This is a genomic window from Klebsiella sp. 10, from assembly GCF_018223925.1.
GTDB lineage: Bacteria > Pseudomonadota > Gammaproteobacteria > Enterobacterales > Enterobacteriaceae > Klebsiella > Klebsiella pneumoniae.
Genome location: NZ_JAGRRB010000011.1, coordinates 1 through 111,879, shown reverse-complemented (window position 1 = coordinate 111,879; position 111,879 = coordinate 1). Strand labels below are relative to the sequence as shown.

Here is a 111,879-nt window from a genome sequence, read left to right as displayed (position 1 = left end):
TAACATGCAATCTGAAGAACAACGCCTTATTGATGGACTGTTTTCCCGGCTGAAAGAGGCTGAGGCGCACAGCGCATCGCGCGATGCCAGCGCCGAGGAGCGGATTGCCCAACACGTGAGCGCGCAGCCGGCGGCCCCCTACTATATGGCGCAAACCATTCTTATCCAGGAAGCCGCGATTAAACAGCTTAACGATCGCATCCAGGCGCTGGAGAGTCAGGTCAGCCAACTGCAGGCGGCAAAGCCCAGCAGCGGCGGCTTCCTCTCCGGCCTGTTTGGCGGTGGCGGCTCGTCACGCGGTTCTGACCCTATCCCGGGCGCGGAGCAATATGGTCGCCCGCAGGCCAGCGCTCAGCCGCAGTATACGCCACCACCGCAGCAGAACTATGCCCCGCAGGCTGCCGCACGCGGCGGCGGCTTTATGGCGGGCGCGCTGCAAACGGCCGCTGGCGTGGCAGGCGGCGTGGTGCTGGGCAATATGCTGACCAATATGTTCAGCGGCTCGCACCCGCAGGAGATAGTCAATATCATCGAAGAGAAGCCGCAGCCTGATGCCGCCTCCGCGCAGGACACCACCGCAGGTGACGATCCGTTCCGCCAGGGAGACGATCAGTTCCTTGCCGACAATACCTGGAACGACGACTTCGACGCCGGCTTTGGCGACGATGATTTTGGCAGCGATGACGATAGCTGGGTTTAACCCTGGCGACGCTTAACCGCCAGCAACCACTTCTCCAGCTCGGCGGCAAACTGTTGCCGATCGCGCTGCGATAAACTATCCGGGCCGCCGGTCTGAACGCCGCTGGCCCGTAATGTCTCCATAAAATCCCGCATTGTCAGCCGCTCGCGGATCGTCGCCTCGCTGTAACGTTCCCCGCGCGGATTCAGCGCCGCCCCGCCCTTCGCCAGCACCTCCGCCGCCAGCGGGATGTCGGCAGTGATCACTAAATCTCCCGCCGCGCACTGGCGGACGATTTCGTTATCCGCCACGTCAAAACCCTGCTCAACCCGCAGGGTGCGGATGAAACGCGACGGCGGCACGCGCAGCGGCTGGTTCGCCACCAGCGTCAGCGGAGTCTGGGTCCGCTCTGCCGCGCGGAACAAAATCTCTTTAATCACGTTCGGACACGCGTCCGCATCCACCCAAATGGCCATGCCAGCTCCTGTTACCTGCAATAAGTGACGCCAATGTTACCTGCTTTTCTCCCCCAGGAAAGCGCCAGGATGGTAAGCTAATCAGATCGTAACGAAAAAAGCAGAGGGGAATGGTGATGGATAAGAAAATTGGCTTTATCGGCTGCGGCAATATGGGTAAGGCCATTCTGGGCGGGCTGATCGCCAGCGGTCAGGTACAGCCGGGACAAATCTGGGTCTACACCCCGTCGCCGGACAAGGTTGCAGCTCTGCGCGACCAGTATGGCATCAACGCCGCCGACAGCGCCCAGGAAGTGGCGCAGATTGCCGATATCGTCTTCGGCGCGGTTAAACCGGGGATCATGACCAAAGTGCTGGGCGATATCGCCTCCAGCCTGAATAAAGAGTCGCTGGTGGTCTCTATCGCCGCCGGCGTTACGCTTGAGCAGCTGGCGCGCGCCCTTGGCCACGATCGCAAAATCATTCGCGCGATGCCGAATACGCCGTCGCTGGTTAACGCCGGTATGACCTCCGTCACGCCTAACGCCCTGGTGAGCAGCGAAGATGTTGCCGAAGTGCTGACTATTTTCCGTTGCTTTGGCCAGGCGGAGCAAATTGCCGAGCCGATGATCCATCCGGTGGTGGGGGTAAGCGGTTCGGCGCCGGCCTATGTCTTTATGTTTATCGAAGCGATGGCCGATGCCGCCGTCCTCGGCGGAATGCCGCGCGCTCAGGCCTATAAATTCGCCGCCCAGGCGGTGATGGGCTCCGCCAAAATGGTGCTGGAGAGCGGAGAACACCCAGGGGCGCTGAAAGATATGGTCTGTTCCCCTGGCGGGACCACCATCGAAGCCGTGCGCGTGCTGGAAGAGAAAGGGTTCCGCTCGGCGGTAATCGAAGCCATCACCCAGTGTATGGAAAAATCAGAGAAACTGAGCCGCTCCTGAAGCTGAGCTGGCGGGCTTCAAGCCCTGAGAGGTTAAAGAACAAGGGAGCGCGAGCGCTCCCTTTTTTTCAGGTTTTCTTCAGGCAGCTACTCATGAAGGTACTGCGTTCATCGCCCTTCAGTGATTTCGCCGTGGCCGCTTTGCTGCAGTCGCTCATTTTCTGCTGCTGAGGGGTGAGCGCCTTTCCCTGCGAGGTCGTGGTCTCTTTTTTCAGACACTGGCTCATAAAGGTTTTGCGCTCCTCACCTTTCAGCATTTTGGCTGACGCTTGCTGATTGCAGTCCGTCATCCTTTGCTGCTGAGGAGTGGGCGTTTTTTCTGCCGCGCCAACCGCGCTGATAAAGATCAAGCCAAACAGTAGGGTCATCAATAAAGTTATTTTCATCGCACCATCCTTCTGTGAGTGGAACGTTGTAAGTCTGGACGCAGATAGAAAAAAAACCAGCCGGTGACGCAATTTCGCCACCGGCAGCGACTTATTTGAGACTCAGGGCAGCTTTCATGGTCGTGAACAGGTCGGTCTGATCGGTCAGGCCGACGACGTTAGCCGCATGCGGACCGTAGGCCGCAATGCGCAGTTGGGTGCCGGTGTGCTCCATCGACTCTTCCTCAGAGTTGCCGTAGCTCATCACCATCACCGCGCCATCGTGCGTGTTCAGAGCCTGGGTCAGCCCCGGAGCTTTGCTATCCGCCGGGATGATCTGGCTGGCATGCGCATGGTCGGCGGTGACGATCACCAGGGTATTACCGTCTTTTCGCGCGAATTCCAGCGCCTTCTGCACCGCTTCGTCAAGATCAACCGTTTCGCCGATCTGGCCGCACGGATTGGCCGCATGGTCCTGCTTATCGATGGACGCGCCTTCGACTTGCAGGAAGAAACCTTTCTCATTGCGACTCAGCAGGTCAATCGCTTTCTCCGTCATCTGCGCCAGCGTCGGCACCGAGGCGTCACGCTTCGGGTTTGGCGTACAGGTCACCGGCGGCTTATCGATATTACCGTGATAAGACGCCTTCGGCCCTTCCCAGCGTACCGGCATATTGCCATCGGCAAAGAGTCCCAGCAGCGGTTTATCCTGACTGGCTTCCGTCGCGGCGGCAAGAGAAGCCGCGTCGGTCACAATCTGGTAGCCGCGCGCTTGCGCCTGCTCGCGCAGGGTTTTGCCCTGCCACTCGCCCGCCGTCGCCGTTTCGGCAAAGGTCTTCGCGCCGCCGCCCAGGGTGACATCCGGTCGGGCGTTCAGCAGCTGTTCGGTAATGGAGCCTTTGCCCCCTTTTTCCAGCGCATTGCTAGGGCATTTTTCGCTGGTAACCGTCGGGCCGTAGCATTTACGCGATGTCACATGCGCTACCAACGCCGCGGGGGTGGCGTCCTGCAGCTCGGCGGTGGAAACGTTGCCGGTGGCCAGCCCCGCCGCTTTCGCCAGCTCGAGGATGGTCTGATGCGCATTCTCATGAATATCGACGCCCAGCGCGCCGTTATAAGTCTTCACGCCGGTGGTCCAGGCGGTGGCGGAGGCCGCCGAGTCGGTCACGTAGTCCGGTTTCCCGGTTTTTTTATCCAGCGAATAATGCGTGTACTGCCCGGTTAACGGCAGAGCATCAATTCCTTTAAAGAAACCGCCCGCCCCCTCGGCATAGTTTCGCGCAGCGGTAATTTCCGAATCACCCATGCCATCGCCAATCAGCAAAATAACGTTTTTAGCTGGCTTATTGATTAACGAGGCGCGCAGCGCTTCGGTTTGATCGCCTGTTAAACGACGCGCGCCGCCAGGAGTGGTGATATCTCCCTGCGCAGCGCGATTTTCCAGAACCGGCGCAGCAGTAGTTTCTGCATGAATAACCGGCGAGCCCAGTAGAGGAATCAGGGCAATAAACAGGGCGCTTAATTTCACTTTTGTCATCTCCATGTAAAAAATACTTAAAAAAACAAAACGAGGGAGACTTTATAAAAGGGAGATGACAGAAAAATGACGGCATCCTTGTCGTGTCACAAAGACTAGCTACGAGGATGCCGCAACAGCTTCTTTAGATATTGCTGCAGCAGCATCGCATCATGGTCGTTGACCGGCGGACAGGGGGTCACCTGGTCAATCGCCTGTTCAATATCCTGAATCAATGCCTGCTGGGCATCATGCTCCATATGGCGCAATAATGCGGTGACCACGATCTCCAGCGCTTCAACCTGCACCGTCAGTTCCTTTGCTTCTTCTTCCTTTTGCGCCAGTTTAACCAGTAACTCAGCAATGAGATTCTTCATAGCACCAGTTCCTTATGCGAGGCCTGTTTTGATTGGGATGTCATACGCGATGACGAACCTCAGAATTACTTAAATTAAGAATCATCGCAACACCCAATATACAGCGAAACGTTTTACCACAATAAAATACCACTATAAATAGTATTGTTTAATCATGACCGGGGTTGCTTATAACCAGATTGCCTGGAAAATAATAAAATGGAATAGCGTTCACGCCATGACGATAACAAAAAGTAATAGTAAATCCGCTGACGGCGAATAATGCTGACGGTATCGCAATAAATACCGTCAGCAGAGGTTCAGGCGTTAGCCCGGCGGGTTTGGCGCAGCATCCACGCCAGTTGCCAGAGGTTAATGAAAACGATAATGGCGGTGGCAATAAACACCCAGCGGAAGCCGGCCATGGCTGACACAGAGGCGCCAATTAGCGGCCCGGCGACGTTGCCCAGATACATAAACGACTGGTTATAGCCAAAGATACGCCCGGTGACGCTGTCGCTGCTGTACTTCAGCAATAAGGTCTGCACCGCCGGGAGCATCGCGCCATCGGCAAAGCCGAGCAGAAAACGCAGCGTACCCAATTGCAGCGGGGTGGTGACAAAGGACATGGCGAAGAACATCACCACCGCGCAGCAGAGCGTCGCCAGCAGGATCCGCGAGGTGCCGATGCGGTCGCCAAGCTTACCCAACCGTGGCGCAGAAATCAGTGCCGACACGCCGGGCACCGCGGCGATCATCCCGGCCAGAAAAGCGATATTGTTGCTGTCCGGCGCCATCGACTTAATAAACAGCGCCAGAATCGGGCCGATTGAGCCGTTGCACAATTGGATCACCAGGGTGGTGAAGAACAGGCTGATCACCAGCCCCGGATAGGGCAAAGAGGCAAAGACTTGTTTCCCGGTGAGACGCTCGCTTTTGCTGACCTGCGGGCGAACGCCCTCTTTAATCAGAAACAGGGTCACCAGAAAACTGATGGTCAGCAGGATCGCCGTAATAAAAAAGACCATCCGCAGCCCGACGTGGTCCGCCAGGAAACCGCCCAGCAGCGGACCACCGATCACCCCGCTAATTTGCGCCGTCGACAGCGTGCTTAGCGCCCAGCCGCTGCGCTCGCGCGGCACCTGGGAGGCCACCAGCGCCATGGCGTTGGGAATATAACCGGAGGTTAAGCCCATGATCGCCCGCAGGATAAACAGCTGCCAGACGTTGGTGGCGAAGGCCTGCAGTAAAATGGCAATCGCCATCCCCAACGAGGCGCGCAGCAGCATGAGCTTGCGGCCTTTACGGTCCGCCAGGCTTCCCCACATTGGCGAGACGATCGCCGAGACAAGAAAAGTGACGCTGAAGGTCAGCCCCGACCACATCGATAGCGCTTCATGCGAGGTGACGCCGAGCTGGGAGACGTAGAGGGGTAAAAAGGGGAGAATTTGACTGATCGCCAGGCCGGTAAAAAAGCAACCAAACCAGACGGAGATGAGATTAACCTTCCAGGATTCCATAACTACGCGTATTCATTAATGATTTGCCAATTATTATCTAGCTTAGCAATTTCATCCCACTGGTGTACTACCATAGATGCGCTGGCGGTGAGTTTGGTGTTTTATGGCTGCGGATGAGAGCCTGACGAAGCATTTTCTGGTCATTTAGGCTGCTCATAGCGCTTTATGCTCAAAAGCAGAAGCCCTGCCCGCGCATGCCGAAATGAAAATGGTTGGCGTGAGCCGCGTTGTACTCTGGCCCCAGCGCGTTACCGAAGTAATGGCAACTGCTGCTCAACAGCACCGCCAGCCAGGGGCGCGAAGTCTCGCTCCGCCAGCCCTGCAGGACGCTAACGCGTCTACCGTCCGCCAGACGGAAACCGCTGACGTCCAGCGCGTCCGCCGTGGCGTGTTCACTGCGCCGCGCCTGTTGACGATGGTAAATATTGCGGCAGGCAAAGCTGCCGAGATGATCGATCTGACGCAGATCGCTCGCCATCAGCTGCCGGGTCAGCGGCTTCGCCTGCTGCTCGATGTACAGCGCACTGCTCAGCGCCAGCGGGCAGCTGGCGAGAAAACTACTGCTCAGCTGCACCGAGCCAAAATTCGCCACCCGCACCACGTTACGCAGAGGGCAGCTTCCCTCGCTGTCGGCCACCGGCCGGCTGGCGATAAGCCGCCGGCGATTGGCTTCCGCCAGCAGGGAGGCGCACTGGTCTGCCGTCAGCCTGCGCAGCTTAAACGACGTCAGCCAGCCTGGGGGATCGTCCAGCGCCAGCGGCGCCAGCGGATTCAGGTGCGGCGGCAGATTGCGGTATCCCAACAGGCCCGCGCCGAGCAGCCCGGCCAGCACCAGCAGCGTCTTTCCTCTCACGCCCACTCCCGTCAATTGATCAGGTAAATATTATGGCAGCCAGGCAGCGGTTTCACATGGTATGTTATGCCCTTTGATGTTATCTGGATGGAAGTTGAAATGGCAAAGATGAGGGTTGGGATCGTTTTTGGCGGCAAGTCGGCGGAGCATGAAGTGTCGCTGCAGTCAGCGAAGAATATCGTGGAAGCGATTGATAAATCGCGCTTCGATGTGGTTCTGTTGGGTATTGATAAACAGGGGCTGTGGCATATCAACGACGCCGGCAACTACCTGCTCAACGCACAGGATCCTGCCCGCATTGCCCTGCGCCCTTCCACGGTGACTCTGGCGCAGATCCCGGGCCGCGAAGCGCAGCAGCTGATTAACGCCGAAAGCGGCCAACCGCTGGCGGCCATTGATGTGATTTTCCCGATCGTCCACGGCACGCTGGGTGAAGATGGCTCCCTGCAGGGGATGCTGCGCATGGCGAATCTGCCGTTCGTCGGCTCAGATGTGCTGGGCTCTGCAGCCTGTATGGACAAAGACGTGACCAAACGTCTGCTGCGCGACGCCGGGCTCGCCGTCGCCCCGTTTATCACACTCACCCGCGCCAACCGCGCGCAGTTCAGCTTTGCCGATGTCGAAGCGAAGCTGGGCCTGCCGCTGTTCGTTAAGCCGGCTAATCAGGGCTCGTCGGTTGGCGTCAGCAAAGTTAAAAACGAAGAGCAGTACCATCAGGCGGTGGCCCTGGCCTTCGAATTTGACCATAAAGTGGTGGTGGAGCAAGGCATTAAAGGGCGGGAAATTGAGTGTGCGGTGCTGGGTAACGACCACCCGCAGGCCAGCACCTGCGGTGAAATCGTCCTCAACAGCGAGTTTTACGCCTACGACACCAAGTATATCGACGATCAGGGCGCGCAGGTGGTAGTCCCGGCCGCTATCGCCCCTGAGCTCAACGACAAAATTCGCGCTATCGCGGTGCAGGCCTACCAGACCCTGGGCTGCAGCGGCATGGCTCGTGTCGACGTGTTCCTCACCGCCGACAACGAGGTGGTGATCAACGAGATCAACACCCTGCCGGGCTTTACCAACATCAGCATGTATCCGAAGCTGTGGCAGGCCAGCGGTCTCGACTACACCAGCCTGATCACCCGCCTGATTGAGCTGGCGCTGGAGCGCCATGCCGCGGACCGGGCGCTGAAAACCTCCATGAACTAAAACGCGTTTTACCCCGCCTGGCAGCGGCGGCCTCAGGCCTCTTCTGCCGGGCGGCGGCGGATCACAAAGCCCGCAATCCAGAAGCTAATGACCCAGGTGATCAGACCGACGGCGTAGGATTGCCACCCCTGAGTTTCAAACCCCAGCAGCCCCACCACGCCATTAAGAATAAAAATCAACCCCAGCGCCACGGCGTAGTAGTGCCAATCGCGGCGAATTTTATCAGTGAGCTTCATGCGGCCTCCAACAGCAAAAAACGCATCTTCGCATAGCCGCCCGCGGCGGTCTGTAGCGATATGGAGAATGTTGCTGGATTGCGACGCCGCTCTCCCTTTTGTGCTCCTGTGGCGCGGTTAACACAACGGCGAAAACAGGATTATTCCTGGACGGCAATTACCAGCAATCTGATACTGATGATGGCCCCTGACTGCCAGAATACCTGACATAGAGCTGGAGAAAAAACCAGCAGCGCAGATGTGGGAGGGCCTATGGCTGAATTCAGTTTTTCAAAATCGCTTTTGGGAAATAAAAAAAGGGGCGCGCTGACCGGCAGCCATGTCGCCTACGGGCTGTTCGTGTTGATCTGCTGCTGGGCCGGCGCGCAGATGCTCAGCATGCTGATCCACGCCCCGGGGGTATTTGAACGCCTGATGCAAGCCCAGGACGCCAGCCGTCCGCAAGTCGACATCAGCCTCGCCGTGGGTACCCTCTTTGGTCTGATCCCTTTCCTGATCGGCTGCACGTTCATCGGGGTACTGGCGCTTATCGTGCGCTGGCGTCAGCGCCGTTAACGCCGCGCCATACAGTTTGCCCGCCGCTCATCAACCCGTTTCGCAAACCACGCCGTCGTCAGATTTCGGGTGATTTTTGGACTCTCCAGCTGGATCCCTGGCAACATCTCCCGCGGCAGGGTTTTGCCCGTCTTTTTCTCGGCGAGACGGAAAACCTGCTGATAGAGATCGGTCTTCTCAAACGCCAGGCTGTCGCCCTTTTTCAACTGACGATGGATCTCGCTGTCGCTCATCCCCAGCTGGCTCGCCAGGCGACGCACCGCCAGCTCGGTGCTGCCCGGCTCCTCGCTGTCGTAGCGGATAAGGTCGCCGTCGAGCGCCAGTTTTACCCCGCTGGCTTTCACCACCGCGTTCTGGAAGGCGGCGTTACGGCTGGCGTACCAGCCGGCGTTGAAGTCGGCAAAGCGGTACAATGGCGCACTATAACTGGCCGGATAGTTCAGCAGATGATAGGTGCCAAACCACAGGCCACCGCGCAGACTGAAGACCTCCTGGCGCACCGTGCCGTTCATTTTCCACGGGTAGCCGGAGGTATGCTGCTCGGCAAAAGCAATGCTGACCTGCATCGGCCCCCCGGTGTGCACCGGGTTAAGGGAACCGAACAGCTTCTGCCCCATCGGCACCATCCCGATAAAGTCATCAAAAATGGCGCTCAACTGCTTTTCCGTCTTCACATTGTCCAGACGGTCGCTATAGCTTTTACCGTTTGGCGAGGTGATCTTCAGCGCGGTATGGACCAGAAACGGCGGAATGTGCATTTTTTCCGCCCGGCGGTCAATTTCCTGCCAGGCGATTTTATTCAGCCCCGGCACCACCGGATCGGACTGATAGTTAGACTCTTGCTGCGCGACCGCCAGCACCGAGCAGACGTTTTCTTCCGTCGGCGCCAGCTTCTGGCTGTCAAACGCGGTGGCGATGGCTTGCGCCCAGGCCTCCCGATCCTTGACGCTGGCCGGCATTTTCTGCCGCACTACCGACGCCACGTCAACAGGCTTCTCGCCCTCTTTCAGCGCCGGAGCCTGCTGGCTGGTACAGGCGCTCAGCGCCATGGCCGCCAGCAGCGTCAATGAAACGGGAATAATGCGCGATAAACGTGCGGCCATTATGCTTCCTTGTCTTGATTAACGTAATGTCGGGATCGCTTCCTGCAGCGGTTTGCCGTCCAGCTCGCGTTCAAAACTGCGCAGACGTTTGTAGATGGACATCAGTTCCACCAGCGTTGTCCACGAGCTGATCAGGTACTGGAACGAGCCGCGCACCTGGCCGAAGACGTTAGTAATTTGCGTCATCAGCCCGAGGGTAATCGTACCGGCAACGATCGACGGAAACAGCAGGAAAAGGCCGAAAACGTTATCCACCTGCAGATAGAGGATGCGGGCGATATTGAAATACATATAGTGGAAATAGAGACGGAAATAGTTGCGACGCACCGCGCGGAATAGCTCGCGCACCGTCGGCGGCGTGGCGCGAGTTTCATCGTCCTCGCCATAAACCAGCTCTTTACGATAGGCCGCTTCCACGCGCTGGTTTTTAAACTCCAGGCCCGGCAGCTTAATCCCCACCACCGCCAGCAGGCCGGTCCCCATCAGCGACCAGACGATAGCGGCAATCACCAGGCCATACGGCAGATGGCCGACGATAGGCAGGTCGGGAACATGTTCGGAGAGCGTCACCAGCACCGGCAGGAAGGCGATCAGGGTCATCACCGCGTTGATAAAGCTCACGCCCATATCTTCGAGAGTGGAAGCAAAACGCATGGTATCTTCCTGCACACGCTGCGCGGCGCCTTCGATATGGCGCAGATGCTGCCAGTGGGCCATATAGTGCTCGTTCATCGCCGTGCGCCAGCGGAAGACGTAGTGGCTGACGAAGAAGTTGTTCATCACGCCAATAATCACCGCGATGATCGCGATGCCGAGAAAGACGCCGATTTCCTGATAAAACTGATTGATGCTGACCTTATGCGGGGTGGCCAGCGCGCTCTGGATCAGGTCGTAGAACGGCGCATACCAGGCGTTGATCGCCACCCCGACTTCCACCAGAAACCAGGTGACGAAGATGATGAGCGAGGTGCCGAGAATCGACCAGTACTGCCAGCGGTGCGGGCAGTAGACAAACCAGAACAGCGCGAACACGCCGACGCAAAACAGATAGTAAGCGTAGAACACCAGATAGTTGAGCGACCAGAAGCGCGCCGCGCTGATCGCCACATTTTGCGATGCCCCAGTGACCCGCAGCAGCCAGTCGCCGCCGCCCGCCTGCCAAAAGATCACGGCCAGCAGCGACCAGATAAAGGCAGAAATAAAAAACGGCCCCGGTTTGGGGAAAAAAGATTTAAACATCATTGTCTCCTGCTAACTTCTTATCGTTCTGCTATTGCTGTGTACGACGCATACGTCGGCCGCCGCGTGGATGAGCCCTCGCGGGACAGACGAATGATAAGACCGGATATCAACAGCTTAGTTCTGCTGCCATGCGTGCAGAATTGTTTCTGTGGGTTTCACCTGTAAAGGATTGCCAGGAATGGTCAGCGTACGCCACACCTCATTGTAGTGGGCGATAAGCGTCGCGGCCTGCGCGGCGGGGCGGTCGGCGGTGGTGTGGGCATCTTCCGCAATAACAATACCGTACCCGCGGCTGGCGCCATTTTTAATGGTGGTATCGAGGCAGTAGTCGGTGGCGCAGCCGCAGATGACGAACTGCTGAATGTCGTGTTCGTCCAGCACCTGCGCCAGCGAGGTGTGATAGAAGGCATCGCAGGCGGTTTTGGTGACATACAGCGCGCCAGCCGGCTGCTCCAGCTCAGGAAGCAGGGCGAAGCCTTCGCTGCCGGCTTCGAGGCCGCCGGCTTCATCATGCTGAATGAAAATAACCTTGTCCGCCGCGCGCACCAGACGATTAATTTGCGCGACGCAGCGCTCGCGCGCCAGACGCGGCGTGGCGAACACGCCGTTTTGCATATCCACGACCATCACTACCCGTTGAGCCGTCATTGTTCTCTCCCACGAACCTTCAGCCAAACGGTCATCATACGCGCCGGCGAAAAAAGCCGGTATCCGAAAGCGTAAAAAAGTCTTTTTTACGCACCGTTACCTTTTTCCTGCAGGAATGTCGTGAATCCCGCTTTGTTCTGCGCCACTTCGTAGTATAAATACCCTCTTCTTTTTTATTTATTTAATGGATGATCTCCGTTGAAACGTAGTTTGCTCATTTTTGCTGCGCTGTGCGCGGCGTCGTGGACCTCGGTGCAGGCCGCACAGCCTACCGTTGACCCGGTTTTCGCCTCGGATGTGGTCGATCGTTACGCCAATCATATCTACTACGGCAGCGGCGCCACCGGCATGGCGCTGGTGGTTATCGATGGCAATCAGCGTGTTTTTCGCAGCTTTGGCGAAACCCGCCCGGGGAATAATCAGCACCCGCAGCTCGACTCGGTGATCCGTATCGCCTCCCTCAGCAAACTGATGACCAGCGAAATGCTGGTGAAGCTGCTCGACCAGGGGGTGGTGAAACTCAACGATCCGCTGAGCAAATACGCCCCGCCGGGCGCCCGGGTGCCTGACTGGCAGGGAAAACCAATCACCCTGGTTAACCTCGCGACTCATACCAGCGCCCTGCCGCGCGAGCAGCCTGGCGGCGCCGCTCATCGTCCGGTGTTTGTCTGGCCCACCCGCCAGCAGCGCTGGAACTGGCTCTCTACCGCGACCCTGAAGACCGCGCCGGGCTCGCAGGCCGCCTACTCCAATCTGGCCTTCGATTTACTGGCGGACGCGCTCGCCACCGCCGCCGGCAAACCGTATCCGCAGCTGTTTGAAGAACAGATCACCCGGCCGCTGGGGATGAAGGACACCACCTTTACCCCGTCACCGGATCAGTGCCAGCGGCTGATGATCCCGGAAAAAGGCGCCAGCCCATGCAACAACACCCTGGCGGCGATCGGCAGCGGCGGAGTCTACTCGACGCCGGGGGATATGATGCGCTGGATGCAGCAGTTCCTGTCATCCGATTTCTATACCCGCAGCCAGCAGGCCGACCGGATGCAGACGCTGATTTATCAGCGTAACCAGCTGACCCGGGTGATTGGTATGGACGTGCCGGGCCGCGCAGACGCGCTGGGCCTCGGCTGGGTGTATATGAAGCCGAAGAACGGCCATCCGGGGATTATTCAGAAAACCGGCGGCGGCGGCGGGTTTATCACCTATATGGCGATGAATCCGCAGGCTAACGTTGGCGCCTTTGTAGTGGTAACCCGCTCGCCGTTAACCCGCTTCAACAATATGAGCGATGGCATCAACGACCTGGTCAGCGAGTTGAGCGGCGCACAGCCCAACATGCAGACGGCCAGCCAGTAAGCCCGGGGAAGGTTTCGCCGATGCGCCATAACGATCGTTTTGGCGAAACATCCCGCTGCCATTTCAGTTACACTATCGTCTTTCATTTCACAAAATCAGGCAAACCATGACAGATTTAATCACTCGCCCCCGCCGCCTGCGTCAATCCGCTGCGCTGCGCGCCCTGTTTGAAGAGACAACACTGAGTTTGAACGACCTGGTGTTGCCGATCTTTGTTGAAGAAGAAATTGATGATTACAAAGCGATAGAGGCCATGCCCGGCGTGATGCGCATTCCGGAAAAATATCTGGCGCGCGAGATCGAACGCATCGCCAACGCCGGGATCCGCTCGGTGATGACCTTTGGTATTTCTCATCACACCGATGCCACCGGCAGCGATACCTGGAATGAAAATGGTCTGGTGGCGCGTATGTCGCGGATTTGTAAGTCCACGGTGCCGGAGATGATCGTCATGTCCGATACCTGCTTCTGCGAATATACCTCCCACGGCCACTGCGGCGTGCTGTGCGACCACGGGGTGGATAACGACGCGACCCTGGAAAACCTCGGCAAACAGGCCGTTGTCGCCGCCGCCGCGGGGGCGGATTTCATCGCTCCTTCCGCCGCGATGGACGGTCAGGTGCAGGCGATTCGCCGCTCGCTGGACGCCGCCGGCTTCACCAATACGGCGATCATGTCCTACTCGACCAAGTTCGCTTCTTCCTTCTACGGTCCGTTCCGCGAAGCGGCCGGTACCGCGCTGAAGGGCGATCGGAAAACCTATCAGATGAGCCCGATGAATCGCCGGGAGGCCATTCGCGAGTCGCTGCTCGATGAAGCCCAGGGCGCCGACTGCCTGATGGTGAAACCGGCTGGCGCCTACCTGGATATACTGCGCGATATCCGCGAACGCAGCGATCTGCCGCTCGGCGCCTATCAGGTCAGCGGTGAGTACGCGATGATCAAATTTGCTGCCCAGGCGGGCGCTATTGATGAAGAGAAAGTGGTTCTGGAAAGTCTCGGCGCTATCAAACGCGCAGGCGCCGACCTGATCTTCAGCTATTTCGCCCTCGATCTGGCCGAGAAAAAGATCCTCCGTTAAACCCGCCCCTCCCCGGTGGCGCTGCGCTTACCGGGGCCCGCAGTCCCATCCCGCATGTAGGCCGGGTCAGGCGCAGCCGCCACCCGGCACAAAAACGGCTCCCTACTCGTAGCCATTGCCCGGCGGCGCTGACGCTTGCGCGGGCCTACGAGATTGCCGGGCCAGCAGTCCCATCCCGCATGTAGGCCGGGTCAGGCGCAGCCGCCACCCGGCACAAAAACGTCTCCCTACCCGTTGTCATTGCCCGGCGGCGCTGACGCTTGCGCGGGCCTACGAACTTGCCGGGCCCGCAGCCCCATCCGCATGTAGGCCGGGTCAGGCGCAGCCGCCACCCGGCGCAAAAACGGCTCCCTATCCGTCGTCTCCCCCGCTGCGACCGAAACTTCACCCAACTGTAATCTGAACGACATCTCCACCTTCTACTGTCTGGGCAGGACGGAGGAGGAGCCACTATGTTTAGTCTCGACAACGTACTCGATGACCTGTGGCCTCAGGCGAGGCCCGCCCCCTGGCAAAAGAAACTGTTAAAAAAGCTATTTTATGAGGAAGAGTTTCAACAATTTGCCGACCGTCACCGCCACCTGAAGGGGCTTGATACGGTCGAACAGGTACTGGAATACCTCAATATCCGCTGTGCCATCCCGGCGCACGATCTCGAACAAATCCCCGAATATGGCCCGCTGGTCATTATCGCCAACCACCCCACCGGCACCCTCGACGGCCTGGCGCTCCTGTATGCGGTATCCCGCGTGCGCCGCGATGTCAAAGTGGTCACCAACCGCATGCTCACCCACCTTGAGCCCCTGAGCTCGCTGTTTATCCCGGTAGATAATATTCATGGCCGCACCGCTAAAGCGGCGCTGCAGCAGATGGACCAGCAGCTGCAGGCCGGCGGGGTGCTGATCTTCTTCCCGGCGGGGGAAGTCTCCCGTCTGACCCGCCACGGTATCCGCGATAAAAAATGGCACTCCGGCTTTATTAAGCTGGCGGCAAAATATCGCGCCCCGCTGCTGCCGGCGTGGATTAACGCCCGCAACAGCGCCCTGTTTTACGCCAGCACGCTGGTCTCCGACGACCTGCCGCTACTCCTGCTGATGCAGCAGATGTTTCGCCGGCGCAACAGCAGCCTGCCGGTGCGCATCGGCCAGCAGATCCCCTGGTCGAGCTGGTTCGATGCGCAGTCCAGCGCTCGCGAGCTTACCGGCCGCTGCTATCAGCACCTTGAACAGCTGCGCAAAGGGCTGCCGGGGCGGTTTAAAACCGAAAGCGCCATCGCCCGTCCGGAAGACCGGGCGCTGCTCAAACGCGAACTGCACAAGGCCGAATGCCTGGGCCGCACCGCCGATGGCAAAGTGATTTACCTCTGGCAGCGCAACGGCCAGGAGGACGCGCCGCTGCTGCGCGAGCTGGGACGCCTGCGGGAAATCGCCTTCCGCGCGGTCGGGGAAGGCAGCGGCAAAAGGCGGGATATCGACGGGTATGACGACGACTATCTGCATCTGATCCTGTGGGATGAAGAAGACCTCGAGATCGTCGGCGCTTACCGCTTTATGCCGACGGCCATCCAGTTGGCAAAGCGCGGCCTGGAGGGGATCTACAGTTACAGTCTGTTCCATTACGACGGGCGGATGGACGATGTCCTGCAGCACGGCATTGAGCTGGGGCGCAGCTTTATCCAGCCGCGCTACTGGGGGCGTCGCGGGCTGGACTACCTGTGGTCCGGCATCGGCGCTTATCTGGCGCGCTATCCGCACTATCGCTATCTGTTTGGTCCGGTGTCGATTTCTGGCGGATTGCCGCCCGCCGCCCGCGATCTGCTGGTGGCGTTCTACCGGATGTGGTTCCCGGCGACGCATCCGCTGGCGGAGTCGCGTCGCCCTTATCCGGCGTCGCTGCCCGACGTGCTGGCGCAGTTTGGCGGGGAGGATTACAACGACGACCTGGCCCGGCTGAAGTCTCTGCTCGGCAATCTCGGCTGCGCGATCCCCCCGCTGTATAAGCAGTACTCGGAAGTGTGCGAGCCGGGCGGCGTGCAGTTTATCGATTTCGGCAGCGACCCGGATTTCAATAACTGCGTGGATGGTCTGGTGCTGGTGGATTTGACCTATCTGAAAGCGAACCGCTATCAGCGCTATATTGGCGCGCATCTGGGTGCGCAAAAATCGGCATAAAAGCTTTTTCCCGGCTTGCGGCGCGTTGCGCCTTAGCCGGGCTACCGTTTCCGACGGATCGGTAGCCCGGAAAAGGCGCGTCAGGCGCCGCCTCCGGAAAGCAGCGGGCAATGTTCTCCGCGGCTCGCGGCTGATGCCTTAACCGGCTACAAGCCTTACCCCGCCCGGTAATACGGCTTATCGCCGAGGATCGTCGCCCGGTGCATGAGCCGCCGCTGAGGCAGATAGTCGGCGTTGGCGTAATGCTGCGTCACCCGGTTATCCCAGATAGCGACATCGTTCGGCTGCCAGCGCCAGCGCACCTGAAACTCCGGTTTAGTGACATGAGCAAACAGGAAGTTCAGCAGCGCTGCGCTCTCTTTCTCACTCACCTCGACAATTCGCGTGGTAAAGCCTTCATTAACGAACAGCGCCTGCTTGCCGGTCACCGGGTGGGTACGCACCACCGGGTGCAGCAGCGGCGGATGCTTCGCCACCGCTTCCTGCCAGCGCCGATGCTCGGCTTCGGTCTTGTTGTACTTATACTCCTGGAACGATTTGCGGAAATCGTGTTCGGCATGCAGGCCGCTCAGCAGCTGCCGGAAAGGTTCTGACAGCGCTTCCCAGGCGGCGATGCCGCTGGTCCACAGGGTGTCCCCGCCGGTCGTCGGCAGCTCTTTCGCCGCCAGAATGGCGCCGGCGGGCGGCGTGTCGATAAAGGTGACATCGGTATGCCAGTTGTCATTATCCGGCGGATTATCGTTGTGGGTATCGAGGACGATAATCTCCTCCACCCCTGGGGCGTGAGGGTAGACCGGATGGATATGCAGGTCGCCAAAACGCAGCGCCAGATCGCGCTGTTGCGCCGGGGTGATATTCTGCTCGCGCAGGAATACCACCTGATGACGCAGCACCGCGTGATACAGCTGCTCAAACTGGTTGTCGCTCAGCGGACGGGTTAAATCCGCCCCGCTCACCTGCGCGCCAATATAGGGCCCCAGCGGGGTAATGCTCAGACGTTCACTCATTGTACTTCTCCATGCCAGGGCGTCAGGCGCCGCTGCAGCGCGCGCAGACCCAGTTCCAGTAAAAAGGCGATAATGGCAATCACCGCGATCCCCGCCAGCACCACATCGGTGGCGAGAAACTCGCCGGCAGACTGCACCATAAATCCTAATCCGCGGGTGGCGGCGATCAGCTCAGCGGCCACCAGCGTTGACCAGCCCACCCCGAGACCAATGCGCAGCCCGGTAAGGATCTCCGGCAGCGCGCCGGGCAGGATCACCAGCCACAGCACCTGCGCCCGGCTGGCGCCCAGCGAACGGGCAGCGCGAATCCGCACCTGCTGCGCGCTTTTTACCCCTGCCAGCGCCGACATGGCTACCGGCGCGAAAATCGCCAGGTAGATCAGCAGGATCTTCGAGGTTTCACCGATGCCAAACCAGATCACCATCAGCGGTAAGTAGGCCAGCGGCGGCACCGGACGATAGAGTTCGATCAGCGGGTCGAGGATCCCGCGCACCGTCGAGTTGAGCCCCATGGCGATCCCCACCGGTACGCCAATAAGCACTGCCGCCAGCAGGGCGATAACGATCCGCGTCAGGCTCGCCGCCAGGTGCTGCCAGAGCGTCGCATCCATAAAGCCCTGTGGCCCGGCGATGGTGATAAGCTTCTGCAGCACCTGGCCCGGCGGCGGCAGAAACAGCGGGCTAATCAGCTGCAGCGCCGCGACCGCCCACCAGACGGCCAGCAATACCGCCAGGGTCGCCACGCTGAGGGTGAGCTGGCGGGAGAGCGGCCAGCGCCACTTCAGCGTCGACTGACGCGGTTTGTCGTTCAGTACCACGCTCATGAGAAAGCCTCCCGTTGATCAAACACCCGGCTCAGAATGTATTCCCGCTGTTCAATAAAGCGCGGGTCGGATTTGATGCTGCGGCAGGATTCGCCCGCGACAAAGCGACGGCTGAAATCAAGCGGCAGCCTCTCCACCACCCGTCCCGGCCCCGGCGACAGCAGCACCAGCTCGGTCGCCATAAAAATGGCCTCTTCAATATCATGGGTGATCAGCAGCACCTGTTTGCCGGTCTCATGCCACAGTTTCAGCAGCAGCGTCTGCATCTGCTCGCGGGTAAAGGCGTCAAGCGCGCCGAAGGGCTCGTCCAGCAGCAACAGCTGCGGATTCGCCGCCAGCGCCCGGGCGATGCCCACCCGCTGGCGTTGACCGCCGGACAGTTGCCAGATAAAGCGCTTTTCCGCCCCTTCGAGCCCCACCTTCTTCAGCATCTGCGCCGCCGCTTGCCGGCGCTGCGCTTTATCCACGCCCGCCAGCTGGAGGCCCAGCGCCACGTTATCCTGCACATTGCGCCACGGCAGCAGACCTTCATTCTGGAAGACCACCCCGCGCTCTGCGCCCGGCCCGGCCACCCGCTGACCTTCGAGGGTGATGCTGCCGTGCTGATAGGGCACGAATCCGGCAATCAGGTTCAGCAGGGTAGTTTTACCGCAGCCCGAAGGCCCCAGCACCACCAACAGCTCCCCACTCTCCAGCGTCAGGTTGATATCCGCCAGCGCCGGTTTACCGCCGTAGTCAGCGGAAAGATGCGAGATTTGCAGCATCGCCGCCTCCTTTACTTCACAAAGCGGTCAGTAACGTACTGACGATAATCGGTTCCCGCCGCAGGCACTTTGCCCTGCTCTTTCAGGAAGCGCGCGGTATCGACGATGGCCTGATTGACCGGCCCGTTCAGCGCCTGCGCCTGCTCAGCGGCGGTGAGATAGGTATTGCCCTTCACCAGCCCGGGGACATCGGCTTCCGGCACGCCGCTCAGGCGCGCCAGCTTGCTGATGTTGTCCGGCTGTTTCAGCCATGCCTCCGGGTTGGCGATGTAGGGCTGCTGGGCGTCGATGGCGCTTTTAGCAAACGCTTTGACGATCTCCGGATGCTGCTCGGCGAAGTCCTTACGGACCACCCAGACGTCAAGTGTCGGCGCGCCCCACTCCCCAACCTGAGAAGAATCGGTCAGCACCTTGCCCTCCTTTTCCAGTTCGTTAACCGCTGGCGCCCAGACGTAAGCGCCATCGATATCCCCGCGCTGCCAGGCGGCGATAATCGCCGGCGGCTGCAGGTTAATAATCTGTACCTGGCCCGGCTTGATGCCCCAGTGTTTGAGCGCCGACAGCAGGCTGTAGTGGGTGGTGGAGATAAACGGCACGGCAATGCGCTTGCCGATCAGATCTTCCGGTTTGGTAATGCTTTTCTTCACCACCAGCGCTTCGGAGTTGCCGAGCTTTGAGGCAAGCAGGAACACTTCAATCGGCACCTGCTGGCTGGCGGCCACCGCCAGCGGGCTGGAGCCGATATTACCGATCTGCACATCGCCGGAGGCCAGGGCGCGTACCACGCTGGCGCCGCTGTCAAATTTCCGCCAGTCGACGGTCGCCCCGCTGGTTTTGGCGAAGGTGTTGTCCGCCTGGGCGACTTTCGCCGGCTCAGCGGAGGTTTGATACGCCACGGTAACGTTGACCGCCTGCGCCTGGAAGGCGGCGACAGCCAGCGCCGCCAGAAGAGTAATTCGCGATGTGAATGCCATAATGTCTGCTTCCCCTGAGTTGTTATAGGTGCAGTATTTCCGGCATCAGGATGGAGATGAAGTAATTAAAAATTCTGGCTAATAGCGAATCGTTTTTAGAACAAAAGCGGGAAAGGATAGTTGGTTTTGTGCGGTGAGTTAGTGGCAGATGGTTGGCGCCGGGTGGCGGCTAGGCCTTACCCAGCATCCGTTTTGCGCAATATGTAGGCCGGGTAAGCGCAGCGCCACCCGGCAAAAAACTTAGCGCTTCGCGTTAAGCGCGGCGATGTCCTTCGGCGTGGTGCGGCAGCAGCCGCCGATCAGCTTCGCCCCGGCCGCCAGCCACTGCGGCAGATAATCCGCCAGGCTGGCGCAGGCTTCGCCATGATGGTGCCAGGTCTTGCTCACCGCATCATAATGTTCGCCGGAGTTAGGATAGACCACCAGCGGCAGGGCCGTCAGGCTGTGCAAATGCGCCAGCGCCGCGGGCGTATTTTCCAGCGCGATACAGTTGATCCCCACCGCCACCACCTGCGGGTTATCCGCCAGGGCGGTCATCACCTCGCGCAGCGGCGTGCCGTCGCTGAGATGTTCGGCGTCGCGCAGCGTGAAGGAGTACCAGGCGCGGGCGCGGGGATACTCCTGCAGCAGGGCCGCCAGGGCCTGGATCTCAGCGAATGACGGCAGGGTTTCACAGGCCAGCAGGTCGGCGCCGGCATCCAGCAGCGCTTCGACGCGCGGGCGGTGGAAGGCCTGGAACTCTGCCGCGCTGCGCTGATAATCGCCGCGATACTCCGAGCCGTCGGCGAGAAACGCGCCATACGGCCCCACCGAACCGGCCACCAGCAGCGTACCGGCCTGCGGGTTCTCGGCGAGGTACGCCTCGCGCGCTTTGCGCGCCAGCTCGACGCTTTTGCCGATTAGCGCCCGGGACTGCGCCTCATCCAGCCCGCGCGCGGCAAAGCCCGCCGGAGTGGCCTGATAGCTGGCGGTGATCGCCACCTGCGCCCCGGCGCGAAAGTAGTCAAGATGCACATCGCGGATCAGCTGCGGGTTCTCCAGCAGCACTTTCGCCGACCACAGGCTGTCGGCCAGATCGCAGCCGCGGGCCTCCAGCTCGGTGGCCATGGCGCCGTCCAGCAGCACGAAAGGCTGGGCGTCAAGCAGGGCGGTAAACGGATTAGTCTGCGACATGTTGGGGCTCCTGAGTCATATTCCGTGAACGAGTAAGATACCAGGCACCATAGCACAGGGCCACAAAGGGGATCCCGCACCACAGCGCAATTCTCTGGCTCGGGTCAAAAGCGAGGCCCACGCAGGCCACCAGGCACAGCACAAAGCCCAGAACGGGCACCACCGGATACCAGGGAGCGCGATACTGGAGATCGCTCAGCGCCTTACCCTGCTGCAGATGGCGGCGGCGGAACATAAAGTGCGAGGCGCAGATGCTCAACCACACCGCCACCACCGCAAAACCGGAGATCGCCGACAGCGCGACAAACACCGTATCTGGCGCCACCACGCTGGAGAACAGCGCCAGCACGCCGCCCAGCATACTCACCGACAGGGCGGTCACCGGCACGCCCCGTTTATTGACTTTGGCAAAGCAGGCCGGCAGCGTCTTCTCGTTCGACAGCGACCACAGCATCCGCCCCGAAGCGTACAGGCCGGAGTTAGCCGCCGACAGGATCGCCGTCAGGATCACGAAGTTGAACATGTCCGCCGCATAAGGGATGCCCACCTTCTCAAACACCAGCACGAAGGGGCTTTTCTCCACTCCCGCCTGCTGCATCGGGATCAGCGCCGCCAGCACAAACACGGTGCCGATAAAGAAAATAATCAGCCGGGCGATGGTGGTGCGGATGGCAACCGGAATAACCTTATGCGGGTTTTCCGTCTCTCCGGCGGCAATGCCGATAAGCTCCGTCCCGGAGAAGGCGAAGTTCACCGCCACCATGGTCATCAGGATCGGCAGGCCGCCGTGCGGGAACCAGCCTTCGGCGGTGATATTGCGCAGGCCCGGCGCCGGGGAGCCATCCTGCATCGGAATGATGCCGAAAATGGCCGCGCCGCCGAGAATAATAAACGCGACGATGGTGATCACTTTCACCAGCGAGAACCAGAACTCGCCTTCGGCGAAGAAGCGCGTCGAAATGATGTTAAGGCCGAAGATCACTGCGCAGAACACCACGCACCAGATCCAGACCGGCACCTGCGGGAACCAGTACTGCATGCAGAATCCCGCCGCGGTGAAGCTCGACCCCAGCGCCACCGTCCACGTTAGCCAGTAGAGCCACGCCACGGTATAGCCCGTCGCCGGGCCAAGATAGCGCGCCGCGTAAACGTGGAAGGCGCCGGTCTCTGGCATCGCCACCGACAGTTCGCCAAGGCACTGCATCACCAGCCAGACCACCAGGGCGCCAATCAGATACGCCAGCAGCGTCCCGGCCGCGCCGGTGGTGGAGATAATATAGCCGGTATTGAAGAATAAGCCGGTGCCAATCACGCCGCCGAGCGACAGCATGATCAGATGGCGCGTTTTCATGGTGCGCTTCAGCTGCCCACCTTGTTGTTGTGTTGTGCTTTGCATTTTATTTTCTCACGCCAGCCCGCTTGCCCGGGTCATGATGCGTATAAACGTATAGACATCTAAACATCCAAAAGAAGAAGTGTTATACCGTGCCGCCGCTGAAAAAGCAAAGCCGCTGCACCAGGGCGCGCGCCGACAGCGTGCAGCCTGCCCCATTTTTGCGCAGCGCCAGCGGGCGCGCCACGGACTGACGCCTTATCGCGGCAGGCAACGTTCTGGCACTCTCTTTGCAGCCTGTCGTTCAGCACCTTTCTATCTGGCGAGGCAATACGTATGACAGAGCACACCACCACCTTAAAAAGAACGCTCGGCAGTTTTCGTTTATGGGGGATCGCCGTCGGACTGGTGATATCCGGGGAGTACTTCGGCTGGAGCTACGGCTGGTCGCAGGCGGGCACGATGGGGTTTATGGTCGTCGCCCTGGCGGTCGCCGCCATGTACTGCGCCTTTATTTTCAGCTTTACCGAGCTGACCACCGCCATCCCGCACGCTGGCGGCCCTTTCGCCTATGCCTACCGCGCCTTCGGGCCCACCGGCGGCTTTATCGCTGGTTTTGCCACCCTGATTGAATTCGTCTTCGCCCCGCCGGCCATCGCCATGGCCATCGGGGCCTACCTCAACGTGCAGTTTCCGGCGCTGGATCCGAAATGGGTCGCCTGCGGCGCCTACGTGATCTTTATGACGCTCAATATTCTCGGCGTCGGCATCGCCGCCACCTTCGAGCTGATCGTCACCCTGCTGGCCATCTTCGAGCTGCTGGTGTTCATGGGCGTGGTCGCCCCCGGCTTCTCCTGGAGCCACTTCACCACTAACGGCTGGGCGGGCGCGGACAGCTTCAGCGGCCTGGCGCTGCCGGGGATGTTCGCCGCCATTCCGTTCGCCATCTGGTTCTTCCTCGCCATTGAGGGGGCCTCCATGGCGGCCGAAGAGGCCAAAGATCCGCAGCGCACCATTCCCCGCGCCCTGGGCGGCGGCATTCTGACGCTGACGGTGCTGGCGATCGGCGTGATGGTCTTCGCCGGCGGCGTCGGCGACTGGCGCGCGCTGTCCAATATTAACGATCCGCTGCCCCAGGCGATGAAGACGGTCGTGGGCAACGGCAGCGGCTGGCTGCATATGCTGGTGTGGCTGGGGCTGTTTGGCCTCGTCGCCTCCTTCCACGGCATCATTATGGGCTACTCGCGGCAGATCTACTCCCTCGCCCGCGCCGGCTATCTGCCCGCCGGGCTGGCCTCCCTCAACCGCCGCACGCGCACCCCGCATCTGGCGATCCTTGCCGGGGGCGTGGTGGGGATCGCCGCGATCTTCTCCGACTCGCTGATCACCATCAGCGGCATGCCGCTGACCGCCTGCATCGTCACCATGTCGGTATTTGGGGCTATTGTTATGTATATCACTTCCATGGCGGCGCTGTTCAAACTGCGCCGTAGCGAGCCGAAGCTGATCCGTCCGTTCCGCGCCCCGCTCTACCCGCTGGCGCCGGCCTTTGCCCTCGGCATGGCGGTGCTCTGCCTGGTGGCGATGGTCTGGTATAACCTGCTGCTGGCGCTGATTTTCGCGGCGATGATGCTCGGCGGCTACCTGTGGTTCCGCAAAACCGCAGCGGCCCGTGAACGGGCGCCAGTGGATCCTCAACTGCGCACGGTCTCCTGAGGAGGCGGCATGTATAAAACCACACTATCGGGCCAGGTATGGCGCTTTGATAGTCTGAAAACGCTGATGGCGAAAGCGTCGCCGGCCCGCTCCGGCGACGCCCTCGCAGGGATTATCGCCACCTCAGCCGAAGAGCGGATGGCGGCGAAAATGGCCCTCGCCGAGGTGCCGCTGACCGACATTCTCGACAACCCGCTTATCCCTTACGAGCAGGACGAAGTGACTCGCCTGATCCTCGACACCCATGATGCGCAGGGCTTTGCCGCCCTGCGTCACCTGACGGTCGGCGATTTTCGCGACTGGCTGCTGGATGATGCTACCGATACCGCCACGCTGCAGCGGGTCGCCCGCGCCATCACCCCGGAGATGGCGGCGGCGGTCAGTAAGCTGATGCGCAATCAGGATCTGATCCTTGCCGCCAGCAAATGCCAGGTGGTGACGCGCTTTCGCAACACCATCGGCCTGCCCGGCCACCTCAGCGTACGCCTGCAGCCCAACCATCCCACCGACGACCTGAAAGGCATCGCCGCCAGTATGCTCGACGGGCTGCTGTACGGCGCCGGGGACGCGGTGATTGGCATCAACCCGGCCAGCGACAGCTTACCGGTGCTGGCGCAGCTGAACATCATGCTGGACGATATTATTCAGCGCTTCGCCATCCCCACCCAGTCCTGCATTCTGACCCATGTGACCAATACGCTGCAGCTGATTGAGCGCGGCGCGCCGGTGGATCTGGTGTTCCAGTCGGTGGCCGGTACCGAAGCGGCCAACAGCGGCTTCGGCATCAATCTTGCCATGCTGCAGGAGGCCCGCGAGGCGGCCCTGAGCCTCAGGCGCGGTACCCTCGGCAACAATGTGATGTATTTTGAGACCGGCCAGGGAAGCTGCCTGTCGGCCAACGCCCACCACGGCGTCGATCAGCAAACCTGTGAGGCGCGGGCCTACGCCGTCGCCCGCCACTTTGAACCGCTGCTGGTCAATACGGTGGTCGGTTTTATCGGTCCGGAGTATCTCTACGACGGCAAGCAGATTATTCGCGCCGGGCTGGAGGATCATTTCTGCGGCAAGCTGATGGGCCTGCCGATCGGCTGCGACGTCTGCTATACCAACCACGCGGAAGCGGATCAGGATGATATGGACACCCTGCTGACCTTGCTGTGCGCCGCCGGGCTCACCTTCCTGATCGGCGTGCCCGGAGCGGACGATATCATGCTCAATTACCAGAGCACCTCGTTCCATGACGCGCTGTACGCCCGTCGTCTGCTGGGCTTAAAGCATGCCCCGGAGTTCGCCGACTGGCTGGCGAAGATGCAGATTATCGATCCGCACGGCGCGCTGCGGCTCACCGACGCCCGCCATCCGCTGCTGTCCGTCCTGCCGCAAGGAGCCTCCGTATGAACCGTCCCGATGCCTGGAACCCGCTGCGTGAATTTACCGATGCGCGGATCGCCCTGGGGCGCAGCGGCGCCAGCCTGCCGACCCGCGAAGTCCTCAACTTTGGTCTGGCCCACGCCAGAGCGCGGGATGCCATTCATCAGCCGTTCGCCAGCCAACAATTGGTGGCGCCGCTGGCGGCGCTCGGCCTCGAGGCCCTGACGGTGCACAGCGCCGCGCCGGACCGTCATACCTATCTGCGGCGCCCGGATCTCGGGCGGCAGCTCGCCGATGAGAGTCGCGCCGACCTCGCCGCCAGCGGCGTCCGCCCCGCCGACCTGCTGCTGGTGATCGGCGACGGCCTCTCTTCCTGGGCGGTAGAGCGCCAGGCGGTGCCGTTGATCCGCGCCCTGCTGCCCTATCTGCGGACGCTGGGTATCGGCCTGGCGCCGGTGGTGCTGGCGCATCAGTCACGGGTGGCGCTGGGGGATGATATTGGCGAAACCCTGAAAGCCCGCGCGGTGGCGATCCTGATTGGCGAACGACCGGGTCTCTCCTCGCCGGACAGCCTCGGCGTCTACCTCACCTGGCAGCCCCATCGTCAGCGCCTGGAGTCTGAGCGCAACTGTATCTCCAATATTCGGCCGGAGGGATTAAGCCATGACGCCGCCGCCTTTAAACTGGCCTGGCTGCTGGAGCAGGCTTTTTTGCACCGGCTTACCGGGGTGGGTCTGAAAGATGAAAGCGATAATCCGGCGCTGCATGGTAAAATAAAACCGTTGCCCCCTTTAAAATAATAAGTCACGCGAGCAGCAGAATAGATTTTTAATATTATCTTGTGCACCTGACTTTATATTCCGCCGCGTGCTGAAATTGCCCGGCGGCGCTTCGCTGGTACGGGTTTACGGAAGCCGTGCCAGCGGTTTATATGGCGTATTTTTCAGGCCGGGTAAGGCGCCAGTCGCCCCCCGGCAAAATGCTTTCACCGTACCAAAAACCGTGTTGTCGCCAGCCTTATGCCCTTCCCTGCAGGTAATAAGAATATTGCATGAGTAAAAACGAAACGGACGTTGTAAGGTAAATCAGCGCATTAAAAATATCCATCATACTTCAAGTTGCATGTGCGTTGGCTGCGTTCTCTCCCCCAGTCACTTACTTCTGTAAGCGCCTGGAGACTCGCTTACTTGCCGCCTTCATGCGACTCGAATTATTTAGGGTATATATCTCGTTATCTATTCAACATAACAGCCAATAATTCGCCGGATACGCTGGCGCATTATTCCTCAATGTTATGCAGTCATTGATGGTTAAAGATAAATAATCGACCGACGGAGAAATATCAATGAAATCGTTTTCCGGGAAAGCATCTTTAATGGCCACGCTGGTTGCCGCGCTGGTCGGCGCCAGCAGCGCGCAGGCAGCGGAAATTAAAATCGGGGTGGTATTACCCCTGAGCGGCGCCCTCAGCGGCTATGGCCAGCCGTCGCAGAAAGGGCTGGACATTATTCAGGCCATCACCCCAACGTTAAAAAATGGCGATACCATCAAGCTTATCGTTATCGATGATAAAAGCGACAAAGTCGAAGCGGCCAACGCCATGCAGCGCCTGGTCTCCAGCGATAAAGTGGATGCCGTGATCGGGGAAGTCACCTCCTCCAACACCCTGGCGATGACCAAAATAGCCGACGACAGCAAAACGCCGCTGGTCTCCTCCACCGCCACCAACGACCGCGTCACCCGCAACCATCCCTACGTCAGCCGGGTCTGCTTCTCGGACAGCTTCCAGGGGGTGGTCGGGGCCAATCTGGCCTCCCGCGATCTGAAAGCCAAAACCGCCGCCATCGTGTTTGACAGCAGCAACGACTACTCCGTCGGCCTGGCGAAAGCGTTCCGCACCCAGTTCCTGAAAAACGGCGGCACCATTCCCATCGAGGTCCAGGCCCCGGGCGGCAGCAAGGACTTTAAAGCCCAGCTGGCGAGCGTCAAGGCGAAGAATGTCGACATGATTTACATGCCGATCTACTACACCGAAGGGGCGCTGATTGCCGTGCAGTCTAAACAACTGGGGCTCAACAAACCGGTGGTGGGCGGCGACGGTCTGGCCGCGGATCAGGTCTTCTTCGATGTCGGTAAAGACGCGGTCAACGGCTATATGACCACCGATTACTACTCGCCGAACGCCAAAGAGCAGACCCCGGCGGGGGAAACCTTCATCAAAGCCTGGGAAGCCAAATACCAGCAGCCGACCCATACCTGGGGCGCAATGGCGGCGGACGCCTATAACGTCATCGTCAACGCCATGAACCAGTGCAGCGATCCCCACGATCGGGTCTGCGTGAATGAAAAAATCCGCGCCACCAAAGATTTCCAGGGGGTGACCGGCACGCTGACGTTACAGAACGGCGACGCCATTCGCAGCGCGGTCATCAACGAAGTGAAAGATGGCAAGCTGGCGTTTCGTACCGTGGTTAACCCTTAAGTTGTGACGAGGCTACAAAATGGACGGCGCCATTTTTCTCCAGCAAGTGGTCAATGGAATGAGTCTTGGGGGCATGTACGCCCTGATTGCCATCGGTTATACGATGGTTTATGGCGTGCTGCGGCTGATCAACTTCGCCCATGCGGACGTGATGATGGTCGGCGCGTTTAGTACGCTGTTTTTATTTTCTTCGGTTGGGCTACCCTTCGGGGTAGCCGTTTTCCTGACCCTCGGGCTGTGCGGCCTGTTTGGTATGCTGATTGACCGGGTCGCCTATCGTCCGCTGCGTCAGGCCTCGAAAATCTCCATGCTGATCACTGCCATCGGCGTCAGCTTTTTTCTCGAAAACCTGTTTAACGTACTGTTTGGCGGCAGCTCGCGCTTCTTCTCCGCCCCTGACTTTTTCAACCAGACCCGGGCCTTCGGCAGCGTCATCATTACCAACGTGGCGTGGATTGTGCCGCTGATCACCGTCCTGCTGCTGCTGGCGATCCTCTGGCTGCTGTACCGCACCCGCTATGGGATGGCGATCCGCGCGGTGGCCTTTGACGTCAACACCGTGCGCCTGATGGGCATTGACGCCAACCGGATCATCTCCCTGGTCTTCGCCCTCGGCAGTAGTCTCGCGGCGCTCGGCGGCGTGTTCTACTCCATCAGCTACCCGACGATCGATCCCCTGATGGGCGTGCTTATCGGCCTGAAGGCCTTCGCCGCCGCCGTGCTGGGCGGGATCGGCAGCGTCACCGGCGCGGTGCTGGGCGGCTTTATCCTCGGTTTTACCGAGGTGGTCGCCGTGGCGATCTTCCCCGAACTGGGCGGCTATAAAGACGCTTTCGCCTTCCTGTTCTTGATTCTGGTCCTCTTGTTCCGCCCGGTCGGCATTATGGGCGACGAACGTCTGGAAAGGAGCCGTTTCTGATGCTCAACGCGACGACGACCGCCGGGGCGCAGCTGCGCAACCTGGTCATTATTGTCATCTGTATCGCGCTGCTGGCCGGAATCAACGTGGTTTTCAATGACTACATTGTTCGTGTCATCAGCACCATTTTTATCTTTATGATCCTCGCGGTCAGCTACAACCTGATCAACGGCGTGACCGGCCAGCTGTCGCTGGAGCCGAACGGCTTCGTGGCGGTGGGCGCCTACGTCACCGCCCTGCTGATCCTCTCCAGCGACAGCAAGGTAGACATGTTTGAAATGGCCGCCCCCAGCCCGTGGATCCTCAGCCTGCACGCGGGCTTCCTCCCTGCCCTGCTGATAAGCGGCCTGTGCGCGGCGGCGCTGGCGGTGTGCCTCGCCGTGCCGGTCTTCCGGGTACGTGGCGACTACCTGGCCATTGTCACCCTCGGCTTTGGGTTTATCATCAAGATCCTCGCCATTAACAACCCGCAAATCACCAACGGCGCCATCGGGCTGAACGATATTCCGCAGCAGCCGCATCTCCTGTTCTGGTGCGGGCTGTTCGCCCTGCTGGCCACCGGCATGATCCTCCAGCTGGTGTGGTCGAAGTATGGCCGGATGATGAAAGCTATTCGCGACGATGAAGATGCGGCGATCGCCATGGGGGTCAACACCTTCCGCATTAAAACCTGCGCCTTCGCCACCAGCGCCTTCTTCGAAGGGATCGGCGGCGGTCTGCTGGCTTCCCTGCTGACCACCATTTCCCCGGGGCTGTTCGACTTTATGCTCACCTTCCAGCTGCTGATTATTATCGTCCTCGGCGGGCTCGGCAGCACCACCGGCGCCCTGCTCGGCACCGTGCTGGTGGTCGGCAGCGGCGAGTGGCTGCGCTTCCTCGATCAGCCGCTGCAGTTCTTCGGTCACGATCTCGGCGCGTATCCGGGCCTGCGAATGGTGGTCTTCTCTCTGCTGTTGCTGATCATCATGCTCTTCGCCCGCGAGGGGCTGTTGGGGAAAAAAGAGATTTGGCAGACCGGAAGAAGGAGCGGCGGCTATGGCGGAAAATAAAGTTATCCTGCAGGTGCAGGACGTCACCATGCAGTTCGGCGGCCTGCGGGCCATCGACAACGTCAGCTTCCATGTTGACGAGGCGGAGATCTTTGGCCTTATCGGCCCTAACGGCGCGGGCAAAACAACCCTGTTTAACGTCATTACCGCCAACTATAAACCCACCAGCGGCAGCGTCACCCTGGCGGGCACGTCGCTGAAGGGGCTGAAGCCCAACCAGGTGGTGAACGCCGGGATCGCCCGCACCTTCCAGAATATCCGCCTGTTTAACTCCATGACGGTGCTGGAGAACGTGATGGTCGGGCTCGACCGCGCCAGCCGCTACTCGCTGCTGGAGGCGGCCCTGCATATTGGTCGCTACTTTCCGGCCGAGCGGGCGGCGAAAGCCAAAGCGATGGCCATCCTAGAGGATATCGGCATCGCCCACTTCGCCCATATGCAGGCCACAAACCTAAGCTATGGCAACCAGCGCAAAGTGGAGATCGCCCGCGCGCTGGCCACCGCGCCGAAGCTGCTCCTGCTCGATGAGCCGGCCGCCGGGATGAACCCGAAGGAGACCGAGGATCTGGCGGAGCTGATCTTCCGCATGCGCCATGACTATCAGCTAAGCGTCCTGTTAATCGAGCACGATATGCCCTTCGTCAACCGCCTGTGCGAGCGGGTGATGGTTCTGGAGTACGGTAAGCCGCTGTTCAGCGGCCTGATGGCCGAGGCGATCCAGCATCCGGACGTCATTTCCGCTTATCTGGGAGAAGCCAATTATGCTTAACGCCCGGGAACTGAAGGTCTTTTACGGCGTGATCCAGGGTCTGAAGGGCGTCGATATCGATGTCTATGACCGGGAAATCGTCACCCTGATCGGCAGCAATGGCGCCGGTAAAACCTCCACCCTGAACGGGATCGTCAACCTGGTGCGCTCCAGTGGGCGCGTCAGCTTCCTCAACGACGATATCTCACGCAGCCAGACCCACCAGATCGTGCGTCGCGGGCTGGCGCTGGTGCCGGAGGGACGGCGCGTCTTTACCAACCTGACCATCGAAGAGAACCTGCGCATGGGCGCTTACAATAATCTCGCCGGCTACGCCCGCCTGCGCGATCGCATGTACGCCCTCTTTCCGCGGCTCAAGGAGCGGCGCCATCAGATGGCGGGCACCATGAGCGGCGGCGAGCAGCAGATGCTGGCCATCGCCCGGGCGCTGATGAGCGAGCCGGTGTTATTGATGCTGGATGAACCGAGCCTCGGGCTGGCGCCGAAAATTGTCGGCGAGCTGTTCGGCATCATTAAGCAACTGCGCGAAGAGAATATGACGGTGCTGCTGGTGGAGCAGAATGCGACGGCTGCGCTGGCGATCGCCGATCGGGCGTATGTCCTGGAGAATGGCCGGATCACCTTGTCAGGCGCGGCGCGGGAGATGCTGACTAATCCGGAAATTAAGCGGATGTATCTGGGGGGATAGACATGGTCAAAACTGCCTGGGCTGCGGCGGCGCCTCCTGCGAGGCCGCAACCTCAGGCAGTCTCTTGCTACACAAAGCACACCTCGTTCCAGTAGGCTTCTCGCGTCCTGCGTCGCTCAGTATGTCTTATCATGACGGAACCACCGGGTTTCCACGTTGCCAATGTCCACGCCGTAGAGGCTGGCTACCGGCAGGATCGCCTCCATGACGCGCTGGGTATCCTGCTGTCCGGCTTCACCGTTGGACAAAAAAGCCAGCCAGCCCGTTAACCGTTGCCACAATGCCACTTTCGTTTTCTCCTCTGTCGGGAAGCGAATCGCCTGGGTCTATTTCAACCACAGTTGGCCGGGCGCGGGAAATATTAATTCCGAATTTGCAATCCTGGCTGGCGCATATTACCCCCGGTCCTATCACCCTCTCCCTGGCCCTCTCCCTGAGGGAGAGGGGACCGCCCGGCAGTCGTTGCCGTCCTCGTAAAACGCCAGCGGCGCATAAAGAATACCCATAGGTTTGTTAAGTTCTTTTTGGTTATAGATAAGAATTTTTTCTTCTTTGCCGCCGACGGGCAATTTGTGGGAGCGTGATGTCCACAAAACAAAACAGGGATTCAGGGGAAAAACTATGCGCAATAAAACCACAAAAATCGCACTGGCGCTGGGTATGCTGCTGCTCGCCTCGCAGGCACAGGCGGACCAGCTGGCTGACATCAAAGCCGCCGGCTTCGTAAAAGTCGCCACCTTCGACGCCAACCCGCCGTTCGGCTCTGTGGACGCCAAAACCCACCATATCGTCGGCTACGACGTCGACTTTGCCCAGGCGCTGGCGAAAGCGCTCGGCGTCAAACTCGAGCTGGTGGCCACCAACCCAGCCAACCGTATTCCGCTGCTGCAGTCCGGCAAAGCCGACCTGATCGTCGCCGACATTACCATCACCCCGGAGCGGGCCCAGGTTATTGATTTCTCAACGCCGTATTTCGTCACCGGCCAGCAGTTCCTCGTGCCGGCCGGCTCTCCGGATAAGCTCGATGAGTACAGCAAAGCGCGCATCGGCGCGGTGAAAGGCACCACCGGCGAACAGGCCCTGCACCAGCGTTTCCCGCAGGCTCGCGTCCTCTCCTATGACGATATTCCGCTGGCCCTGACCGCCCTGCGCAACGGCAACGTCCAGGCCATCACCCAGGACAGCACCATCCTCGCCGGTCTGCTGGCGGAAGCGCCGGATAAAGCCAAGTTTAAAATTCTGCCCGACCTGCTCAGCAAAGAAGAGATTGGCGTGGGCGTGAAGAAAGGCGAACCGGCCCTGTTGAAAGCCGTTAACGATGAGCTGGTGAAGCTGGAGAAAACCGGCGAAGCCGCGAAAATCTATGATGTCTGGTTTGGCCCTGCCACTAAAACGCCGCAGCCGCGCGCCTTTACCATAGAAGCGAAATAATATGTTCTCGGGTTTACTCTCCCACTCCGCGGCCCCGGCCGCGGATTTTTCACGTCTGCAGCGCGCCAGCATTACGTTCCGTGATGTGGCCAAGCGCTACGGCGATCATCAGGTGCTAAACGCCATCAACCTGCAGGTCGAGCCCGGCGAAGTGGTGGCGATCCTCGGCCCTTCCGGTTCGGGAAAATCGACGCTGATCCGCTTGATCAACCAGCTCGAATCCTTAAGCGGCGGCGAGATCCTGATCGACGGCAAACCCACCAGCCAGCTGAGCGGCAGCGCCTTGCGCCAGCTGCGCAGCCGCGTCGGCTTTGTCTTCCAGCAGTTCAACCTTTATGCCCACCTGACGGCGCAGGAGAACATCACTCTGGCGCTGGAGCGCGTTCATGGCTGGGAAAAAAGCGCGGCTCAGGCGCGGGCGCTGGCGCTGCTGCGTCAGGTCGGACTGGAAGAAAAAGCGCAGCAGATGCCGGCGCAGCTCTCCGGCGGCCAGCAGCAGCGGGTGGCCATCGCCCGCGCCCTGGCCTCCTCGCCGCAGATTATCCTGTTCGATGAGCCCACCTCGGCGCTCGACCCGGAGATGATCGGCGAAGTGCTGCAGGTGATGAAAACCCTCGCCCACAGCGGGATCACCATGCTGGTGGTGACCCACGAGATGCAGTTTGCCCGCGAAATTGCCGACCGGGTGGTGTTTATCGACGGCGGCGACATCCTCGAAGTCGCCCCGCCGGCTGAGTTTTTCGCCCATCCGCAGCATGCCCGCGCGCGGCGTTTTCTGCAGAAGGTGCTGGATCCGCTGCACCAGGAGAGCCTCGAGTGACGCCGATGCTTGACTGGCACGGCGTCCTGAGCGGGCAGCCGTTGCAATGGATTATCTCTGGTTTTCTCACCACCGTCTGGGTCAGCGTCGCCGGGATCCTGCTCGCCACCCTGCTGGCGGTCCTGCTGCTGGCCCTGCGCCTCGGCGGCGGACGCGCGGGGCGCGGACTGGTGGCCGCGTGGGTCTCGTTGTTTCGCAACACTCCGCTGCTGGTCCAGCTGCTGTTCTGGTACTTTGCCGCCTGGAACCTGCTGCCGCTGGCGGTGAAGGAGGTGGTGAACGACGAACACGCCTGGTCCATTCTGCCGGGCAACGTCTGGTGGCTGACGCCGGAGTTCCTCTGCTCAATGTGGGGGCTGGGGGTCTTTACCTCCGCCTTTCTGGTGGAAGAGATCGCCTCCGGACTGCGCGCCGTCAGCCCCGGGCAGCGGGAAGCCGCGCTGTCGCAGGGCTTTACGCCGTGGCAGGAGCTGCGCTTTATCCTCCTGCCGCAGGGGCTGGCCAACGCCTGGCAGCCGATTGTCGGCCAGTATCTTAACCTGATGAAACTCTCATCGCTGGCCAGCGGCATCGGCTTTGCGGAACTGACCTATCAGGTGCGGCAGATTGAGAGCTATAACGCGCACGCCCTGGAGGCGTTTGCCGTCGGAACCGCGCTGTACCTGGCGCTGGGGGTGGCGATGGGCGTGGCGCTCACGCGTCTCGGCCCGGGAAGAAAACTGCAACGGAGCGCCCGACATGAACGCTAATCTGGCGGTGATCGCCGATAACCTCGATTACCTGCTGTGGGGCCGACTGGCGGAGGGCCAGCCCGGCGGCGTGGCGCTGACCCTGCTGATGGCCATCGGCGCCACCCTGCTGGCACTGCCGGGAGGCATTGCGCTGGCGGGCCTGGCCTGGCGCTACGGCGGGCTGGTGCGGCGTCTGCTGTTTCTGTGGGCGGAAATTATCCGCGGCATCCCGCTGATATTTGTCATCTTCTGGCTGTGGTATCTGCTGCCGATGCTGACCGGCGGCGATCTGCCCGGCGCGGTGACCGTGACCCTGGCGCTGGCGTGGTTTACCGCCGCCTCGGTGATGCACTCGGTGCTGGCCGGGCTGCAGTCGCTGCCGAAAGGACAGTATGAGGCGGCGCTGACCCAGGGGTTCGCTCCCGGGCAAACGCTGCGCCTGGTGCTGCTCCCGCAGGCGCTGCGCAACGTTCAGCCGTCGCTGGTGGGGATCTTTATCGGCCTGCTGAAGGACACTTCGCTGGCGTTTATCGTCAACGTCCCGGAGCTGACCACCGTGGCCGGCCAGGTCAACAACCGGGTGCAGATCTATCCCCTGGCGATCTTCGTCTTCACCGGCGCGGTGTACTACCTGCTGTGCTGCGGTCTGAGCCTGCTGGCCAGCCGGCGCTTTACCCGCCGCGCGGCCACCAGATAAGGCTCACTCCGCGGGACGGGGCTTCAGCGGACAGGTATCGCTGATCTTAATAAATTTGTCGTTATAGACCAGATAGTGGTTCCCCGGCTGGCGCAGCGCCGGCTGGCGAACCACGTCCCCGGGACGCAGATACCACGCGTCCCCCTCCTCTTCGGTCGAATCGCATCCGGGCTTAATCAGCAGCTTAAACCAGGTATTGCCGGTGTTGCTCACCGTCCCGGCCACCTTATCGAAAGACCATTTAAACTGTACCTCGCGCGGGCGCACCACCAGAATGGTATCCATCACCACCACCGGCTCCATGCTGACCTCGCCGCCGGTCGGGCTGCGCCTCGTCAGGTTGCGGGTGGGGATTTCGCGAAACGAGACCCGATAGTAGCGCTCGCGGTTATCCCGCGGCCCATGATAGTAAAATTTAAAATACTCGCTCTCACCTGCCTGCAGCACCAGCTGGCGGGGGGCGAACAGCAGTTCGCCATCCACCGGCCGGGAGCGGACTTCTCTGCCGCCCGGGCGATCGATGGCGCTGACGGCGATGCGGTACAGCCGCGCGCTTTTATTGTTGTTGACCACCCGTTTGCTGGCGAAATCCGCTTCAGCCGGCAGGGAAAAGGTCAGGTTGCCGACCGAGATCGCCTGCGCCAGCGGCGCTGCCAGCAGGCAGCCCACGGTCAGCAGGGCCTTAGTTAATGTTGCGCCACGTCGCCTGGACATGAATCTCTCCTGAAGCGCTGACTTCGCCAAACCAGCCGTTATCGTCTACCGTCCGCAGCGAAATGGCGTTATCCATCGGAATCGAAAATTTCACCGTGGTCTTATCCATCTGCCCCACTTCGCCGGAGATATCGGTCCACGGCGTGGTCAGCCACAGCGCATCGGTCATATCCCGCCAGCTGTCATCGCACCCGGCATCGTAGGTCTGCGTCGTGCCGCTGCGGGTGATAAAAGAGAGCGTCGCCGGGAATGGCACTTTCGCCGTACCGTCATCGGAGCTGAAGAGACAGTAGGAACGCCCGCCAATCACCTGCGCCGGTCCGGTCACCTTGATCAGCACTTCATCGGCGGCCGTTTTACCGCTGGTGGTGACGATGTAGCCGAAATCGAGCGCCGGTTCGCCGCTGCCGACATACCCCTCGCGCGACGGCGCCGAGGTATATTCGTCGGAGATAATGCTGATGCTGAAATCACGAGGCTTGATAATCAGCGTGTTGGAGGTGGAAAACTCATACCAGCCTGACTCCGGCGAGGTGGTGTTCTGAAAGCGAAAGTTGAACAGATCCTTGGTGTTGATATCGCTGATCCCGAGGTTCACCATCTGTTTAAAGAAGTTGCTGGAGAAGAAAACATAGATCGAGTCCGAGCTCTTCATCTCGTTGAAGGTGTAGTAATAGGCGGTATTGCTCACCGGCTTCCAGGAGCTGCCGTTGAGGCTGAACTGCATATCGTACGCCCCGACGGCCGAGGCCAGCGACGAGTTGGCGATCGCCGGGAAAATATGGATCGAGGTATTGCTTAAGCCGTTGGTCTGCAAGGTATAGTTGACCATCTTACAGCTTAATCCTGAGCGGCTGCCGATGGTCTGCGTCCGGCAGTCGGCGTTCCCTTCCCCGAGGGTCGGCACGCCATCGCTGTTGATAAACACCTCCGCCAGCGAGTGGGTATTAATCAACCGCAGGTTCGCGGCTTTGGTGTGGGTGACGTTGCGCACATACCAGTTACCGGAGGCCTGATCCTTACAGCGCGCGCCGCTGCTGGCATCGTAGTTCACCGAGGTCTGACAGGCATTGATGGTCATCGTAAAGCTGCCGCCGACCGGCATCTGCTGCAGATATTGATAGAAGGCGTCCGACATCATGCCGTGCATCCACTTCGCGCCGCCGCTGGTCACCGTCGCGCCGTAAAACCCGCTGGCGTCGGTGGTCTGCGGCAGGATCAGGCTGGTAGCCATATCGCACCCGGCGTACCAGTTGATGCAGCGCAGGCCGGTTAAGGGGTGTGAAACCGGTGAGTTTTCCAGCCACATATCAAACTTCCAGTTGGCATTGAGCCCGGTGTTATAGCCGTTATCGATATAGCCGAGACTCTGCTGATAGATGGTCCCTGAGCCGGTGTATTTTAAGCCGGTCCAGCGGTTAGCGCCGGTCATACGCGGATCCAGCGCCCCGCCGGGGGTGACGAAAAAGTTGTCGTCGGAGTTGTTTTCCACAAACACAAACTCGCGCGCCGGCGCATCCGACCAGGTGGTCTTGGTCACCGCTGCCCTGAGCGCGGCTACCGGCCAGAGCAGCGCGAGGATCGCCAGCGCCATCAGTGCATTAACTTTCATTCTCTTCTCCTGACTGCTGCACCGCCGCCCACGACGAGAGGCCGCTGCAGACCACATCCCCGACCCAGACGGCGCCGCGCGCCTGGCTGAGCTCCAGCGCCACTTCGCAGGTTTTATTGCCGCCGTAGCTGAAATCGATAGTGGGGTATTTCTTATCCACGTCCATGACAAACTCGCCGTTTTCATCGGTGCGGGTACGGCCGATATGGTTGTTAATCCGCGCATTCGCCAGCAGCGTGCCGTCTTCTGCACGAATACGGCCGGAGACGGTGACCATCTGCTTCACCTCTGGCTCAATCACCGCGACGTTGCCCGGATAAAGGGTCAGATGACTCTTGCGCCCGCTGACGATGTCGTAGCTGTCGAGCGAGTTTTTGCTGTTCTGCAGCTCCACCTCATAGCGACCATAGGGAGAGAGCGGCAGGTAGTTACGCTTGCCGCTGAGCGGGAAGATCCGCCCGTTAACCCTGGCGCTAATCTGACCATCGTCCTCCAGCCCGGTGTTGAAAATCACCCCGGCGTTACCGTCGGTTCGTCCGCTGGCGGCGATGTTTTTGCCCTGCCAGCCGACGCTGCCGCTGGCGGTGAGGTTGGTGTTGACGTAGCCGTCCGCCGCGCTGTTGACGTTCAGCGTGCCGCTGGCGTAGCGGGCGTCGAACTGGGCATACGCGCCGCCGCTGAGGGTTTTGTCATCCCCGGTATCGCCGGAGATGGCCCGCGACAGATTGGCGCCGATGGTGCGAATAGTGCCTTCATCAAACTGCTTGCGCGCTGAGAGGTTAGCCATGGTGTAGCCGTTCTGATGGGTCATCCCGGCGCTGAACCAGTTGCCCAGCGGCAGCGACAGATCGAGAGCGATGTATTTCCCGGTGTTGGCGCTGCTGTCGCCATTGTTATAGCGCTGGATCCCCGCCCGCAGGCCGAGCGAGCCAAAGGCGCCGCTGTAGACCGTCTGATAGTAATCCGCGGTGTAGTAATGGCTGTTGTAGCGACGGTCATCGTTGTAGCTGACGCTGAACGTCCCCAGCTTCGACCACAGCGCGTTCAGGTTGAGGGTGCCGCCGATCGCCCGGTTGTCGGCATCGCTGCGCCGCAATTGATCGCCAATGCGGGTTCTCTCCTGGTTAACCCACACTGAACTGAATCCCCCGGGCAACGTGGCGCTGATGCTGCCGACGCTGCTCCACGAGCTATCGCTGGCCAGCATATTTTGCAGATTAACGTTGATCGACTCGCCCAGCGGTAGCGTCAGGCGGGTTTCCCCCACCGCCTGGTTGTCGTAGCCATAGCCCGTAGCCGCCCAGCTCAGGGTGCTGAGCGACCCGGAGGCCGAAAGGCCTGCCAGCCAACTCTCTTTCGCCGGCCGGGTCTTTTTCCCGCTCTCTGACCAGCGATCCATATGAAAACTGCCGCCCCATACCTGCCACGCCAGCGGCGCGCCGGCGCCGCGTCCCCGGCTGAACAGCTTATTGACCCGCTGGGTGCGTTTGCTGACCACCCGACCATTGACGATCACCTCCACTTCCACGTCGTAAATACCGTACGGCAGGCCGCGAGTATCCACTTCATGGTTGCCCATAGCGAAGTTCTGGACGCTCAGCAACCGACCGTCACGGGTGAGATGCACCTCGCCCGCCGCCGGCAGAAAGGCGATCACCGGCGTGGCGGACTGGCTGTTGTCGAAGACGGTGGAGCTGGCCTGGTTCCCCCAGGAAAGGCCGTAAATCTTACCGGCCGAAATAGCGGTCATCGGTCCCAGGGACTGCAGGTTCCAGGTGTCAAGCATCCCGCCGGCAAAGCGGTGGCCGGCGAAATCGCGCTCATACATGGCCTTATATAATTCACTGTCCTGCTGACCGCTGCCGATGCCGTACAGCGAGCCGTCGAGCACCACGTGATGCTCCCGCAGCGCCGTGACGTTGTTCAGCGACAGGTAGCTGGAGGTGTTGCTCCCGCCGTTACGCATCTGGTTGTTATAGACGCCGAGGTTATAGCTCAGGTTGCTGCTGAGGGTGTTCACGCTGGACTGACCGATATCTTCGCTGCGCGAGCGCAGGACGGTGCCCAGCGCCTCGCGCTTGACCACCAGCTGCAGCAGCAGCTGGCGCAGGCTGAGATCCAGCTGTGCGCTGTCGGTCAGGGGAATGGTGAGCGCCTCGCTGAACGGGGCGTTGGCCAGGCCGATCAGCTGCTGGCGGGTCTGTTCGCTGACGCTGGCGTTACCTTCGCTCTCCTCCAGCTGGATCTGCCGGACGCGCAGCTGGCCGCCGTCCAGCCAGATAAAGGCGCTGCCGATCCGCTGATCGTCCCGGGTGCTCTGGCTGCCGGCGAGATGAATATAGAGCGGGACGCTCATGCCGTCCTGCAGCGCCTGGCTGAAGGCCTGCGGAATAATCACCCCGCCAATCTGCTGCGCGCCTGCGGCGGCAGCGCTGACGTCGGGCTGAACGAACAAAAAGATCATGCCGAAGGCAAGCCGCGTTTTCAGTCCTGGGGTAATCCATCGTTGAGGCATCGTCGTTATCCATCTGCACAGCTGTCTATTTCACGGGAACAAACTGCTCACCCTGCCAAAGCGCCACCCGTCCTTTTTTATCCGCCGTGTCCACGCGCGTAAAACGGCGCGATTTACCCGGCATCAGGTAGTAATTCTCTTTACATTCCTTACCATCGGCGGCCTTCAGGCAGGGGCCGTAGGCGAGGATCCGCAGCGTCGCATTCCCGGTGTTGGTCAGAGAGCCGTTGGCGTACTGAAAGCGATAGTTCACCTGCCGGGGCGCCACCACCAGGATGGTGCCGATGCGAGCGGAAGCAGTGGCCACCGCGCTGCGGTTGGCGTTATCGCGTTGGGCATCGCTGAGCGCCTGATCGAACCAGACAATGCGGTAGTAGCGCTCTTTGTCATCCGCCGGGCCTTTGTAGAAGAAGCGGATCACATCGCTGGCCTGGGCGGGTAGCAGCAGGCTGGCGGGAGTGAGCAATACCTCATCCGGTTTGTCCATCGGGATAACCTGCCCGCCGTCCAGCGGGGAAGAGAGCCGTTCGAGATGGATATTGATCAGTCGACCGCTGTCTGTGCTGTTCTTGATCGTTTTGCTCAGCGTGCTGCTGCCGCTGTTCATAAAGGATGAAATATCGCCGACATCCAGCGCCTGCGCCGGCGACACCCCGGCAAGCAGCAGCCCGAGGGCCAGAAGGTGCTTTTTCATAACAATTCCGTCCGTGAAAAAAGCAGGGGGAGATCCCCCTGCTGGTGCATCAGAAGGATCAGCTGGTCCAGGTGGCGTCGAACTGTACGCTGACGTCGCCGCTCCAGATCCCTTCCGGCAGAGTGCTGTAATCGGTCACGGCGGTGGTGCCGTTGGTGGTGCCGCTGATGATGGAGAAAGTGAAACCATCCTGCGCTGTGGTACGGCCGCTGGCGTTGTAGCCATTAGCCAGCGCGCTGAGGTTGCCGCCCATAATATTGTTGGCGGTATCGATCATCACGGTATCGCCAGTTTTTTCCACCGCGGCGCCGTTATAATCCACGCCCACGCTCAGCGTGGAGCCGGAGGTATCCAGCTGGGTTAAGGTGTTGGTGATAAGACGCGAGGTCAGCTTAAAGGCGGTCGCCGTTGTGTCCCCCTCAATCGCCACGTCAAACAGACCTTTCTGCGAGTTAAAGCCTTTAATGCCTTCGGCGTACTGGAACGCCAGGCTGCCGAGCGGGGTCACAACCAGCTTGCTGGTGGTGTCTTTTTTAGCGGTCGCAGACCAGGTCGCTACAGCCTGAGCCGTTACGTCAGCAGCCTGCGCCACGCCCATACCGGTAAACGCCGTTACCAGAGCTATTGCCAGAACCTTTTTTTTCATCGCTTTTTCATCCTGAGTTGAATTAAGGACATGATGTCCCGGTGAACCATTTAAAAAACAGAATTGCCTGGGTGTTACTGAACTAACTTATATATTTTGGAATACAGTTTGGCCTCAGCATTACGCCGATGGGTATACACTGTCTTCACGCTACAATTTTCAATTCTGGCGATCGATTTCGGCTGCATGCCCTGGGCGGTCATGCGGATAATTTTCATTTCCCGATCTGTAATTTTATCTTTCTTAATATCTTTGCGGAGAAACCTGCCATTAATTACATAGGCCAGTTCTTTTCGAATATCGCGACTCAGACCAACATATACCACCCCGCGAATATCGCTATTGTAATACCAGTAGTTCGCTAAGGCCTCTGATTTCCTGGCCGCAATCAATACGACCTGTTTCCCCTTTACCGCGGATAGCCATTCGCTGTCGCGCCTGATAAATTCGTTTAATGAAGCCGTATTGAGATTGATAAACACAAAATCTTTTCTGATTTTCTCCAGTGAGAGATAAATTAATTCGTCGATGTCTACAATCAGTTCGGACAGTCCTTTATAGAAATAGGAGTCATCGGCAGACCAAATATACTTATCGGAACAGCTTTTATATTCCATATAGTTTTTAACCTCATAGTCCTTGAAGTAATCATTTTTACAACGTCACTGCTTGCCAGGCCTATAAAGTTTACTGGCGTATTCGTTTCCTTTAATAAATCGCCATTAAATAAGACACGCATTACTTATCAATATTGGATAAGCGGGGGATTAAACTATAATTATTTTCTGCTTGGCGTTGAATTTAAGTTTTTTCCTATGGAGTGTCAACATGCGGAAAGGCAATGAATTTCGCGCCCAGGTCAATATTTACAAAAACTGAAAATATCAAATTTTTGAGCGCCAGAAAAAGACATTTATTTTCATAAGGTTATTGGTAATATAACCGTCAATTCTTATCTGCGCTTTATATTATCCAGGATCTTCGCCCTATTATGTTAGGAATATTCTTAATGGAACTCTTGAATGGCTTATCAAATAAACCGGATTTAGCACAAAAGAAAGGATATAAATCTACAAATAAACAAAAACCAGGATGATTCACCAACACATAAGACTCATGAATAGATTAACCTGCCGCACAAAATAGTTATGTATATGTTAATACATGCGGGATGTTGAATGCTAAACAAAGGCAGACGCATTATCTATTCGATTAAACAGTCTTCTTCATCAAGATTAAGCGAAGATTGCCGAAGGCTGCCTACGCCTACGAACCGGTCTGTCTCCGCGCCCTCCAAAGCATAGCGGCTTTTCGGCGCTTCGCCAGCCGCCAGCATGCCGCACGCGTTGAGCCGCTGGCCGTCGCTCTTTCACGCCAGTTCACGCTTTGTTCGCAATACCGTCATCGAAATTTCATATAAAGACCTATTAATAGTGGCCAGTTAATGACGAACCTGGACACTCTTATGAACAGCTCTCTTGCCGCGGTGGCCGAAACTGATTTCCAGCCGTTCACCGATCTCGCTGCCGGCCGGCAGCGGAAGGTCTTAAGCGTGCGTAATCTGAGTAAAGCTTATCAAGCCCAGCACAAGGTGCTGGACGGCATCAGCTTTGATCTGCACGCCGGGGAAATGGTCGGGGTCATTGGCCGCTCCGGCGCCGGTAAATCGACGCTCCTGCATGTCCTCAACGGCACCCACAGCGCCAGCGGCGGAGAAATTCTTAGCTACCCGGAAGTCGGTACCCCGCACGATGTCTCACAGCTGAAAGGCCGCGCGCTCAATGCCTGGCGTAGCCACTGCGGAATGATTTTTCAGGACTTCTGCCTGGTGCCGCGCCTCGACGTGCTCACCAACGTCCTGCTGGGCCGCCTCAGCCAGACTTCAACCCTGAAATCGCTGTTTAAAATCTTTCCCGCAGCCGACCGGGCGCGCGCCATTGCGCTGCTTGAGTGGATGAACATGCTGCCGCACGCGCTGCAGCGGGCGGAGAACCTCTCCGGCGGGCAGATGCAGCGGGTGGCGATCTGCCGGGCGCTGATGCAAAACCCCGGGATCCTGCTGGCCGACGAGCCTGTCGCCTCGCTGGATCCGAAAAACACTCAGCGCATCATGGATGTGCTGCGCGAGATTAGCGAGCAGGGCATCAGCGTGATGGTAAACCTGCATTCGGTGGAGCTGGTCAGGGCCTACTGCACCCGGGTTATCGGCGTCGCCAGCGGCCAGCTTATTTTTGACGATCACCCCTCCCGGCTGACGCAGGATGTGCTGCAGCGGCTGTACGGCGATGAAGTTAGCCAATTGCATTAATTTCACTTACACGGGCAACATAATGAAAAAATATATGACTGGCGCAGTTCATTTATCCGCAATGGTCGCGGGCATGATGATGGCATGGCAGGCAGCGGCGGCGCAGCCGAAAGAGCTCAATCTGGGCATTCTCGGCGGCCAGAACGCCACCCAGCAAATCGGCGATAACCAGTGCGTGAAGGCCTTCCTCGATAAAGAGCTGAACGTGGATACCAAACTGCGCAACTCTTCCGACTATTCCGGGGTGATCCAGGGCCTGCTGGGGGGCAAAGTCGACGTGGTGCTGAGCATGTCCCCCTCCTCCTACGCCTCGGTTTATCTCAATAATCCGAAAGCGGTGGATATCGTCGGCATCGCCGTGGACGACAAAGATCAGTCTCGCGGCTATCACTCGGTGGTGATTGTCAAAGCCGACTCCCCGTACAAAACGCTGGACGATTTAAAAGGCAAAGCCTTCGGCTTCGCCGATCCGGATTCCACTTCCGGGTATCTGATCCCTAACCATGCGTTTAAAGAAAAATTTGGCGGTAACGCCGACAACAAATACAACAACACCTTCTCCAGCGTCACCTTCTCCGGCGGCCATGAGCAGGACATCCTCGGCGTGCTGAATGGCCAGTTCGCGGGCGCGGTCACGTGGGCCTCGATGGTTGGCGATTACAACACCGGCTACACTACCGGCGCGTTCAACCGCCTGATTCGCATGGATCATCCGGATCTGATGAAGCAGATCCGCATTATCTGGCAATCGCCGCTGATCCCGAACGGCCCGATCCTGGTGAGCAATGCGCTGCCGGCGGACTTTAAGGCGAAGGTCGTGGCGGCAGTGAAAAAGCTGGACACCGAGGATCACGCCTGCTTTATCAAAGCGATGGGCGGTACTCAGCACATCGGCCCGGGCAGCGTGGCTGACTTCCAGCAGATTATTGATATGAAACGCGAGCTGGTGAGCGCGCGTTAATCCTGCCTCAACGCCGCCTGCTTGCCCCAGGGTAAGCGGCGGCGCTACGTTGAAGATCCCCGACGCATGAAGACAACCCACACCGAATTTGAACGCTATTACCAGCAGGTACGCTCGCGGCAAAAGCGCGATGCCGTCTGCTGGTCGCTGCTGCTGCTGGCGCTCTATTTTGCCGCCGGCAGCGCCGCGGAATTTAATCTGCTGACTATCTGGCACTCGCTGCCCCACTTCTTTGACTATATGGCAGAGACCATTCCGCCCCTGAGCGCCGGCAACCTGTTCGCCGATGTGCAGACCAAAGGGTCGCTGGCCTGGTGGGGCTATCGCCTGCCGATCCAGCTGCCGCTGATCTGGGAAACCCTGCAGCTGGCGCTGGCCTCGACCCTGGTGGCGGTCGCCATCGCCACGGTTTTCTCGTTTCTTGCCGCCAATAACGCCTGGACCCCGGCGCCGGTGCGCTTTGCCATTCGCGTGCTGGTGGCGTTTTTGCGCACCATGCCCGAGCTGGCGTGGGCAGTGATCTTTGTGATGGCGTTCGGCATCGGCGCGATCCCGGGCTTTCTGGCGCTGATGCTGCATACCGTCGGCAGCCTGACCAAACTGTTCTACGAGGCGGTGGAAAGCGCGCAAAACAAACCGGTACGCGGCCTGGCGGCCTGCGGCGCGTCCCCGCTGCAGAAAATTCGCTTCGCCCTGTGGCCGCAAGTGAAACCGCTGTTTCTCTCCTACGGCTTTATGCGGCTTGAAATCAACTTCCGTTCGTCGACCATTCTCGGGCTGGTGGGCGCGGGCGGCATCGGCCAGGAGCTGATGACCAACATCAAGCTCGACCGCTACGATCAGGTGAGCATCACCCTGCTGCTGATCATTCTGGTGGTGTCGGCGCTGGACATGCTGTCCGGTCGTCTGCGCCTGTGGGTACTGGAGGGTAAGAAATGAGCGTCTGGCACATGCAACCGGATCTCGCCGCCAGCCGGCGGCAACATAAGCAGCTCTATCAGGTCCAGGGGCGCTACCTGCGCTACGTCGGGCTGGTGGCGCTAGCCTGCGTGCTCTATTACGTCTGGTTTTTTCTGCAGTTTGGCATCAGCGGCGAGCAACTGACCACCGGCCTGCAGCAGATTGGCCGCTACCTGGCGCGGATGTTCGTCTGGCACGACTTCTGGAACTGGCCGTTCGGCTATTACTTTACGCAAATCGGCGTCACCCTGGCCATCGTCTTCGCCGGGACGCTGACCGCCACGGTGCTGGCGCTGCTGCTCTCCTTCTTCGCCGCCCGCAACATCATGCGCGGCGTGGTGCTGGGGACCCTCGCCCTGCTGATGCGCCGCCTGTTTGATGTGCTGCGCGGGATCGACATGGCTATCTGGGGGCTGATTTTCGTGCGTGCGGTCGGCCTCGGGCCGCTGGCAGGGGTGCTGGCGATCATCATGCAGGACACCGGCCTGCTGGGACGGCTGTACGCGGAAGGTCACGAAGCCGTGGACCGATCTCCCGGGCGCGGGCTGACCGCCGTGGGCGCGAACGGCCTGCAAAAGCATCGCTTTGGCATTTTTACCCAGTCGTTCCCGACCTTCCTCGCGCTGAGCCTGTATCAGATTGAATCCAACACCCGCTCCGCGGCGGTGCTGGGCTTCGTCGGCGCCGGCGGTATCGGGCTTATCTATGCCGAGAATATGCGTCTGTGGAACTGGGATGTGGTGATGTTTATCACCCTGCTGCTGGTGGCGGTGGTAATGATCATGGACACCCTTTCCGCCTGGCTGCGCCGTCGCTATATCGGCGGCGCCGCGGTGCCGCTGTATCAGGGCGGACGCTAGCGCGCCTTTGCGCCGGATGGCGGCTTCGTCTTGTCCGGCCTACTCGTCCGGCTCTGACTGTCTCCAGGCCCGGCAAGCAACGGCGCCGCCGGGCGATGGCATCAGGCACGGAGCTGCGTTTATACCGGATGGCAGCTGCGCCTTACCCGGCCTACTCGTCCGGCTCCGACTGTCTGTAGGCCCGGCAAGCAACGGCGCCGCCGGGCGATGGCATCCGGCACGGAGCTGCGTTTATGCCGCGTGGCGGCTACGCCTTACCCGACCTACTCGTCCAGCTCTGACTGTCTCCAGGCCCGGCAAGCAACTGCGCCGCCGGGCGATGGCATCAGGCACGGAGCTGCTTTTATGCCGGGTGGCGGCTGCGCCTTACCCGGCCTACAACCCCAAATCACCACTGGCGCTGGGGCTGCTGAAACTGCCGGTGCTGGCGGCCTCAACATCGCTGAGACGTTCCCGGAAGGCCGGGGCAGCCCGCATGGATGCGGGCTGAGGGCCGTGTTTTGCATGGACGCTGCCTCGGCCCGACCCGAAGCCTGCAGGGATAAGTCGAAGGCACCGCGCAGCGGCGATGTTGCTGGCCGGAGCCCGGGGGTACAGGGGGCGGCGGCGACTGGCCGCCCCCTGTGCGCTCCCAGCGCCATGAGTGACATAGCGCAGAAAAAATATTGGGAGCGCAATCTGTCCGGAAATAACATAGAAGTTGTAGCCCTGCCAGGCGCTGTATGCACAGGGAAATTTACGCTTGTACCGTTATTCCGCCGGGTGGCGGCTGCGCCTTACCCGGCCTACAGGGTTTATCCGGACTGGGACGACTGAACCCACAGGCCTGTAGAAAAATTTATCCGCTCCGCTATTCCAGCCGCCAGCTCAGCACCGGCCAGCCGTATCCGGCACCGGCCGCCTGCAGCTGCGGACAGGGATTGACCAGCCGCACGCGATCCGCATGCAGGCACAGCGGCAGATCGTTAATGGAATCGGTATAGAACGTCACCTCGCCGTCATACTGCGGATGCGCCTCGCGCCACTGCGCCAGACGCGCCACCTTCCCCTGCTGATAGCTAGGGATCCCGGTGATTTCACCGCTGTAGCCGCCGTCGACCATCGCCACGTCAATACCCAGCGCCTGATCGATCTCCAGCGCGGCGGCCACCGCCTGCACCAGCAGGCTAACCGAGGCGGAGATAATCAGCATCTGCTCTCCCTCGGCCCGCAGACGACGAATGAGCTCCCACGCCTGCGGATAGACCCGGGGCAGGATCGCCTCGCGCACGCAGCGGGCCACCAGCGCGTCAACGTCCGACTTCGGTATTCCGGCCAGCGGCGCCTGGATCAGGGCCACATAATCGGCGATATTCATCTCTCCTCGGTCATAATCCGCCATTAGCCGTGCCTCGCGGGCAAGATACCCCTTCTGCGTCGCCAGCCCTTCGCGAACCATAAACTGGCTCCAGACCGTACTGCTATCGCCCTGTATCAGGGTGTTATCGAGATCAAAAATCGTCAGCGTGTTGCCCATGGTACTTTCCCTTACTGGTCAAAATAAGCTGCCGGGAGCATGCGTAAAAAAGATGACAGGAAAATGAACCGGACGCCGCAGCGCCCGGCTCGCCATCAGCCGGCGCGGACCTTCGCGGTGCGGAATACCAGCACGATCCCGCCGACGATCGCCATCATACCGACCATCGCCGCCGCCGACAGCCGGTTGCCCAGCAGCAGATAATCCAGCAGCGCCGTGATCGCTGGCACCAGATAAAAGAGGCTGGTGACATTGACGATATTTCCCGCGCTCAGCAGACGGTACAGCAGCAGCTGGGCGACCACCGAAATCAGCAGCCCGAGAAACAGCACCGGAATAATCAACCAGGCGTTAACGGTAAACCGGAAGCCGCTGACCGGGGCAATCAGCAGGCACAGCCCCAGACTAACGGCATACTGCAGCGGCAGGACATCCGCCGGCGCCTGACGGCTGCGCTTTTGCCACAGCGCGCCAAAGGTCATCAGCAACAGCGCCGCCAGCGCAAACAGGATCCCCGCCGTCGCCATCGGCGAGGCCGCCAGGCTGCGCCACACCAGCAGCACCAGCCCCGCCAGGGCAAGCAGCAGTCCTGACAGCCGCCGCCCCTGCAGGCGGCGCTCCACCACGCAAAGCGTAAGGATGGGCTGGATCCCCATGATGGTGGCGATAAGTCCCGGCGTCACGCCGTTGGCCATCGCCTCGAAGTAACAGACCGAATAGCCGCCAATCAGCATCAGACCGGTGGCCGCTGTTTGCAGGCGGGTGCCCGGCGCGGGCAGCCAGCGCCGACGGACGATAGCCAGCGGCGCCAGCGCGACCAGGGCAACCAGAAAACGAAAGACCAGCAGCGCCATCGGCGAGGCGTTATCCAGTCCCCAGCGGGTGAAGATGGCCGCGCTGCCCCACAGCAGCACAAAAAGGGCCGTTGTCGCCTGCGAGGCGAGCAGAGAATAGCGAACGTGCATAGCATGCTCCAGAACGTCAAACACAAGGTATCAAGCGTCATACCGGCAGGTAAGCGCCTGCTAAAGACGGCGTTAAGCGCCGAAAACTACCCGGTCTGGAGGGGGAGGCGGTGGGCAGAGCGTGGCGAAGCGATGATGAGGCGCAGACGTCATCCACCCCGCGTCGAAAGCGGCGCCGGGCAAAGTCTCGCTAGAGATGGCGTAATGCGTCATGGAATGCCTCGTGAAATGTTCCTGTCAGCATCCTGGCACAGACCGTTGCGAAGTGACAACTGCCCTTTATGGCTGCTCCATCCCGAGGTTGTTTATTTTTAATCGTAAATAAACGTAAAGGCGGCCTCGGCTTATTCAGCCGTGGTTTTTAATCGGCTATAAAACAAAGCAGTCTGCTTGCTACTTCGAAAATAACGATATGAAGCCAAAACTGACGCATGCTCTCTTTTTAATTCCTTTTTTGTTGTTGGCAGGATGCTCCTCCTCACCGAAACAGGCAAAGAACACAAAATCTCATGCGGATATGACCATTGACGGCGGATCGGACGATCTGATCCCGGTGGTAGCGGCCCTGCATGATCAGATGCACACCTGGCAGGGAACCCCCTATGAATGGGGCGGTACTGAACAAAGCGGCGTCGACTGCTCGGGTTTCGTCTGGCGCACGCTGAAGGATCGCTTTAACCTGCCGATGGAGCGGATCACCACCCGCGAGCTGCTGCACATGGGCGTGCGGGTCAATAAGCGGGATTTACGTCCCGGCGATCTGGTGTTCTTCCGCACCCGGGCCGGGATGCACGTTGGCTTTTACGATACCGATCATAATTTCCTTCACGCCTCGAGCAGCCAGGGCGTGATGCGCTCTTCGCTGGACAACCCTTACTGGGAATCGGCGTTCTATCAGGCGCGTCGTCTGCCGAAGGAGTATAACGCGCAGATCACCATGAACAGCGACACCCTGCATCTGGCGAAGAATCGCCGCTAAAAAAAAGCCGCAGCCAGGGCTGCGGCGGGTGGTTCTGCGGTTAATCAGAACTGGTAGGTCATACCCAGCGCGACGATGTCGTCATCGTTGATGCCGAGTTTGTTATCGCTTTTCAGCTGGTTGATTTTGTAATCCACGAAGGCGTTCATGTTTTTGTTGAAGTAGTAGGTCAGGCCCACGTCAATGTAGTTAACCAGATCCTCACTCCCCACCCCTTCGATATCCTTCCCTTTCGACAGCACATAGCCGAGGGACGGACGCAGACCGAAGTCGAACTGATACTGCGCCACCGCTTCAAAGTTCTGCGCTTTGTTGGCAAAGCCGCCGCTGATCGGGGTCATTTTGCGGGTTTCAGAGTACATGGTCGCCAGGTAGATATTGTTGGCGTCATATTTCAGGCCGGTCGCCCAGGCTTCCGCTTTCGAACCCTGGCCGCGGGCCAGCAGGTTCTGATCGTTGGTACGGTCGGAGCTGGTGTAGGCTGCGCTGACGGCGAAGTCGCTGCCGCCGAAATCATAGCTTAACGAGGTGCCGACGCCGTCGCCGTTCTGTTTCTTCGCTTCACGGCCTTCGTTTTTACCCTGGTACTGCAGGGTCAGATCCAGGCCATCCACCAGACCGAAGAAGTCGGTGTTGCGGTAGGTCGCCAGGCCGCTGGCGCGCTTGGTCATAAAGTTATCGGTCTGGGCAGAGGAATCGCCGCCGAATTCCGGGAACATATCGGTCCAGGCTTCCACGTCGTACAGGGCGCCAAGGTTACGACCGTAATCGAAGGAGCCGTAGTTCTTCAGCTTCACGCCGGCGAACGCCAGACGGGTTTTCTGGCTGGAGTCGCTCTCGGTTTTGTTACCGGAGAATTCAGATTCCCAACGGCCATAGCCGGTCAGGTCGTCGTTAATCTGCGTTTCGCCTTTAATACCGAAACGCACGTAGGTCTGATCGCCATCCTTGCTGTCATAGTCGCTGAAATAGTGCATGGCTTTGATCTTGCCGTACACATCCAGCTTGTTCGCGTTCTTATTATAAACTTCCGCTGCCTGCGTCGCTGTTGAAGCCACAAAGCCCATCATCATTAATGCCAGAGTACTCTTTTTCATTATTCAGTCCTGGTGATTTATTTATACGCGCTATTCAATTGCGGGCGCTCGCCCATCAAAAACTGGAGGTTTTTTAACGCCGGGATATTAAATATTTATGACAAGATGGAACTTTTTATAAAAAAGGGTATTTAAATGTATCGGACATATTTTTGTCACATTCCCTCTCCAGAATGCCCGATCCCGCGCAATAAAATGGCGCGCCCGCCGCCCCGGGTGTTGGCAAGCGGGCCGACTCCTGCTACAACATCAGCTCGATATCGATATTCCTTTTGAACGGCAGAGAATCATGAGTGAAAGCCAGACGCTGGTGGTAAAACTGGGCACCAGTGTTTTAACAGGCGGGTCCCGTCGCCTGAACCGCGCCCATATCGTCGAGCTTGTGCGCCAGTGCGCACAGTTGCACGCCATGGGACACCGTATTGTCATCGTGACCTCCGGAGCCATTGCCGCCGGGCGCGAGCACCTTGGTTACCCGGAACTGCCCGCCACCATCGCCTCCAAGCAGCTGCTGGCGGCGGTGGGACAAAGCCGTCTGATCCAGCTGTGGGAACAGCTGTTTTCTATCTATGGCATTCACGTTGGCCAGATGCTGCTGACCCGCGCCGACATGGAAGACAGAGAACGGTTCCTCAACGCCCGCGACACTCTGCGCGCGCTGCTGGATAACAGCATCGTCCCGGTCATTAACGAAAACGACGCCGTCGCCACCGCGGAAATCAAAGTGGGCGATAACGACAATCTCTCCGCGCTGGCCGCGATCCTCGCCGGGGCGGATAAGCTGCTGCTGTTAACCGACCAGCCAGGCCTGTTCACCGCCGACCCGCGCAGCAACCCGCAGGCGGAGCTGATTAAAGACGTTTACGGCATCGACGACGCGCTGCGCGCCATCGCCGGCGATAGCGTCTCCGGACTCGGCACCGGCGGCATGGGCACCAAGCTGCAGGCCGCGGACGTCGCCTGCCGGGCGGGGATTGATACCATCATCGCCGCCGGGAACCGTCCGGACGTTATCGGCCATGCCATGGCAGGCCTGCCGGTAGGTACCTGCTTCCACGCCCAGGAGTCTCCGCTGGAGAACCGTAAGCGCTGGATCTTCGGCGCGCCGCCGGCGGGGGAAATCACCGTCGATGCGGGCGCGACCCAGGCGATCCTCGAAAGAGGCAGCTCGCTATTGCCAAAAGGGATCAAAATCGTCAGCGGCAACTTCTCCCGCGGCGAAGTGATCCGCATCCGCAATAGCGAAGGACGCGACATCGCTCACGGCGTCAGCCGCTACAACAGCGATGCGCTGCGCCTTATCGCCGGCCAGCACTCGCAGCAAATCGATGCCATTCTGGGCTATGAATACGGCCCGGTGGCCGTCCACCGCGATGATATGATCATCCGTTAAGGAGCTGAAAATGCTGGAACAAATGGGCATTGCCGCCAAAGCGGCCTCCTGGCAGCTGGCGTTACTCTCCAGCCGGGAAAAGAATCAGGTACTGGAAAAGATCGCCGATTATCTGGAAGCGCAGACCGACGATATTCTGCGCGCCAACGCGGAAGATTTAGCCGAAGCTCGCGCCAATGGCCTGAGTGAAGCGATGCTCGATCGCCTCGCGCTGACCCCGGCGCGTCTGAGCGGCATCGCCAGCGATGTGCGCCAGGTGTGCAATCTGGCCGATCCGGTCGGCCAGGTGATCGACGGCGGGCTGCTGGACAGCGGTCTGCGTATTGAACGTCGCCGCGTCCCGCTGGGGGTGATTGGCGTGATTTATGAAGCGCGTCCTAACGTGACGGTCGACGTCGCCTCCCTGTGTCTGAAAACCGGCAACGCGGCGATCCTGCGCGGCGGGAAAGAGACCTGGCGCACCAACGCCGCCACGGTGAAGGTGATCCAGCAGGCGCTGCAGGAGTGCGGCCTGCCGGCCGCCGCGGTACAGGCTATCGAGAGCCCGGATCGCGCGCTGGTGGGCGAAATGCTGAAGATGGATAAATACATCGATATGCTGATCCCTCGCGGCGGCGCGGGCCTGCACAAGCTATGCCGTGAGCAGTCAACGATCCCGGTGATTACCGGCGGGATTGGCGNNAAAACCGCCGAGATCGCCCCCGCGCTGAAGATCATCGTCAACGCCAAGACCCAGCGGCCGAGCACCTGCAATACCGTGGAAACGCTGCTGGTGCACCGCAACATCGCCGATACCTTCCTGCCGGCGTTGAGCAAGCAGATGGCCGAGAGCGGCGTCACCCTGCACGCCGCCCCTTCCGCCCTCCCCGCGCTGCAAAACTGCCCAGCGAAGGTCGAGCCGGTGAAAGCGGAGCAGTATGACGACGAGTATCTGTCGCTGGATCTGAACGTCAAAGTGGTGGCTGATATGGACGAGGCTATCGCCCATATCCGCGAACATGGCACCCAGCACTCCGACGCCATCCTGACCCGCACCCTGCGTAACGCCAACCGCTTTATCAATGAAGTGGACTCTTCCGCGGTATATGTGAACGCCTCCACGCGCTTCACCGACGGCGGCCAGTTCGGCCTCGGCGCGGAAGTGGCGGTCAGCACCCAGAAGCTGCACGCCCGCGGCCCGATGGGGCTGGAAGCGTTAACCACCTATAAGTGGATTGGTTTCGGCGACGATACCATTCGTGCGTAAATGAGAACGGGCGATGCAAAAATAGGCAGTTGATTCCACTGGCTATTGACGCATCGCCCGCTAAGTTCTAACCTTTTGCCTCGTGATTCACCCTCGTGAACACCTCTTGCAGGGCCGATATAGCTCAGTTGGTAGAGCAGCGCATTCGTAATGCGAAGGTCGTAGGTTCGACTCCTATTATCGGCACCATCTCCTAGTTTTCTCTAGTCAATTCACATCAACAAAATCCTTTGAAAACATAGCGGTTACGTTGTTTTCAGTCATTTGACGTCAACCTCTATCTATTGAAATCAACATGCCTTTGGGGGCACAATCAGGGGCATGTTCTGTTCGATCTAGGAAATGTGTCCCCAATGATGCTGAATGCCCGAAAGGTTGAAGCCGCGAAAGGAAAAGAGAAGAGCTACAAGCTGTCTGATGGAGGTGGTCTGTATCTTCAAGTAGAACCCAATGGCTCGCGTTACTGGCGTATGAAGTACCGTTTTGCTGGCAAAGAGAAGCGTTTATCTTTTGGTGTCTATCCAACGGTTTCTTTGGCTGATGCCAGGCAAAAGCGTGAAGACGCAGGGACGGATTAAAGAGCTAATGGATGCCCTGCCACCGGACGAGCGACAAAAAGCATTAGAACTCCTGTTGGCAGCCAAAGAGAGTCATTGAACGGTTCGCCGGGAGTAACTAAAATTTTCCCGGCTTCGGTTCATTAAATTTCAGCTGCTTAAGAAAAAATGTCTATAAGAATCAGTTTGTTAACTTTTAAGTGTGCCGTCAGTTATCATGAAAAATCTCACCTAAAATTTTATATCCCTTTACTATCAATAGCTTAATTCAATTGGTTACGATGTTGGAGTAAAGCTAAACTGAAAAAAGCTGAAATTCTTTTCACTCTTTTCAGTTCTCTGCTCGCTGTAAATCCCCAGTTGTGGCGCGGTCTGGCGCTATCATTTGTAAAAAATCCCAACTGAAAAATTTTTGCGATCTGAAAACCGCAGGCGGGTGCGGTGTAGTGCGATTTTGGTGATTTATAGAATTTTTTCCGTATGCGCCCATAAACTAAGCCCTTAGGCGCAGATCTAGCTTTACGTAAGAGTACGAGATGATTAGTATGTGTACAACACACCAGCATTGGAAATAAATTTATAGAAAAGGTAATTAATTATGGATAACGGCTCTATTACTTTTTTTGATATTAAAACATTTGGTTTTTACAGATTAAAACATAAGGCAAAAGATCTCGATTATAAATATGGAACACTGAATGAAATATTTAGTGAGTTCGATATTTGGTTAAAAGGAAAAGCGATTGAAGAAACAATCCCATGGGATGTTAATACCAGCCCTATGCGCTCTAAAACATATTGCCGTGGGGTCGCTATTGATCCGCAAACGAATGATATTGTTGTTGTATTACTGAGAGCAGTAGGTGACGGTTCGGGTAATTTACATGGAGTAAAAATGGGATCGGCCGTAGGGGCTGGCGAAAGTGAAACAGTGACAGCTGGAACTGATGTAAAAGGTGATAAAATTATTTGGGGAGAACCATGTTATTATTGGATCATACCTGAACATAATAAAATCGCCTCAATAATATTTCCGCATTCTGGAGCTGATACATTTAGATTTTGTCAGTATTTTACTACTTTCGTTAATAATCACTCAAATGTTGATGGAACCAGGAAACAGTCAACTACGAGCCATCAACATAGCCGTGATCCAGGCAGAATGATTAATGTCGTTAAGACAATGTTTGAATACGGGGAAGGAAAAAATAAATGCAACTGCATTTTTAAATTTGATGTTGAACAAACAAAAATGAAAACAGCAGTAGGAAATTTGGAAGAAATAATTCCAAATATTACTCAAACTATAATTAGAGATGTTGCAACAGCGCGTGTAGAAGATGAGCGTAGTCCTATCCTTCAATTGGCTAGTGAGTATTTACCATCTCTTTTCGGGGAGGCTCCTCCATTGCAGGCTCCTAAGCGTATAGAAGTGCGCATTGATGGTGCTCCTTCAGCTGAGGAAATTGCGAGATTATTTGCCCAAAGAGCGGAAGAAACTGATTGGGCTGATGTCGGTTTTAAAGTTAAAGATTCAGAAATTCCAATTTGGCTAACTAAATATGTTGTGAAATCAACGCTTCCAATCGATTCAGATGGACTTTCACATTATTCCCCTGAAAAATTATTAGAAGAAATTAATAAAATTCGCGGGGATATTCTTGAGTCTGTCATGGCGCAAGAAGATGCCATAGAAGAAGGTATTCAGGTCGGTCCAGTTGCCAATGATGGTGATGAAAACGAAAATGACCAATTAATTGTAAATGGTCAAGCTTAAGTGACAGGTGAATGATATGAATCCCAAACTCAGGAAGGCATGGTCAGAATTGATTGCTGGAGCCAAATGGGATGTAATTGCTCTGGTTGTTGTTGCCATAATTATTTACTTTTTGAAAAACACCTTAAAGTTTGCAGATGTTAAAGATGTTGTAGGGACTTTACAAAATATATCCGCGGCAATATTCACGATTATCGGTTTGTGGGTCGGTTTTTTGTATCCTAATGCGATACAAGGGATAGTAAGTGATAATGTTGATTATATTAAAAATACAAAGGATGTTCCAAGAATAGAAAAGTTGATCTACGTGATAATTGTTTCTGCATTAGTAATGTTAGGAACTCTTGTATTTTATATATTCAAGGCTTTACTAGGCAATGCATCTTTATATGTTGAGCATCAGTCAGTGATTAAATATTTTGCGTTAGTATTTGTTTTTTACTTGTGCTGGCTCCAAAGTCGATGCATTTTTAGCGTTATTAAAAGTAATTTCAGATTTGCTAATAGTCTCTACTCTCGTATTAATGAGTCAAAGCTAAAACACGATTGAGCCTTCTGCCCCTTCAACTCTGGAGGGGCGTTGAGACGCGAGATAGAAAATTTAGTGGGGGCATGTGGCATGGTGGTGTTTTTATTTTTATATTTCCTTTAAAAACAATACCCTATGCTCCTGCTTTGTTCCTATTATCGGCACTATTCAGTTCTATCTTATTGATTTAATTACTATTAAATTCATTCAGAGTGAAATCGCGTAGCCTCTACTACATAGATGTCATACAGCCGATGGCTCAACGTGATAATCTGTATCGCCGTAGCAGCGGTATTTATGTTGTCCGTATTGCAGTTCCCGCCCGATACCGTCTCTACACGGGACAGCGTGAGATTCACGCTTCAACAGAAACAAACGACATCAGAAAAGCGAGAGCGATTGCCGCAGGTCTATTTGTAAGTATCCCGCATAATCGTGCCATTCATATTTAGAAATCATCCGGCAAAATCAATCTGCCAACGATGGAGATCGCTATGCGTAAAGCCCGTCTATCCATGGCTCATAGCACCGTAACGTAAGCGGCAATGAGCAATGCCATCTTAATAATATTTTATATCCAGCCCTCCCTCTTCAAACCGTTAATCCAGTAATTTCATCTCCAGCGCCCTGCTCATCGCTTGAGTGCGACTATTCACTTTGAGCTTCGCGTAGATGTTTTTGATGTGCCATTTGACCGTCTCGGCAGAAATAGCGAGGGAGCGAGCAATTTCTTTATTCATCTGACCTTCAGCGATCAGTTGTAATATCTGAAATTCTCGCTCGCTGAGTTCCCCTTGAATATCGGGGCTTCCACTATTAAACGGTGTTCCGTCTACAGGCCCGCGCTTGTCTGCCCAGGATCCCTGCACTCCCCTTTTCTCTGTCCAAGCCGAAGAGGATTCATTCATACCGATAAGCAAAGGTTGCAAGGTATCGCCAGCGTCAAGAAAGAGGCCCGTGAGATGCTGTTGTTCAGCCAGCTGCACGACTGGCTGAAATGTCGTGCGCGCAGCGGCAGTTTTGCCACTGTTCCACAAGGCCAATGACCAGAGCGTACGTAGACGCGCTGCGGTTAACCCGTCCCCCCGGCTTTCATGATCGGAGACCATCTCAGCCAGTAAAACGCAGGCTTGCGGTGCCTGGCCTCTGGCGAGAAGAAGCCGGCTGCGGCTAAGGGATGCAGACATAACGATGGCGCGTTGGCAGGGATGTTCGGCATCCATTCTGAAGCTGGCGGCCATTTGTTCAAGCTGTCGCTGCAGTTGCTCTGCGCCGGTGAAATTGCCGCTCTGCAGTCGCACCCTCACCTGCTCGGCTAACAACATGGCCTGGAGCCGTTGCCAGCCGCGAGACACCGCAAGACGCTGCGCATGCTCCAGCAATCGCTCGGCCTCATAGGGCATATCGTTATCTAAGGCCTGACGCGCGAGATAGGTATAGCAACGACTCAGCGCGTCGGGTGGACTGAATCGGTCGATGAATTCGAGCCGGTCGGCTAACAGATGCTCGGGCGAGTCACCCCTCTGACATTCATAGGCTATCTCCGCCAGCAGCGGCGCCAGCGTCGCGCCACTGGTCGACTGGGTACCGGTATAACATTCAGCCTGGCGCAACGTTTTCTCTGCATACCACCCGGCTTTTCCCAGATCGCCCTGACAAAGATGGCACTGGGCAATAATAAACGCGCGATAAACCGAAACAAACAGATTATCTAAAGGACTTTCCGGAGAGGGCATATGCTGTTGAACCTCCAGCGCGTCGTGATAGCGCTGGTTAACAACATGGCAATAGCTGAGAATATTGCATATCAGACCATCAACCCAGGTGTCGCCGCAGGGCACTTCGGCCAGCAACGGCTGAACTATAGCCAGACTCTCCGGGATGTTTTCCGCAAAGGCTTCGCAAATTGCCCGCACAACGCGCAATTTACACCAGGTGCTGCGGGTTAAATCCTCACGATGATGAAGTACCATCTGATCGAGGTTATCAAGCAGCTGCCTCGACTCATCAAAGTGGAAATAATGCGCCAGTGCCCAGGCCAGGTTAATTTGCAGGTCAATGCGCGACGGATCGGTGCTGGGCGGTAAATGATGCATCCATGAGATCAGGGTATCGATATCCCCTTCTTCCGCCAGTGACTGAGCGCTTGCGCCGTCCTGTACGGGGCTATGCACCGGCTTGCCTGCGCTGAGCGCATGGCGTACCGCTTCAGACCACAATTTCTGTTCGACGAACCAATGACTGGCTAATTCATGTAGCTGTTTGCGATCAATATCGTTGTTCTGCTGCAGCATGGTCCGAAGATTTTCCTGCAACAGAGGATGGTAGCGGAACCAGTAGCCTTGTTCGTCAAGGGCTGACAAAAAAAGGTTGTGTCGCTCAATCCATGTCAGCATCGCTTTACTATCATCACGTCCTGTCACTGCGTTGCATAATTCGGCATTTAACCGACTGAGGAAGGACGTTTTTACCAGGAAATCGAGAACCTCTTCCGGCAGCGGATCCAGTACCACCTCTTTCAGATAGCGGGCAATGGATCGTGTTCCTCCATGCATATTACGCAACAGATGCTCGGGATCATTCTGTAATTCTGCCGACAATGAAGCGATCTTCATGCCCGCGATCCAGCCCTCTGTCACGGACTGTAGCCGCTGTGCATGATGGTTGCTGAGGGGTAGCGCAACCGTGCGGCTAAAATAGTGTTTTGTTTCTTCGAGCGTGAATTGCAGGTCTCGATCATAGATCTCCACCAGTTGGTCCTGGGCCTGCAGCTGGCTCAGCGCAAGATTCGGGTGGAAACGGCTGCCAATGATCAGATGCAAGGCGGCAGGCGCATGCTTGATTAAATACCCCAGCGCTTCATAGACCCCACGATCGTTAATCACGTGGAAGTCGTCGATAATCAGGTACACGTCATGCGGGCAGTAGTGTAGCTGGTTAATGAGCCCGGCCAGCAGTTGCTCGGAGCTGGAGAGCTTCTGCTCTTCCATGTCACGCCAGAAATCGGCGTCCCAGTCAGCATAGAGTGGACGCAATGCTTGCAGCAGATAAGGAATAAACTGCCATACGTCATCATCATCCTCATCGAGGCTCAGCCAGGCAATACGTTCGCCCTGGGCGACCATCTGCTGATGCCATTGCGCCAACAGCGTGGTTTTGCCAAATCCAGCGCCGGCGCAGACGACGCCCAGCCGGCACTGCTGAACGGGACTGAGAAGCTGAAGCAGCCGGGGGCGCTCCAGCAATTGTATTGAGGAGCGAGGCGGGACGAATTTGGTCAGGATTAGCGGCAAGCCTCGCGTCAGCCGCAATGGCCCGGAGACCAGTGAGGGTGATTGGCGACCTTCTAAATCCAATGGCTTCATCCGTGGTGTCTACTCGCTTTGTTTTTTTCAATTGTACGCCAGCCCCCGGGATGACATGGGGCAGCCAAACTTTATTGCTACACAAAATTTAGAAAGTTTGACCTCAAGCATGAAAACCCCCACCTCCCCCCCCCATGAAGGTGGCTTCGCACTCCCTTTAACCGCTCGTAGATTCATTGCATGGGTGTGGCCAGGGTTATCCGCCCTGTCTGTTGGCCCCGCCTGGGTGACCTTTATTGAGGAGAATTAAACGATGCTCAGCAAACAGGCGTTATTGCAGGCTTACCGCAAGATGCGGGAGATCAGAACATTTGAAGAGCGGTTGCATCAGGAAAATACCAGCGGTGATATTCCGGGCTTCATTCACCTTTACACCGGTGAGGAGGCCATCGCGGTGGGGGTCTGCGAAAATTTAACGAGCGCAGATTTTATTGGTTCAACACACCGGGGACATGGCCACTGTATTGCTAAAGGTTGCGACATTCACGGCATGATGGCCGAAATATTCGGTAAGGACAGCGGGTTATGTCGCGGTAAGGGCGGGTCGATGCACATTGCCGATCTGTCGAAAGGAATGCTGGGTGCGAACGCTATCGTTGGGGGAGCCCCTCCCCTGGCCATCGGCGCCGCGCTAACGGCAAAGACGCTAAAAACCGGCAACGTCGGTGTCTCTTTTACGGGCGATGGTGGTTCTAATCAGGGCCTGGTCTTTGAAGCCATCAATATGGCCGTCGTGCTCCAGCTTCCAGCCGTCTTTATTTTCGAGAATAACGGTTACGGCGAAGGGACCGGCCATGACTACGCCGTGGGTGGGCGTGATATCGCCCGGCGCGCCGCTGGCTTCGGCCTGCCGGCAGTGACCGTCGATGGCACCGATTTCTTTGCCGTTTATGAGGCAACCTCAGAGGCGGTCAAGCGTGCGCGAGAAGGCGGTGGCCCAAGCGTCATTGAGGCCAAAGCCTTCCGCTGGCATGGTCATTTTGAGGGCGATCCCGCGCTATATCGTGCGGAAGGTGAAGTGCAACGCCTGCGTGAACAACATGATCCGCTGAAGATTTTCACCGCTAAGGTCAAGCAACATATCACCCAGGAAGAACTGGCGGCGATTGACGAGGAAGTAGAAGCCCTGGTCAACGATGCCGTATTGAAGGCCCGCGCCGCTGCCTACCCGGCTCCGGAAGACCTGCTGACAGACGTGTACGTCTCATACTGAGGGTGATAACCATGACAATAAAAACCTATCGTGAAGCGGTCAAGGAAGCCCTGGCTCAGGAAATGGAGCGCGATGAACGCGTGGTACTCATCGGTGAAGACTTGCGTGGCGGTCATGGCGGAAATGCGCCCGAAGAGGCGAAGATTGAAGCCTTTGGCGGTGTGCTGGGTGTCACTAAAGGGCTGTGGACGCAGTTCGGCTCCGATCGGGTGATCGACACGCCCATTACCGAGTCGGCCATTATCGGTATGGCGGCCGGCGCCGCAGCGACGGGGCTGCGGCCAGTCGCGGAATTGATGTTCATGGATTTTTTTGGTGTGAGCCACGATGCACTGTATAACCAGGCGGCTAAGTTCCGCTACATGTTTGGTGGCAAAGCCAGAGCTCCGCTGGTGATGCGAGGGATGATCGGCGCGGGGTTTTCTGCCGCAGCCCAGCATTCACAGTCACCCTATAATATCTTTGCCACCACGCCTGGACTGAAGGTGGTGGTGCCCTCGACGCCTTATGACGTCAAGGGTCTGTTAATCCAGTCCATTCGCGACGACGACCCGGTGGTATTCTGCGAGCATAAAATGCTGTACGACCTCAAGGGCGAGGTACCGGACGAGATCTATACCATCCCGCTAGGTGTAGCCAACTACACGCGCGAAGGAGAGGACGTCACCATCATTGCGTTGTCGGCAATGGTACATAAAGCAAACCAGGTGGCGGACAAACTGGCCAGAGAGGGGATCTCGGTCGAGGTGGTCGACCCGCGAACCATTTCGCCGCTGGATGAGGAAGGTATTCTGGAATCGGTGGCTTCCACGGGGCGGGTCGTGATAGTCGACGAGTCCGCTGCACGCTTCGGTTTTGCTCATGATGTCGCGGCGCTGATTGCGTCCCAGGCATTCCATTTCCTCAAAGCGCCCGTTCTGCTGGTGACGCCGCCACACACGCCGGTCCCGTTCTCCCCTGCTCTCGAAAAACTCTGGATCCCTGGCGTTGAACGTATCGAAGCCGCCGTCCGTCAAGTGCTGGAGGATTAACCTATGAGCGAAATCAAGACGCTTGAAATGCCAAAGTGGGGGCTTTCCATGGAGGAAGGCTTGCTCGCTCGATGGGCAATCCAGGAGGGTGACGATTTCACCAGAGGGCAGGAAATCTGTGAGATTGAAACCAGTAAAATCGTCAATGTGCTGGAGGCACCTTTTGCCGGTACATTACGCCGGATAATCGCCCGAGAGGGTGAGACGCTTCAGGTTGGCGCCGTGCTGGCTCTGGCGGCTGACGCTTCGGTCAGCGATGCTGAACTGGACGAATTTGCTGCCAGTCTGGCGACAGTGAAACCCGCAGCACCTGGCCCGGAGGCTGCCGCGCCGGACGTAGCGGCACAGGCAGGCGCTAAGCCACCTTCCGTTGTTTCGCCGCCATCCAACAGTCCGGAGCCCCCTGTTGGGCAGACCGTCATCCCCGTCAGTCTGCAAGGCGTGACCGATGTGACTCAGGTTAATGCCACGCCCCATGCGTTACGACTGTCTGCCCGCTGGGGTGTCGACCTGAAAAAGGTCCGCGGCAGCGGGCGCGGGGAACGTATCTCTGTTTCTGATCTGGAAAGCGCGATCGTTGCCGCCGGCGGTCGCCTGGCCTCTCCGACGCCCCCCGTTCGTCCCAGCAAAGCGCCCCGCTCGCATGCCGATGATAGCCAGGTATCGGCCACCCCGCTGGCGCGCCGTCTGGCCGGCAAACTGGGTATCAACTTGCATGACTGCCGAAGCAGCGGTTCACGCGGTCGGGTGAGTCGCGATGATGTGCTGGCTGCGGCGTTGTTGCTCGACGGGCACCCGCCGGTCAGCCCTGTGCAGGAGAGTGCCCCGACACCCTTTGAGAGCATCCCCATGTCCGGTATGCGGCGGGCTATCGCTTCTCGCCTGCAAACCTCTAAGCAACAGTCTCCCCATTTCCGTTTGAGTGTCGATCTCGATCTGGAACGACTGTTAGCGTTTCGTCAGGAAATTAACCGCGAAGTACCCGGTGTCAAGATTTCGGTTAACGACCTGCTGGTGAAGGCTTGCGCCCTGGCGCTGGTGGCCGTGCCTGACGTCAATATCCAGTTTGATGAAGCGGCACAAAGTATCCGCCGCTTTACGGATGCCGACATTTCGGTGGCCGTTGCGCTGCCTGCCGGGCTAATTACCCCTATTGTTCGCTCGGCGAACCGGAAATCGATCAGCGACATATCGAACGAAATTCACTCGCTGGTGACCAGAGCCAAAGCGGGCACGCTGAAGCCGGAAGAGTTCCAGGGCGGGACCTTTAGCCTGTCAAATCTGGGGATGCTCGGCATCCGGCAGTTTGACGCCATCATCAATCCACCGCAAAGCGCAATCCTCGCCATTGGCGCCGGCGAGGTCCGGGCGGTAGTACGCGACGGGCAAATCGTCGCGCGCCAGCAAATGACGGTATCGCTATCCTGCGATCACCGGGTCATCGATGGCGCGGCAGGTGCGGCTTTTCTCCGGGAACTCAAGCGACTGATTGAAACCCCGACCTTGATGTTTATCCAGGAGACGAGCTATGCACGATAAATACGATGTGCTGATCATCGGCGGGGGTCCTGGGGGATACGTTGCCGCCATCCGTGCCGGCCAGCTAGGGCTTCGTACCGTATTAGTGGAAAAACAACATCTGGGCGGCATCTGCCTGAACTGGGGATGCATTCCAACCAAGGCGCTGCTGCATGGCGCTGAGGTTGCGCACACTATCACCCATGCCAGTCAGCTGGGCATCAGCGTGGGCGAGGTGAACGTCGATCTGCAGAAACTGGTGCAGTTTAGCCGTACCGTATCGCAACAGCTCACCGCTGGGGTTGCGTACCTGTTGAAGAAAAATGGCGTGAGGGTGATTGATGGCACCGCGCGGCTGCGCGGCAAGGGGCAAATCACGGTCGAGGATGCCCGAGGGGAGGCGCGCGATTACCGGGCCGATCACGTGATCCTGGCAACCGGCGCCCGACCACGCGCATTGCCAGGCATAGCGCCAGATGGCGAACATATCTGGACCTATTTCGAGGCGCTGCGGCCTAAGCTTTTACCCAAGTCGCTCTTAATCATCGGTTCAGGGGCGATTGGCGTCGAGTTCGCCAGCCTTTATAACGATCTGGGCTGTAAAGTGACGCTGGTCGAGCTAGCGTCGCAGATTTTGCCAGTGGAAGATGCCGAGGTGTCTGCAGCAGTGCGTAAGTCATTCGAAAAACGCGGGATTCAGGTCCATACCCAGACCCAGGTGACGCAAGTACAGCTCACCGATACCGGGGTGCGTTGTACAATGAAAAATACGAGCGCCGAATCTTTCCTGGAAGTCGAACGTGTGCTGCTGGCGGTTGGCGTACAGCCGAATATTGAAGATCTGGGGCTGGAAGCACTGGGCGTCGAGTTAGACCGCGGTTTTATCAAGACGGATGCGGCTTGTCGCACTAACGTATTTGGGCTTTATGCCATCGGCGATGTAGCCGGCCCGCCGTGTCTGGCGCACAAGGCCAGCCACGAAGGTGTGATCTGCATTGAGACACTGGCCGGTGTCGAAGGCGCCCACCCTCTCGATCGCGACTATGTGCCTGGTTGCACTTATGCCCGGCCCCAGGTTGCCAGTCTGGGCCTGACGGAATCGACGGCCCTGGCCAGGGGACGGCCCGTCAGGATCGGTAAGTTCTCTTATCAGAGCAATGGTAAGGCGCTGGCCAGCGGCGAGACAGAGGGTTTTGTGAAGACGATTTTCGATGCTGAAACCGGCGAGTTGCTGGGCGCGCATATGGTTGGCGCACAGGTCACGGAACAGATCCAGGGCTTTGGCATCGCCCGTCACCTGGAGGCCACAGACGAAAGTCTCCTGTCGATGATCTTTGCGCATCCGACACTTTCCGAAGCGATGCATGAATCAATCCTCGCGGCCTGCGACCAACCGTTGCATCAATAAAAAATAAGGGAGGCGATAGCTGTGCGATACGGAGTAAGTTCCCGTTATCCCTCCCGCACTCCCCGGCAGAAGATCCCCAACAACGGTTACGACAGGATCTATTGATCTGAAACGCTAAGCGCCATGCGTAAATTCTGTATATTTAGTAGACAACCAAACGACAGGAGGAGCGCTCTATGACACAGCACGAAAGGTTTTGCCAGGCCTGCGGAATGCCGATGTCCGCACCCGATGCGCAAGGGGCCAGCGATAAATATTGCGCGTATTGCAGCGACAGCGACGGTAATCTGAAATCCTGGGAAGAGGCCGTATCCGGTCTGGCGGCTTTTCTCGACGCCTGGCAAAAGGTGGGCGTAGCGGAATCACGGAAACGGGCAAAACGTTACCTGACGGCGATGCCTGCCTGGGCGCACAAAGCGGACGAGTAATTTGCCCGGGCGGCAGGAGGAAATCATCCCGGGGACAGACCGCCATGCCGACAACATTGCTATAGCGTTTTTGTACGCCATCCGGACAGGAATAAATACGCGTTTGGGGATGACGACCTGCAGGCTGGAGCATGCATGGATGCGTTCTTCATGCGGATGAAATAAACGCCTGGCGTTCTCCCCTTGTCCGGATGCGTTATTGCCTGGTTTTTAAGGGGTCGGTTTCTGTATTTAACCCAGAACTTCTCAGGTAATACAACATATTGATGTGATGAATCTCTCATTTCAATGATACCAACTGGACAATAAGTTATCGCGTGTGTTAGTTATTTAATCACGCAAGAGAACAGATTTAATTTAAACAAAAGTTAAACCTTTCTCACTTTGCTAAAAAATTGCATTGATAATGCTTTGGATCCCTGAACCATTATCAAAAGGGTATGTGAACAGAAAGCCCTCAGAGACGCGAGTCTCTGAGGGCTTTTTTTTGTTTTTTTATCTCAGGAGTAAATAAATGTCTAAAGAACGTCGTCTCTCAAGAATATTCGCAAAAGACGGTAAATCCGTGACCTTAGCGCTGGATGGCTACTATTTTTCCACGAAAACAAATGGTATTGATAATACGATAAATCAGCTCCCTGCTCTGGTGGAACACGGCCTGGATTGCGCGCTCGTCACGTACGGCATGTTGAAGAATTATCGGGAAGCATTGAACAGCGTTCCCGTTGTGTTACGCGTCGACAGCACGGTCAGTATCTTTGACAATACCGTTCCCGATACTACCCCCGTTTTTTCCGTCGAAGATGCGCTTAAAGTCGCTGCCGAGGGCGTGGTCTGCATGACCTTCCCCGGCGCCTTCAATGAAGAAAAAACCCACATTATGGCGATGCAACTCGCACAGGCAGCGGATCGCTGGAATGTACCGCTGATTGTCGAATCGCTCCCGTATGGTTATCCCGTCACCAGCGATGACTCTAACAATCCGGCCATCATCGCTGCATCGGCCCGCGCAGCGGTGGAGCTGGGCGCGGACGTCATCAAAACGCGTTTTACCGGTTCACCAGAGGACCGACTGATCGTTGAAGCTGCTGGCGTGCCGGTGCTTGCCTTAGGAGGGCCAAAAACCGGCATCGACGGTTACTTCAAATTTGTTCAGCACTGTATGCAGATGGGTGCGAAAGGCGTGGCTGTGGGACGAAACATTACCCAGGATCCGCAGCCGGCGAAAGTGGTAGCAGGTCTGAATGCCATCATCCATGAAAACGCAACAGCGGAAGATGCATACAGCCTCTACATGGCTAAATAACATCGGAAATTAATATGATTTCAAATAACACCATCATCCCTTCCATCAGGAAGTATAAATACTTTGAGAAAGCATTATCCTGCCAGTCAGAATATGTGCTGCTATCCGAAGCGAATATCGGCAATCTGCAGTCGCTGATTGGCAAATGCCATCAAAGCGGTAAGAAGGTCCTCGTTCACCTTGAATTACTGGGCGGCTTTAAACCGGATCAGGCGGGGATCAATCTGCTGAAAAATTATTACAAGGTTGATGGTGTTATTTCTTCCAATCTCTCCGCGCTACGCTACGCCAAAAAAGAGGGATTGCTGACCGTATATCGGGTTTTACTTATCGATTCGCGATCGCTTGATCAGTCGCTCGATATTGTTAAACACAGTCCACCGGACGCAATTGAAATCTTACCTGCTGAATATGCCTGCCAGTGTCTGGAGTTGATTAGCCGAAATTTGAAAGGCTTTGATGTGGTATTCATCGCCGGAGGCTTTGTTAAGCGCAAATACCTTGTAGATAAAATATTCCATGCCGGATTTAAAGGGATAACCACCAGCGAGCCCGGCTTATGGTAACCAATAAGGAGTCCACGCGAATGAAAGATGAATACGTCATGGGCATCGACAATGGTGGAACCGTCACCAAGGCAGCCATCTATGACCGTAAAGGACAGGTGCTCGCCATCGCCTCAAAATCCACGCAGATGCTGACACCCCGGGAATTCCACACAGAGCGCAGTATCGATGAGCTGTGGGCCGCGAATGTCGAAGTGATTAAAAAAGCGATTGAGCAATCAGGTATCGACGCCAGCCAGATAAAAGGAGTGGCCGTCACCGGTCATGGTAACGGTCTGTATCTGGTCGACGAAGAAGGTCACCCGGTGCGTAACGGCATTATATCCACCGATAGCCGGGCAAAAGAGTACGTTGAGAGATGGCAACGCTCACCAGAATTCCTTACCGACATTTTGCCAAAAACGATGCAGTCCATCTGGGCCGGACAACCTGTCGCCCTGCTGGCATGGCTGAAGGATTTCGAGCCCGAGACGCTGCAAAAAGCGCGTTATATTTTTATGGTCAAGGACCTGATCCGTTTTTACCTGACCGGAGAGGCTTTTCTTGAGCTGACCGATATCTCAGGGACCAACCTGATCAACGTACGTGACTGCAAGTATGACGATGAACTACTGGCATGGTGGGGACTTGATGAACTGCGGGACAAATTGCCCCCCATCAAACGCTCAACAGAATGCTGCGGAAAAATCACTGACGACGTGGCCCGTCTGACCGGTTTATGCGCAGGTACGCCGGTTTCTGGCGGGGTGTTTGATATCTCGGCCTCTTCCATTGCCTCGGGGATTAACGGTCTCGATAAGATGGCGATCGTCACCGGCACCTGGAGCATAAACGAATACGTTACCGACCACCCGGTTATTGATAAAGATCTGTTTATGACCTCCATTTATCCCATTGAAGGTAAATGGCTCATCACCGAGGCCAGCCCCACCTCCGCGAGCAACCTGGAGTGGTTTATTAACAACTTTATGGAGAGCGATCGGAAAACCTCCGCCGAACAAGGATCGTCGGTCTATGACCTGTGTAATAAGCTGGTTTCGTCAACGACGCCGGATGAAAGCCACCTGTTGTTCTTTCCGTTCGTGTTTGGCTCTAACACCATTCCCGACGCCTCGGCCGGCTTTATCGGTGTCAACAGCTTCCATAAAAAAGCCCATTTTCTGCGGGCGATTTATGAGGGCGTGGCCTTCAGCCATCTCTACCACACCGAGCGCTTACGCAATATTAACCCGAAGCTAAGCCGCACTATTCGTATTGCTGGCGGCGTCACGAACTCCCCGGTCTGGCTGCAGATATTCGCCGATATCTTCCAGGCCACGCTGGAAATCGTTGACGTCAAAGAGCACGGGACCCTGGGTACCGCGATGACCGCCGCCGTTATGGTGGGCTGGTTTGCGGAGGTATTTTCTGCCTCAAACGACATGGTCCATGTCTCACGCACCGTCTCCCCTAATCCGGAAAACCACCGGGTCTACCAGACCAAATACCAGCTTTATAAAAACCTGTTATCAGAAATGCAGTCGCCGTGGAAAAGCTGCAGCAACTACATCGCGCACTAAGTGAGGAAAAAATGGATCTGAATTTAACGAATCGTACGGCCATCGTGACAGGCGGCGCAACCGGCCTGGGGAGAGAGTTTGTTCTTTCTCTCGCCAAAGAAGGCGTCAATATCTGCTTTACCTATATGCGTGAGGAAGAGCATCCCGAACGGCTGATCGAAACGGTGAAGGCCAGCGCGAACGTAGAGATCATCGCGGTCAAAACCGATCTCTCTGACGAACAGAGCCGGGAAAATCTGTTTGCCACCTGTATCGACAGACTGGGTAAAGCCGACATTCTGGTGAATAACGCCGGGATCTGGCTGAGCGGCTACGTCACCGAGATCAGCCCGCAGGACTGGGATCTGGTGATGAATGTCAATCTGAAAGCCATCTTCCATCTCAGCCAGCTGTTTGTAAATCACTGCCTGCAGCATGACCAGATGGGCAGCATTCTGAATATTACCTCGCAGGCCGCGTTCCACGGCTCCACGACGGGACATGCGCACTACGCGGCAAGTAAGGCCGGCCTGGTCGCCTTTGCTATCTCTCTGGCGCGGGAAGTCGCCAAACAAAAAATCAATGTGAACAATATCGCCGTCGGGATCATGGATACTGCGATGATCCGTAAGAACATTGAGCAAAACCCTGACTATTACGTCAGTCGTATTCCGGTGGGCCGCGTGGCCCAGCCGCAAGAAATTGCCGACATCGGTGTCTTCATGGTTTCTCCTAAGACCAGCTATATGACGGGAGCAACTCTGGACGTTACCGGCGGTATGTTGATGCGTTAATCTAGGGAGAATCATTATGAAATGTCTGGCAATTGCCGATCTGTTTATCAATGCAGCGATGATGGAATCAGGACTGAAAGCGCTCAGGGATAACGGGATTGAAGTAGAAGTACGCGAGTGGTCACATGGCTCCGTTGAGAAACTTCAGGAAGATAATCTGCGGGTTGAACAGGAAGGAGCAGAAGCCGTGGCCTTACCGGAAGCGCTGCTTCAGGGAACGGATGATATTGACATCCTGATCACTCAGTTTGCCCCCGTCAATACTGCGGTGTTCGATAAACTACCAAAGCTGAAATATGTAGGCGTGCTCCGCGGTGGCGTGGAAAACGTGAATCTTCAGGTGGCGAACGCCCGGGGCGTTGAGGTGATGAACACCCCGGGGCGTAACGCTCGCAGCGTCGCCGAATTCACGGTCGGCATGATCCTGGCGGAAATGCGCAATATCGCCCGTTCACACGATGCCCTGCGTGACAAATACTGGCGTAAAGACAGTCCGAACCATCAGGCGATCCCGGAGCTTGGCGGAAAAGTCGTGGGGCTGGTTGGCCTCGGTCATATTGCCCAACTGGTCGCGGGATTTCTCAGCGGCTTTGGCACGGAGATTATCTTTTACGATAAGTACGTTGCAGGCCATGAACGTTATGAGAAAGTCGATTCTCTGGACGAACTGGTACAACGCGCCGACGTTATCTCGTTACATGCTCGCCTGACGCCGGAAACCGAAAATCTGATTAACGCACACCATTTCGCGCTGATGAAGCGCAGTGCCATCATTGTTAACACGGCACGCTCCGGGTTAATCAATGAAAAAGAGATGATTGATGCGCTCAGATCCGGGCAAATCATGGGCGCCGCGCTTGATACCTTTGATGACGAGCCGCTTCCAGACGACAGTGCATTCTATACTCTGAATAACGTGACCATTACGCCGCATATTGCCGGGAGTACCATTGACGCATTCAGTAATTCGCCCAAACTCTTCGCTGAGATCCTTTTAAAGAAACTCAGTTAAATATTAAAAGAACCATTAAAGGTATTAACAGGGCCCAATGGGCACGGGTTTACTCGTGCCCAATTCGCCCGCCTTTTAAGGAATCATTATGGATATTATCAACAGCATTATTAGTCTGGGGGCATCAGTAATGATGCCAGTAATATTCTTTATTATCGCGCTTTGCTTTGGCGTTAAAATCGGTACGGCATTTAAAGCAGGGATGCTGGTAGGCATTGGTTTTGAAGGGGTGGGGCTGGTGATTGGCCTGCTGCTGACAAACCTGGGCCCGGCATCGCAGGCGATGGTTGAGCGTATCGGCCTGCAGTTAACGGTCGTTGATACCGGTTGGCCTACCGCATCGACCATTGGCTGGGGTTCGCCGCTGATGCTGCCCGTCGTGGTGGGCTTTATCGTCATCAACCTGGCCATGCTTCTGTTGAAATTAACCAAAACGGTGAATATCGATATTTTTAACTACTGGATTTTCCTGATCATGGGGTCTGTGGTCTATGCCGGAACGGGAAATTACTGGCTTTCGGTCGGTATTACATTCGCTATTTTTGTGTTGACGCTATTGGCGGCAGATTTAACGGCGCCGTATTTACAAAAAAACTATAATCTTAAAGGGATATCATTCCCCCATCTTACCTGTATAGCTTACGTGCCGTTTGGCATTGCCTGTAATTACATCATTGAAAAGACCCCGCTTATCAATAAAATCAATTTCGATCCGGAAAGTATTAATAAAAAATTCGGCGTTTTTGGCGAGCCTCTTACCCTGGGGTTCGTACTGGGACTGCTGTTGGCCTTCCTGGCGGGATATGACGTTTCCGCGGCCGTTTCACTGGCCATTAAGGTTTCAGCCGCCATGCTGCTGCTGCCTAAAATGATTGAAATTCTGGTGCAGGGATTGTTGATTGTCCGTGATGCCGCTGAAGCAAAACTGAAGGCTAAATTCCCGGGGCGCGATTTTTACATCGGGATGGATACGGCGTTACTGATCGGTGAACCTTCGGTACTGGCGACCGGTCTGCTGTTAATCCCTATGGCTGTGGTGCTGTCTATCATTCTGCCCGGCAACCGCGTACTGCCCTTTGTCGATCTGGCTTCCTTAATGTTCCTGCTGGCAATGGTCACGCCGTTCTGTAAACGAAATATGTTCCGCATGTTCATAACCGGAACCCTGATCGTGACCTGCATCCTGTATGTCGGGACGGACATTTCGCAAGAATACACTCAGGCGGCGGTGAACTCGCATATTCCGGTGCCGGAAGGGATGGCCGAGATCACCAATATCGTCGGCGGCGCCACGACGCCTGTCGGCTGGCTGGCCGTCAAATTTGGCGAGTTTTTTAGCGCCACACATTAGTACAAGACCACTCAAGTAAACAGAGGGCAAACTGCTGCCCTCTGCTTCTTCCTCTTATACTGTGCACTGAATAGCTGGCTCAGCTACGCCCCTGGTTTGAACATCTGACCAGCGCGTCCGCCCCCTGCGCGGCGAGGTGGCTCATTTCTTTTGTACCCCCTCCCGTTTTCAACCCAACCTGCTATGCTCCTTCTTTCCCTGTTCTCTGGAGAACTCAATGCTGACCATCTGGGGCCGAAAAACCTCCTCTAACGTGCAGGCGCTGATGTGGTGTGTTGGCGAGCTTGGGTTGGACTATCTCCGGTTCGACGTGGGGCATCGCTATGGCGGTACCGACAGCGAGGCGTTTTATCAGCTCAATCCCAATCGTACGGTACCAGTGCTGCAGGATGACGAAAATCCGCCGCTGTGGGAAACCGGCGCGATCCTTCGCTATTTAGCCAGTCGCTACGCCGACGACGCCTTCTGGCCGGGCGAACTGCTGGCTCGTACTGAGGTTGATCGCTGGGCCGAGTGGTCAAAGCAGAATATCGCCCTCGGCTTTACGACGCCGGTGTTCTGGCGCGTGGTGCGCACGCCTGCCGCCGAGCGGGATCCGCAGGCCATCGCCGCGGCGGTGACGGCCCTGGAGCAAAAGCTGGCGATTGCCGAGGCACGTCTCGCCGGGAGTCGCTATCTGGTGGGCGATACGTTCACCCTGGCCGATATCCAGTTTGGTCATGTGCTGTACCGCTACTTTGCAATCGATATCCCCCGTCGTCCCCTCCCCCACCTTGCGGCGTATTATGCACGGCTAACCGCACGGCCCGCCTTTCGCCAGCACGTCATGGTCAGCTACGACGAACTGAAGGTCTGAAGGTGGTCGGTAGCGCCTCCTGACGCTACCGACATGCCGGTTAACGCGCCATCAGAACAAACACGCCCCAGCCGAGATATTCCCGGGTCCAGGTGACATGGTGTAGCGGCGCAGTGGTCAACTGCTGGCGAACCTCCGGTGCGAAGTCATCGTGCGGATTGGCCTCTAGCCAGCGGCGCATTGTCAGCCATTTCGCCGCTTCATAACGATCCCAGCCCTCCTGGTCGGCCAGCACCATCTCCACCACGTCATAGCCCAGTTCGCCAAAGTGGGCGACCAGCGCCGGTAGCGTCAGGAAGTCATCGGGTGACTGCGCGCCGCAGGCAATCGCCTCTTCTGCCGTGGCCGGACGTTTGCGCCACCATGGCTCGCCGATAAGCAACATGCCGCCTGGGGTAAGGCTCTGCTTCAGCAGCTCGATTGTGCCTGCCACCCCGCCGCCGATCCACGTGGCCCCCACGCAGGCGGCAACATCGCACGGCTGGCTGGCGACATATCCGCTGGCATCCTGGTGCACAAAGGTTACCCGGTCGCTTACCCCGAGCTCCTCTGCCCGGGCGGCCGCCTGCTGACTGAACAGCAGGCTCATGTCTACGCCGGTGCCGACGATCTGATGATCGCGCGCCCAGCTACAGAGCATCTCGCCGGAGCCGCTGCCGAGGTCGAGAATGGTGGTGCCCGGCGCCATTCGCAGCGCCCGTCCCAGCGTGGCGTACTTTTCCGGGGTAAAAGGGTTATGGATACGGTGCTCGCTTTCACTGATGGTAAAAATGCGAGGGATATCGATCATGAGGTTTTCTCCTTGAGAGCCATACGCCCGGGCAGCGACCCTGCCCGGGTCGCTATTTCAGCGGTTGTCCGCCTGTGCGCGAACGTTATTCAAACCGGTCGTGTTGATCCGGTACGGCTGGCCGTTCACCGACTTAATCAGCTTTTTGGTTTTGAGCTTTTTGAAGACCGCAAGGGTGCAGTCGCTCAGCAACAGCCCTTCGCGGGTGTAACATTCAACGGCGGTAATGCGGCCGGAGGTATCGCGGACGTGCGCAATACGGCCACCTTTGGCGAGAACGTGTAAGGTCCGTTGTTCCTGACGGGATAAATTCATACTGAAACCTGTTCATTATCATGTGCGAAAACATGCCTACACCCGCAGGTGTGTGCGTAAGGTTTAAGCGCAGCGATAATCAGTCCGGCCTGGGCAGGTCGGGAAACTGATTATCTGATAATGACATTCTCCAGCATCGAAGCCTCAGTGAGCATTGAAAGGTATTTACCGGCTGAATATTAACACCTTCATCTGGTAAGGATATTGTGCAGATTAAAAACTGTGACCGGTATTACGATTTCCCTCGGCCTTATCCCCATTTTGCGCTATCCGCCACCCGCTCTGTTCCGCAACTTTCACCACCACCTTATCCCCCCTCCCGTATTGTTAAATAATTGTTGTCAGATCACAAAATGGAAACAAAAAGGCCATTTCGTACGCATTTTATAAAAATGTAGATATTTTTAATTTATGGCTACGAAATGAACATCACCCTGACCTTACAGCGAGGAACGATCCTGATGAACGCCCTGACCGCAGTAAAACCGACACCCGCGCCGGTAGCCCAGCAATACCCTGGCTTTTCTTTCACCCCTTCCGCCCAGTCGCCGCGCCTGCTGGAGCTCACCTTTTCCGCCGAAACGACCACGCAGTTCCTGCAGCAGGTCGCGCAGTGGCCGGTGCAGGCGCTGGAGTACAAATCTTTCTTACGCTTCCAGGTCGGCAAGATCCTCGACGATCTGTGTGGCAATCAGCTGCAGCCGTTGCTGATCAAAACATTGCTCGATCGCGCGGAAGGCGCGCTGCTTATCAACGGCGAAGGGATCGATCACGTCAGCCAGGCCGAGGAGATGGTCAAGCTGGCCACCGCCGTCGCCCACCTGATTGGTCGTTCCAACTTCGACGCCATGAGCGGTCAGTATTACGCCCGCTTCGTGGTGAAAAATGTCGATAACTCAGACAGCTACCTGCGCCAGCCGCACCGGGTGATGGAGCTGCACAACGACGGTACCTACGTCGAAGAGCAAACCGACTACGTATTAATGATGAAGATCGATGAGCAGAACATGCAGGGCGGCAATTCCCTGCTGCTGCATCTCGACGACTGGGAGCATCTCGACGAATTTTTCCGCGACCCGCTGGCTCGCCGCCCAATGCGCTGGGCCGCGCCGCCGAGCAAAAACGTCAGCAAGGATGTTTTCCACCCGGTGTTCGACGTCGATTCGCAGGGCCGCCCGGTAATGCGCTATATCGACCAGTTCGTCCAGCCGAAAGATTTCGAAGAAGGCACCTGGCTGAGCCGCCTCTCCGACGCGCTGGAGACCAGCAAAAACATCCTTTCCATACCGGTGCCGGTGGGCAAATTTCTGCTCATTAACAACCTGTTCTGGCTGCACGGCCGCGACCGCTTTACGCCGCACCCGGACCTGCGCCGCGAGCTGATGCGCCAGCGCGGCTACTTTGCGTATTCCACGAATCATTACCAGACTCATCAATAAGGGTTTTCAGGCGAAGGAATTGAGCGGATGTATGATTTCGTGATTATCGGCGGCGGCATCATCGGCATGTCGACCGCCATGCAGTTAATTGAGATTTACCCGGACGCCCGCATTGCGCTGCTGGAAAAAGAGGCCGGCCCGGCCTGCCATCAGACCGGCCACAACAGCGGCGTGATCCACGCCGGGGTGTACTACACGCCCGGCAGCCTCAAGGCGCAGTTTTGCCTCGCCGGCAACCGCGCCACCAAGGCCTTTTGCGAGCAGAACGGCATCCGCTATGACGTCTGCGGCAAAATGCTGGTCGCCACCTCATCGCTGGAGATGGAGCGGATGCGCGCCCTGTGGGATCGCACCGCCGCCAACGGCCTGCAGCGCGAGTGGCTAAGCGCCGGGGAGCTACGCGAGCGCGAACCGAACATTACCGGGCTCGGCGGGATCTTTGTCCCTTCCAGCGGCATCGTCAGCTACCGCGAAGTGGCGGCGGCAATGGCGAAGAACTTCGAAGCGAAAGGCGGAACGATCGTCTACAACGCCGAAGTCAGCGCCCTGAAAGAACATGCCAGCGGCGTGGTGATCCGCACCCGCCAGGGCGGAGAATATGAGGCCTCGACGCTGATCGCCTGTTCGGGCTTGATGGCCGATCGGCTGGTAAAAATGCTCGGCGTCGACCCCGGGTTTATCATTTGTCCGTTCCGCGGCGAGTATTTCCAGCTGGCACCGCAGCACAACCAGATCGTCAACCATTTGATCTATCCGATCCCCGATCCGGCGATGCCGTTCCTCGGCGTCCACCTGACCCGCATGATCGACGGCAGCGTCACCGTCGGCCCCAACGCCGTGCTGGCTCTGAAGCGCGAAGGCTACCGCAAGCGCGATATCTCGCTGGCCGATACCCTGGAGATCCTCACCTCGCCCGGCATCCGCCGGGTACTGCAAAACAACCTGCGCTCCGGACTGGGCGAAATGAAGAATTCGCTGTGCAGAAGCGGCTATCTGCGGCTGGTGCAAAAATACTGCCCGAGCCTGACGCTGAGCGATTTACGCCCGTGGCCGGCCGGCGTGCGGGCGCAGGCCGTGTCGCCGCAGGGCAAGCTGATCGACGATTTTCTCTTCGTTACCACCGCGCGTTCGATACATACCTGCAATGCGCCATCGCCAGCGGCCACCTCCGCTATCCCGATCGGCGCGCATATCGTCAGCAAGGTGCAGAGCCTGCTGGCCAGCCAGAGCAATCCCGGACGCACGCTGCGTGCGGCACGTAGCGTGGAGACACTACACGCCGCTTTTACCCGTTAACCCCCCCTGAAGACAGGAAGCAATTATGCAACTCAACGATATGACACTGTTTCGCCAGCAGGCGCTGATCGATGGCCAGTGGCGCGATGCGCCCAACGGCGACGTGATTGCGGTCACCAACCCGGCCAACGGCGAGCAGCTCGGCAGCGTGCCGAAAATGGGCGCCGATGAAACCCGCGAAGCGATTGAAGCCGCCAATCGCGCCCTACCCGCCTGGCGCGCCCTGACCGCCAAAGAGCGGGCGAACATTCTGCGCCGCTGGTTCGATCTTATGATGGAGAACCAGGACGATCTCGCTCGCCTGATGACCCTCGAGCAGGGAAAACCGCTGGCGGAAGCCAAAGGCGAAATCAGCTACGCCGCCTCCTTTATTGAGTGGTTCGCCGAAGAAGGTAAGCGCATCTACGGCGACACCATTCCGGGCCACCAGGCCGACAAGCGCCTGCTGGTGATTAAGCAGCCCATCGGCGTTACCGCCGCCATCACCCCGTGGAACTTCCCGGCGGCGATGATCACCCGCAAAGCGGGCCCGGCGCTGGCCGCCGGCTGCACCATGGTCCTGAAACCGGCCAGCCAGACGCCGTTTTCCGCGCTGGCGCTGGCCGAACTGGCGAATCGCGCCGGGATCCCCGCCGGAGTGTTCAACGTGGTCACCGGCTCCGCCGGCGCGGTCGGCGGCGAACTGACCAGCAACCCGCTGGTGCGCAAGCTCTCCTTTACCGGCTCTACCGAGATTGGCCGCCAGCTGATGGAGCAGTGCGCGAAAGACATCAAAAAAGTCTCCCTGGAGCTGGGCGGCAACGCGCCGTTTATCGTCTTTGACGATGCCGACCTCGATAAAGCCGTCGAGGGGGCGCTGGCGTCGAAGTTCCGCAACGCCGGGCAGACCTGCGTCTGCGCCAACCGCCTGTACGTCCAGGACGGGGTGTATGACCGTTTCGCCGAGAAGCTGCAGCAGGCGGTGGAAAAACTGCGCATTGGCGACGGCCTGCAGGACGGCGTCACCACCGGCCCGCTGATCGACGAGAAAGCCGTGGCCAAAGTTGAAGAACACATTGCCGATGCCATCGCCAAAGGCGCGAAGGTGGTCACCGGCGGCAAACCGCACGCCCTGGGCGGCAACTTCTTCCAGCCGACCATCCTGGTCAACGTTCCCGACAGCGCCAAAGTGGCGAAAGAGGAGACCTTCGGCCCGCTGGCCCCGCTGTTCCGCTTTAAAGATGAAGCCGACGTCATTGCCCAGGCCAACGATACCGAGTTCGGTCTCGCCGCCTATTTCTACGCCCGCGATCTGAGCCGCGTCTTCCGCGTCGGCGAAGCGCTGGAGTACGGCATCATCGGCATCAATACCGGCATTATCTCCACCGAAGTCGCGCCGTTCGGCGGCGTTAAGGCCTCCGGCCTCGGCCGCGAAGGGTCGAAGTACGGCATCGAAGATTACTTAGAAATCAAATATATGTGCATTGGCCTTTAACAGGAGCGACGGATGAACAGCAATAAAGCAATGATGGCGCGTCGCAGCGACGCGGTCCCGCGCGGCGTCGGCCAGATCCACCCTATCTTCGCCGAACGCGCGGAGAACTGCCGGGTGTGGGACGTGGAAGGCCGGGAATATCTCGATTTTGCCGGCGGTATCGCGGTGCTCAATACCGGCCACCTGCATCCGCAGGTTGTCGCCGCCGTCGAAGACCAGCTGAAAAAGCTGTCGCATACCTGCTTCCAGGTGCTGGCCTATGAGCCTTATCTGGCGCTGTGCGAAAAGATGAACCAGAAGGTGCCCGGTGATTTCGCCAAGAAAACCCTGCTGGTCACCACCGGGGCGGAAGCGGTGGAGAACGCGGTGAAGATCGCCCGCGCGGCAACCGGGCGCAGCGGCGCTATCGCCTTCACCGGCGCCTATCACGGCCGCACCCATTACACCCTGTCGCTGACCGGCAAAGTGAATCCTTACTCCGCCGGTATGGGCTTAATGCCGGGCCATGTCTATCGCGCCCTCTACCCGTGCGCGCTGCACGGCGTCAGTGATGACGAGGCGATCGCCAGCATCCATCGCATCTTCAAAAACGATGCCGCGCCGGAAGATATCGCCGCCATCATTATTGAGCCAGTGCAGGGTGAAGGCGGGTTCTATGCCGCCTCCCCGGCCTTTATGCAGCGCCTGCGCGCCCTGTGCGACGAGCACGGCATTATGCTCATCGCCGATGAGGTCCAGAGCGGCGCGGGCCGCACCGGTACCCTGTTCGCTATGGAGCAGATGGGCGTCGCGGCGGATATCACCACCTTCGCCAAATCCATCGCCGGCGGTTTCCCTCTGGCGGGCGTCACCGGCCGCGCGGAGGTGATGGACGCCATCGCCCCCGGCGGACTGGGCGGCACCTACGCCGGCAACCCCATCGCCTGCGCCGCCGCCCTGGCGGTATTACAGATTTTCGAGCAGGAGAATCTGCTGGAAAAAGCCAACCAGCTCGGCGACACCCTGCGCCAGGGCCTGCTGGCGATCGCTGAAGATCATCCGGAGATCGGCGACGTGCGCGGTCTGGGGGCGATGATCGCCATTGAGCTGTTTGAAGAGGGCGACCGCAGCAGGCCGAATGCCAGGCTGACGGCGGATATCGTCGCCCGCGCCCGCGACAAAGGCCTGATCCTGCTCTCCTGCGGGCCGTACTACAACGTGCTGCGCATCCTGGTGCCGCTGACCATCGAAGAGGCGCAGATCGAGCAGGGGCTCAAGATCATCGCCGACTGCTTTAGCGAGGCGAAACAGGCATAGAGAAACAGGCATAGAACAGAACACATGCGGAAGCGAAGTACGTTCGTAAGGGAATGAAGACGAGACCTGCAAAACAACAATAATACGCGTGCCCCGGCGCGGGAACGTCGGGGCGCTCTCCCAGGTGACACACTTCGAGAGGGTAAATGATGGGGCAACTGTCGCAATCACAGGATTTAGGGGCGGGGCTGAAGTCGCGCCACGTCACGATGTTATCTATCGCCGGGGTGATCGGCGCGAGTTTATTTGTCGGATCCAGCGTCGCCATTGCCGAGGCAGGCCCGGCGGTGCTGCTGGCCTATCTGTTTGCCGGGCTGCTGGTGGTGATGATTATGCGTATGCTGGCCGAAATGGCGGTCGCCACGCCGGATACCGGCTCCTTTTCCACCTACGCCGATAAAGCCATCGGCCGCTGGGCGGGGTATACCATCGGCTGGCTGTACTGGTGGTTCTGGGTCCTGGTTATTCCGCTGGAAGCCAATATCGCGGCGATTATTCTGCATTCGTGGGTGCCGGGCGTCCCGGTGTGGTTGTTCTCCCTGGTCATCACTCTCGCCCTCACCGGCAGTAACCTGCTGAGCGTCAAGAACTACGGCGAATTCGAGTTCTGGCTGGCGCTGTGCAAAGTGATCGCTATTCTGGCGTTTATCGTACTGGGCGCGGTCGCCATTACCGGCTTTTACCCCTATGCCGAAGTGAGCGGCATTTCGCGGCTGTGGGATCACGGCGGCTTTATGCCGAATGGCTTCGGCGCGGTGCTGAGCGCGATGCTGATCACCATGTTCTCGTTTATGGGCGCGGAGATCGTCACCATCGCCGCCGCCGAATCGGATACCCCGGATAAACATATCGTGCGCGCCACCAACTCGGTGATCTGGCGTATCTCTATTTTTTATCTGTGCTCGATCTTTATCGTCGTCGCCCTCATCCCATGGAATATGCCGGGGCTGAAGAGCATCGGCTCCTACCGCTCGGTGCTCGAGCTGCTGCATATTCCCTATGCCAAGCTGATTATGGACGGCGTGATCCTCCTGTCGGTCACCAGCTGTCTGAACTCGGCGCTGTATACCGCCTCGCGGATGCTCTACTCCCTGAGCCGTCGTGGCGATGCGCCGGCCATTATGGGCCGGACCAACCGCAGCAAAACGCCATACGTGGCGGTGCTGCTCTCTACCGGCGCGGCGTTCCTCACCGTAGTGGTGAACTACTATGCCCCCGCCAAAGTGTTTAAATTTCTCATCGACAGCTCTGGCGCCATCGCCCTGCTGGTCTATCTGGTGATCGCCGTTTCACAACTGCGGATGCGCAAAATCCTTCAGGCGCAAGGCGGCGAGATCCGTCTGAGAATGTGGCTCTATCCGTACCTGACCTGGCTGGTGATCGCCTTTATCACCTTCGTGCTGGTGGTGATGCTGTTTCGTCCGGCGCAGCAGCTGGAGGTGATCTCTACCGGCCTGTTAGCTCTGGGAATTATTTGTACGGTACCGATTATGTCACGCTGGAAAAAGCTGGTATTGTGGCAAAAACTGCCGCTGCAAAATACGCGTTAACCCTGTTCCCGGCGCCCGCCGGGAAGAGTATTCAGGAGTAAGAACATGACCGCCATTCCCCAGGCGACGGCCATTGACGGATACCGTTGGTTAAAAAACGACATCATCCGCGGGGTTTACCACCCCGATGAGAAGCTGCGGATGAGCCTGCTGACGTCGCGCTATGGCCTGGGGGTCGGTCCGCTGCGCGAGGCGCTTTCGCAACTGGTGGCCGAGCGGCTGGTAACGGTGGTCAATCAGAAAGGCTATCGGGTGGCGCCCATGTCGGAACAGGAGCTTCTCGATATCTTCGACGCGCGCGCCAACATGGAGGCCATGCTGGTGCGTCTCGCCATTGAACGCGGCGGCGACGAGTGGGAAGCCGAGCTGCTGGCCCGCACCCATCTGCTCAACAAGCTGGAGTCGTGCGAAGCGAGTGAGCACCTACTCGATGAATGGGACCAGCGCCATCAGGCGTTTCACACCGCCATCGTCGCCGGCTGCGGTTCGCAGTATCTGCTGCAGATGCGCGAACGGCTGTTCGATCTGGCGGCGCGCTACCGCTTCATCTGGCTGCGCACCACCGTGCTGTCGGTGGAGATGCTGGAAGATAAGCATGTCCAGCATCAGACCCTGGTGGACGCTATTCTGGCGCGCGACGCCGAACAGGCCAGCGCGCTGATGCGCGAGCACTTACTGACTCCGATCCCGATTATTCAGCAGGCGATGGCTGGCAAGCTGTCGCCGCAGGCAGGGTGAGTCAGATGGAGGGGTGGAAATTACGGGTATGGCGGCACGCATCTCCACGCCGCACGGGCGTGGAGAAATCGTATCCGTAGATCAATCAGGCTCGCAGGCGAACCGGTTCGCTGAAATCGTCGGCCGGTTCCAGCTTCAGATTAAAGGTGGTCAGCAGCGCTGCCGCGCGCTCGTGAAACTCGCGCAGCGTTTTTTCCAGCCTGTCGCTCACTTCCGGGTCGCCAATGTCGACCGCCTGCCATGATCCTTCCTTATTGAACAGGCCAAACTGGTAGCTATAGGTGAAACGTGACTCTTGTGCTTCCATTTCCATCCACCAGCCCCAGAATTCACGCTTCTCCGGTGCGGGCTTAACATTGACGCAAACTGCCAGGCAATCGAAAAAGAAACGGTTGTCATGGCACTGCTCTTCGCGAATGTAAGGCCCCAGCGCCGTGAATTTCTTGATCAACTTACTTTTCAGGTGTCCACTCGGTAACGTCATTGCGATCTCCTTTAGTGATGCAACTGTTTTACCAAACCAATAGAATTTAGCAATAAATTAACCAAATCTATGATTGATCCAGCGGGCGATCTGTCGCAATGCGTGATCAAAATTGCGATACACCGGGTTAAACGGGATCTCCAGCAGTTTGCCATCGGCAGATGACGAGGTGATTAACCGCGACTCCTCTTCGGGGCTGAACGGATCGTCCTTCCAGAAGCCGGAGAGCATCGGCGTCGGGCAACGGCGCCCCAGCAGTCCCTGGGTTTTTAACGAATAGCGGTTGAGCTCCACGCGTAGCGCTTCATCGGACGCGTCATGCATGCCCAGCCGCGAAGCCAGCACGTCAAGATACATCTCCGGCACGCGCCCCTGATGCAGGGGATCCACCAGCAGACCATGAACGACCGGGCCCAGACAGGCTACAGCCTTCAGCCGCTGCGGCTCCAGATAGCCCAGACGCACCGCGATATTGGCGCCAAAGCGGAAGCCGAAAGCGGCGACCCGGGTATGGTCAATCCACGGCACATTTTCCAGATGGCGCAGCGCGTGCTGATGCAGCAGGCTGGTGTCCTGATTTAGCGTCCATTTTGACGAGAAGCCGATGGAGGGCATATCAATGGTCAGCATGGCAATGCCGAGCGGTGAGAAGTAGTTCTCATACAGGTTGTAATAATCGGTCTGCAGCGAGTCCAGCCCCCCGCACATCAGCACCGTCGGAAACGGCCCCTCGCCTTTCGGCATATGCAAAAAGCCGGTTATCGGCGAGCCGCCAGGGATGGTGAACTCCAGCTCGCGCAGCGAGCCCGGCAGCCGCTGGGCGGCTTCTTCATACGCCCGGTTGGCTAAAGCCTGCGCCTGTTCCGCCAGCTCATCGCCTTTAATATGCGGATAAGCGGCAATGCTATACAGGTTCGAGGCATGCAGCCAGTGGCGGCCGCTCAGCAAAGGATCGGCTTCCTGCCCGGCCTTTTGCTGCCACTGCATGGCTTCTTTCGCCCACTCGAAGATCCAGTTGCCGCCGCGATAGCCGATGACGGTATCGAACAGCTCAGGATCGGTTCGTTCGGCCTCGCTCATCACAATGCGCGCTTGCACATCGAGGATCTCCTGCGGAGTTACGCCGCGCCAGATCCACATCAAACGGTTGATCAGACGGTACCAGTGATCGACGTGATTGCCGCTCAGCGCCGACTGCATCGCCTGGGGTTTTCCGGCAGAAAACCGACGCACCAGCGTAGAAGTTTCGGGATGTTTGAAGCGAGGTTTAAACAGCGTTTCGCTGAGGTTAGCCTGTGACATGTGCAGTCTCCGTCGTAGTGCCACTCCGGATATTGTAACCTGCTAAAGGATAAAAAAAACCACGCCCGGCAAGCCGGGCGTGGTAAATAGCACTGTCCTGAAGAATTAACGACCTGCGATAGGCGGTACAAACACCACGCCCATATCCCACGGCTGTTCAATCCAGGTATCCTGCGGAATATCCACAACGTAATCGTCCACCAGCGGGCGGCCTGCCGGCTTGGCGAAAATGGTGACAAAGTGCGCTTTGGGATACATTTCGCGGATCGCCACGGCGGTACCGCCGGTATCCACCAGATCGTCGATGACGATAAAGCCTTCGCCATCGCCTTCCGCACGTTTCAGCACTTTCAGCTCGCGCTGGTTATCATGGTCGTAGCTGGAGATGCATACGGTATCAACATGACGAATGCCCAGTTCACGCGCCAGTAAGGCTCCCGGTACCAGTCCGCCGCGGCTAACGGCAATAATGCCTTTCCATTGCTCAACCGGCAGCAGACGGCTGGCCAGTTTGCGGGCGTGAATCTGCAACATGTCCCAGGTGACGACGTATTTTTCGCTCATGTGAAGTGTCCCAGCCTGTGTAATACGGCTTAAATAATGTTCGAGGGGGAAAATGGTTGCGCGAGATTATAGAGATCTGACGCACTAAAAACCAGTGTTAAGCGGTTTGCGCAACGCTTTTTGCGTTGTTTACACTACCTGCGGCGGTGGAAAGTGGTATTCTCAACCCCATCGCGCAAGCCCGGGCTTGTTGTGTATTTTAACGCTAACCCTCGTCCTGCAACCGCTGTATGCAGGAGTCTGTAAGGAGACTTACCGTGTCTGAACTGTCTCAACTATCCCCGCAGCCGCTTTGGGATATTTTTGCCAAGATTTGCTCCATCCCGCACCCGTCCTATCACGAAGAACAGCTCGCCGAGCACATTATGGGTTGGGCAAAAGAAAAAGGCTTACATGCGGAACGCGACCAGGTTGGCAACATTCTGATTCGTAAAGGCGCGACTGCCGGTATGGAAAACCGTAAGCCGGTAGCGCTGCAGGCGCACCTCGATATGGTGCCGCAGAAAAATAACGACACCGTCCACGACTTCGTTAAAGATCCGATCCAGCCGTACATTGACGGCGAATGGGTGAAAGCGCGCGGCACCACGCTGGGCGCGGACAACGGTATCGGAATGGCGTCCGCACTGGCGGTACTGGCCGATGATAGCGTCGCTCACGGCCCGCTGGAAGTGCTGCTGACCATGACCGAAGAAGCCGGCATGGACGGCGCGTTCGGTCTGCAGGCCAACTGGCTACAGGCCGATATCCTGATCAACACCGACTCCGAAGAAGAAGGCGAAATCTACATGGGTTGCGCCGGCGGGATCGATTTCACCTCTAACCTGGCGCTGACCCGCGAAGCGATTCCCGCCGGGTTCCAGAGCTTTAAAGTCACCTTAAAAGGGCTGAAAGGCGGCCACTCCGGCGGTGATATTCACCTTGGTCTGGGTAACGCCAACAAGCTGCTGTCGCGCTTCCTCGCCGGCCACGCCGATGAGCTGGATCTGCGTCTGGTCGATTTCAACGGCGGCACGTTGCGCAACGCCATCCCGCGTGAAGCTTACGCTACTGTCGCCGTCGCCGCGGATAAAGCCGATGCGCTGAAAGCGCTGGTGAATACTTACCAGGCGCTGCTGAAAAACGAGCTGGAGGCCAAAGAGAAGAACCTGGTGGTGCTCGTGGAAGCGGTCGATAACGACAAAGCGGCGCTGACTCAGGCTTCCCGCGACACTTTCATCCGTCTGCTGAACGCCACGCCGAACGGGGTTATCCGCAACTCTGACGTGGCGAAAGGCGTAGTGGAAACTTCGCTGAACGTCGGCGTCGTCACCATGACCGATGACAACGTACAGATCCACTGCCTGATCCGCTCGCTGATCGACAGCGGCAAAGACTACGTGGTCAGCATGCTGGATTCTCTGGGTAAGCTGGCGGGGGCGAAAACCGAAGCCAAAGGCGCCTACCCTGGCTGGCAACCGGACGCCAATTCGCCGGTGATGCACCTGGTGCGCGAGACTTACCAGCGTCTGTTCAACAAGACGCCGAACATCCAGATCATTCACGCCGGTCTGGAATGCGGTCTGTTCAAAAAACCGTATCCGGAGATGGACATGGTCTCCATCGGGCCAACCATTACCGGTCCGCACTCCCCGGATGAGCAGGTCCATATCGAGAGCGTCGGTCAGTACTGGACGCTGCTGACCGAGCTGCTGAAAGCCATTCCGGCTAAATAAGCCCCACAACCGGCGGCGGCCCGCCGCCGGTTTTACCCCGCATCACCTTAGCGCCACGCGTTTTTCCATCCGGTAATTAATAAACCACTCCCCGCGCGCCGCCACCCGTTGCTCAGCCACCACCTTAAAACCATGAGCCGTAAAACAGGGCTTTGCGGTAATGCTGGCGTCCACCGTCAGGATTTGCGCTGGATACTGAACGCAGAGCGCCTCGATAAGCGCGCCGCCGATACCCTGGCGGGCACGATCCGGCGAGACGAACAGCAAATCGATATGCGTCCCGATGGCGGTGATAAAGCCAACCGGCTGGCTGTTGACCACGGCCACCAGGCCGATTGAGTCGGCCAGCTTTTGTCGCCAGCGCGTCTCATCCACCTGCGCCCAGGCCGCGATCTGCCCCGGGGTATAGTCCCGACTGGCGGTTTCCCGCACCGCGCGCAGAAAGATCTGGCAGAGCAGTGGCAAATCGCTGTCGCGGTAAGCAAGAATATGCATGGCTAAATCCCTAATAAAAGCTGCCTTTCCAGCTGCGGATCGAGCAACGTCACGTGGAGCCCAACCAGGCGCACGCCCCGTCCGCCGCGGCGCTCATCCCAGGCTTTGTGCGCGGTGGCGATCAGATCCTCTTTGTTCAGCCGCGGCCAGACGTGCTCCTGGGTGGTCAGCTGGAAATCATTGAATTTCAGTTTAATGCCCTGGCGGGCGATCAGCAGATCAGGTTTGACCTTCGCCAGTCGCCTCTCCAGCTCGGGATAGAGGTTTTCGATAATCGCTTCGCACTCCGGCCATTCATGTATATCTTCCGCTAAGGTGCGCTCCACGCCCACCGATTTACGCTGCCGATCGTTATGAATTTCCCGCTCATCAATCCCGTGGCTGCGCTCCCACAGAATACGCCCGAATTTACCGAAGCGCTTAAGCAGCATGGCCAGATCGCTGTTCTGCACATCGCCACAGGTTCGCAGGCCCATATTTTCCAGCTTCGCTGCCGATACCTTCCCGACGCCGGGTATTTTCGCCAGCGGCAGCGCCCGCACAAACTCTGCCACCTGATGGGGAGCGATAACGAACTGGCCGTTGGGTTTATTCATATCTGAAGCGATTTTAGCGAGAAACTTCACCGGCGCCACCCCCGCCGAGGCGGTGAGGCGCAGCTCCCGTTCGATGGTCTGGCGGATCTCCTGGGCTATCAGGGTGGCTGACCCGTGACAATGCTCGCTGTCGCTGACGTCAAGATAGGCTTCATCCAGCGACAGCGGCTCAATGCGCGAGGTATAGCGGGAGAAAATTTCGCGGATATGGTTCGAGGCTTCTTTGTAGGCATCAAAGCGGCCAGGAAGCAGCGTGAGGTGCGGGCACAGCTTGAGCGCCGTCGCCGTCGGCATGGCGCTGCGCACGCCAAACTTACGCGCAGGATAGTTCGCGGTACTAATCACGCCACGTTGTACCCGACTGCCGCCTATCGCGAGGGGAATATCGCGCAACGCTGGGTTGTCGCGCATCTCCACCGCCGCAAAGAAACAGTCCATATCGACATGGATAATTTTACGCATCGTCAGACTCAACACTGTATACCCATACAGCATAGCAAAAACAGATGCGAATTTTATGCTTTTTTTATTTCATCGGCTAAAAAAGCGGTTAAAACATAAAACTGCAATAAATTATGTTTATTTTCATTGAGTTAAAAGATAAATCAGGAAGATATAATCATGAAGAAAATACTTACCGCGCTTTGCCTGCTGGCCACCGCCGGCGCCTGGGCCGCTCCACAGCTGATAGCCCACCGCGGCGGCACCGGCGATGCGCCGGAAAATACCCTGCCGGCCATTAAGCTGGCGCTGGAGAATAACGCCGAAGCCATCTGGGTCACGGTGCAGTTAAGCCGCGACGGCGTACCGGTGCTCTACCGGTCAAGCGATCTTTCCGCATTGACCAATAGCGAGGGCAAAGTTTCCAGTTTGACCGCCGCCGAGCTGGCGAAAGTCGACGCCGGCTGGAAATGGGGGGATGACAGCCACCCGTGGCGTGGTAAGCAGGCCACCATTCCGACCTTGCAAAGCGTTTTACAGCAATGGCCGCACACTTTTTTCTATATCGATATCAAATCTCCGGATGCCGATCCGACCGTGATGGGCCAGCGCCTGCTTGAAGTGTTAAAAACCACCGATAGCCTCGATCGCGTGCGGGTCTATTCCACCGAAGACCGCTATATCGCCGCCCTGCCGCCAGCCATCCCTCGCTTTGTCACTCGCAGTGAAACCCGCACCAGGCTTGCCAATATTTCGCTCAGCCATCAGTGCCAGCCAGCGAGTCAACGCGATGGTGAGCAGTGGTATGGCCTGGAGCTGAAGCGCAAAGTCGAGGTGGTGGAGAAATTCACCCTTGGCGAAGGGATCTCCCCGGCGACGCTCACCTGGGATAAAGAGGCAATGGATTGCTTCCGCTCGCAGGATAAAGCGCACATTATCTTCTTCGGCATCAACAGTGCGGAAGACTACCGCATGGCGATAGAACTGGGCGCCGACGGGGTGATGGTGGATTCTCCGGCGCAGGCGAAAAGCTGGCAGTAAGGGAGTCAACGGCTAAAAAGGCCGCGAAAGCGGCCTCACATTGCTGGCATGTTGTTGCCGGGTGGCAGCTGGCGCCTTACCCGGCCTACAAAACCGAAGCAGCAGCCCCGGCAAGCGCAGCGCCGCCGGGCACGGAGCCGCTTTATGCCGGGTGGCGGCTGGCGCCTTACCCGGCCTACAAAACTGAAGCAGCAGGTCCGGCATGCGCAGCGCCGCCGGGCATTACAAAATACGCCGCTGCTGACGCTGCGCCTCGCGGGCGAGGCGCTTTTTACGCGCGTCGCACGGTTCCGGACAATCGCAGACTTTCTCCAGCCCCAGCGCGGAGATCCCACCGCAGCTGCCCTGGATGCTCTTGCGCTTCACCAGGTAGCCCAGCGACATGCCGAGGATCACCAGCGCAAAAATCACAAAGGTCGCGATAAATACCGTCAGCATCGTCAGCCTCCAAAGTCGTCGAGGAGAATATTCTCGTCCTCGACGCCCAGATCTTTGAGCATCTTAATTACCGCGGCGTTCATTACCGGCGGCCCACACATGTAGAACTCGCAGTCTTCCGGCGCCGGGTGATCGCGTAGATAGTTCTCGTACAGAACGTTATGGATAAAGCCGGTATGCCCGGTCCAGTTATCTTCCGGCAGCGGATCGGAGAGCGCGACGTGGAAGGTAAAGTTTGGATTGTCGCGCGCCAGCTGTTCAAACTCCTCATCGTAGAACATTTCGCGCAGCGAACGGGCGCCGTACCAGAAGCTGATTTTGCGCGTGCTGTGCAGGCGCTTGAGCTGGTCGAAAATATGCGAACGCATCGGCGCCATCCCGGCGCCGCCGCCGATAAACACCATCTCGGCGTCGGTTTCTTTAGCAAAGAACTCGCCAAACGGCCCGGAAATCGTCACCTTATCGCCCGGCTTCAGCGACCAGATATAGGATGACATGATCCCCGGCGGCGCATCCGGGACCTTCGGCGGCGGCGTCGCGATGCGCACGTTGAGCATAATGATGCCCTTCTCTTCCGGATAGTTAGCCATTGAGTAGGCGCGCAGGGTCGGCTCTTTCACCTCAGAGACATAGCGAAACAGGTTGAACTTATCCCAGTCTGAACGGTATTCATCGGGAACATCAAAATCTGCATAGGCTACTTTATGCGGCGGGCATTCAATCTGAATATAGCCCCCGGCGCGAAACGGCACCACCTCCCCCTCCGGGATCCGCAGCTTGAGCTCTTTAATGAAAGTGGCTTTGTTATCGTTAGAGATAACTTCACACTCCCATTTTTTGACGCCGAAAATCTCTTCCGGCAGTTCAATCTTCATGTTCTGCTTCACCGCCACCTGACAGGCCAGACGGCAACCGGCTTTGGCATCCCGCTTGGTAATATGCGAAAGCTCGGTCGGCAGGATATCCCCGCCGCCCTCTTTAACAGTTACCCGACACTGGCCGCAGGAGCCGCCGCCGCCGCAGGCGGAGGAGACGAAGATCCCGTTGCTGGACAGCGTGTTCAGCAGTTTGTCACCCGCCGGGGTGCGGATCTGTTTATCCGCTTCGTTATTGATCTCAATAACCACGTCGCCCGCGTTCACCAGCTTTGAGCGCGCTGCCAGGATAAGCCCCGACAGCACCAGCACAATCAGCGTGAACATCACGACGCCAAGAATAATTTCCATACTTATTCGCCCTTATAGCTGCACGCCGGAGAAGGACATAAAGCCCAGCGCCATTAGTCCGGTGGTGATAAAGGTGATCCCTAACCCGCGCAAACCGGCAGGCACGTTGGCGTACTTCATTTTTTCGCGGATCCCCGCCATCGCCACGATCGCCAGCATCCAGCCAATGCCGGAGCCGAAGCCGTAGACGATGGACTCCGGGAAGTTGTAATCGCGCTGCACCATGAACGAAACGCCGCCGAAAATCGCACAGTTAACCGCAATCAGCGGCAGGAAGATGCCCAGCGCGTTGTACAGTGCCGGAAAATACTTATCGAGGATCATCTCGAGGATCTGCACCAGCGCGGCGATCACTCCGATAAAGGTGATGAAGTTAAGAAAGCTGAGATCCACCCCCTCAACCAGCGCGCCGTCGCGCAGCACCAGGTTATAGACCAGGTTATTGATTGGCACGGCAAGCCCCAGCACTACCGTCACCGCGACGCCGAGGCCGAAGGCGGTGGAGACCTTTTTCGACACCGCAAGAAAGGTGCACATCCCGAGGAAGAAGGCCAGCGCCATGTTCTCAACGAACACCGCGCGGACAAACAGGCTGATGTAATGAGCCATCACCGATTACTCCTTTTCCTGCTGCTCAGGCTTCCAGCTACGCAGGGCCCAGATCAGCAAACCGATAATGAAGAACGCGCTCGGCGCCAGCAGGAACAGGCCGTTCGGCTGATACCAGCCGCCGTTCTGCACCGTTTCCAGCACCGTGATACCGAACAGCTTGCCGCTACCGATAAGCTCGCGCAGGAAGCCGACGATAATCAGGATCGCGCCATAGCCGAGACCGTTGCCAATACCATCCATAAAGCTCGCCAGCGGCGGCGACTTCATGGCGTAGGCTTCGGCGCGGCCCATCACGATGCAGTTGGTGATGATAAGCCCGACGAATACCGACAGCTGTTTGGAGGTCTCATAGGCGAAAGCCCGCAGCAGCTGATCCACCACGATCACCAGCGAGGCGATGATCGCCATCTGCACGATGATGCGCACGCTATTGGGAATATGGTGGCGGATCATCGAGATAAACATGCTGGAGAACGCCGTCACCAGGGTCACCGCAATGGTCATCACGAAGGCGGTTTCCAGTTTGGTGGTTACCGCCAGTGCGGAGCAGACGCCCAGCACCTGCAGGGCGATGGGGTTATTGGCGATGAGCGGCCCCACCAGCACGCGCTTCACCTCTTTCATATCGCTCTGTTCAGCCATTATTCAGCTCTCCCTCACGAACCTTTTTCAGGAACGGACCAAAGCCCAGTTCGCCCATCCAGAAATCAAAGCTATGCTGTACGCCATTGGACGTCAGCGTGGCGCCGGATAAACCGTCAACCGCGTGGAGATCGCCTGCGCGCGCGCCGCCTTTCACCACCTTCAGCGCCGGCATGCCGTTGTCATCCAGCACCTGCTTGCCGACAAACTGCTGGCGCCAGTTCGGGTTTTCCACCTCGCCGCCCAGCCCCGGCGTTTCGCCCTGATCGTAGTAAGTAATGCCTTTTACCGTGCGGCCATCGACGTCCAGCGCCACGAAGGCATACATCATCGACCACAGGCCGTTGCCATAAATGGGCAGCACCACCTGCTCAATCTTCTGCTGCGCGTCGCGCACCAGGTAAATTTCCGCCAGATTACTGCGTCGCTTTATACCAGCCGGATCCTGACTGGCATCCAGGGCCATACTCTGCTGCGGATCCTTCAGCGCCTGAGCCTGATTAAATTTACCCGGGTCTTTCTCCAGCAGTTCTCCGGTGGCCAGATTCACCAGTCGCGGGGTAATGCGCGCCGCGAAGGTGTCCGCTACCGCATCCGCATCCATACCGGGGTGCATCAGCCCTGACACTGCCAGGATATTGCGCTGCTTATCCAACGCCCGCTGCGCCTGCTGGCGGGATTTCAGCCCCACGGCCGAGCCCGCCACCACGATGGAGCAGACCAGACAAAGCACCAGCACCACCAGCAGCGTTTTGCCGATGCTATCGTTACTTTTCTTCTCAGCCACGCGACTTCCTCCGCTTAATATTGGCCTGCACCACCAGATAATCGAACAGCGGTGCGAAGAGGTTGGCGAAGAGGATCGCCAGCATCATCCCTTCCGGATAAGCCGGGTTCACCACGCGGATCAGCACGCACATCACGCCGATCAGCACGCCGTAACTCCATTTCCCTTTATCGGTAAACGAGGCGGATACCGGGTCCGTCGCCATAAACATCATCCCGAAGGCGAAACCGCCGAGCACCAGATGCCAGTACCATGGCATAGCGAACATCGGGTTGGTGTCGGAGCCGATAACGTTAAACAGGGTGGCGGTGGCGATCATGCCGATCATTACCCCGGCGACGATGCGCCAGGACGCGACGCGGCCAAAGAGGATGATCGCCCCGCCGATGAAGATCATCAGCGTTGACACTTCGCCAATTGAGCCGGGAATATTGCCGAGGAAGGCGTCCATCCAGCTCACCGGCACGCCAGTCGCCACGTTCACCAGCGCTTCACCGCCGCCGCTGGCCCACTGGGAGAGCGGCGTGGCGCCGGAGAAACCGTCCGCCGCGGTCCATACGAGATCGCCGGAAATCTGCGCCGGATAGGCGAAGAACAGGAACGCGCGCCCCGCCAGCGCCGGGTTGAGGAAGTTGCGCCCGGTGCCGCCGAAAATCTCTTTGGCGATCACCACGCCGAAGGAGATCCCCAGCGCCGCCTGCCACAGCGGCAGCGTGGGCGGCACAATCAACGCGAAGAGAATAGAGGTAACGAAAAAACCTTCGTTAATCTCATGCTTGCGCACAATCGCGAACAGCACCTCCCAGAAGCCGCCGACGATAAAGACGGTGAGGTAGATAGGCAGGAAAAATACCGCGCCCAGGGTCATCATGCTCAGCCAGCCGGCGTCGGCACTGAAGCTGACGCCTAACCACTGGGCGACGCTGTAGTGCCAGTTGTTGGCGATCGCCTGCTGCAGCTGTTCGGCGCCGTATAGCTTGTGCAGCGCCGGAATGGTCTGCAGCCCAACGTTGTACATGCCCCAGAACATCGCCGGGAATACGGCAAACCACACGAGGATCATCATCCGCTTCAGGTCGATGGCGTCGCGCACGTGCGCCGCGCTGCGGGTTACCTGGCCCGGCGTGTAGAAGATGGTCGCCGCCGCCTCATACAGCGGGTAATATTTTTCCAGCTTGCCGCCATGCGTGAAATGCGGCTCAAGTTTCTCAATCAGGTGCTTTAAGCCCATCTCTTATCCTTCCTGCTCAATCCGGGTTAACACGCTGCGCAGCGCCGGGCCATATTCATACTTTCCAGGGCAAACATAGGTGCACAGCGCCAGATCTTCTTCATCCAGCTCCAGACAGCCCAGCGCCTGAGCGCTGTCGGTGTCTCCGGCCAGCAGATCGCGCAGCAGTATGGTCGGCAGGATATCCAGAGGCATCACCCGCTCGTAGTTGCCGATCGGCACCATCGCCCGCTCGCCGCCGTTGGTATCGGTGGAAAAATGAAAGCGCTTGCGCTTGAAGAAATGGCCCAGCGTGGTGCGGGTAATCGAGAATTTCTCTTTGCCCGGCATCACCCAGCCGAAGAGCTCTTTTTCCCGCCCTTCTTTGACCACGCTCACCTGCAGATGGAAGCGCCCCAGGAAGGCGTGAGGGCCATGGGCGCGGGCGCCGCTAAGCACCGAGCCGGAAATGACCCTGTTTTCCCCCTCCTGCAGCTCACCTGCCAGCAGATCCTCCAGGCTGGCGCCGAGCGTCGTTTTGACCAGCCGCGGAGATGTTACCTGCGGGCCGCCGAGCGCAATTATCCGTTCGCAGTAGAGCTCCCCGTCGAGGAAAAGCTTACCAATGGCGATCGCGTCCTGATAATTGAGGTGCCAGACCTGCTTATTCAGGCTCACCGGCTCCAGAAAGTGAATATGCGTTCCCGGCAGCCCCGCCGGGTGCGGCCCGCTGAACTGATTGAAACAAACCTGGCCGAGAGGATGACCGCCCAGCTTGCCGCCGCTGGGCTGGCAGACGTGCACTTTCCCGTCGGTCAAGCGCGTGAGCACGGTAAGACCGGCGTCGAAGGCGGCACGTTCGGCCAGAATAATCGGCTGCGGCTCCGCCGCCAGCGGATTGGTGTCCATGGCGTTAACAAAGATAGCGGCGGGCGTGCTCCCCGGGAGCGGCGTTTTGCTGAACGGTCGGGTACGCAGCGCCGTCCATTGGCCCGACGCCAGCAGCTGCTGCTGTACGGTGTCGCGCGGCAGTTCGGCCAGCGCGTCCGCGGCGTAACGGGTAAACGCCACCGCGTCATTGCCCTCGATATCAATCACCACCGACTGCAACACGCGCCGTTCGCCGCGGTGGATCGCGCTGACGATCCCGCTCGCCGGGGCGGTAAAGCAGACGCCAGGGATCTTTTTATCTTCGAACAGGATCTGACCTTTTTTGACCCGATCGCCTTCTTTAACCGCCATCGCGGGGCGCATGCCAACGTACTCTTCGCCGAGTAGCGCGACGCGCTTCACCGCTGGCGCGGGAGAAATCTGCTGTAATGGCATGCCAGCTATGGGCAAATCCAGCCCTTTCGTGATTTTAATCATATCGTTAGCAGGTATCCGTAACCTCAACCCCGACGCAGGTCAGGGCCAGCTTATTGACAGAATGGCAGAGAAGAAAGGGCGAAACGGCGCCAGTAGCGCTCAGGACGGAAGAGAAGCATCCTTTCTTACTCTGATGATGAACCGGCGCAAGTGTAACATTTCGTGAGCGGCGGCTGTAGCGCAAGGGGCGATAAGTGCTTCTAAAATGCGAGCTATTGCGCAAAGTTCTCACTGTGTTTTCGTCGCTGGCAGGGTATAAAGTGAGGCTGATTTGTAAACGCCGCCACGTCGCCCTTGCGAAAAAATGCCGTGATGCTAATGTGAGCGCTCTAAATCCAGAAAACTCTGATTTCGGGTCTCTCTTGCCGTCCTGGCAATGTGGCTATTTTGTTTTATCAAGGAACAAGCAGTATGCGCAAAATCGCATTATTTATTGCGATGCTTCTGTTGCCGTGCGTGTCATTTGCCGGGCTGCTCAGCAGCAACAGCCCGACAACGCCGGTAAGCAAAGAATATAAGCAGCAATTAATGGGTTCACCGGTTTACATTGAGATCTTTAAAGAAGAGCGCATGCTCGACCTTTACGTCAAAATGGGTGAGACCTACCAGCTCCTCGACAGCTACCGGATCTGCAACTACTCCGGTGGCCTCGGTCCGAAACAGCGCCAGGGCGATTTCAAGAGTCCGGAAGGGTTCTATAACGTCACCCGCAGCCAGCTCAAACCCGACAGCCGCTTCTATAAAGCGATTAACATCGGCTTCCCGAACGCCTACGATCGCGCCCATGGTTATGAAGGGAAATACCTGATGATCCACGGCGACTGCGTCTCAGTCGGCTGCTACGCCATGACCGACAGCGGTATCGATGAGATCTTCCAGTTCGTGACCGGCGCCTTAGTCTTCGGCCAGCCAAGCGTGCAGGTGAGTATCTATCCGTTCCGCATGACCAACGCCAACATGGAACGCCACAAATACTCCTACTACGCGGATTTCTGGAAACAGCTCAAGCCAGGCTATGACTATTTCCAGCAGACCCACAAACCGCCGGTCGTATCAGTGACCGACGGCCGCTATGTGGTGAGCAAGCCGCTCAGCCACGAGGTTGTCCAGCCGCAGCTGGCCTCAAACTACACGCTCCCCGAGACAAAATAACGCCCACTCGCCTGGCATGATCTTATGCCAGGTTTCATTGGCCGTCAGCGGCTGCGTGGCGATAACCGTGACCACATCGTTGGGTGTGGTCTCGCGTTGAAAGTCGATCTCCACATCCTGGTCCAGCAGTTTTGCCACGCCGAACGGCGCTCGCCGGGTTATCCAGTGCAGATTGGTCGAGCAGAACGCCATTACGTAGCGCCCGTCCGACAGCAGCATGTTGAACACCCCTTTCTCACGTAGTTCACCCGCGAGGGTGGCGATATACTTGAAAACGCCCAGCATATTGCCCGGCGTGCGCGGATAGCGCTCGGTTAAACGGTGCAGCAGCCAGCAAAACGCTTTTTCACTGTCGGTTTCACCTACCGGATGAAAATTACCGGTTTTCAGCGACTTATAGCCTTTTAGCTGCCCATTGTGCGCATAGGTCCAGTTGCGCCCCCACAGTTCGCGGGTGAAGGGATGGGTGTTCTCCAGGGCCACCCTCCCGCGGTTGGCCTGACGAATATGGGCGACGACGGAACAGGACTTAATGGGGTAATCCTGAACCAGTTTCGCGATCGGCGACTGAAAGCTCGGCTGGGGATCCTTGAATGTGCGACAGCCTTTACCTTCATAGAAGGTGATGCCCCAGCCGTCTTTATGCGGCCCCGTCCCGCCGCCGCGCTGCACCAGCCCGGTAAAGCTAAAACAGATATCGGTTGGCACATTGGCGCTCATCCCGAGCAGTTCGCACATAGATCACCTCACCCTCACAAATCACGACGGCGCCGGAGCGAGGCCACCGTCAACAGTACACACTCACCTGCCTGTTAGCCTTTCGCCATCTCTTTTTCGATCAGCATAATCAGAATGTGGATCACTTTGATATGGATCTCCTGGATGCGGTCGGCGTAGCCAAAGTGCGGCACGCGAATTTCAACATCAGCGCTACCGGCCATTTTACCGCCGTCTTTACCGGTCAGGGTGATCACTTTCATCCCCTGCGCCCGCGCGGCCTCAATGGCCTTAATCACGTTGCCGGAGTTGCCAGACGTGGAGATACCGAGCAGCACATCGCCTGCGCGGCCAACGGATTCAACGTAGCGGGAGAACACATACTCATAGCCAAAATCATTGCTCACGCAGGAGAGGTGGCTGACGTCGGAGATCGCGATGGCCGGGTAACCCGGGCGGTTTTCGCGATAACGTCCGGTCAGCTCTTCCGCAAAATGCATCGCATCGCAATGGGAACCGCCGTTACCGCAGGACAGCACTTTCCCACCCGCCTTAAAGCTATCCGCCAGCAGGACAGCGGCACGCTGGATAGCATGGATATTGGCTTCGTCCTGCAGAAAGTTAGCCAGCGTTTCCGCGGCTTCGTTCAGTTCGTTACGAATAAGATCCTGGTACATGAGGATAATCCTTCAGTATGAGTGGAATAACCCCGGCAGTGTACCGGATAGCCGTCGAAGCGAGAAGCAGCAGGCAGCGTTATCCCTCGCTCTTTTGATTTTATGTGCCGCTTTTGCATACAACAATGTGAGCAAGGTTGTAATTATTTTGTAAACACATTGCTAAATAAAAACGCATGCACTACAACCAATACATCACAAGTGGTCAGACCTCCTACAAGCTCAGGGAGCATTTCTCTATGATGATTTTGAGTATTGTTGCAACCGTCGTTTTACTCGGCGCGCTCTTCTATCACCGGGTCAGCCTGCTGCTCAGCAGCGTGATTTTGCTCGCCTGGACCGCGGCGCTCGGCGCGGCCGGAGTGTGGAATATCTGGCTGCTGCTGCCGCTGGCGATCATACTGTTGCCGTTTAACTTTGCGCCTATGCGTAAATCCATGATTTCCGCACCGGCGTTTCGCACATTCCGCAAGGTGATGCCGCCGATGTCGCGCACGGAAAAAGAAGCCATCGACGCCGGCACTACCTGGTGGGAAGGCGATCTGTTTCGCGGCAATCCTGACTGGCAAAAGTTACATAACTATCCGCAGCCGCGGCTGACCGCCGAAGAGCAAGCTTTCCTCGACGGCCCAGTTGAAGAAGCCTGCCGGATGGCTAACGACTTCGCCATCACCCACGAAATGGCCGATTTGCCGCCGGAGCTGTGGGCCTATCTGAAAGAGCACCGCTTCTTCGCGATGATCATTAAGAAAGAGTATGGCGGACTTGAGTTCTCCGCTTACGCTCAGGCACGAGTACTGCAGAAACTCTCTGGCGTCTCCGGCATCCTGGCGATCACCGTCGGCGTCCCGAACTCGCTGGGCCCGGGCGAACTGCTGCAGCATTACGGTACCGAAGAACAGAAGAATCATTATCTGCCGCGTCTGGCACGCGGCCTGGAAATCCCTTGCTTCGCTCTCACCAGCCCGGAAGCGGGCTCTGACGCCGGCGCCATCCCGGATACCGGCGTGGTGTGCATGGGCGACTGGCAGGGTCAACAGGTGCTGGGGATGCGCCTGACCTGGAACAAACGTTATATCACGCTGGCGCCTATCGCCACCGTGCTGGGGCTGGCTTTCAAACTCTCTGACCCGGATCGTTTGCTGGGCGGAGAAGAAGAGCTGGGTATCACCTGCGCGCTGATCCCCACCTCCACCCCGGGCGTGGAAATCGGCCGTCGCCACTTCCCGCTGAACGTGCCGTTCCAGAACGGTCCAACCCGCGGCAAAGATATCTTCGTGCCTATCGATTACATCATCGGCGGCCCAAGCATGGCCGGTCAGGGCTGGCGCATGCTGGTTGAATGTCTATCGGTCGGCCGCGGTATTACTCTGCCGTCCAACGCCACCGGTGGTCTGAAATCCGTTGCCATGGCGACTGGCGCTTACGCCCATATTCGCCGCCAGTTCAAAATCTCCATCGGCAAAATGGAAGGGATTGAAGAGGCGCTGGCGCGTATCGCCGGTAACGCCTATGTGATGGACGCTGCGGCGTCGCTGATCACCTACGGCATCATGCTCGGCGAGAAACCTGCAGTGCTGTCCGCTATCGTGAAATATCACTGCACCCACCGCGGCCAGCGCTCCATTATCGACGCGATGGATATTACCGGCGGGAAAGGCATTATGCTGGGCGAAGGCAACTTCCTCGCCCGGGCCTATCAGGGCGCGCCTATCGCCATCACCGTGGAAGGCGCAAACATTTTGACCCGCAGCATGATGATCTTCGGTCAGGGGGCGATTCGCTGCCATCCGTACGTACTGGAGGAGATGGCCGCCGCGCAGAATAATGACCTGAACGCCTATGACAAGCTGCTGTTCAAACACATCGGCCATGTCGGCAGTAATAAAGTGCGGAGTTTCTGGCTGGGCCTGACCGGCGGGCGCACCAGCAGCGCGCCGACTCGTGACGCCACCCGTCGCTACTATCAGCAAATGAATCGTCTGAGCGCCAACCTGGCACTGCTGTCAGACGTCTCAATGGCGGTGCTCGGCGGCAGCCTCAAGCGACGCGAACGTATCTCCGCCCGTCTGGGGGATGTGTTAAGCCAGCTGTACCTGGCCTCGGCGGTGCTGAAACGCTATGACGATGAAGGACGCAATGAAGCCGATCTGCCGCTGGTTCACTGGGGGGTACAGGACGCGCTGCACCAGGCCGAGCAAGCCATTGACGATCTGTTGGACAATTTCCCGAACCGTCTGGTGGCAGGCGTAATGCGCCTGGTCATCTTCCCGACCGGCCGTCATCATCATGCGCCGTCGGATAGGCTGGACCACCAGGTCGCCAAAATTCTGCAGGTGCCCAGCGCCACGCGCTCCCGCATCGGTCGCGGTCAGTATCTGACGCCGAGCGAGCATAACCCGGTAGGCCTGCTGGAAGAGGCCCTGCTGGAAGTGATGGCGGCCGATCCTATCCACCAGCGGATCTGCAAAGAGTTGGGTAAAAATCTGCCGTTCACCCGTCTGGATGAGCTGGCCCACAACGCGCTGGCCAAAGGATTAATCAGTCAGGATGAGGCCGCCATTCTTACCCGTGCAGAGCATAGCCGTCTGCGCAGCATTAACGTCGACGACTTTGCGCCAGAGGAGCTGGCGACAAAGCCGGTAAAGCTGCCGGAAAAAGTTCGTAAAGTTGAAGCTGCATAATAAAACCACTACCACATCACACGCCGGGCGGGGAACTTTCCCCGCCTTTTTTTCGCCCTCTCCTCCCCTTTCGTTTCCATCAGTAGCATTTTTTTAACAAAATATTCCGCGGACCGCCGCGCGGCTGATATGGTGTTACAGTTAACCTAACCCCCTCATGAGAATGGAGTTGACCATTGTGCCTGGCCTGAAAATTTCGCTGTTGCAACAACCGCTGGTCTGGATGGACGGCCCTGCCAACCTGCGCCATTTTGATCGCCAACTGGAAGGAATCACCGGGCGCGATGTGATTGTTTTACCAGAGATGTTTACCACCGGCTTTGCCATGGAAGCGGCAAAACAGTCTTTACCCGAGGCCGACGTGGTGGAGTGGATGCATGCCCGGGCTGCGCAATCCCAGGCGCTGATTGCCGGCAGCGCTGCGCTGCAAACTGAACACGGCGCTGTTAACCGCTTCCTGCTGGTCGAGCCTGACGGTACGGTGCACCATTATGATAAACGGCACCTGTTCCGTATGGCCGATGAACATCATCACTATGAGGCCGGAAACCAGCGCGTGGTCTTTGAATGGCGTGGATGGCGGATCCTGCCGCTGGTCTGTTACGACCTGCGCTTTCCGGTATGGTCGCGTAATCAGAACGACTATGATTTGGCGCTGTATGTCGCCAACTGGCCGGCGCCGCGCTCGCTGCACTGGCAGTCGCTGCTGATCGCCCGCGCGATTGAAAACCAGGCCTATGTCGCCGGCTGTAACCGGGTTGGCACTGACGGCAACGGCCATCATTACCGCGGCGATAGTCGGATTATCAATCCCCAGGGGGAGATTATCGCCACCGCCGATCCGCATCAGGCCACTCGTCTTGATGCCGAGCTGTCGCTGAGCGCCCTTCAGGAATATCGTGAAAAATTCCCCGCCTGGCGCGATGCCGATCCTTTCACGATCGGCTAATCACCCTTCGGGAGCCGCTGCGCTCCCTTTTTATTCCACCACGATCCGCACAGCACAGTAGACCAATAACGCTGCCAGCATCCAGTTCAGTTGCCGCCCGTACAGCAAAAACAGGCGCTGAAACAGATGCCCCGCCAGCGCCCAGCACAGATTTCCCAGCGCGCCAATCGCCGCCAGCAGCAGACTCACGCTGATAAGCCAAACAGGCTCGCGAGTAACGGGCAGAACAAAGGTAGAAAGCGCGGTGATGCCATACAGAATAATTTTAACGTTGACGAACTGTAGCCCCAGACTCGCCCAAAAGCCTACCGGTTCTACACTCGGCGTCCCTGTCGCCGGTTTGCTTTTGGCAATCTGCCAGGCCAGCCACAGGATGTACGCCGCGCCAATCCATCCCAATACCAGGGTAAAGCGTGGGTCGAGTTCAACCAGCGAAAAGGTTAAAGCCGCGCAAATCAACATAGTGATAATAAACCCGACGCTCATCCCGGCCAGCACCCGCAGGCTGCGGCGTAGACCATGGGAGGTGACGCTGCTCAGCGCCAGGATATTGTTGGGCCCGGGTGTCAGGGCGGTGATCAAAGTGTAAGTTAAAAAGGCGCTTATCAGGGTAGGTGTCACGGGTTTTCTCCTCTTGTCTGGCAGACACTACCCGAAGCTGATAATTTAAAAAAATGAATATTTTTTCATTCTCGCTTCGATAATATCGATACAAAGAGGAAATATGGATCTGCGACGCTTCATCACCTTCAAAACTGTTGTCGAAGAAGGTTCCTTTCTGCGCGCGGCGCAGAAACTATGCTGCACTCAGTCCACCGTGACTTTTCATATCCAGCAGCTGGAGCAGGAGCTTGCCATCCCGCTGTTTGAGAAAATCGGCCGGCGGATGTGTCTCACCGCCGCCGGTAAGAAGGTCCTGCCGCATGTCTACGACCTGACTAAAGTGATGGCCTCGATTCGTCAGGCGGCACGCCAGGACGATGAGCCCGGCGGCGAACTTCGCGTCGCCACTGGCGAAACGCTGCTGGCGTATAAAATGCCGCGGGTGCTGCAGCGTTTTAAGCAACGCGCTCCGAAAGTGCGCCTGTCGCTGCAGTCGCTCAACTGCTACAGCATCCGCGATGCGCTGCTTGCCGACGAGGTCGATTTGGGGGTGTTTTACCGGGTGGGTAACGATGACGCGCTCACGATAATGGAGCTTGGCCAGCAGTCGCTGGCGCTGGTCGCATCGGTCGAGCAGGCGCCGGTAGACTTCATGCGCCCGCGGCAGCATATCCCGCTGAGCTTTATCATCAACGAACCCCAGTGCGTGTTCCGGCAGATTTTTGAAAGCACCCTGCGCCAGCGCGAAATTACTCTGGAGAACACCATTGAGCTGTGGAGTATTGAGAGTATCAAGCAGTGCGTGGCGGGAAATCTGGGAGTGAGTTTTCTGCCACGCTTTGCGGTGGAGGACGAGCTCAAGCGCGGGACGCTGGTTGAGCTGCCATTCAGCGAGACGCCGTTGACGATCCATGCGCTCTGCGCCCACCATGCCGGGAAGGCTATCAGTCCGGCGATGCGGGTATTTATGCAGTGCATGCAGGAGGAACAAGAGGCGCGCTGAAATTCGGCGACGAAAACGACGAAAGCCTGAATCATTGCTGACTCAGGCTTTCTGAATAGTGGCGGAACGGACGGGACTCGAACCCGCGACCCCCTGCGTGACAGGCAGGTATTCTAACCGACTGAACTACCGCTCCGCGTTGTTGTTCCGTTTGGAACGAGGCGAATATTACGGATTCCCCTCTACCCCGTCAACGCTTTTTCTACCATTTTGAATCGTTTGCTGCAAAAATCACCCAACCGCCTATTTTTAATTCATTTTAGTGGCTATCAGGCACGCCACAGGCAGCTTCCGCCTTTCTTTTGTACCAGGTCGAGGCGGGATTCATGGTTCGCCAGTTCTTCATCTGAGGCATAAACCACGCGTAACTGACTGCCGGCGCGGACGACGCGCTGAATTCCCATCTCTCCCGCCTGCTGCTGGCTTTCGCCTTCCATAGAGAACGCCATCGAAGTCTGGCCGCCGGTCATCATCAAATAGACATCGGCAAGGATCTGGGCATCGAGCAACGCCCCGTGCAGCGTACGCTTGCTGTTGTCTATTTCGTAACGCGAACATAGCGCATCGAGGCTGTTGCGCTTGCCTGGAAACATTTTCCGCGCCAGCGCCAAACTGTCGGTGATTTTACAAAAGGTCTCGGTTTTTCCGATGCCGCGGTTTAGCTTACTGAATTCATAATCCATAAAGCCGATATCGAACGAGGCGTTATGGATCACCAGCTCCGCGCCGCGGATGTAATCCATAAACTCATCAGCCACGTCGGCAAAGGTAGGTTTATCCAGCAGGAACTCATCGGCGATCCCGTGTACGCCGAATGCTTCAGGATCCACCAGCCGATCGGGCTTCAGATAGACGTGAAAATTGTTACCGGTCAGGCGGCGGTTGATCACCTCCACGGCGCCGATCTCAATGATCTTGTGTCCTTCGTAGTGTGCCCCGATCTGGTTCATACCGGTGGTTTCGGTATCGAGAACAATCTGGCGCGTAATTGCAGTGCTCATAGCGGTCATTTATGTCAGACTTATCGTTTACAAATCGATTTCAATTACAGGAAGTCTACCAGAGATGCTCAAACAGGTAGAAATTTTCACCGACGGCTCTTGCCTGGGTAATCCAGGACCTGGCGGCTACGGCGCCATCATGCGCTACCGCCAGCACGAAAAAACCTTCAGCGCTGGCTACCGTCTGACCACCAATAACCGCATGGAACTAATGGCGGCAATTGTTGCCCTGGAAGCGTTAAAAGAGCATTGCGAAGTGGTGCTCAGCACTGACAGCCAGTATGTTCGTCAGGGGATCACCCAGTGGATCCACAACTGGAAAAAGCGCGGCTGGAAAACGGCAGAGAAAAAGCCGGTGAAAAATGTCGACCTCTGGCAGCGGCTGGACGCCGCGCTTGGCCAGCATAAAATTAAATGGGAATGGGTAAAGGGCCACGCCGGCCATCCTGAAAATGAACGCTGCGACGAGCTGGCGCGCGCGGCGGCCTCCCACCCCACACTGGACGATGTCGGCTACCTGCCTGAGAGTTAATTCTGCCCTTTGCGCCACTGCCGGGTGGCGCCCACCGCCGGCCGCAGCTGAGTTTTCGCTTTGCCGGATTTCATCGGATTGAGCGTCAGCGGAATGGTCCGTTTGCGGGCGACAATCAATTGCAAACAGCCCAGCGCCGGCAGATGGGTGCTCAACAATTTGCCGCCATGGCGCGACCAGGGCAAAACCTGGTAACGTCCATAGTGCAGCACTTCAAAGTTGAGCAGCGCCAGCCAGTCCAGCTGGCGCATCAGCGTAAACATACGGCTATTATAAGGCGTTCCTTTGCGCAGGACCGGCACCAGCTTACGCAACCCCATCAGGCTGACCGGATTAAACCCGGTCAGGATCATCCAGCCATCATCGATCAGTACACGATCGGCTTCCCGCAGCAGACGATGCGGATCGCTACACCACGGCAGGGTGTGCGCCAGCAGGCAGGCGTCAACGGACTTTTCGGCAAAGGGTAAATGCAGCGGGTCAGCCCGGACCTGCATTGGATTTCCCGCCAGCGAGACATTCACCTGGTGCGAGATGGCGCAAGCTTCGGTATTGATTTCCGCGCTCAGATTGCCAATCTTAAGCAGATGAAAGCCATATAATTTAGCCAGCCACGGTTTCATCTGCTGCTCCAGCGTTTCGCGATAGTATTCGCCCCACGGCATACTGGACCAATGCTCAGGCGCTGTCACTGTGTGAGGTATCCTTGCCGGCTTCATTGCCACCTTCCGCTACGCTTTAGAGGTAATTTATGAATCTTATCAGTATTCCCGCGTTTCAGGACAACTACATCTGGGTTCTCAGTGAGAATAACGGCCGCTGCATCATCGTAGATCCAGGCGAAGCCGCGCCGGTTCTGGCAGCCATCGAGGAAAACCAGTGGCAGCCCGAGGCTATTTTATTGACCCATCATCATCAGGATCACGTCGGCGGCGTAAAACAATTACGTGAAAAATTCCCTTCTATAGTGGTTTACGGGCCGGCGGAAACCCAGGATAAAGGCGTCACTCAGGTGGTAGGCGATGGCGATCGGCTGTCAATTCTCGGGCACGATTTTTCCATTTTCTCTACGCCAGGTCACACATTAGGACATATCTGTTACTACAGCGAACCTTATCTGTTCTGTGGCGATACGATGTTTTCCGGCGGCTGTGGAAGGCTGTTCGAAGGTACAGCAGAGCAGATGTATCAATCATTTATGAAAATTAACGCCCTTCCTGAAGAAACCCTCATATGTTGCGCACATGAATATACGTTAGCGAATATGAAGTTTGCATTGAGTATCCTGCCAGATGATAGGGACATAAACGATTACTATCATAAAGTTAATGAGTTACGTGCAAAAAAACAAAAAACACTACCCGTAACTCTGAAAAATGAGCGGCGTATAAATTTATTTTTACGCGTAAATGATATTGATTTAATTGATAAAATTAACAAAGAAACAAATTTGCAACACTCTGTGGCGCGATTTGCATGGTTAAGGTCAAAGAAAGATGACTTCTGATATTTAATTCTTGTCATCGGCCAACTTCGCCGTTATCCTTGGTCGTCTTTTAAGCAACTATTGACACACACATGAAGGCACGAGCGATATTACTCGCCTCTGTCCTGCTGGTGGGGTGCCAGGCGTCTAAGCACGATGGCACCGTCGAACAGCGAGCACAGAGCCTTTCTGCGGCTGGTCAAGGGGAAGCAGGCAAGTTCACAAGTCAAGCGCGCTGGTTAGATGATGGAACCTTCTACGCGCAAGACCAGGATCTGTGGACTTCCATAGGCGACGAGCTAAAGATGGGAATACCGGATAATCCCCGGATTCGCGAACAGAAACAGAAGTACTTAAGAAATAAGAGCTATCTCCACGATGTAACTTTACGGGCAGAGCCGTATATGTACTGGATAGCCGGGCAGGTTAAGAAACGTAACATGCCAATGGAACTGGTATTACTACCCATAGTGGAGAGCGCTTTTGACCCACACGCGACGTCTGGCGCCAATGCCGCAGGCATTTGGCAGATCATTCCGAGCACAGGGCGCAATTATGGTTTAAAACAGACCCGCAGTTACGATGCGCGTCGTGATGTCGTCGCATCTACTACCGCGGCGCTGGACATGATGCAACGTCTGAACAAAATGTTCGACGGCGACTGGTTGTTAACGGTCGCAGCCTATAACAGCGGCGAAGGCCGGGTCATGAAGGCAGTAAAAGCGAACCGTTCGCGTGGCAAACCCACCGATTTCTGGTCGCTGTCTCTGCCGCATGAAACGAAAATCTACGTCCCGAAAATGCTGGCATTGAGCGACATTCTCAAAAACAGCAAACGTTACGGCGTAAAGCTGCCTACGGCTGATGAAAGCCGTGCGCTGGCGCGCGTTCGCCTCGACAGTCCGGTTGATATTTCTCAGCTCGCGGACATGGCCGGTATGCCGGTCAGCAAGCTGAAGACGTTCAATGCGGGCGTAAAAGGGTCAACGCTGGGCGCGAGCGGGCCAAAGTACGTCATGGTGCCGCAGAAGCACGCCGCACAGCTGCGTGAATCGCTGGCCTCTGGCGACATTGCCGCCGTGCAGCCGACGCAGCTCGCAGACAATACGCCGCTGACCAGCCGTAGCTATAAGGTGCGTTCCGGCGACACCATTTCCGGGATAGCTTCCCGTCTTGGTGTGACGACCCGCGATCTGCAGCAGTGGAATAACCTGCGCGGCTCTGGATTAAAGGTTGGGCAGAATCTGGTTATTGGCGCAGGCAGCAGCGCCCAGCGTCTGGCGAACAACAGCGATAGCATCACCTATCGCGTTCGTAAAGGCGATTCGCTGTCGAGCATCGCCAAACGTCACGGCGTTAATATTCGCGACGTGATGCGCTGGAACAGCGATACCGACAACCTGCGCCCAGGCGATCAGCTAACGTTGTTTGTGAAAAACAGCGATCGACCAGAGTCCTGATACCTCTGGTTCGACAAAAAGGCACCGACTTCCCCGGTGCCTTTTTTATTGCCTAAATTAAACCGCTTTATGCGCTTCGAACAGAATGGTATCGCTGGTAAACGATCCGTCCTCCTGTAACTCGAAGTACGCTTTGACCTCCGCCGAAGCGCTCTGCTGATATAAGCGAATCGCCTCCACCAGCGGCTCAGGAGTACGCATCCGCGCCACCCATGAACTGAACTCCAGCGGCAGGCGATCGGTCAACAACTGGTTAACCACCAGCCCCGCTTCAGTCGCCAGCGTCAACCACTCGCCGCTGGAATAATTACGCACATGCGAGGTGTCGCGCAGGGCTTCCACCGTCTGCAGCCAGACATCACGTACCGGATGACCCGGCGACATCACGTCCATCACGATAATCACCCCGCCCGGCTTGAGAACACGTTTCACCTCACGCAGCGCCTGGCCAACGTCATGCCAGTGGTGAGCGGAGTAGCGGCTAATCACCACATCAAAGCTGGCATCAGCGAACGGCAGCGTTTCGGCGTACCCCTGCTGGGTCACGATATTGCTAAAACCTTTCTCCTTTGCCGCGGCGGCAACGACCTCCAGCATCTGGCTCGATAAATCATAGGCGGTCACCTCGGCAACCTGTCCCGCCGCGGTAAAGCTGGCGTGCCCTGCCCCGCAGCCCATATCCAGCACTTTCGCCTGAGGAAAATCAGCCAGCCGTTCCGCCAGCCGCTGCAGATCGCGACCAAAGGCGTGTACGGCGCTGGTCAGATAGGCGCTAGCCTGGGAGCCGAACTGCTTTTCGACGTTGTCATGGTGAGAGCGTGTTGTCATGTTGTCTTGTCCTTACGGTTTTTTTTGAGTAATAAAAGGCAGCACCATGCATGCGCAGGCCTGCCCCATGGCAGGCCTGACCAACCTTAAATTAATCAGGCTTGCCGGGACTGAATTCGACTAGTAGCGGGTTGTGGTCGGAGGCGCGGGTCACCAGCACGGAAGCATCGTGCACGCTTAACCCACGGTAGAACACAAAATCGAGGGGACGACCAAACGCGCGGCGGCGCTGATCGTCTGAGAAACGAACTTCGCGTAACGACATCTCACGCGCAAAGCGGTACAGCGCATTCATCCGCGGCCGGCTCCAGGCATTGAAGTCGCCGGCCATGATCACCGGCCCGCTGTGATGGGCGATCTGATCGCCAATTGGCAGCAGCTGTTTGCTGTAGACGTCGACGCCAAGGCTAAAGTTGACGGCATGGATATTGACTACCATCAACAACCGCGCATCCGGCAGCGGATAAACGGTCACTAACGCCGATTTCGGCAATCGCAAAATAGGCTCGCGCTCGCGCAGCGGACAGCAATAGATGGGGTGCGCGGAGGCCAGCGTCATTACGCCGGAAGGATGCTGCGGCAATACCAGCGCCGGCACCTGATCGGCGGCCAGATAGTTTGAAGTCGCGAACCGGACCAGTTCTGGGGTGGTTTGCGCCTCCTGCAACAGGACCAAATGCGCATCTTTGCCGAAATTTTTGAGGACCGACTGCCACTCTGCGCGCTGCTGCTTGAAGATATTCCATACCAGCACGCGGATCTTCTCATCGCTGCTTAACGGCGTGCCGGCGGGATAAACCGGACTTACGCCCGCAAACGCCCCCGGAGGCAATATTCTCTCCGCAGGTTGTCCGGCGACATAGCGCATGGCGTAGGTGTTCTTTCGCAATTTGGGCATTAATCCTCGATAACAGAAACCAGCCCGACGACGACTGGTTATTCTGTTATAGGGATTTTCCCATACACTTTCAATGCAAATTGCGAGAAACCCTTAGCCTTCGGGAGAAAGCGCTGCCGAACGGCGTGGCAATTTATCTAAACGTCCGCTCAGGACCACCAACAGCAAAGCGACCAGCACAATCATCGCGCCAATCCACGGCGTCTGCGCCAGACCGTACCGCTCGACCGTCTGTCCGCCGACGATCGACCCCAGAGCAATGCCGACGTTAAAGGCGGCAATATTCAGGCCGGAAGCGACGTCGACGGCGCCAGGCGTGTACTGTTCGGCTTTTTGCACCACATACACCTGCAAACCCGGCACGTTGCCGAAGGCGAAGATGCCCATCACCAGTACCGTTGCCAGCGCGGCATAGTGAACGCTGGCGGTCAACTGGAAGACCAGCAGCAGCACCACCAGCGCGGCGAAGATAAACTTCAGCGCGGAGACGGCGCCATGCTTATCGGCCAGTTTGCCCCCCCACACATTACCGATAGCCACCGAGACACCATAGCCCAGCAGGATCCAGCTCACCGCTGACGGACTGAAACCGGCCAGCTCCTGCATCATCGGCGCAAGGAAGGTAAAGGCGGTAAACACGCCGCCGTAGCCCAGCGCGGTAATGGCGTAGATCATCAGCAGGCGCGGATGGGTTAATACTTTAATCTGATCGCGCAGGCTGGCGCTGGCGCGGCCCGGAATATTATTCGGTACCAGAATCAGGCTGCTGATAAGGGCAATGACGCCCAGAATCGATACCGCGAGGAAGGTTTCCCGCCAGCCAAAATGCTGGCCGATGAAAGTCCCGAACGGTACCCCGGTTACCAGCGCGACCGTCAGGCCGCCGAACATAATGGCAATGGCCGAGGCCGCTTTCTCTTTTGCCACCAGGCTGGTAGCAATTGTCGAGCCAATAGAGAAGAACACGCCGTGTGCCAGGCCGGTCAGCAGTCGCGCCAGGATCAGCGTTTCATAGCCCGGGGCCTGCCAGGCCAGCACATTACCCGCCGTAAACAGCACCATCAACGCCAGCAGCAGCTGTTTACGCGGCATACGCCCGGTCAACGCCGTCAGTACCGGGGCGCCGATCGCCACGCCCAGCGCGTAGATAGAGACCAGCAGTCCCGCCGAAGGCAGGGAGATAGAGAGTTGCTGAGCAATGGTCGGGACCAGGCCGACAATCACAAATTCAGTGGTGCCAATTGCGAAGGCACCGATGGTTAAGGCAAATAGCGCCAGTGGCATAATTTACTCCGTAGCATCAGGATTAAGATGACACGTAGTATGAAGGGTTGTATAAATAACAAAAACTATCAAAGTATCAATAGAATTTTGCTATAGGTGCAATAATGAGAGCCACATCAGAGGAGATCGCCATCTTTGTGGCGGTGGTGGAAAGCGGGAGTTTCAGCCGGGCGGCCGAGCAGCTCGGACAGGCCAACTCCGCCGTCAGCCGGGCGGTCAAAAAGCTGGAATCAAAGCTAGGCGTAAGCCTGCTCAATCGGACCACCCGCCAGCTCAGCCTGACAGAAGAAGGCGAGCGCTATTTTCGCCGTATGCAGGTGGTCTTGCAGGAAATGGCGGCGGCAGAGAACGATCTGCTGGAGACGCGCACGACGCCGCGGGGCCTGCTGCGGGTAGATGCCGCGACGCCGGTGATGCTGCATTTTCTCATGCCGCTGGTGAAGCCATTTCGCGAGCGCTACCCGGAAATGACGCTGTCGCTCGTCTCGTCTGAGACGTTTATCAATCTGATTGAACGGAAAGTGGATGTGGCCATTCGGGCCGGGACCTTAACGGATTCCAGCCTGCGCGCCCGACCGCTGTTTACCAGCTATCGTAAGATCGTCGCCTCGCCCGACTATGTCGCGCGCTACGGTATGCCGCAGCATCCATCCGATCTGAAACAGCATCACTGCCTCGGCTTCACCGAGCCGGTATCGCTGAATACCTGGCCGGTATCCTGTTGCGATGGCCAGCTGTTAGAGATCGAAGCGGCGGTGTCATCCAATAGCGGCGAAACGCTCAAGCAGCTGTGCCTTACCGGCAACGGTATTGCCTGCCTGTCGGATTACATGGTGGATAAAGAGATTGCCAGCGGAGAGTTTGTCGAGCTACTGGCCGATAAGCGCTTACCGGTGGAAATGCCTTTCAGTGCCGTCTATTACAGCGACCGGGCGGTCAGCACTCGCATCAGGGCATTTATTGATTTTCTGAGCGACCACGTAAAACAGCTCCCGAAGAAGCTGTCGTAATACCTTCTCGGGCGGCAGGGCGAACGGCATACCGGTAGCGAGTGATTAATCCCACTGCGGCGCCAGACCTTCCGGGCTCACCAGCCGATCGTTGCAATCCAGCGCAGCGATCGCCTGTCGATCTTCATCATCCAACTGCAGATCCAGCGCCTTCAGGTTGCTGGCCAGGTTATCACGCTTCGTCGAGGACGGGATCACCGCGTACCCCTCGCCCATCGCCCATGCCAGGATAACCTGCGCCGGAGTCGCATTATGTTTCGCCGCGATACGGGCAATCACTTCATCTTTCAGCGCCTTACCATAAGCCAGCGTCATGTAAGAGGTGATGTGGATGCCGTGCTCACGTGCCCAGTCGACGACTTTACGGTTTTGCAGATACGGCGAGAGTTCAATCTGGTTGGTCGCAATGTTTTCAGCGCCAACGGCGGCAATCGCGCGCTCCATCAGTGGAATAGTGAAGTTGGAGATACCAATCTGACGGGTCAGACCCAGCTTCTTCGCTTCCATCAGGGCTGCCATAAACTCTTCAACGGCAACCGCATCGTTCGGTGATGGCCAGTGGATGAGCGTCAGGTCAACATAGTCCGTGCGCAGCTTCTGCAGACTTTCTTGCAGGCTGGCGATGAGTTTGTCTTTGCTCAGGTTCTCGATCCAGATTTTGGTAGTGATGAACAGCTCATTACGCGGCACGCCGCTTTCGGCGATAGCCTGACCCACCGCGGCTTCGTTGTCATAGATTTGCGCGGTGTCGATAGCACGATAGCCCAGCTCCAGCGCGGTTTTTACGGATGCGATAACAACATCATCTTTCAGACGGAAGGTGCCAAGACCAAATGCAGGGATTGCCATGATTTTCCTCGTTATTTCTTCATTTCGGTTAACGGATGAAATTATGGCTGATGGTGTGGAGGGGAAAAAGAGCGATTAATGCAGAGGATTTTTGCTGAATTAGCAATAATAGAGAACAGATCAAACAAAAAAGCCCTGAGCAAATGCTCAGGGCTCTTAATAAGTGGCGGAACGGACGGGAC

General features: G+C 57.6%; 109 protein-coding genes, 2 tRNA genes and 2 pseudogenes. 60 read left to right on the top strand and 53 right to left on the bottom strand.

The annotated features are described in order from the left end of the window. Positions 1-4 precede the first annotated feature (4 nt). Positions 5-700: a DUF2076 domain-containing protein gene (locus KHQ26_RS12550; protein WP_016531801.1), complete on the top strand. Its 696-nt coding sequence runs from the start codon at positions 5-7 to the stop codon at positions 698-700. On the opposite strand, the gene KHQ26_RS12545 is transcribed toward KHQ26_RS12550, so the two are convergent. Continuing rightward, positions 697-1,155, bottom strand: a complete 459-nt coding sequence (locus tag KHQ26_RS12545; RefSeq protein ID WP_002890230.1) for a YaiI/YqxD family protein — start codon at positions 1,153-1,155, stop codon at positions 697-699. The two genes, KHQ26_RS12550 and KHQ26_RS12545, sit on opposite strands and share 4 nt — an antisense overlap. A 116-nt stretch (positions 1,156-1,271) precedes the next feature. Between KHQ26_RS12545 and proC the strand changes: the two genes are divergently transcribed. Then, positions 1,272-2,081 (top strand): pyrroline-5-carboxylate reductase, encoded by an 810-nt coding sequence (gene proC, locus KHQ26_RS12540; protein ID WP_004177276.1) that lies wholly within the window; start codon positions 1,272-1,274, stop codon positions 2,079-2,081. Positions 2,082-2,148: 67 nt separating this feature from the next. Here the strand turns inward: proC and KHQ26_RS12535 are convergent, their stop codons facing one another. The 5 genes from KHQ26_RS12535 to KHQ26_RS12515 form a co-directional block, all read right to left on the bottom strand. Then, complete coding sequence (locus tag KHQ26_RS12535; RefSeq protein ID WP_004177277.1) at positions 2,149-2,466, bottom strand: PsiF family protein; 318 nt, start codon at positions 2,464-2,466, stop codon at positions 2,149-2,151. Positions 2,467-2,557: 91 nt separating this feature from the next. Further along, complete coding sequence (gene phoA, locus KHQ26_RS12530) at positions 2,558-3,988, bottom strand: alkaline phosphatase (RefSeq protein WP_004232385.1); 1,431 nt, start codon at positions 3,986-3,988, stop codon at positions 2,558-2,560. 89 nt (positions 3,989-4,077) lie between these two features. Beyond that, on the bottom strand, positions 4,078-4,338 hold the full coding sequence (iraP, locus tag KHQ26_RS12525; RefSeq protein ID WP_002890221.1) for an anti-adapter protein IraP: 261 nt from the start codon (positions 4,336-4,338) through the stop codon (positions 4,078-4,080). Between the two features lie 299 nt (positions 4,339-4,637). Next, positions 4,638-5,837, bottom strand: a complete 1,200-nt coding sequence (locus KHQ26_RS12520) for a multidrug efflux MFS transporter (protein ID WP_002890219.1) — start codon at positions 5,835-5,837, stop codon at positions 4,638-4,640. Positions 5,838-6,006: 169 nt separating this feature from the next. Beyond that, entirely contained in the window at positions 6,007-6,690 is a 684-nt protein-coding gene (locus KHQ26_RS12515) for an extensin family protein (protein ID WP_004177278.1), read from the bottom strand. Between the two features lie 99 nt (positions 6,691-6,789). On the opposite strand from KHQ26_RS12515, the gene ddlA reads away from it, so the two are divergent. Next, on the top strand, positions 6,790-7,887 hold the full coding sequence (gene ddlA, locus KHQ26_RS12510; RefSeq protein WP_004177279.1) for a D-alanine--D-alanine ligase: 1,098 nt from the start codon (positions 6,790-6,792) through the stop codon (positions 7,885-7,887). Positions 7,888-7,919: 32 nt separating this feature from the next. On the opposite strand, the gene KHQ26_RS12505 is transcribed toward ddlA, so the two are convergent. Beyond that, positions 7,920-8,123 carry a DUF2754 family protein gene (locus KHQ26_RS12505; protein ID WP_002890215.1) on the bottom strand — a complete coding sequence of 68 codons (204 nt, stop codon included), beginning with the start codon at positions 8,121-8,123 and terminating at the stop codon, positions 7,920-7,922. Positions 8,124-8,375: 252 nt separating this feature from the next. Here KHQ26_RS12505 and KHQ26_RS12500 point away from each other — a divergent pair, with 252 nt between their 5' ends. After that, positions 8,376-8,678, top strand: a complete 303-nt coding sequence (locus KHQ26_RS12500) for a YaiY family protein (RefSeq protein WP_002890210.1) — start codon at positions 8,376-8,378, stop codon at positions 8,676-8,678. Here KHQ26_RS12500 and KHQ26_RS12495 read toward each other — a convergent pair. The 3 genes from KHQ26_RS12495 to KHQ26_RS12485 all read right to left on the bottom strand — a co-directional run bounded on the left by KHQ26_RS12495 (position 8,675) and on the right by KHQ26_RS12485 (position 11,650). Next, a complete protein-coding gene (locus KHQ26_RS12495) occupies positions 8,675-9,781 on the bottom strand; it encodes a DUF1615 domain-containing protein (protein WP_002890207.1) in 1,107 nt (368 codons plus the stop codon). The two genes, KHQ26_RS12500 and KHQ26_RS12495, sit on opposite strands and share 4 nt — an antisense overlap. A gap of 18 nt (positions 9,782-9,799) precedes the next feature. Beyond that, positions 9,800-11,020, bottom strand: coding sequence for a peptide antibiotic transporter SbmA (gene sbmA / locus KHQ26_RS12490; protein ID WP_002890204.1), 1,221 nt, complete (start codon positions 11,018-11,020; stop codon positions 9,800-9,802). Positions 11,021-11,137: 117 nt separating this feature from the next. Beyond that, positions 11,138-11,650: an isochorismatase family protein gene (locus tag KHQ26_RS12485; RefSeq protein WP_072143249.1), complete on the bottom strand. Its 513-nt coding sequence runs from the start codon at positions 11,648-11,650 to the stop codon at positions 11,138-11,140. Between the two features lie 219 nt (positions 11,651-11,869). Here KHQ26_RS12485 and ampH point away from each other — a divergent pair, with 219 nt between their 5' ends. From ampH to KHQ26_RS12470, 3 genes are all read left to right on the top strand, one after another. Then, a complete protein-coding gene (gene ampH, locus KHQ26_RS12480; protein ID WP_004147279.1) occupies positions 11,870-13,030 on the top strand; it encodes a D-alanyl-D-alanine-carboxypeptidase/endopeptidase AmpH in 1,161 nt (386 codons plus the stop codon). Positions 13,031-13,136: 106 nt separating this feature from the next. Then, positions 13,137-14,111 carry a porphobilinogen synthase gene (hemB, locus tag KHQ26_RS12475; RefSeq protein WP_002890201.1) on the top strand — a complete coding sequence of 325 codons (975 nt, stop codon included), beginning with the start codon at positions 13,137-13,139 and terminating at the stop codon, positions 14,109-14,111. A 452-nt stretch (positions 14,112-14,563) separates the two neighbouring features. Next, positions 14,564-16,282 (top strand): lysophospholipid acyltransferase family protein, encoded by a 1,719-nt coding sequence (locus KHQ26_RS12470; protein ID WP_004177281.1) that lies wholly within the window; start codon positions 14,564-14,566, stop codon positions 16,280-16,282. Positions 16,283-16,437: 155 nt separating this feature from the next. Here KHQ26_RS12470 and tauD read toward each other — a convergent pair whose 3' ends face one another. The 7 genes from tauD to KHQ26_RS12435 all read right to left on the bottom strand — a co-directional run bounded on the left by tauD (position 16,438) and on the right by KHQ26_RS12435 (position 22,631). After that, positions 16,438-17,289 carry a taurine dioxygenase gene (tauD, locus tag KHQ26_RS12465; RefSeq protein WP_004177282.1) on the bottom strand — a complete coding sequence of 284 codons (852 nt, stop codon included), beginning with the start codon at positions 17,287-17,289 and terminating at the stop codon, positions 16,438-16,440. Then, complete coding sequence (tauC, locus tag KHQ26_RS12460; RefSeq protein ID WP_004144603.1) at positions 17,286-18,113, bottom strand: taurine ABC transporter permease TauC; 828 nt, start codon at positions 18,111-18,113, stop codon at positions 17,286-17,288. Before tauC ends, tauD begins: the two co-directional genes overlap by 4 nt. Further along, on the bottom strand, positions 18,110-18,877 hold the full coding sequence (gene tauB, locus KHQ26_RS12455) for a taurine ABC transporter ATP-binding subunit (protein ID WP_002890194.1): 768 nt from the start codon (positions 18,875-18,877) through the stop codon (positions 18,110-18,112). The genes tauC and tauB overlap by 4 nt, the downstream gene beginning before the upstream one ends. Positions 18,878-18,888: 11 nt before the next feature. Next, on the bottom strand, positions 18,889-19,851 hold the full coding sequence (gene tauA / locus KHQ26_RS12450) for a taurine ABC transporter substrate-binding protein (RefSeq protein WP_002890192.1): 963 nt from the start codon (positions 19,849-19,851) through the stop codon (positions 18,889-18,891). A 240-nt stretch (positions 19,852-20,091) separates the two neighbouring features. Further along, positions 20,092-21,024 carry a homocysteine S-methyltransferase gene (gene mmuM, locus KHQ26_RS12445; protein ID WP_211777893.1) on the bottom strand — a complete coding sequence of 311 codons (933 nt, stop codon included), beginning with the start codon at positions 21,022-21,024 and terminating at the stop codon, positions 20,092-20,094. Beyond that, a complete protein-coding gene (mmuP, locus tag KHQ26_RS12440) occupies positions 21,011-22,420 on the bottom strand; it encodes an S-methylmethionine permease (protein ID WP_002890161.1) in 1,410 nt (469 codons plus the stop codon). The genes mmuM and mmuP overlap by 14 nt, the downstream gene beginning before the upstream one ends. A gap of 82 nt (positions 22,421-22,502) precedes the next feature. Beyond that, positions 22,503-22,631 carry a hypothetical protein gene (locus KHQ26_RS12435; protein ID WP_004217023.1) on the bottom strand — a complete coding sequence of 43 codons (129 nt, stop codon included), beginning with the start codon at positions 22,629-22,631 and terminating at the stop codon, positions 22,503-22,505. 62 nt (positions 22,632-22,693) lie between these two features. Here KHQ26_RS12435 and eat point away from each other — a divergent pair, with 62 nt between their 5' ends. Genes eat through eutC form a run of 3 tightly spaced genes read left to right on the top strand, consistent with a single transcriptional unit; the run spans position 22,694 to position 26,244 of the window. Further along, complete coding sequence (gene eat, locus KHQ26_RS12430) at positions 22,694-24,073, top strand: ethanolamine permease (RefSeq protein ID WP_004177284.1); 1,380 nt, start codon at positions 22,694-22,696, stop codon at positions 24,071-24,073. Positions 24,074-24,082: 9 nt separating this feature from the next. Beyond that, positions 24,083-25,471 carry an ethanolamine ammonia-lyase subunit EutB gene (locus tag KHQ26_RS12425; protein ID WP_004177286.1) on the top strand — a complete coding sequence of 463 codons (1,389 nt, stop codon included), beginning with the start codon at positions 24,083-24,085 and terminating at the stop codon, positions 25,469-25,471. Continuing rightward, entirely contained in the window at positions 25,468-26,244 is a 777-nt protein-coding gene (eutC, locus tag KHQ26_RS12420) for an ethanolamine ammonia-lyase subunit EutC (RefSeq protein ID WP_211777892.1), read from the top strand. Before KHQ26_RS12425 ends, eutC begins: the two co-directional genes overlap by 4 nt. A gap of 439 nt (positions 26,245-26,683) precedes the next feature. On the opposite strand, the gene KHQ26_RS12415 is transcribed toward eutC, so the two are convergent. Next, positions 26,684-26,827, bottom strand: coding sequence for a hypothetical protein (locus KHQ26_RS12415; RefSeq protein ID WP_020804790.1), 144 nt, complete (start codon positions 26,825-26,827; stop codon positions 26,684-26,686). Between KHQ26_RS12415 and KHQ26_RS12410 the strand changes: the two genes are divergently transcribed. The 5 genes from KHQ26_RS12410 to KHQ26_RS12390 are packed head-to-tail and all read left to right on the top strand — an operon-like array spanning position 26,820 to position 31,351. Continuing rightward, a complete protein-coding gene (locus tag KHQ26_RS12410) occupies positions 26,820-27,926 on the top strand; it encodes an ABC transporter substrate-binding protein (RefSeq protein ID WP_004147267.1) in 1,107 nt (368 codons plus the stop codon). The two genes, KHQ26_RS12415 and KHQ26_RS12410, sit on opposite strands and share 8 nt — an antisense overlap. A 19-nt stretch (positions 27,927-27,945) precedes the next feature. Then, positions 27,946-28,845 carry a branched-chain amino acid ABC transporter permease gene (locus KHQ26_RS12405; RefSeq protein ID WP_002890128.1) on the top strand — a complete coding sequence of 300 codons (900 nt, stop codon included), beginning with the start codon at positions 27,946-27,948 and terminating at the stop codon, positions 28,843-28,845. Beyond that, on the top strand, positions 28,845-29,894 hold the full coding sequence (locus KHQ26_RS12400; RefSeq protein WP_004144594.1) for a branched-chain amino acid ABC transporter permease: 1,050 nt from the start codon (positions 28,845-28,847) through the stop codon (positions 29,892-29,894). The genes KHQ26_RS12405 and KHQ26_RS12400 overlap by 1 nt, the downstream gene beginning before the upstream one ends. Next, a complete protein-coding gene (locus KHQ26_RS12395) occupies positions 29,881-30,663 on the top strand; it encodes an ABC transporter ATP-binding protein (RefSeq protein WP_004177288.1) in 783 nt (260 codons plus the stop codon). Before KHQ26_RS12400 ends, KHQ26_RS12395 begins: the two co-directional genes overlap by 14 nt. Further along, positions 30,656-31,351, top strand: coding sequence for an ABC transporter ATP-binding protein (locus KHQ26_RS12390; RefSeq protein ID WP_002890126.1), 696 nt, complete (start codon positions 30,656-30,658; stop codon positions 31,349-31,351). Before KHQ26_RS12395 ends, KHQ26_RS12390 begins: the two co-directional genes overlap by 8 nt. Before the next feature lie 116 nt (positions 31,352-31,467). On the opposite strand, the gene KHQ26_RS12385 is transcribed toward KHQ26_RS12390, so the two are convergent. Next, positions 31,468-31,638 carry a hypothetical protein gene (locus KHQ26_RS12385; RefSeq protein WP_002890108.1) on the bottom strand — a complete coding sequence of 57 codons (171 nt, stop codon included), beginning with the start codon at positions 31,636-31,638 and terminating at the stop codon, positions 31,468-31,470. A gap of 334 nt (positions 31,639-31,972) precedes the next feature. On the opposite strand from KHQ26_RS12385, the gene KHQ26_RS12380 reads away from it, so the two are divergent. From KHQ26_RS12380 to KHQ26_RS12365, 4 genes are read left to right on the top strand one after another with little or no spacing between them, the layout of a single operon-like run. Continuing rightward, positions 31,973-32,782 (top strand): ABC transporter substrate-binding protein, encoded by an 810-nt coding sequence (locus KHQ26_RS12380; protein ID WP_004177289.1) that lies wholly within the window; start codon positions 31,973-31,975, stop codon positions 32,780-32,782. A 1-nt stretch (position 32,783) separates the two neighbouring features. After that, a complete protein-coding gene (locus KHQ26_RS12375) occupies positions 32,784-33,602 on the top strand; it encodes an amino acid ABC transporter ATP-binding protein (RefSeq protein ID WP_004177290.1) in 819 nt (272 codons plus the stop codon). Continuing rightward, a complete protein-coding gene (locus KHQ26_RS12370; protein WP_004177291.1) occupies positions 33,599-34,351 on the top strand; it encodes an amino acid ABC transporter permease in 753 nt (250 codons plus the stop codon). Before KHQ26_RS12375 ends, KHQ26_RS12370 begins: the two co-directional genes overlap by 4 nt. After that, positions 34,341-35,030 (top strand): amino acid ABC transporter permease, encoded by a 690-nt coding sequence (locus KHQ26_RS12365; protein WP_004177292.1) that lies wholly within the window; start codon positions 34,341-34,343, stop codon positions 35,028-35,030. Before KHQ26_RS12370 ends, KHQ26_RS12365 begins: the two co-directional genes overlap by 11 nt. 3 nt (positions 35,031-35,033) lie before the next feature. Here KHQ26_RS12365 and KHQ26_RS12360 read toward each other — a convergent pair whose 3' ends face one another. The 6 genes from KHQ26_RS12360 to ecpR form a co-directional block, all read right to left on the bottom strand. Continuing rightward, a complete protein-coding gene (locus tag KHQ26_RS12360; protein WP_004177293.1) occupies positions 35,034-35,744 on the bottom strand; it encodes a fimbria/pilus periplasmic chaperone in 711 nt (236 codons plus the stop codon). Continuing rightward, positions 35,713-37,356 carry a fimbrial adhesin EcpD gene (ecpD, locus tag KHQ26_RS12355; RefSeq protein ID WP_004177294.1) on the bottom strand — a complete coding sequence of 548 codons (1,644 nt, stop codon included), beginning with the start codon at positions 37,354-37,356 and terminating at the stop codon, positions 35,713-35,715. Before ecpD ends, KHQ26_RS12360 begins: the two co-directional genes overlap by 32 nt. Beyond that, positions 37,346-39,871 carry a fimbrial biogenesis outer membrane usher protein gene (locus KHQ26_RS12350; RefSeq protein ID WP_004147261.1) on the bottom strand — a complete coding sequence of 842 codons (2,526 nt, stop codon included), beginning with the start codon at positions 39,869-39,871 and terminating at the stop codon, positions 37,346-37,348. The genes ecpD and KHQ26_RS12350 overlap by 11 nt, the downstream gene beginning before the upstream one ends. A gap of 25 nt (positions 39,872-39,896) precedes the next feature. Continuing rightward, entirely contained in the window at positions 39,897-40,565 is a 669-nt protein-coding gene (locus KHQ26_RS12345; RefSeq protein WP_004144586.1) for a fimbrial chaperone EcpB, read from the bottom strand. Between the two features lie 58 nt (positions 40,566-40,623). Beyond that, positions 40,624-41,211 carry a common pilus major fimbrillin subunit EcpA gene (gene ecpA / locus KHQ26_RS12340; RefSeq protein WP_002890053.1) on the bottom strand — a complete coding sequence of 196 codons (588 nt, stop codon included), beginning with the start codon at positions 41,209-41,211 and terminating at the stop codon, positions 40,624-40,626. A gap of 74 nt (positions 41,212-41,285) precedes the next feature. Beyond that, entirely contained in the window at positions 41,286-41,828 is a 543-nt protein-coding gene (gene ecpR / locus KHQ26_RS12335) for an ECP biosynthesis operon DNA-binding transcriptional regulator EcpR (protein ID WP_004144585.1), read from the bottom strand. A gap of 848 nt (positions 41,829-42,676) precedes the next feature. On the opposite strand from ecpR, the gene phnC reads away from it, so the two are divergent. The 5 genes from phnC (at position 42,677) to KHQ26_RS12310 (ending at position 46,790) form a co-directional block, all read left to right on the top strand. After that, positions 42,677-43,519: a phosphonate ABC transporter ATP-binding protein gene (gene phnC, locus KHQ26_RS12330; protein WP_004177295.1), complete on the top strand. Its 843-nt coding sequence runs from the start codon at positions 42,677-42,679 to the stop codon at positions 43,517-43,519. A 22-nt stretch (positions 43,520-43,541) separates the two neighbouring features. Then, complete coding sequence (gene phnD / locus KHQ26_RS12325) at positions 43,542-44,480, top strand: phosphonate ABC transporter substrate-binding protein (protein ID WP_004177296.1); 939 nt, start codon at positions 43,542-43,544, stop codon at positions 44,478-44,480. A gap of 66 nt (positions 44,481-44,546) precedes the next feature. Beyond that, the gene (gene phnE / locus KHQ26_RS12320) at positions 44,547-45,419 is read left to right on the top strand and encodes a phosphonate ABC transporter, permease protein PhnE (RefSeq protein ID WP_004177297.1); all 873 of its coding nucleotides are present in this window, start codon (positions 44,547-44,549) and stop codon (positions 45,417-45,419) included. Next, a complete protein-coding gene (phnE, locus tag KHQ26_RS12315; RefSeq protein ID WP_004177298.1) occupies positions 45,416-46,300 on the top strand; it encodes a phosphonate ABC transporter, permease protein PhnE in 885 nt (294 codons plus the stop codon). Before phnE (KHQ26_RS12320) ends, phnE (KHQ26_RS12315) begins: the two co-directional genes overlap by 4 nt. Before the next feature lie 319 nt (positions 46,301-46,619). Next, positions 46,620-46,790: a LysR family transcriptional regulator gene (locus KHQ26_RS12310; RefSeq protein ID WP_094986545.1), complete on the top strand. Its 171-nt coding sequence runs from the start codon at positions 46,620-46,622 to the stop codon at positions 46,788-46,790. A 360-nt stretch (positions 46,791-47,150) separates the two neighbouring features. Here the strand turns inward: KHQ26_RS12310 and KHQ26_RS12305 are convergent, their stop codons facing one another. Both KHQ26_RS12305 and KHQ26_RS12300 read right to left on the bottom strand, forming a co-directional pair. Next, positions 47,151-47,816: an HAD family hydrolase gene (locus KHQ26_RS12305; protein ID WP_004177299.1), complete on the bottom strand. Its 666-nt coding sequence runs from the start codon at positions 47,814-47,816 to the stop codon at positions 47,151-47,153. Between the two features lie 95 nt (positions 47,817-47,911). Then, the gene (locus KHQ26_RS12300; protein ID WP_211777891.1) at positions 47,912-48,781 is read right to left on the bottom strand and encodes a DMT family transporter; all 870 of its coding nucleotides are present in this window, start codon (positions 48,779-48,781) and stop codon (positions 47,912-47,914) included. A gap of 412 nt (positions 48,782-49,193) precedes the next feature. Between KHQ26_RS12300 and KHQ26_RS12295 the strand changes: the two genes are divergently transcribed. Then, positions 49,194-49,760 (top strand): NlpC/P60 family protein, encoded by a 567-nt coding sequence (locus tag KHQ26_RS12295; RefSeq protein WP_004222859.1) that lies wholly within the window; start codon positions 49,194-49,196, stop codon positions 49,758-49,760. A 44-nt stretch (positions 49,761-49,804) separates the two neighbouring features. Here KHQ26_RS12295 and phoE read toward each other — a convergent pair whose 3' ends face one another. Next, complete coding sequence (phoE, locus tag KHQ26_RS12290) at positions 49,805-50,857, bottom strand: phosphoporin PhoE (RefSeq protein ID WP_004144576.1); 1,053 nt, start codon at positions 50,855-50,857, stop codon at positions 49,805-49,807. A gap of 289 nt (positions 50,858-51,146) precedes the next feature. Here phoE and proB point away from each other — a divergent pair, with 289 nt between their 5' ends. The 7 genes and pseudogenes from proB to KHQ26_RS26050 all read left to right on the top strand — a co-directional run. After that, entirely contained in the window at positions 51,147-52,250 is a 1,104-nt protein-coding gene (gene proB, locus KHQ26_RS12285; RefSeq protein ID WP_004144574.1) for a glutamate 5-kinase, read from the top strand. A 10-nt stretch (positions 52,251-52,260) separates the two neighbouring features. After that, positions 52,261-53,496 carry a glutamate-5-semialdehyde dehydrogenase gene (gene proA, locus KHQ26_RS12280; RefSeq protein ID WP_211777890.1) on the top strand — a complete coding sequence of 412 codons (1,236 nt, stop codon included), beginning with the start codon at positions 52,261-52,263 and terminating at the stop codon, positions 53,494-53,496. 113 nt (positions 53,497-53,609) lie between these two features. Beyond that, positions 53,610-53,685 (top strand) — tRNA-Thr (locus KHQ26_RS12275). A 164-nt stretch (positions 53,686-53,849) separates the two neighbouring features. Further along, positions 53,850-54,062, top strand: a pseudogene (locus KHQ26_RS12270) (Arm DNA-binding domain-containing protein); the annotation flags it as partial. Positions 54,063-54,651: 589 nt separating this feature from the next. After that, on the top strand, positions 54,652-55,830 hold the full coding sequence (locus tag KHQ26_RS12265; protein ID WP_049124064.1) for a hypothetical protein: 1,179 nt from the start codon (positions 54,652-54,654) through the stop codon (positions 55,828-55,830). Between the two features lie 16 nt (positions 55,831-55,846). After that, entirely contained in the window at positions 55,847-56,380 is a 534-nt protein-coding gene (locus KHQ26_RS12260) for a hypothetical protein (RefSeq protein WP_004177306.1), read from the top strand. Between the two features lie 233 nt (positions 56,381-56,613). Then, a pseudogene (locus KHQ26_RS26050) lies at positions 56,614-56,778 on the top strand (DUF6538 domain-containing protein); the annotation flags it as partial. Between the two features lie 180 nt (positions 56,779-56,958). On the opposite strand, the gene KHQ26_RS12255 reads toward KHQ26_RS26050, so the two are convergent. After that, positions 56,959-59,724 carry a LuxR C-terminal-related transcriptional regulator gene (locus KHQ26_RS12255; protein ID WP_004177307.1) on the bottom strand — a complete coding sequence of 922 codons (2,766 nt, stop codon included), beginning with the start codon at positions 59,722-59,724 and terminating at the stop codon, positions 56,959-56,961. A 253-nt stretch (positions 59,725-59,977) separates the two neighbouring features. Between KHQ26_RS12255 and KHQ26_RS12250 the strand changes: the two genes are divergently transcribed. The 12 genes from KHQ26_RS12250 (at position 59,978) to KHQ26_RS12195 (ending at position 72,745) form a co-directional block, all read left to right on the top strand. After that, entirely contained in the window at positions 59,978-60,937 is a 960-nt protein-coding gene (locus KHQ26_RS12250) for a thiamine pyrophosphate-dependent dehydrogenase E1 component subunit alpha (RefSeq protein WP_002889884.1), read from the top strand. 11 nt (positions 60,938-60,948) lie between these two features. Then, complete coding sequence (locus KHQ26_RS12245; protein WP_002889881.1) at positions 60,949-61,968, top strand: alpha-ketoacid dehydrogenase subunit beta; 1,020 nt, start codon at positions 60,949-60,951, stop codon at positions 61,966-61,968. A gap of 3 nt (positions 61,969-61,971) precedes the next feature. Next, positions 61,972-63,507 (top strand): 2-oxo acid dehydrogenase subunit E2, encoded by a 1,536-nt coding sequence (locus KHQ26_RS12240; RefSeq protein WP_004177311.1) that lies wholly within the window; start codon positions 61,972-61,974, stop codon positions 63,505-63,507. Then, positions 63,497-64,894, top strand: coding sequence for a dihydrolipoyl dehydrogenase (gene lpdA, locus KHQ26_RS12235; RefSeq protein ID WP_004177317.1), 1,398 nt, complete (start codon positions 63,497-63,499; stop codon positions 64,892-64,894). Before KHQ26_RS12240 ends, lpdA begins: the two co-directional genes overlap by 11 nt. A 176-nt stretch (positions 64,895-65,070) precedes the next feature. Continuing rightward, a complete protein-coding gene (locus KHQ26_RS12230; RefSeq protein WP_002889874.1) occupies positions 65,071-65,322 on the top strand; it encodes a zinc ribbon domain-containing protein in 252 nt (83 codons plus the stop codon). Between the two features lie 514 nt (positions 65,323-65,836). Continuing rightward, a complete protein-coding gene (locus tag KHQ26_RS12225) occupies positions 65,837-66,628 on the top strand; it encodes a class I fructose-bisphosphate aldolase (protein WP_002889868.1) in 792 nt (263 codons plus the stop codon). Positions 66,629-66,642: 14 nt separating this feature from the next. Continuing rightward, the gene (locus KHQ26_RS12220; RefSeq protein ID WP_002889866.1) at positions 66,643-67,194 is read left to right on the top strand and encodes a glycerol-3-phosphate responsive antiterminator; all 552 of its coding nucleotides are present in this window, start codon (positions 66,643-66,645) and stop codon (positions 67,192-67,194) included. A gap of 20 nt (positions 67,195-67,214) precedes the next feature. Next, complete coding sequence (locus KHQ26_RS12215) at positions 67,215-68,753, top strand: FGGY-family carbohydrate kinase (RefSeq protein ID WP_032410126.1); 1,539 nt, start codon at positions 67,215-67,217, stop codon at positions 68,751-68,753. An 11-nt stretch (positions 68,754-68,764) separates the two neighbouring features. Next, a complete protein-coding gene (locus tag KHQ26_RS12210; protein WP_004177323.1) occupies positions 68,765-69,526 on the top strand; it encodes an SDR family NAD(P)-dependent oxidoreductase in 762 nt (253 codons plus the stop codon). Positions 69,527-69,542: 16 nt separating this feature from the next. After that, positions 69,543-70,538, top strand: coding sequence for a 2-hydroxyacid dehydrogenase (locus KHQ26_RS12205; protein ID WP_004177325.1), 996 nt, complete (start codon positions 69,543-69,545; stop codon positions 70,536-70,538). An 88-nt stretch (positions 70,539-70,626) separates the two neighbouring features. Then, positions 70,627-71,889: a PTS galactitol transporter subunit IIC gene (locus KHQ26_RS12200; RefSeq protein WP_002889852.1), complete on the top strand. Its 1,263-nt coding sequence runs from the start codon at positions 70,627-70,629 to the stop codon at positions 71,887-71,889. A gap of 217 nt (positions 71,890-72,106) precedes the next feature. Beyond that, positions 72,107-72,745 (top strand): glutathione S-transferase family protein, encoded by a 639-nt coding sequence (locus KHQ26_RS12195; protein ID WP_004177326.1) that lies wholly within the window; start codon positions 72,107-72,109, stop codon positions 72,743-72,745. Positions 72,746-72,785: 40 nt separating this feature from the next. Here KHQ26_RS12195 and KHQ26_RS12190 read toward each other — a convergent pair whose 3' ends face one another. After that, positions 72,786-73,535, bottom strand: a complete 750-nt coding sequence (locus tag KHQ26_RS12190) for an SAM-dependent methyltransferase (protein ID WP_002889849.1) — start codon at positions 73,533-73,535, stop codon at positions 72,786-72,788. Positions 73,536-73,592: 57 nt separating this feature from the next. Continuing rightward, positions 73,593-73,850, bottom strand: coding sequence for a YjhX family toxin (locus KHQ26_RS12185; protein WP_002889848.1), 258 nt, complete (start codon positions 73,848-73,850; stop codon positions 73,593-73,595). A 461-nt stretch (positions 73,851-74,311) separates the two neighbouring features. Here KHQ26_RS12185 and glaH point away from each other — a divergent pair, with 461 nt between their 5' ends. From glaH to csiR, 6 genes are all read left to right on the top strand, one after another. Continuing rightward, the gene (glaH, locus tag KHQ26_RS12180) at positions 74,312-75,289 is read left to right on the top strand and encodes a glutarate dioxygenase GlaH (protein ID WP_004177327.1); all 978 of its coding nucleotides are present in this window, start codon (positions 74,312-74,314) and stop codon (positions 75,287-75,289) included. Positions 75,290-75,316: 27 nt separating this feature from the next. Beyond that, entirely contained in the window at positions 75,317-76,585 is a 1,269-nt protein-coding gene (gene lhgO / locus KHQ26_RS12175) for an L-2-hydroxyglutarate oxidase (protein ID WP_004177328.1), read from the top strand. A gap of 25 nt (positions 76,586-76,610) precedes the next feature. Further along, positions 76,611-78,059: an NADP-dependent succinate-semialdehyde dehydrogenase gene (gabD, locus tag KHQ26_RS12170; RefSeq protein ID WP_002889845.1), complete on the top strand. Its 1,449-nt coding sequence runs from the start codon at positions 76,611-76,613 to the stop codon at positions 78,057-78,059. A gap of 12 nt (positions 78,060-78,071) precedes the next feature. After that, complete coding sequence (gene gabT / locus KHQ26_RS12165; RefSeq protein ID WP_032410124.1) at positions 78,072-79,355, top strand: 4-aminobutyrate--2-oxoglutarate transaminase; 1,284 nt, start codon at positions 78,072-78,074, stop codon at positions 79,353-79,355. 149 nt (positions 79,356-79,504) lie between these two features. Further along, positions 79,505-80,905, top strand: a complete 1,401-nt coding sequence (gene gabP, locus KHQ26_RS12160; protein ID WP_002889795.1) for a GABA permease — start codon at positions 79,505-79,507, stop codon at positions 80,903-80,905. 45 nt (positions 80,906-80,950) lie between these two features. Next, complete coding sequence (gene csiR / locus KHQ26_RS12155) at positions 80,951-81,643, top strand: DNA-binding transcriptional regulator CsiR (RefSeq protein ID WP_004177331.1); 693 nt, start codon at positions 80,951-80,953, stop codon at positions 81,641-81,643. An 85-nt stretch (positions 81,644-81,728) separates the two neighbouring features. Here the strand turns inward: csiR and crl are convergent, their stop codons facing one another. The 3 genes from crl to gpt form a co-directional block, all read right to left on the bottom strand. Continuing rightward, positions 81,729-82,127: a sigma factor-binding protein Crl gene (crl, locus tag KHQ26_RS12150; RefSeq protein ID WP_004177332.1), complete on the bottom strand. Its 399-nt coding sequence runs from the start codon at positions 82,125-82,127 to the stop codon at positions 81,729-81,731. A 57-nt stretch (positions 82,128-82,184) separates the two neighbouring features. After that, complete coding sequence (gene frsA / locus KHQ26_RS12145; RefSeq protein ID WP_002889742.1) at positions 82,185-83,429, bottom strand: esterase FrsA; 1,245 nt, start codon at positions 83,427-83,429, stop codon at positions 82,185-82,187. 105 nt (positions 83,430-83,534) lie between these two features. Continuing rightward, complete coding sequence (gene gpt, locus KHQ26_RS12140) at positions 83,535-83,993, bottom strand: xanthine phosphoribosyltransferase (protein WP_002889733.1); 459 nt, start codon at positions 83,991-83,993, stop codon at positions 83,535-83,537. Positions 83,994-84,250: 257 nt separating this feature from the next. On the opposite strand from gpt, the gene pepD reads away from it, so the two are divergent. Then, positions 84,251-85,708, top strand: a complete 1,458-nt coding sequence (gene pepD, locus KHQ26_RS12135; RefSeq protein WP_004152033.1) for a cytosol nonspecific dipeptidase — start codon at positions 84,251-84,253, stop codon at positions 85,706-85,708. 42 nt (positions 85,709-85,750) lie between these two features. On the opposite strand, the gene KHQ26_RS12130 is transcribed toward pepD, so the two are convergent. After that, positions 85,751-86,203: a GNAT family N-acetyltransferase gene (locus KHQ26_RS12130; RefSeq protein WP_004177333.1), complete on the bottom strand. Its 453-nt coding sequence runs from the start codon at positions 86,201-86,203 to the stop codon at positions 85,751-85,753. A 2-nt stretch (positions 86,204-86,205) separates the two neighbouring features. Beyond that, complete coding sequence (gene dinB, locus KHQ26_RS12125) at positions 86,206-87,261, bottom strand: DNA polymerase IV (RefSeq protein ID WP_002889726.1); 1,056 nt, start codon at positions 87,259-87,261, stop codon at positions 86,206-86,208. A gap of 159 nt (positions 87,262-87,420) precedes the next feature. Here dinB and KHQ26_RS12120 point away from each other — a divergent pair, with 159 nt between their 5' ends. After that, a complete protein-coding gene (locus KHQ26_RS12120) occupies positions 87,421-88,281 on the top strand; it encodes a glycerophosphodiester phosphodiesterase family protein (protein ID WP_004177334.1) in 861 nt (286 codons plus the stop codon). 222 nt (positions 88,282-88,503) lie between these two features. On the opposite strand, the gene nqrM is transcribed toward KHQ26_RS12120, so the two are convergent. Genes nqrM through KHQ26_RS12085 form a run of 7 tightly spaced genes read right to left on the bottom strand, consistent with a single transcriptional unit; the run spans position 88,504 to position 94,564 of the window. After that, positions 88,504-88,719, bottom strand: coding sequence for a (Na+)-NQR maturation NqrM (gene nqrM / locus KHQ26_RS12115; RefSeq protein WP_002889722.1), 216 nt, complete (start codon positions 88,717-88,719; stop codon positions 88,504-88,506). Positions 88,720-88,721: 2 nt separating this feature from the next. After that, entirely contained in the window at positions 88,722-89,945 is a 1,224-nt protein-coding gene (gene nqrF, locus KHQ26_RS12110; RefSeq protein WP_002889720.1) for an NADH:ubiquinone reductase (Na(+)-transporting) subunit F, read from the bottom strand. 12 nt (positions 89,946-89,957) lie between these two features. Then, positions 89,958-90,554, bottom strand: a complete 597-nt coding sequence (gene nqrE, locus KHQ26_RS12105; protein ID WP_004177335.1) for an NADH:ubiquinone reductase (Na(+)-transporting) subunit E — start codon at positions 90,552-90,554, stop codon at positions 89,958-89,960. A gap of 6 nt (positions 90,555-90,560) precedes the next feature. Beyond that, complete coding sequence (locus KHQ26_RS12100) at positions 90,561-91,199, bottom strand: NADH:ubiquinone reductase (Na(+)-transporting) subunit D (protein ID WP_002889716.1); 639 nt, start codon at positions 91,197-91,199, stop codon at positions 90,561-90,563. Continuing rightward, positions 91,192-91,986, bottom strand: a complete 795-nt coding sequence (locus tag KHQ26_RS12095; RefSeq protein ID WP_004177336.1) for a Na(+)-translocating NADH-quinone reductase subunit C — start codon at positions 91,984-91,986, stop codon at positions 91,192-91,194. The genes KHQ26_RS12100 and KHQ26_RS12095 overlap by 8 nt, the downstream gene beginning before the upstream one ends. Then, complete coding sequence (locus tag KHQ26_RS12090) at positions 91,979-93,217, bottom strand: NADH:ubiquinone reductase (Na(+)-transporting) subunit B (protein ID WP_004177337.1); 1,239 nt, start codon at positions 93,215-93,217, stop codon at positions 91,979-91,981. Before KHQ26_RS12090 ends, KHQ26_RS12095 begins: the two co-directional genes overlap by 8 nt. 3 nt (positions 93,218-93,220) lie before the next feature. Beyond that, on the bottom strand, positions 93,221-94,564 hold the full coding sequence (locus KHQ26_RS12085; RefSeq protein WP_002889702.1) for a Na(+)-translocating NADH-quinone reductase subunit A: 1,344 nt from the start codon (positions 94,562-94,564) through the stop codon (positions 93,221-93,223). A 411-nt stretch (positions 94,565-94,975) separates the two neighbouring features. Between KHQ26_RS12085 and dpaA the strand changes: the two genes are divergently transcribed. Further along, entirely contained in the window at positions 94,976-95,716 is a 741-nt protein-coding gene (gene dpaA / locus KHQ26_RS12080) for a peptidoglycan meso-diaminopimelic acid protein amidase (protein WP_002889699.1), read from the top strand. Here the strand turns inward: dpaA and KHQ26_RS12075 are convergent. Then, the gene (locus KHQ26_RS12075; RefSeq protein ID WP_002889696.1) at positions 95,687-96,454 is read right to left on the bottom strand and encodes a class II glutamine amidotransferase; all 768 of its coding nucleotides are present in this window, start codon (positions 96,452-96,454) and stop codon (positions 95,687-95,689) included. The two genes, dpaA and KHQ26_RS12075, sit on opposite strands and share 30 nt — an antisense overlap. Before the next feature lie 74 nt (positions 96,455-96,528). Continuing rightward, positions 96,529-97,110 (bottom strand): D-sedoheptulose 7-phosphate isomerase, encoded by a 582-nt coding sequence (gene lpcA / locus KHQ26_RS12070; RefSeq protein ID WP_004145825.1) that lies wholly within the window; start codon positions 97,108-97,110, stop codon positions 96,529-96,531. A 239-nt stretch (positions 97,111-97,349) separates the two neighbouring features. Here lpcA and fadE point away from each other — a divergent pair, with 239 nt between their 5' ends. After that, on the top strand, positions 97,350-99,794 hold the full coding sequence (gene fadE / locus KHQ26_RS12065) for an acyl-CoA dehydrogenase FadE (RefSeq protein WP_002889690.1): 2,445 nt from the start codon (positions 97,350-97,352) through the stop codon (positions 99,792-99,794). Positions 99,795-99,972: 178 nt separating this feature from the next. Continuing rightward, positions 99,973-100,743, top strand: a complete 771-nt coding sequence (locus KHQ26_RS12060; RefSeq protein WP_002889689.1) for an amidohydrolase — start codon at positions 99,973-99,975, stop codon at positions 100,741-100,743. A gap of 30 nt (positions 100,744-100,773) precedes the next feature. Here the strand turns inward: KHQ26_RS12060 and eamB are convergent, their stop codons facing one another. Beyond that, a complete protein-coding gene (gene eamB, locus KHQ26_RS12055) occupies positions 100,774-101,364 on the bottom strand; it encodes a cysteine/O-acetylserine transporter (protein ID WP_020804771.1) in 591 nt (196 codons plus the stop codon). A 103-nt stretch (positions 101,365-101,467) separates the two neighbouring features. Here eamB and KHQ26_RS12050 point away from each other — a divergent pair, with 103 nt between their 5' ends. Beyond that, positions 101,468-102,349: a LysR family transcriptional regulator gene (locus tag KHQ26_RS12050; RefSeq protein ID WP_004177340.1), complete on the top strand. Its 882-nt coding sequence runs from the start codon at positions 101,468-101,470 to the stop codon at positions 102,347-102,349. Between the two features lie 59 nt (positions 102,350-102,408). Here the strand turns inward: KHQ26_RS12050 and KHQ26_RS12045 are convergent. After that, positions 102,409-102,485 (bottom strand) — tRNA-Asp (locus tag KHQ26_RS12045). 133 nt (positions 102,486-102,618) lie between these two features. After that, positions 102,619-103,350, bottom strand: coding sequence for a DNA polymerase III subunit epsilon (gene dnaQ, locus KHQ26_RS12040; RefSeq protein ID WP_004152034.1), 732 nt, complete (start codon positions 103,348-103,350; stop codon positions 102,619-102,621). 64 nt (positions 103,351-103,414) lie between these two features. Here dnaQ and rnhA point away from each other — a divergent pair, with 64 nt between their 5' ends. After that, entirely contained in the window at positions 103,415-103,882 is a 468-nt protein-coding gene (rnhA, locus tag KHQ26_RS12035; protein WP_002889686.1) for a ribonuclease HI, read from the top strand. Here the strand turns inward: rnhA and KHQ26_RS12030 are convergent. Next, positions 103,879-104,601: a class I SAM-dependent methyltransferase gene (locus KHQ26_RS12030; protein ID WP_002889685.1), complete on the bottom strand. Its 723-nt coding sequence runs from the start codon at positions 104,599-104,601 to the stop codon at positions 103,879-103,881. The genes rnhA and KHQ26_RS12030 overlap by 4 nt on opposite strands. Before the next feature lie 32 nt (positions 104,602-104,633). Here KHQ26_RS12030 and gloB point away from each other — a divergent pair, with 32 nt between their 5' ends. Both gloB and mltD read left to right on the top strand, forming a co-directional pair. Next, positions 104,634-105,389, top strand: coding sequence for a hydroxyacylglutathione hydrolase (gloB, locus tag KHQ26_RS12025; protein ID WP_004145833.1), 756 nt, complete (start codon positions 104,634-104,636; stop codon positions 105,387-105,389). A gap of 71 nt (positions 105,390-105,460) precedes the next feature. Further along, positions 105,461-106,828 (top strand): murein transglycosylase D, encoded by a 1,368-nt coding sequence (gene mltD / locus KHQ26_RS12020; RefSeq protein WP_002889632.1) that lies wholly within the window; start codon positions 105,461-105,463, stop codon positions 106,826-106,828. Between the two features lie 57 nt (positions 106,829-106,885). On the opposite strand, the gene KHQ26_RS12015 is transcribed toward mltD, so the two are convergent. The 3 genes from KHQ26_RS12015 to KHQ26_RS12005 all read right to left on the bottom strand — a co-directional run bounded on the left by KHQ26_RS12015 (position 106,886) and on the right by KHQ26_RS12005 (position 109,838). After that, positions 106,886-107,656, bottom strand: coding sequence for a class I SAM-dependent methyltransferase (locus tag KHQ26_RS12015; protein WP_020804774.1), 771 nt, complete (start codon positions 107,654-107,656; stop codon positions 106,886-106,888). Between the two features lie 91 nt (positions 107,657-107,747). Then, positions 107,748-108,545 (bottom strand): endonuclease/exonuclease/phosphatase family protein, encoded by a 798-nt coding sequence (locus KHQ26_RS12010; RefSeq protein WP_002889629.1) that lies wholly within the window; start codon positions 108,543-108,545, stop codon positions 107,748-107,750. 102 nt (positions 108,546-108,647) lie between these two features. Continuing rightward, on the bottom strand, positions 108,648-109,838 hold the full coding sequence (locus KHQ26_RS12005; protein WP_020804773.1) for an MFS transporter: 1,191 nt from the start codon (positions 109,836-109,838) through the stop codon (positions 108,648-108,650). Between the two features lie 104 nt (positions 109,839-109,942). Here KHQ26_RS12005 and yafC point away from each other — a divergent pair, with 104 nt between their 5' ends. Next, positions 109,943-110,848: a DNA-binding transcriptional regulator YafC gene (gene yafC / locus KHQ26_RS12000; protein WP_023302289.1), complete on the top strand. Its 906-nt coding sequence runs from the start codon at positions 109,943-109,945 to the stop codon at positions 110,846-110,848. A 45-nt stretch (positions 110,849-110,893) separates the two neighbouring features. Here the strand turns inward: yafC and dkgB are convergent, their stop codons facing one another. After that, on the bottom strand, positions 110,894-111,697 hold the full coding sequence (gene dkgB, locus KHQ26_RS11995; protein ID WP_020804775.1) for a 2,5-didehydrogluconate reductase DkgB: 804 nt from the start codon (positions 111,695-111,697) through the stop codon (positions 110,894-110,896). Between the last annotated feature and the right edge of the window lie 182 nt (positions 111,698-111,879).

Excerpts from the sequence above, each read along its gene's own strand:
- KHQ26_RS12550 (WP_016531801.1), top strand. The coding sequence starts at position 5 with ATGCAATCTGAAGAACAACGCCTTATTGATGGACTGTTTTCCCGGCTG.
- KHQ26_RS12545 (WP_002890230.1), bottom strand. The coding sequence starts at position 1,155 with ATGGCCATTTGGGTGGATGCGGACGCGTGTCCGAACGTGATTAAAGAG.
- proC (WP_004177276.1), top strand. The coding sequence starts at position 1,272 with ATGGATAAGAAAATTGGCTTTATCGGCTGCGGCAATATGGGTAAGGCC.
- KHQ26_RS12535 (WP_004177277.1), bottom strand. The coding sequence starts at position 2,466 with ATGAAAATAACTTTATTGATGACCCTACTGTTTGGCTTGATCTTTATC.
- phoA (WP_004232385.1), bottom strand. The coding sequence starts at position 3,988 with ATGGAGATGACAAAAGTGAAATTAAGCGCCCTGTTTATTGCCCTGATT.
- iraP (WP_002890221.1), bottom strand. The coding sequence starts at position 4,338 with ATGAAGAATCTCATTGCTGAGTTACTGGTTAAACTGGCGCAAAAGGAA.
- KHQ26_RS12520 (WP_002890219.1), bottom strand. The coding sequence starts at position 5,837 with ATGGAATCCTGGAAGGTTAATCTCATCTCCGTCTGGTTTGGTTGCTTT.
- ddlA (WP_004177279.1), top strand. The coding sequence starts at position 6,790 with ATGGCAAAGATGAGGGTTGGGATCGTTTTTGGCGGCAAGTCGGCGGAG.
- KHQ26_RS12505 (WP_002890215.1), bottom strand. The coding sequence starts at position 8,123 with ATGAAGCTCACTGATAAAATTCGCCGCGATTGGCACTACTACGCCGTG.
- KHQ26_RS12500 (WP_002890210.1), top strand. The coding sequence starts at position 8,376 with ATGGCTGAATTCAGTTTTTCAAAATCGCTTTTGGGAAATAAAAAAAGG.
- KHQ26_RS12495 (WP_002890207.1), bottom strand. The coding sequence starts at position 9,781 with ATGGCCGCACGTTTATCGCGCATTATTCCCGTTTCATTGACGCTGCTG.
- sbmA (WP_002890204.1), bottom strand. The coding sequence starts at position 11,020 with ATGTTTAAATCTTTTTTCCCCAAACCGGGGCCGTTTTTTATTTCTGCC.
- KHQ26_RS12485 (WP_072143249.1), bottom strand. The coding sequence starts at position 11,650 with ATGGTCGTGGATATGCAAAACGGCGTGTTCGCCACGCCGCGTCTGGCG.
- hemB (WP_002890201.1), top strand. The coding sequence starts at position 13,137 with ATGACAGATTTAATCACTCGCCCCCGCCGCCTGCGTCAATCCGCTGCG.
- KHQ26_RS12470 (WP_004177281.1), top strand. The coding sequence starts at position 14,564 with ATGTTTAGTCTCGACAACGTACTCGATGACCTGTGGCCTCAGGCGAGG.
- tauD (WP_004177282.1), bottom strand. The coding sequence starts at position 17,289 with ATGAGTGAACGTCTGAGCATTACCCCGCTGGGGCCCTATATTGGCGCG.
- tauC (WP_004144603.1), bottom strand. The coding sequence starts at position 18,113 with ATGAGCGTGGTACTGAACGACAAACCGCGTCAGTCGACGCTGAAGTGG.
- tauB (WP_002890194.1), bottom strand. The coding sequence starts at position 18,877 with ATGCTGCAAATCTCGCATCTTTCCGCTGACTACGGCGGTAAACCGGCG.
- tauA (WP_002890192.1), bottom strand. The coding sequence starts at position 19,851 with ATGGCATTCACATCGCGAATTACTCTTCTGGCGGCGCTGGCTGTCGCC.
- mmuM (WP_211777893.1), bottom strand. The coding sequence starts at position 21,024 with ATGTCGCAGACTAATCCGTTTACCGCCCTGCTTGACGCCCAGCCTTTC.
- mmuP (WP_002890161.1), bottom strand. The coding sequence starts at position 22,420 with ATGCAAAGCACAACACAACAACAAGGTGGGCAGCTGAAGCGCACCATG.
- eat (WP_004177284.1), top strand. The coding sequence starts at position 22,694 with ATGACAGAGCACACCACCACCTTAAAAAGAACGCTCGGCAGTTTTCGT.
- KHQ26_RS12425 (WP_004177286.1), top strand. The coding sequence starts at position 24,083 with ATGTATAAAACCACACTATCGGGCCAGGTATGGCGCTTTGATAGTCTG.
- eutC (WP_211777892.1), top strand. The coding sequence starts at position 25,468 with ATGAACCGTCCCGATGCCTGGAACCCGCTGCGTGAATTTACCGATGCG.
- KHQ26_RS12410 (WP_004147267.1), top strand. The coding sequence starts at position 26,820 with ATGGCCACGCTGGTTGCCGCGCTGGTCGGCGCCAGCAGCGCGCAGGCA.
- KHQ26_RS12405 (WP_002890128.1), top strand. The coding sequence starts at position 27,946 with ATGGACGGCGCCATTTTTCTCCAGCAAGTGGTCAATGGAATGAGTCTT.
- KHQ26_RS12400 (WP_004144594.1), top strand. The coding sequence starts at position 28,845 with ATGCTCAACGCGACGACGACCGCCGGGGCGCAGCTGCGCAACCTGGTC.
- KHQ26_RS12395 (WP_004177288.1), top strand. The coding sequence starts at position 29,881 with ATGGCGGAAAATAAAGTTATCCTGCAGGTGCAGGACGTCACCATGCAG.
- KHQ26_RS12390 (WP_002890126.1), top strand. The coding sequence starts at position 30,656 with ATGCTTAACGCCCGGGAACTGAAGGTCTTTTACGGCGTGATCCAGGGT.
- KHQ26_RS12380 (WP_004177289.1), top strand. The coding sequence starts at position 31,973 with ATGCGCAATAAAACCACAAAAATCGCACTGGCGCTGGGTATGCTGCTG.
- KHQ26_RS12375 (WP_004177290.1), top strand. The coding sequence starts at position 32,784 with ATGTTCTCGGGTTTACTCTCCCACTCCGCGGCCCCGGCCGCGGATTTT.
- KHQ26_RS12365 (WP_004177292.1), top strand. The coding sequence starts at position 34,341 with ATGAACGCTAATCTGGCGGTGATCGCCGATAACCTCGATTACCTGCTG.
- KHQ26_RS12360 (WP_004177293.1), bottom strand. The coding sequence starts at position 35,744 with ATGTCCAGGCGACGTGGCGCAACATTAACTAAGGCCCTGCTGACCGTG.
- ecpD (WP_004177294.1), bottom strand. The coding sequence starts at position 37,356 with ATGAAAGTTAATGCACTGATGGCGCTGGCGATCCTCGCGCTGCTCTGG.
- KHQ26_RS12350 (WP_004147261.1), bottom strand. The coding sequence starts at position 39,871 with ATGCCTCAACGATGGATTACCCCAGGACTGAAAACGCGGCTTGCCTTC.
- KHQ26_RS12345 (WP_004144586.1), bottom strand. The coding sequence starts at position 40,565 with ATGAAAAAGCACCTTCTGGCCCTCGGGCTGCTGCTTGCCGGGGTGTCG.
- ecpA (WP_002890053.1), bottom strand. The coding sequence starts at position 41,211 with ATGAAAAAAAAGGTTCTGGCAATAGCTCTGGTAACGGCGTTTACCGGT.
- ecpR (WP_004144585.1), bottom strand. The coding sequence starts at position 41,828 with ATGGAATATAAAAGCTGTTCCGATAAGTATATTTGGTCTGCCGATGAC.
- phnC (WP_004177295.1), top strand. The coding sequence starts at position 42,677 with ATGAACAGCTCTCTTGCCGCGGTGGCCGAAACTGATTTCCAGCCGTTC.
- phnD (WP_004177296.1), top strand. The coding sequence starts at position 43,542 with ATGAAAAAATATATGACTGGCGCAGTTCATTTATCCGCAATGGTCGCG.
- phnE (WP_004177297.1), top strand. The coding sequence starts at position 44,547 with ATGAAGACAACCCACACCGAATTTGAACGCTATTACCAGCAGGTACGC.
- phnE (WP_004177298.1), top strand. The coding sequence starts at position 45,416 with ATGAGCGTCTGGCACATGCAACCGGATCTCGCCGCCAGCCGGCGGCAA.
- KHQ26_RS12310 (WP_094986545.1), top strand. The coding sequence starts at position 46,620 with ATGGCATCAGGCACGGAGCTGCTTTTATGCCGGGTGGCGGCTGCGCCT.
- KHQ26_RS12305 (WP_004177299.1), bottom strand. The coding sequence starts at position 47,816 with ATGGGCAACACGCTGACGATTTTTGATCTCGATAACACCCTGATACAG.
- KHQ26_RS12300 (WP_211777891.1), bottom strand. The coding sequence starts at position 48,781 with ATGCACGTTCGCTATTCTCTGCTCGCCTCGCAGGCGACAACGGCCCTT.
- KHQ26_RS12295 (WP_004222859.1), top strand. The coding sequence starts at position 49,194 with ATGAAGCCAAAACTGACGCATGCTCTCTTTTTAATTCCTTTTTTGTTG.
- phoE (WP_004144576.1), bottom strand. The coding sequence starts at position 50,857 with ATGAAAAAGAGTACTCTGGCATTAATGATGATGGGCTTTGTGGCTTCA.
- proB (WP_004144574.1), top strand. The coding sequence starts at position 51,147 with ATGAGTGAAAGCCAGACGCTGGTGGTAAAACTGGGCACCAGTGTTTTA.
- KHQ26_RS12265 (WP_049124064.1), top strand. The coding sequence starts at position 54,652 with ATGGATAACGGCTCTATTACTTTTTTTGATATTAAAACATTTGGTTTT.
- KHQ26_RS12260 (WP_004177306.1), top strand. The coding sequence starts at position 55,847 with ATGAATCCCAAACTCAGGAAGGCATGGTCAGAATTGATTGCTGGAGCC.
- KHQ26_RS12255 (WP_004177307.1), bottom strand. The coding sequence starts at position 59,724 with ATGAAGCCATTGGATTTAGAAGGTCGCCAATCACCCTCACTGGTCTCC.
- KHQ26_RS12250 (WP_002889884.1), top strand. The coding sequence starts at position 59,978 with ATGCTCAGCAAACAGGCGTTATTGCAGGCTTACCGCAAGATGCGGGAG.
- KHQ26_RS12245 (WP_002889881.1), top strand. The coding sequence starts at position 60,949 with ATGACAATAAAAACCTATCGTGAAGCGGTCAAGGAAGCCCTGGCTCAG.
- KHQ26_RS12240 (WP_004177311.1), top strand. The coding sequence starts at position 61,972 with ATGAGCGAAATCAAGACGCTTGAAATGCCAAAGTGGGGGCTTTCCATG.
- lpdA (WP_004177317.1), top strand. The coding sequence starts at position 63,497 with ATGCACGATAAATACGATGTGCTGATCATCGGCGGGGGTCCTGGGGGA.
- KHQ26_RS12230 (WP_002889874.1), top strand. The coding sequence starts at position 65,071 with ATGACACAGCACGAAAGGTTTTGCCAGGCCTGCGGAATGCCGATGTCC.
- KHQ26_RS12225 (WP_002889868.1), top strand. The coding sequence starts at position 65,837 with ATGTCTAAAGAACGTCGTCTCTCAAGAATATTCGCAAAAGACGGTAAA.
- KHQ26_RS12220 (WP_002889866.1), top strand. The coding sequence starts at position 66,643 with ATGATTTCAAATAACACCATCATCCCTTCCATCAGGAAGTATAAATAC.
- KHQ26_RS12215 (WP_032410126.1), top strand. The coding sequence starts at position 67,215 with ATGAAAGATGAATACGTCATGGGCATCGACAATGGTGGAACCGTCACC.
- KHQ26_RS12210 (WP_004177323.1), top strand. The coding sequence starts at position 68,765 with ATGGATCTGAATTTAACGAATCGTACGGCCATCGTGACAGGCGGCGCA.
- KHQ26_RS12205 (WP_004177325.1), top strand. The coding sequence starts at position 69,543 with ATGAAATGTCTGGCAATTGCCGATCTGTTTATCAATGCAGCGATGATG.
- KHQ26_RS12200 (WP_002889852.1), top strand. The coding sequence starts at position 70,627 with ATGGATATTATCAACAGCATTATTAGTCTGGGGGCATCAGTAATGATG.
- KHQ26_RS12195 (WP_004177326.1), top strand. The coding sequence starts at position 72,107 with ATGCTGACCATCTGGGGCCGAAAAACCTCCTCTAACGTGCAGGCGCTG.
- KHQ26_RS12190 (WP_002889849.1), bottom strand. The coding sequence starts at position 73,535 with ATGATCGATATCCCTCGCATTTTTACCATCAGTGAAAGCGAGCACCGT.
- KHQ26_RS12185 (WP_002889848.1), bottom strand. The coding sequence starts at position 73,850 with ATGAATTTATCCCGTCAGGAACAACGGACCTTACACGTTCTCGCCAAA.
- glaH (WP_004177327.1), top strand. The coding sequence starts at position 74,312 with ATGAACGCCCTGACCGCAGTAAAACCGACACCCGCGCCGGTAGCCCAG.
- lhgO (WP_004177328.1), top strand. The coding sequence starts at position 75,317 with ATGTATGATTTCGTGATTATCGGCGGCGGCATCATCGGCATGTCGACC.
- gabD (WP_002889845.1), top strand. The coding sequence starts at position 76,611 with ATGCAACTCAACGATATGACACTGTTTCGCCAGCAGGCGCTGATCGAT.
- gabT (WP_032410124.1), top strand. The coding sequence starts at position 78,072 with ATGAACAGCAATAAAGCAATGATGGCGCGTCGCAGCGACGCGGTCCCG.
- gabP (WP_002889795.1), top strand. The coding sequence starts at position 79,505 with ATGGGGCAACTGTCGCAATCACAGGATTTAGGGGCGGGGCTGAAGTCG.
- csiR (WP_004177331.1), top strand. The coding sequence starts at position 80,951 with ATGACCGCCATTCCCCAGGCGACGGCCATTGACGGATACCGTTGGTTA.
- crl (WP_004177332.1), bottom strand. The coding sequence starts at position 82,127 with ATGACGTTACCGAGTGGACACCTGAAAAGTAAGTTGATCAAGAAATTC.
- frsA (WP_002889742.1), bottom strand. The coding sequence starts at position 83,429 with ATGTCACAGGCTAACCTCAGCGAAACGCTGTTTAAACCTCGCTTCAAA.
- gpt (WP_002889733.1), bottom strand. The coding sequence starts at position 83,993 with ATGAGCGAAAAATACGTCGTCACCTGGGACATGTTGCAGATTCACGCC.
- KHQ26_RS12130 (WP_004177333.1), bottom strand. The coding sequence starts at position 86,203 with ATGCATATTCTTGCTTACCGCGACAGCGATTTGCCACTGCTCTGCCAG.
- dinB (WP_002889726.1), bottom strand. The coding sequence starts at position 87,261 with ATGCGTAAAATTATCCATGTCGATATGGACTGTTTCTTTGCGGCGGTG.
- KHQ26_RS12120 (WP_004177334.1), top strand. The coding sequence starts at position 87,421 with ATGAAGAAAATACTTACCGCGCTTTGCCTGCTGGCCACCGCCGGCGCC.
- nqrM (WP_002889722.1), bottom strand. The coding sequence starts at position 88,719 with ATGCTGACGGTATTTATCGCGACCTTTGTGATTTTTGCGCTGGTGATC.
- nqrF (WP_002889720.1), bottom strand. The coding sequence starts at position 89,945 with ATGGAAATTATTCTTGGCGTCGTGATGTTCACGCTGATTGTGCTGGTG.
- nqrE (WP_004177335.1), bottom strand. The coding sequence starts at position 90,554 with ATGGCTCATTACATCAGCCTGTTTGTCCGCGCGGTGTTCGTTGAGAAC.
- KHQ26_RS12100 (WP_002889716.1), bottom strand. The coding sequence starts at position 91,199 with ATGGCTGAACAGAGCGATATGAAAGAGGTGAAGCGCGTGCTGGTGGGG.
- KHQ26_RS12090 (WP_004177337.1), bottom strand. The coding sequence starts at position 93,217 with ATGGGCTTAAAGCACCTGATTGAGAAACTTGAGCCGCATTTCACGCAT.
- KHQ26_RS12085 (WP_002889702.1), bottom strand. The coding sequence starts at position 94,564 with ATGATTAAAATCACGAAAGGGCTGGATTTGCCCATAGCTGGCATGCCA.
- dpaA (WP_002889699.1), top strand. The coding sequence starts at position 94,976 with ATGCGCAAAATCGCATTATTTATTGCGATGCTTCTGTTGCCGTGCGTG.
- KHQ26_RS12075 (WP_002889696.1), bottom strand. The coding sequence starts at position 96,454 with ATGTGCGAACTGCTCGGGATGAGCGCCAATGTGCCAACCGATATCTGT.
- lpcA (WP_004145825.1), bottom strand. The coding sequence starts at position 97,110 with ATGTACCAGGATCTTATTCGTAACGAACTGAACGAAGCCGCGGAAACG.
- fadE (WP_002889690.1), top strand. The coding sequence starts at position 97,350 with ATGATGATTTTGAGTATTGTTGCAACCGTCGTTTTACTCGGCGCGCTC.
- KHQ26_RS12050 (WP_004177340.1), top strand. The coding sequence starts at position 101,468 with ATGGATCTGCGACGCTTCATCACCTTCAAAACTGTTGTCGAAGAAGGT.
- dnaQ (WP_004152034.1), bottom strand. The coding sequence starts at position 103,350 with ATGAGCACTGCAATTACGCGCCAGATTGTTCTCGATACCGAAACCACC.
- rnhA (WP_002889686.1), top strand. The coding sequence starts at position 103,415 with ATGCTCAAACAGGTAGAAATTTTCACCGACGGCTCTTGCCTGGGTAAT.
- KHQ26_RS12030 (WP_002889685.1), bottom strand. The coding sequence starts at position 104,601 with ATGAAGCCGGCAAGGATACCTCACACAGTGACAGCGCCTGAGCATTGG.
- gloB (WP_004145833.1), top strand. The coding sequence starts at position 104,634 with ATGAATCTTATCAGTATTCCCGCGTTTCAGGACAACTACATCTGGGTT.
- mltD (WP_002889632.1), top strand. The coding sequence starts at position 105,461 with ATGAAGGCACGAGCGATATTACTCGCCTCTGTCCTGCTGGTGGGGTGC.
- KHQ26_RS12015 (WP_020804774.1), bottom strand. The coding sequence starts at position 107,656 with ATGACAACACGCTCTCACCATGACAACGTCGAAAAGCAGTTCGGCTCC.
- KHQ26_RS12005 (WP_020804773.1), bottom strand. The coding sequence starts at position 109,838 with ATGCCACTGGCGCTATTTGCCTTAACCATCGGTGCCTTCGCAATTGGC.
- yafC (WP_023302289.1), top strand. The coding sequence starts at position 109,943 with ATGAGAGCCACATCAGAGGAGATCGCCATCTTTGTGGCGGTGGTGGAA.
- dkgB (WP_020804775.1), bottom strand. The coding sequence starts at position 111,697 with ATGGCAATCCCTGCATTTGGTCTTGGCACCTTCCGTCTGAAAGATGAT.